93 protein-coding genes, 1 pseudogene and 2 riboswitches (1 of these 96 running past the window's edge) are annotated in these 115343 nt (G+C 72.5%); of the genes and pseudogenes, 53 read left to right on the forward strand and 41 right to left on the reverse strand.

From position 1 onward, the window contains the following. Positions 1-26 precede the first annotated feature (26 nt). Entirely contained in the window at positions 27-1070 is a 1044-nt protein-coding gene (locus IE153_RS22210) for a serine hydrolase domain-containing protein (RefSeq protein WP_189591586.1), read from the reverse strand. 171 nt (positions 1071-1241) lie between these two features. On the opposite strand from IE153_RS22210, the gene IE153_RS22215 reads away from it, so the two are divergent. The 8 genes from IE153_RS22215 (at position 1242) to IE153_RS22250 (ending at position 16352) form a co-directional block, all read left to right on the forward strand. After that, the gene (locus tag IE153_RS22215) at positions 1242-3296 is read left to right on the forward strand and encodes a serine/threonine-protein kinase (protein WP_189591587.1); all 2055 of its coding nucleotides are present in this window, start codon (positions 1242-1244) and stop codon (positions 3294-3296) included. A gap of 153 nt (positions 3297-3449) precedes the next feature. Further along, positions 3450-5978, forward strand: a complete 2529-nt coding sequence (locus IE153_RS22220; protein ID WP_229829110.1) for a serine/threonine kinase C-terminal domain-containing protein — start codon at positions 3450-3452, stop codon at positions 5976-5978. Between the two features lie 167 nt (positions 5979-6145). Further along, positions 6146-7858, forward strand: coding sequence for a serine/threonine-protein kinase (locus tag IE153_RS22225; protein ID WP_189591589.1), 1713 nt, complete (start codon positions 6146-6148; stop codon positions 7856-7858). A 101-nt stretch (positions 7859-7959) separates the two neighbouring features. Next, a complete protein-coding gene (locus IE153_RS22230) occupies positions 7960-9153 on the forward strand; it encodes a serine/threonine-protein kinase (RefSeq protein ID WP_189591590.1) in 1194 nt (397 codons plus the stop codon). A 125-nt stretch (positions 9154-9278) separates the two neighbouring features. Then, complete coding sequence (locus IE153_RS22235) at positions 9279-10943, forward strand: serine/threonine-protein kinase (RefSeq protein WP_189591591.1); 1665 nt, start codon at positions 9279-9281, stop codon at positions 10941-10943. Positions 10944-11015: 72 nt separating this feature from the next. Next, positions 11016-12746, forward strand: coding sequence for a serine/threonine-protein kinase (locus tag IE153_RS22240; RefSeq protein WP_189591592.1), 1731 nt, complete (start codon positions 11016-11018; stop codon positions 12744-12746). Between the two features lie 145 nt (positions 12747-12891). Then, the gene (locus IE153_RS22245; RefSeq protein WP_189591593.1) at positions 12892-14529 is read left to right on the forward strand and encodes a succinic semialdehyde dehydrogenase; all 1638 of its coding nucleotides are present in this window, start codon (positions 12892-12894) and stop codon (positions 14527-14529) included. Positions 14530-14567: 38 nt separating this feature from the next. After that, the gene (locus tag IE153_RS22250; protein WP_189591594.1) at positions 14568-16352 is read left to right on the forward strand and encodes a GMC family oxidoreductase N-terminal domain-containing protein; all 1785 of its coding nucleotides are present in this window, start codon (positions 14568-14570) and stop codon (positions 16350-16352) included. A gap of 136 nt (positions 16353-16488) precedes the next feature. Here IE153_RS22250 and IE153_RS22255 read toward each other — a convergent pair whose 3' ends face one another. Continuing rightward, entirely contained in the window at positions 16489-17469 is a 981-nt protein-coding gene (locus IE153_RS22255) for an LAETG motif-containing sortase-dependent surface protein (protein WP_189591595.1), read from the reverse strand. Between the two features lie 214 nt (positions 17470-17683). Between IE153_RS22255 and IE153_RS22260 the strand changes: the two genes are divergently transcribed. Continuing rightward, positions 17684-18826 carry a hypothetical protein gene (locus IE153_RS22260; protein ID WP_189591596.1) on the forward strand — a complete coding sequence of 381 codons (1143 nt, stop codon included), beginning with the start codon at positions 17684-17686 and terminating at the stop codon, positions 18824-18826. A gap of 575 nt (positions 18827-19401) precedes the next feature. Here IE153_RS22260 and IE153_RS22265 read toward each other — a convergent pair. Beyond that, positions 19402-19683 (reverse strand): chorismate mutase, encoded by a 282-nt coding sequence (locus tag IE153_RS22265; RefSeq protein WP_189591597.1) that lies wholly within the window; start codon positions 19681-19683, stop codon positions 19402-19404. Positions 19684-20012: 329 nt separating this feature from the next. On the opposite strand from IE153_RS22265, the gene guaA reads away from it, so the two are divergent. Continuing rightward, complete coding sequence (gene guaA / locus IE153_RS22270) at positions 20013-21593, forward strand: glutamine-hydrolyzing GMP synthase (protein WP_031108517.1); 1581 nt, start codon at positions 20013-20015, stop codon at positions 21591-21593. 9 nt (positions 21594-21602) lie between these two features. Here guaA and IE153_RS22275 read toward each other — a convergent pair whose 3' ends face one another. Beyond that, the gene (locus IE153_RS22275) at positions 21603-22076 is read right to left on the reverse strand and encodes a pyridoxamine 5'-phosphate oxidase family protein (RefSeq protein WP_189591598.1); all 474 of its coding nucleotides are present in this window, start codon (positions 22074-22076) and stop codon (positions 21603-21605) included. 189 nt (positions 22077-22265) lie between these two features. On the opposite strand from IE153_RS22275, the gene IE153_RS22280 reads away from it, so the two are divergent. Continuing rightward, positions 22266-23060 carry a class II aldolase/adducin family protein gene (locus tag IE153_RS22280; protein WP_031108514.1) on the forward strand — a complete coding sequence of 265 codons (795 nt, stop codon included), beginning with the start codon at positions 22266-22268 and terminating at the stop codon, positions 23058-23060. An 11-nt stretch (positions 23061-23071) separates the two neighbouring features. Here IE153_RS22280 and IE153_RS22285 read toward each other — a convergent pair whose 3' ends face one another. Beyond that, the gene (locus IE153_RS22285) at positions 23072-23956 is read right to left on the reverse strand and encodes a DUF4429 domain-containing protein (protein ID WP_189591599.1); all 885 of its coding nucleotides are present in this window, start codon (positions 23954-23956) and stop codon (positions 23072-23074) included. A gap of 190 nt (positions 23957-24146) precedes the next feature. Here IE153_RS22285 and IE153_RS22290 point away from each other — a divergent pair, with 190 nt between their 5' ends. After that, positions 24147-25517 carry a hypothetical protein gene (locus IE153_RS22290; protein ID WP_438817932.1) on the forward strand — a complete coding sequence of 457 codons (1371 nt, stop codon included), beginning with the start codon at positions 24147-24149 and terminating at the stop codon, positions 25515-25517. Between the two features lie 146 nt (positions 25518-25663). Further along, positions 25664-26194: a DoxX family membrane protein gene (locus tag IE153_RS22295; protein ID WP_189591600.1), complete on the forward strand. Its 531-nt coding sequence runs from the start codon at positions 25664-25666 to the stop codon at positions 26192-26194. Between the two features lie 14 nt (positions 26195-26208). Here the strand turns inward: IE153_RS22295 and IE153_RS22300 are convergent, their stop codons facing one another. Together IE153_RS22300 and IE153_RS22305 are read right to left on the reverse strand one after the other, a co-directional pair. Beyond that, complete coding sequence (locus tag IE153_RS22300; protein WP_189591601.1) at positions 26209-26433, reverse strand: hypothetical protein; 225 nt, start codon at positions 26431-26433, stop codon at positions 26209-26211. Beyond that, positions 26420-27874 carry a PspC domain-containing protein gene (locus tag IE153_RS22305; protein ID WP_189591602.1) on the reverse strand — a complete coding sequence of 485 codons (1455 nt, stop codon included), beginning with the start codon at positions 27872-27874 and terminating at the stop codon, positions 26420-26422. Before IE153_RS22305 ends, IE153_RS22300 begins: the two co-directional genes overlap by 14 nt. A 177-nt stretch (positions 27875-28051) precedes the next feature. Here IE153_RS22305 and IE153_RS22310 point away from each other — a divergent pair, with 177 nt between their 5' ends. Both IE153_RS22310 and IE153_RS22315 read left to right on the forward strand, forming a co-directional pair. Beyond that, positions 28052-29344, forward strand: coding sequence for an ATP-binding protein (locus tag IE153_RS22310; protein ID WP_189591603.1), 1293 nt, complete (start codon positions 28052-28054; stop codon positions 29342-29344). After that, positions 29341-30081 carry a LuxR C-terminal-related transcriptional regulator gene (locus tag IE153_RS22315; protein ID WP_030841980.1) on the forward strand — a complete coding sequence of 247 codons (741 nt, stop codon included), beginning with the start codon at positions 29341-29343 and terminating at the stop codon, positions 30079-30081. Before IE153_RS22310 ends, IE153_RS22315 begins: the two co-directional genes overlap by 4 nt. Before the next feature lie 67 nt (positions 30082-30148). Here the strand turns inward: IE153_RS22315 and IE153_RS22320 are convergent, their stop codons facing one another. After that, on the reverse strand, positions 30149-31207 hold the full coding sequence (locus IE153_RS22320; RefSeq protein ID WP_189591604.1) for a C40 family peptidase: 1059 nt from the start codon (positions 31205-31207) through the stop codon (positions 30149-30151). Positions 31208-31626: 419 nt separating this feature from the next. Between IE153_RS22320 and IE153_RS22325 the strand changes: the two genes are divergently transcribed. After that, a complete protein-coding gene (locus IE153_RS22325; RefSeq protein ID WP_189591605.1) occupies positions 31627-31980 on the forward strand; it encodes a hypothetical protein in 354 nt (117 codons plus the stop codon). Here IE153_RS22325 and IE153_RS22330 read toward each other — a convergent pair. Both IE153_RS22330 and IE153_RS22335 read right to left on the reverse strand, forming a co-directional pair. Then, complete coding sequence (locus IE153_RS22330) at positions 31958-32899, reverse strand: SLAC1 family transporter (protein ID WP_189591606.1); 942 nt, start codon at positions 32897-32899, stop codon at positions 31958-31960. The genes IE153_RS22325 and IE153_RS22330 overlap by 23 nt on opposite strands. Positions 32900-32977: 78 nt before the next feature. After that, positions 32978-34147, reverse strand: a complete 1170-nt coding sequence (locus IE153_RS22335; protein ID WP_189591607.1) for a C40 family peptidase — start codon at positions 34145-34147, stop codon at positions 32978-32980. 8 nt (positions 34148-34155) lie between these two features. Next, positions 34156-34314, reverse strand: a riboswitch (cyclic di-AMP (ydaO/yuaA leader). Between the two features lie 328 nt (positions 34315-34642). Here IE153_RS22335 and pcrA point away from each other — a divergent pair. Then, positions 34643-37120, forward strand: coding sequence for a DNA helicase PcrA (pcrA, locus tag IE153_RS22340; RefSeq protein ID WP_189591608.1), 2478 nt, complete (start codon positions 34643-34645; stop codon positions 37118-37120). Between the two features lie 58 nt (positions 37121-37178). Here pcrA and IE153_RS22345 read toward each other — a convergent pair whose 3' ends face one another. Next, positions 37179-38756, reverse strand: coding sequence for a M23 family metallopeptidase (locus tag IE153_RS22345; protein WP_229829112.1), 1578 nt, complete (start codon positions 38754-38756; stop codon positions 37179-37181). 219 nt (positions 38757-38975) lie between these two features. Further along, complete coding sequence (locus IE153_RS22350) at positions 38976-39839, reverse strand: esterase/lipase family protein (protein WP_189591610.1); 864 nt, start codon at positions 39837-39839, stop codon at positions 38976-38978. A 560-nt stretch (positions 39840-40399) separates the two neighbouring features. On the opposite strand from IE153_RS22350, the gene icmB reads away from it, so the two are divergent. Then, positions 40400-40816, forward strand: coding sequence for a coenzyme B12-dependent isobutyryl CoA mutase small subunit (gene icmB / locus IE153_RS22355; protein WP_185014672.1), 417 nt, complete (start codon positions 40400-40402; stop codon positions 40814-40816). 230 nt (positions 40817-41046) lie between these two features. Here the strand turns inward: icmB and IE153_RS22360 are convergent, their stop codons facing one another. Together IE153_RS22360 and IE153_RS22365 are read right to left on the reverse strand one after the other, a co-directional pair. Continuing rightward, positions 41047-42726 carry a DUF5691 domain-containing protein gene (locus tag IE153_RS22360; protein ID WP_189591611.1) on the reverse strand — a complete coding sequence of 560 codons (1680 nt, stop codon included), beginning with the start codon at positions 42724-42726 and terminating at the stop codon, positions 41047-41049. A gap of 119 nt (positions 42727-42845) precedes the next feature. Further along, a complete protein-coding gene (locus IE153_RS22365) occupies positions 42846-44198 on the reverse strand; it encodes an SWIM zinc finger family protein (protein ID WP_189591612.1) in 1353 nt (450 codons plus the stop codon). Positions 44199-44343: 145 nt separating this feature from the next. Between IE153_RS22365 and IE153_RS22370 the strand changes: the two genes are divergently transcribed. The 3 genes from IE153_RS22370 (at position 44344) to IE153_RS22380 (ending at position 49289) form a co-directional block, all read left to right on the forward strand. Beyond that, positions 44344-45474 (forward strand): ATP-binding protein, encoded by a 1131-nt coding sequence (locus IE153_RS22370; protein ID WP_030842011.1) that lies wholly within the window; start codon positions 44344-44346, stop codon positions 45472-45474. A 109-nt stretch (positions 45475-45583) separates the two neighbouring features. Next, positions 45584-47983: a DUF5682 family protein gene (locus tag IE153_RS22375; RefSeq protein WP_189591613.1), complete on the forward strand. Its 2400-nt coding sequence runs from the start codon at positions 45584-45586 to the stop codon at positions 47981-47983. A 139-nt stretch (positions 47984-48122) separates the two neighbouring features. Next, positions 48123-49289: a VWA domain-containing protein gene (locus IE153_RS22380; protein WP_189591614.1), complete on the forward strand. Its 1167-nt coding sequence runs from the start codon at positions 48123-48125 to the stop codon at positions 49287-49289. A 211-nt stretch (positions 49290-49500) separates the two neighbouring features. Here the strand turns inward: IE153_RS22380 and IE153_RS22385 are convergent, their stop codons facing one another. After that, the gene (locus IE153_RS22385) at positions 49501-49932 is read right to left on the reverse strand and encodes a hypothetical protein (protein ID WP_189591615.1); all 432 of its coding nucleotides are present in this window, start codon (positions 49930-49932) and stop codon (positions 49501-49503) included. Positions 49933-50598: 666 nt separating this feature from the next. On the opposite strand from IE153_RS22385, the gene IE153_RS22390 reads away from it, so the two are divergent. The 3 genes from IE153_RS22390 (at position 50599) to sucD (ending at position 53513) form a co-directional block, all read left to right on the forward strand. After that, positions 50599-50916, forward strand: a complete 318-nt coding sequence (locus tag IE153_RS22390; protein ID WP_189591616.1) for a hypothetical protein — start codon at positions 50599-50601, stop codon at positions 50914-50916. Between the two features lie 512 nt (positions 50917-51428). Continuing rightward, positions 51429-52607: an ADP-forming succinate--CoA ligase subunit beta gene (gene sucC / locus IE153_RS22395; RefSeq protein ID WP_030842026.1), complete on the forward strand. Its 1179-nt coding sequence runs from the start codon at positions 51429-51431 to the stop codon at positions 52605-52607. Positions 52608-52628: 21 nt separating this feature from the next. Beyond that, the gene (gene sucD / locus IE153_RS22400; protein WP_142160428.1) at positions 52629-53513 is read left to right on the forward strand and encodes a succinate--CoA ligase subunit alpha; all 885 of its coding nucleotides are present in this window, start codon (positions 52629-52631) and stop codon (positions 53511-53513) included. 166 nt (positions 53514-53679) lie between these two features. On the opposite strand, the gene IE153_RS22405 is transcribed toward sucD, so the two are convergent. Then, a complete protein-coding gene (locus tag IE153_RS22405; RefSeq protein WP_189591617.1) occupies positions 53680-54996 on the reverse strand; it encodes a helix-turn-helix domain-containing protein in 1317 nt (438 codons plus the stop codon). Between the two features lie 114 nt (positions 54997-55110). On the opposite strand from IE153_RS22405, the gene IE153_RS22410 reads away from it, so the two are divergent. Next, a complete protein-coding gene (locus IE153_RS22410; RefSeq protein WP_438817933.1) occupies positions 55111-57120 on the forward strand; it encodes a cell division protein PerM in 2010 nt (669 codons plus the stop codon). Positions 57121-57166: 46 nt separating this feature from the next. Here IE153_RS22410 and IE153_RS22415 read toward each other — a convergent pair whose 3' ends face one another. After that, entirely contained in the window at positions 57167-57964 is a 798-nt protein-coding gene (locus tag IE153_RS22415) for a hypothetical protein (protein WP_189591618.1), read from the reverse strand. 305 nt (positions 57965-58269) lie between these two features. On the opposite strand from IE153_RS22415, the gene purN reads away from it, so the two are divergent. After that, positions 58270-58908: a phosphoribosylglycinamide formyltransferase gene (purN, locus tag IE153_RS22420; RefSeq protein WP_189591619.1), complete on the forward strand. Its 639-nt coding sequence runs from the start codon at positions 58270-58272 to the stop codon at positions 58906-58908. Continuing rightward, positions 58905-60467 (forward strand): bifunctional phosphoribosylaminoimidazolecarboxamide formyltransferase/IMP cyclohydrolase, encoded by a 1563-nt coding sequence (gene purH, locus IE153_RS22425; protein WP_189591620.1) that lies wholly within the window; start codon positions 58905-58907, stop codon positions 60465-60467. The genes purN and purH overlap by 4 nt, the downstream gene beginning before the upstream one ends. Before the next feature lie 51 nt (positions 60468-60518). On the opposite strand, the gene IE153_RS22430 is transcribed toward purH, so the two are convergent. The 4 genes and pseudogenes from IE153_RS22430 to IE153_RS22440 all read right to left on the reverse strand — a co-directional run bounded on the left by IE153_RS22430 (position 60519) and on the right by IE153_RS22440 (position 63775). Further along, entirely contained in the window at positions 60519-61262 is a 744-nt protein-coding gene (locus IE153_RS22430; protein ID WP_189591621.1) for an ALF repeat-containing protein, read from the reverse strand. Between the two features lie 104 nt (positions 61263-61366). Next, positions 61367-62938 (reverse strand): protein kinase domain-containing protein, encoded by a 1572-nt coding sequence (locus tag IE153_RS22435; protein WP_189591622.1) that lies wholly within the window; start codon positions 62936-62938, stop codon positions 61367-61369. Between the two features lie 26 nt (positions 62939-62964). Beyond that, positions 62965-63060, reverse strand: a pseudogene (locus IE153_RS42755) (FHA domain-containing protein); the annotation flags it as partial. Positions 63061-63193: 133 nt separating this feature from the next. Continuing rightward, on the reverse strand, positions 63194-63775 hold the full coding sequence (locus IE153_RS22440) for a hypothetical protein (protein WP_189591623.1): 582 nt from the start codon (positions 63773-63775) through the stop codon (positions 63194-63196). Positions 63776-64049: 274 nt separating this feature from the next. On the opposite strand from IE153_RS22440, the gene IE153_RS22445 reads away from it, so the two are divergent. From IE153_RS22445 to IE153_RS22460, 4 genes are all read left to right on the forward strand, one after another. Beyond that, entirely contained in the window at positions 64050-64904 is an 855-nt protein-coding gene (locus IE153_RS22445; protein WP_031109204.1) for a bifunctional methylenetetrahydrofolate dehydrogenase/methenyltetrahydrofolate cyclohydrolase, read from the forward strand. Continuing rightward, a complete protein-coding gene (locus tag IE153_RS22450; RefSeq protein ID WP_229829114.1) occupies positions 64894-65547 on the forward strand; it encodes a DUF3017 domain-containing protein in 654 nt (217 codons plus the stop codon). The genes IE153_RS22445 and IE153_RS22450 overlap by 11 nt, the downstream gene beginning before the upstream one ends. A gap of 394 nt (positions 65548-65941) precedes the next feature. After that, a complete protein-coding gene (locus tag IE153_RS22455) occupies positions 65942-67270 on the forward strand; it encodes a helix-turn-helix domain-containing protein (RefSeq protein WP_229829115.1) in 1329 nt (442 codons plus the stop codon). A 1088-nt stretch (positions 67271-68358) separates the two neighbouring features. Then, positions 68359-69348 carry a malate dehydrogenase gene (locus IE153_RS22460; RefSeq protein ID WP_189591625.1) on the forward strand — a complete coding sequence of 330 codons (990 nt, stop codon included), beginning with the start codon at positions 68359-68361 and terminating at the stop codon, positions 69346-69348. On the opposite strand, the gene IE153_RS22465 is transcribed toward IE153_RS22460, so the two are convergent. After that, positions 69341-70777 carry an MFS transporter gene (locus IE153_RS22465; protein ID WP_189591626.1) on the reverse strand — a complete coding sequence of 479 codons (1437 nt, stop codon included), beginning with the start codon at positions 70775-70777 and terminating at the stop codon, positions 69341-69343. The genes IE153_RS22460 and IE153_RS22465 overlap by 8 nt on opposite strands. Before the next feature lie 93 nt (positions 70778-70870). Between IE153_RS22465 and IE153_RS22470 the strand changes: the two genes are divergently transcribed. From IE153_RS22470 to IE153_RS22495, 6 genes are all read left to right on the forward strand, one after another. Further along, complete coding sequence (locus IE153_RS22470) at positions 70871-71794, forward strand: LysR family transcriptional regulator (protein ID WP_189591627.1); 924 nt, start codon at positions 70871-70873, stop codon at positions 71792-71794. 247 nt (positions 71795-72041) lie between these two features. Continuing rightward, entirely contained in the window at positions 72042-73562 is a 1521-nt protein-coding gene (locus IE153_RS22475; RefSeq protein ID WP_189591628.1) for an aldehyde dehydrogenase family protein, read from the forward strand. A gap of 132 nt (positions 73563-73694) precedes the next feature. Then, positions 73695-75227 carry a GMC family oxidoreductase gene (locus IE153_RS22480; RefSeq protein WP_189591629.1) on the forward strand — a complete coding sequence of 511 codons (1533 nt, stop codon included), beginning with the start codon at positions 73695-73697 and terminating at the stop codon, positions 75225-75227. Between the two features lie 32 nt (positions 75228-75259). Then, entirely contained in the window at positions 75260-76330 is a 1071-nt protein-coding gene (locus IE153_RS22485) for a quaternary amine ABC transporter ATP-binding protein (RefSeq protein ID WP_189591630.1), read from the forward strand. Then, complete coding sequence (locus IE153_RS22490; protein ID WP_189591631.1) at positions 76330-78279, forward strand: ABC transporter permease; 1950 nt, start codon at positions 76330-76332, stop codon at positions 78277-78279. The genes IE153_RS22485 and IE153_RS22490 overlap by 1 nt, the downstream gene beginning before the upstream one ends. 1 nt (position 78280) lies before the next feature. Continuing rightward, complete coding sequence (locus tag IE153_RS22495) at positions 78281-79237, forward strand: ABC transporter substrate-binding protein (protein ID WP_189591632.1); 957 nt, start codon at positions 78281-78283, stop codon at positions 79235-79237. A 3-nt stretch (positions 79238-79240) separates the two neighbouring features. On the opposite strand, the gene IE153_RS22500 is transcribed toward IE153_RS22495, so the two are convergent. Genes IE153_RS22500 through IE153_RS22510 form a run of 3 tightly spaced genes read right to left on the reverse strand, consistent with a single transcriptional unit; the run spans position 79241 to position 80939 of the window. Then, entirely contained in the window at positions 79241-79960 is a 720-nt protein-coding gene (locus tag IE153_RS22500; protein WP_189591633.1) for an isocitrate lyase/PEP mutase family protein, read from the reverse strand. Continuing rightward, positions 79957-80433 carry a carboxymuconolactone decarboxylase family protein gene (locus IE153_RS22505; protein WP_189591634.1) on the reverse strand — a complete coding sequence of 159 codons (477 nt, stop codon included), beginning with the start codon at positions 80431-80433 and terminating at the stop codon, positions 79957-79959. Before IE153_RS22505 ends, IE153_RS22500 begins: the two co-directional genes overlap by 4 nt. Beyond that, a complete protein-coding gene (locus IE153_RS22510; protein WP_189591635.1) occupies positions 80430-80939 on the reverse strand; it encodes a carboxymuconolactone decarboxylase family protein in 510 nt (169 codons plus the stop codon). The genes IE153_RS22505 and IE153_RS22510 overlap by 4 nt, the downstream gene beginning before the upstream one ends. Positions 80940-80986: 47 nt before the next feature. Here IE153_RS22510 and pdxR point away from each other — a divergent pair, with 47 nt between their 5' ends. Beyond that, a complete protein-coding gene (gene pdxR / locus IE153_RS22515) occupies positions 80987-82375 on the forward strand; it encodes a MocR-like pyridoxine biosynthesis transcription factor PdxR (RefSeq protein WP_189591636.1) in 1389 nt (462 codons plus the stop codon). A 48-nt stretch (positions 82376-82423) separates the two neighbouring features. After that, entirely contained in the window at positions 82424-82891 is a 468-nt protein-coding gene (locus IE153_RS22520; RefSeq protein WP_189591637.1) for a carboxymuconolactone decarboxylase family protein, read from the forward strand. 72 nt (positions 82892-82963) lie between these two features. Here the strand turns inward: IE153_RS22520 and IE153_RS22525 are convergent, their stop codons facing one another. The 7 genes from IE153_RS22525 to IE153_RS22560 all read right to left on the reverse strand — a co-directional run bounded on the left by IE153_RS22525 (position 82964) and on the right by IE153_RS22560 (position 92920). Beyond that, on the reverse strand, positions 82964-83767 hold the full coding sequence (locus IE153_RS22525) for an aminotransferase class IV (RefSeq protein ID WP_229829116.1): 804 nt from the start codon (positions 83765-83767) through the stop codon (positions 82964-82966). Positions 83768-83777: 10 nt separating this feature from the next. Continuing rightward, positions 83778-84956: an FAD-dependent monooxygenase gene (locus IE153_RS22530; protein WP_189591638.1), complete on the reverse strand. Its 1179-nt coding sequence runs from the start codon at positions 84954-84956 to the stop codon at positions 83778-83780. Continuing rightward, positions 84953-86533 (reverse strand): class I adenylate-forming enzyme family protein, encoded by a 1581-nt coding sequence (locus IE153_RS22535; RefSeq protein WP_189591639.1) that lies wholly within the window; start codon positions 86531-86533, stop codon positions 84953-84955. Before IE153_RS22535 ends, IE153_RS22530 begins: the two co-directional genes overlap by 4 nt. Before the next feature lie 23 nt (positions 86534-86556). After that, positions 86557-88080: an AMP-binding protein gene (locus tag IE153_RS22540; protein ID WP_189591640.1), complete on the reverse strand. Its 1524-nt coding sequence runs from the start codon at positions 88078-88080 to the stop codon at positions 86557-86559. Then, on the reverse strand, positions 88077-91319 hold the full coding sequence (pabB, locus tag IE153_RS41725; protein ID WP_229829117.1) for an aminodeoxychorismate synthase component I: 3243 nt from the start codon (positions 91317-91319) through the stop codon (positions 88077-88079). Before pabB ends, IE153_RS22540 begins: the two co-directional genes overlap by 4 nt. A 30-nt stretch (positions 91320-91349) precedes the next feature. After that, complete coding sequence (locus IE153_RS22555; protein WP_189591641.1) at positions 91350-91928, reverse strand: antibiotic biosynthesis monooxygenase; 579 nt, start codon at positions 91926-91928, stop codon at positions 91350-91352. 137 nt (positions 91929-92065) lie between these two features. Then, entirely contained in the window at positions 92066-92920 is an 855-nt protein-coding gene (locus IE153_RS22560; RefSeq protein WP_189591754.1) for a DMT family protein, read from the reverse strand. 125 nt (positions 92921-93045) lie between these two features. Here IE153_RS22560 and IE153_RS22565 point away from each other — a divergent pair, with 125 nt between their 5' ends. From IE153_RS22565 to IE153_RS22575, 3 genes are all read left to right on the forward strand, one after another. Further along, on the forward strand, positions 93046-93399 hold the full coding sequence (locus IE153_RS22565) for a hypothetical protein (protein ID WP_031107119.1): 354 nt from the start codon (positions 93046-93048) through the stop codon (positions 93397-93399). 14 nt (positions 93400-93413) lie between these two features. After that, positions 93414-94595: a glutathionylspermidine synthase family protein gene (locus IE153_RS22570; RefSeq protein WP_189591642.1), complete on the forward strand. Its 1182-nt coding sequence runs from the start codon at positions 93414-93416 to the stop codon at positions 94593-94595. An 89-nt stretch (positions 94596-94684) separates the two neighbouring features. Continuing rightward, a riboswitch (ZMP/ZTP riboswitch) is annotated at positions 94685-94771 on the forward strand. Between the two features lie 33 nt (positions 94772-94804). Continuing rightward, on the forward strand, positions 94805-96253 hold the full coding sequence (locus tag IE153_RS22575) for a glycine hydroxymethyltransferase (RefSeq protein ID WP_189591643.1): 1449 nt from the start codon (positions 94805-94807) through the stop codon (positions 96251-96253). 50 nt (positions 96254-96303) lie between these two features. On the opposite strand, the gene IE153_RS22580 is transcribed toward IE153_RS22575, so the two are convergent. Beyond that, on the reverse strand, positions 96304-96999 hold the full coding sequence (locus IE153_RS22580; RefSeq protein ID WP_435811937.1) for a hypothetical protein: 696 nt from the start codon (positions 96997-96999) through the stop codon (positions 96304-96306). A 256-nt stretch (positions 97000-97255) separates the two neighbouring features. Here IE153_RS22580 and trpS point away from each other — a divergent pair, with 256 nt between their 5' ends. Beyond that, positions 97256-98269 (forward strand): tryptophan--tRNA ligase, encoded by a 1014-nt coding sequence (trpS, locus tag IE153_RS22585; protein ID WP_189591645.1) that lies wholly within the window; start codon positions 97256-97258, stop codon positions 98267-98269. Positions 98270-98409: 140 nt separating this feature from the next. After that, complete coding sequence (locus tag IE153_RS22590) at positions 98410-98988, forward strand: 2'-5' RNA ligase family protein (protein WP_189591646.1); 579 nt, start codon at positions 98410-98412, stop codon at positions 98986-98988. A 13-nt stretch (positions 98989-99001) separates the two neighbouring features. Here the strand turns inward: IE153_RS22590 and dprE2 are convergent, their stop codons facing one another. Continuing rightward, positions 99002-99757: a decaprenylphospho-beta-D-erythro-pentofuranosid-2-ulose 2-reductase gene (gene dprE2, locus IE153_RS22595; RefSeq protein ID WP_097219499.1), complete on the reverse strand. Its 756-nt coding sequence runs from the start codon at positions 99755-99757 to the stop codon at positions 99002-99004. A 22-nt stretch (positions 99758-99779) separates the two neighbouring features. Further along, complete coding sequence (gene dprE1 / locus IE153_RS22600) at positions 99780-101162, reverse strand: decaprenylphosphoryl-beta-D-ribose oxidase (protein ID WP_189591647.1); 1383 nt, start codon at positions 101160-101162, stop codon at positions 99780-99782. A gap of 133 nt (positions 101163-101295) precedes the next feature. Between dprE1 and IE153_RS22605 the strand changes: the two genes are divergently transcribed. From IE153_RS22605 to IE153_RS22620, 4 genes are all read left to right on the forward strand, one after another. Continuing rightward, positions 101296-101817 carry a phosphatase PAP2 family protein gene (locus IE153_RS22605; RefSeq protein WP_189591648.1) on the forward strand — a complete coding sequence of 174 codons (522 nt, stop codon included), beginning with the start codon at positions 101296-101298 and terminating at the stop codon, positions 101815-101817. Beyond that, the gene (locus IE153_RS22610; protein ID WP_189591649.1) at positions 101810-102754 is read left to right on the forward strand and encodes a decaprenyl-phosphate phosphoribosyltransferase; all 945 of its coding nucleotides are present in this window, start codon (positions 101810-101812) and stop codon (positions 102752-102754) included. Before IE153_RS22605 ends, IE153_RS22610 begins: the two co-directional genes overlap by 8 nt. A gap of 83 nt (positions 102755-102837) precedes the next feature. Next, positions 102838-103242 carry a GtrA family protein gene (locus IE153_RS22615; RefSeq protein WP_189591755.1) on the forward strand — a complete coding sequence of 135 codons (405 nt, stop codon included), beginning with the start codon at positions 102838-102840 and terminating at the stop codon, positions 103240-103242. Next, entirely contained in the window at positions 103230-104147 is a 918-nt protein-coding gene (locus IE153_RS22620; protein WP_189591650.1) for a YihY/virulence factor BrkB family protein, read from the forward strand. The genes IE153_RS22615 and IE153_RS22620 overlap by 13 nt, the downstream gene beginning before the upstream one ends. Here IE153_RS22620 and IE153_RS22625 read toward each other — a convergent pair. Continuing rightward, entirely contained in the window at positions 104095-105402 is a 1308-nt protein-coding gene (locus IE153_RS22625; RefSeq protein WP_356232490.1) for a D-alanyl-D-alanine carboxypeptidase family protein, read from the reverse strand. The two genes, IE153_RS22620 and IE153_RS22625, sit on opposite strands and share 53 nt — an antisense overlap. A gap of 91 nt (positions 105403-105493) precedes the next feature. Here IE153_RS22625 and IE153_RS22630 point away from each other — a divergent pair, with 91 nt between their 5' ends. The 3 genes from IE153_RS22630 to IE153_RS22640 all read left to right on the forward strand — a co-directional run bounded on the left by IE153_RS22630 (position 105494) and on the right by IE153_RS22640 (position 109128). Next, complete coding sequence (locus IE153_RS22630) at positions 105494-105733, forward strand: SCO4848 family membrane protein (RefSeq protein ID WP_185012490.1); 240 nt, start codon at positions 105494-105496, stop codon at positions 105731-105733. Positions 105734-105756: 23 nt separating this feature from the next. Continuing rightward, on the forward strand, positions 105757-107385 hold the full coding sequence (locus IE153_RS22635; RefSeq protein WP_189591652.1) for a metallophosphoesterase: 1629 nt from the start codon (positions 105757-105759) through the stop codon (positions 107383-107385). 189 nt (positions 107386-107574) lie between these two features. Continuing rightward, positions 107575-109128, forward strand: a complete 1554-nt coding sequence (locus IE153_RS22640) for an ABC transporter substrate-binding protein (RefSeq protein WP_189591653.1) — start codon at positions 107575-107577, stop codon at positions 109126-109128. A gap of 15 nt (positions 109129-109143) precedes the next feature. Here IE153_RS22640 and IE153_RS22645 read toward each other — a convergent pair whose 3' ends face one another. The 3 genes from IE153_RS22645 to IE153_RS22655 are packed head-to-tail and all read right to left on the reverse strand — an operon-like array spanning position 109144 to position 110870. After that, positions 109144-109890 carry a TetR/AcrR family transcriptional regulator gene (locus IE153_RS22645; RefSeq protein ID WP_031107867.1) on the reverse strand — a complete coding sequence of 249 codons (747 nt, stop codon included), beginning with the start codon at positions 109888-109890 and terminating at the stop codon, positions 109144-109146. Positions 109891-109922: 32 nt separating this feature from the next. Next, on the reverse strand, positions 109923-110417 hold the full coding sequence (locus tag IE153_RS22650; RefSeq protein ID WP_189591756.1) for a thiol-disulfide oxidoreductase DCC family protein: 495 nt from the start codon (positions 110415-110417) through the stop codon (positions 109923-109925). A gap of 45 nt (positions 110418-110462) precedes the next feature. Continuing rightward, entirely contained in the window at positions 110463-110870 is a 408-nt protein-coding gene (locus IE153_RS22655) for a hypothetical protein (RefSeq protein WP_033311437.1), read from the reverse strand. A gap of 120 nt (positions 110871-110990) precedes the next feature. Here IE153_RS22655 and IE153_RS22660 point away from each other — a divergent pair, with 120 nt between their 5' ends. Next, entirely contained in the window at positions 110991-111383 is a 393-nt protein-coding gene (locus tag IE153_RS22660) for a hypothetical protein (RefSeq protein ID WP_189591654.1), read from the forward strand. Beyond that, positions 111383-113872, forward strand: a complete 2490-nt coding sequence (locus IE153_RS22665) for a DUF4132 domain-containing protein (RefSeq protein ID WP_189591655.1) — start codon at positions 111383-111385, stop codon at positions 113870-113872. The genes IE153_RS22660 and IE153_RS22665 overlap by 1 nt, the downstream gene beginning before the upstream one ends. Positions 113873-113893: 21 nt before the next feature. Here the strand turns inward: IE153_RS22665 and IE153_RS22670 are convergent, their stop codons facing one another. Next, a complete protein-coding gene (locus IE153_RS22670; protein ID WP_189591656.1) occupies positions 113894-114667 on the reverse strand; it encodes a LamG-like jellyroll fold domain-containing protein in 774 nt (257 codons plus the stop codon). Between the two features lie 99 nt (positions 114668-114766). Beyond that, positions 114767-115343: the 3' portion of a Uma2 family endonuclease gene (locus IE153_RS22675; RefSeq protein WP_189591657.1), read on the reverse strand. It continues 44 nt past the right edge of the window; the window shows 577 of its 621 coding nt (coding positions 45-621); the start codon falls outside the window, past its right edge; its stop codon occupies positions 114767-114769.

Genomic DNA, 115343 nt, shown 5'->3' on the forward strand with positions numbered 1-115343 from the left:
GGATCTTCGTTCGGGGGCGGGTCGTTCTACGAGGTGCGGGGGCAGAACTCGGCCGCGAGCATCGCGGGTTCGAGGCCGGGATCTGCGATCGCGTCCGTGTTCACGCGGAAGGTGAGGACCCGACGGCCGCCGCCGGTGGCTGCGGTGCGCACGTAGCTGCCGGATATGTGCCCGTTGTGCCCCCACACCCTCGTGCCGCACGGAAGTTTCTCGGGAAACAGCCCCATGCCGTACGCGCCGTGTGCGGCACGGGTGTCGAGCATCTCGCGCAGCCAGTGCGGGGGCAGCAGCCGGCCGCCGAGCAGGGCCGCGTAGAAGCGGTCGAGGTCGGCGAGCGTGGACACCAACTCGCCCGCGGCTCCGGCCACCCGCGGGTCGAGTGCGGTGACGTCAGTTCCGTCGGCGGTGTAGGCCCGGCCGTGCGGTGAGGGCAGCGTGGACCGGGATCCGGGGAAGGAGGTGCCTGTCAGACGCAGGGGAGTGATGATGCGGCGCTCAGCCTCCGTGGCGTACGAGTGGCCGGTGACCTGCTCGATGACCAGGCCGAGCAGGACGTAGTTGGTGTTCGAGTAGGAGAAGTGGCCGCGTTCGGCCGGGGGGTGGGTGAGAGCGATGCTCAGGGCCTGACGGGGTGTGACGGGGGCGGCTCCGTCGGTGTCCGTGGTGAAGTCGGGCAGGCCGCTGGTGTGGGTGAGCAGGGAGCGCAGGGTCAGTGCGTGGCCGTCGTTGCCGGCTCCTCGCACCAGGCCCGGCAGGTGCTGCTCCACCGTGTCGGACAGCGACAGCCGGTGCTCGGCGGCCAGTTGCAGCACGACCGTCGCGATGAACGTCTTCGTGATGCTTCCGGCACGGAAGTGGTCCGACCGGGCGATTCCCGGTCCATCGGCGGCATAGCGGGTGGTGGTGCCCTCCTGGGCGAGCAGGGCCGCGGCCGGGGCCCTGCCCTGCGTCACCAGGAGCGGCAGCACCGCGTCGACCGGCGGCATCGAGAGGGCCGACGAGTCGGCCGGGGGCAGAGCGAGGAGCGCGGCGGCCGCGGGCAGCGCCAGCAATGTCCGAAACGGCCGCATGGGGACTCCTCCCTGGTCAGGGCCCATCATGCAAGGCCGCGCGGGCCGCGCCGCACCCGGGTGTCCGGGGACCGGGACCGCGGGGGCGCGCCAGGGGGCCCCTGGGCGCCGGGCACTTGTCGGGTGAGAGACAATGGAGGCTCTGTCAGGGCGGGTTGTATGAGGGGACGCATGTCGGAGGCGGAGCGGGCGGGCACATCTCGTCAGGACACTCGTCAGGACACCAGGGAGCGTCTCCTCGCGGGGCGTTACCGGCTGGGCAAGGTGCTCGGCCGCGGGGGCATGGGCACGGTGTGGCGCGCCGAGGACGAGACGCTGGCGCGGACGGTCGCCGTCAAGGAACTGCGGTTCCCGACGAACATCGACCAGGAGGAGAAGCGGCGGCTGATCACACGGACGCTGCGCGAGGCCAAGGCCATCGCGCGGATCCGCAACAACAGCGCCGTGACGGTCTTCGACGTCGTCCAGGAGGACGACCGGCCCTGGATCGTGATGGAACTCGTCGAGGGCAAGTCGCTCGCCGAGGTCATCCGGGAGGACGGCCTGCTCGAGCCCAAGCGTGCCGCCGAGGTCGGGCTCGCCGTCCTCGACGTGCTGCGGTCCGCCCACCGCGAGGGCATCCTGCACCGCGACGTGAAGCCGTCGAACGTCCTGATCTCCGACGACGGCCGGGTCGTGCTCACCGACTTCGGCATCGCCCAGGTCGAGGGCGACCCGTCCATCACCTCGACCGGCATGCTCGTCGGCGCGCCCTCCTACATCTCCCCGGAGCGGGCGCGCGGGCACAAGCCGGGCCCGGCGGCCGACCTGTGGTCCCTCGGCGGGCTGCTGTACGCGGCGGTGGAAGGCGCGCCTCCGTACGACAAGGGGTCGGCCATAGCGACTCTCACGGCGGTGATGACCGAGCCGCTGGAGGAGCCGAAGAACGCGGGTCCGCTGAAGGACGTCATCCACGGGCTGCTCACCAAGGACCCCGCGCAGCGGCTCGACGACGCGGGTGCCCGGGCGATGCTGAACTCGGTCCTGCACGCGCCCGAGACTCCCGAGCCGGAGCCGATGGACGCCACGAAGGTCGTGCCGCTGCCGGCGCAGCCCGACAGGTCCTCGCGCAAGGGGGGGTCGTCGGGGTCCGGCGGCAAGCGGGGCGAGGAGGCCGGGGAGCGGTTGCGCGGGGCGCTGCGTTCCGTGCGCAAGGCCGCCTCGGGTTCGGCCGCCGCGGGAGCCGCCGCCGCGTCGGCCAAGTCCGGTACCGCCGAGGCCTCCTCCGGGTCGGCCGGCACGGCCTCCTCCGCGTCGGACAGTGCTGCCGGCCGGAGCGGGACCGCGGGTGCGTCGCCGGCGAAGCCGGGCTCGGGGACGGACGCCGCCGCCGGTGAGCGTGGTGCGCCGGAGACGAAGACGGCCTCCGGGGGGCGGAGTTCGGGATGGCCCGTGGTGCCGCCGCCGGACCTGCCGCCGAGGCCCGTGCCCCGGGCACCGCTCACCGACGTGGTGCCGCGCCGGACCCTGATGATCATCGCGGTGGTCGTGGTGCTCGCCGTGATCGGCACCGTGCTCGCCATCGTGCTCAGCGGTGACGACAAGGGATCGAAGGGCGCCTCCGGCGAAGGTGGCGGGAAGACCGTCGCCACGGCGTCGGACGGCGCCGACACCAAGGGCGACAAGAGCGACGGCACGCGCACCGACGGCGCCGAGACGGAGGCCACGCCGTCCGGGTCCGCCTCGAACAGCACGCCCACCGGCCAGTCGGGCGGTTCCTCGGACGAGGGCGGATCCCGCGGCGGGAAGGGCACCGCGGCGGAGTCGACTCACCAGGGGAACCAGGGGTACTCGATCGGTCTGCCCAAGGGCTGGAAGTTCCAGTCCACGGCTGCGGCGGGCGACCGCTTCACCGGGCCCGACGGGCAGAAGCTGCTCGTCGCCTGGACGTCCACGCCCAAGGGCGACCCGGTGGCGGACTGGAAGAACCAGGAGCGCTACATGGTGCGCGCGCAGTACAAGAAGATCCGTATAGAGAAGGTGGATTACCGCGGCTGGAACACCGCCGACTGGGAGTTCACCTACACGGACGGCGGCACCAAGTACCGCACCATCGACCGGGGTTTCGTGGTCGACGGCAAGTACGGGTACGCGTTGATGTACACGGCCAAGGCGGCAGGCTGGGGCGGCGACTTGCGCAAGGAGACGTGGCGGACGCTCACGCAGACCTTCGAACCCAAGTCCTGAGCATGGGGCGCCCCGGGATTGGGGAGTGAGATCTGGCATCCCCGCATTGCGGGTTGCCTGCGGCACGTATCGTAAATGTTTGCGGACCGTGCGCAGCCGAAACGGACCGCGGGGCGAACGGATGTGACCGACCGGGCTGCCGGGGGAGGCAACGTGGACGACTACGCGGGTCGGGTGCTGGCCGACCGCTACCGCCTGCCACTGCCGCCGTCCGACGAGTACGAACTCACCGAGACCCGGGCCTTCGACACCTACAGCGGACAGGAAGTCCTGGTTCGGCAGGTGCCGTTGCCCGAGGTGGTCGAGGCCGAGGTCCTCGACGCGGAGGGGCTGCCCGACGGCTTCACGGCACGTGACGGTGGTACCCGGCGGTCCGGCACCCGGGCGGGCGCGGGCACCCGGCGGCCCGCGGATCCGGTGGTGCGACGTGCGGTGGAGGCGGCGCAGGCCGCTGCGGCGATTCCCGACCACCCCCGACTCGACCAGGTCTTCGACGTGTTCGCCGAGGGCGGTTCGCTGTGGATCGTCAGCGAGCTGGTGGCCGCGCGCCCGCTGGCCGCGCTGCTCACCGAGAAGCCGCTGACGCCGTATCGCGCGGCCGAGGTGGCTTCCGACGTCCTGATGGCCCTTCGCGTGCTGCACGCGCACGGCTGGGTACACCGGAACATCACCGCACGGACGGTGCTCGTCTGCGACGACGGCCGGGTGATGCTGACCGGGCTGGCGGTGGGCGCGGCCGAAGAGGCGCTGTGCGGGTACGACCCGGTGCCCGAACCGCCCTTCGAGGGGTCAGGGCAGGAGTCAGGGCAGGAGCCGGGGTCGCAGGGCGGCGGTGCCGGGCGGGCCCGTGGCGTCGGCGGCCCGGGGGGTTCCGGGCCGGGCGGTGGCGCCGGCGGCGCCGGTGATCCCGAGGCGGCGCGGCGCGCGGCCATAGAGGCCCGGGAGGCCAGGGGACTGCCCTCGGCCGGGGGCGAGAGCGCGGGCGGCGGTTCGGTCGTACCGGTGCGTGGGCCGGTGGAGGGCAGCGGGGACCCGCGGGCGGCGCGTGCAGGAGCGATCGCGGCCTACCGGGCCGGTGCCCGGGCCGCCGCACGGGTGCAGGAGGCACAGCAGGGCGGGCGGGCCGCACTGCCCGGAGCCCGCACCGACCCGGACGCCGGCGCCAACGGTTCGGCGCAGTCGCCGTACATCCCCGGACAGGGCACTGCCCCCGGGGCCGTACCGCCCGGGCGGATCGCCGACCCCTACGGCGTGGGCGGCCATCCACGGACGACGGCCTGGCACGGTGCGTCGCCCCGCGGCACGACCGGCGGGGCGACGGCGGCGCAGGGCCGCGAGCAGGCGGCGCTCCCCCCGGCCCCGGACACCGCGGCCCACGGCGAGCCCACCCGGTGGGACGACCTGGTCGCCGACACCCCCGCACCCCGGCGCGGTCCGGCCACGGCGCTGGCCGCCGAGCGGGCCCGGCAGGCGCGGATGGCCGTGGTCGGGCCCGTGACCGAGCGCTGGGCGCCCGAGCAGGCGGGGCCGGTGCACGAGAACTGGCAGCTGGCCGCGCCGATCGGTCCCGCGACCGACCTGTGGGCGCTCGGCGCGCTGCTCTTCAGGGCCGTGCAGGGGCATGCGCCCTACCCGGAGGAGTCGACGGCCGAGCTGGTGCAGATGGTGTGCGCCGAGCCGCCCGCGTACGCCGAGGAGTGCGGGCCGCTGCGGCCAGTCGTGGAGTCGCTGCTGCGTCAGGACCCGACCGAGCGCCTCGACTTCGAGGAGGTGCGCGGCTGGCTGCGCTCGCTGGTGCGCTCGGCGCCCGAGCCGGAGGCCGGGGTGCACGTGGTCGCCGCGCCGCCCGTCGACGCCAGGCGGCTGCCCGTCGTACGGCGCCGGGGCGAGCTCGTGCGCCGGCGGAAGGCCGGGTTGCCCGCGCACCACGGGCGGCACAAGCGGGCCAAGCAGGAGTCCGGTTCGCCGCGCCGTCTGGGCCGTACCCTGCTCGTACTGGTCCTGCTCGCGATGGCCGCGGCGATCGCCTACGCCATGCTCTTCATGCCCAAGGCGAAGAACGAGGGCGCGGACGGAGCCGACCGCACCGGAGCCGCCGGTGAAGTCAGTCAGGCGCCCGAGCCGGACGCCAGCAGCGAGCCCCGGCCCGACCAGACCGCGCCCGGCCCGGAGAAGAGCCCGTCGTCGTCGGCCGGCACCACCGAAACCCAGACCACCGGCCCGGACGTCGCCGACGGCTTCACCTTGCGCAAGGACTCGGCGGGCTTCCAGGTCGCCGTCGCCAAGGGCTGGGACCGCACTCCACGCAACGGCAGCGGCCAGGTCGTCTACTCCAAGGGCGACTTCGAGCTCATCGTCGTCGCGGGCCGGGACAGCGCGTCGTCGTACGGCAGTGATCCGATGGCCTACCAGCGGGAGCGGGAGCGCGAGTTGCAGCCGTACCGCGACTCCAGCTGGGCCACCTCCACCGGGCTGAAGACGATCGAGGTGGGCGGACGGACCATGGCCGAGGGGCAGTTCACCTGGACCGGCGGCGACGGGGGCGAGCTGTACGTGCGCAACCTGGCGATGCTGGTCGAGGGGCGCTACCACGTGGTCCAGGTGCGCGGCCCGGAATCCGAACGGGACGAGGTGACGCGGCTGTACGAGCAGGCGGCGGCGACGTACAAGGCCACGGGATGAGCGACCGGCGCGCCGCCTGTACGCCGCAGTTCACACTCTGGTTGCCTCACGTCCCGGCAGGCGACAACCGTCACAGTGCGGTCACCGTGGTACCCCGCTTGTTCCCTGGTTGAGGGCGGGTCCTTACGCTGACCCTGTCAAGACCATTGCGGGGCAACGTGAATCAGATGCAGGGCCTGCTCGTCGCGGGCCGCTACCGGCTGGCCGAATCCATCGGCAGTGGCGGCATGGGCCGGGTCTGGCGTGCGCATGACGAGGTGCTGCACCGGTCCGTCGCCATCAAGGAGTTGACGGCCGCCCTCTACGTCTCGGAGAGCGAGCAGGCGATCCTGCTGGCGCGCACCCGGGCGGAGGCCAGGGCGGCGGCGCGCATCAACCACTCCGCGGTCGTCACGGTGCACGACGTGCTGGAGCACGACGGCCGCCCGTGGATCGTGATGGAGCTGGTCGAGGGCCGCTCCCTGGCCGACGCGGTCAAGGAGGAGGGGCGCGTCGAGCCGCGCGAGGCGGCGCGCATCGGCCTCTGGGTGCTGCGGGCCCTGCGTGCCGCGCACACCGCCGGCGTCCTGCACCGCGACATCAAGCCGGGCAACGTCCTCCTCGCACACGACGGACGCGTACTGCTCACGGACTTCGGCATCGCCCAGATCGAGGGCGACACGACCATCACGCGCACCGGAGAGGTCGTCGGGTCGGTCGACTACCTGGCGCCCGAGCGGGTACGCGGCCACGACCCGGGACCGTCCTCCGACCTGTGGGCCCTGGGCGCGACGCTCTACACAGCGGTCGAGGGCCGGTCGCCGTTCCGCCGCACCACGCCGCTGACCACCATGCAGGCCGTGGTGGAGGAGGAGGCCGCCGAGCTCCAGCACGCCGGTCCGCTCACGCCCGTCATCATCTCCCTGCTGCGCAAGGACCCGAGCACCCGGCCCGACGCGTCCGAGGCGGAGCAGATGCTCGCCGAGGCGGCGGAAGGGCGGCGGCCGAACGGGGCGCAGGCGTACGTGCCCACGCAGTACGGCGGGGCGACGCCGTACCGGGACTCCCACAGTGGCACGGGGACGGCCGCCACCGGCACCTCCGGCACCGGCCCCGTCGGCACCGGCTCGGGTTCGCACACCCGGACACCGCTCCCGCCGCTGGCCGGCACCCCGGCCACCGGGACGTCCACGGCCGGCACTCCGCCGTACGGCCCTACCGGCTCCACCACGATCGGCCCGGCGGCTACGGGCCCGCAGCCGGCCGGTACGGGCAGGCGCCGCAGGCTGCGCACCCTCGCCCTGGTCGTCGCGCTCGCGGCCGTCATCGGCGGGGGTACGGCCGTGGTGCTCCAGCAGTGGCACCAGAACCGGCAGGGCGACTCCGGCACGTCGGTCTCGACGACGGAGGGGCCGGGGGGATCGGTTCCGGACAGCTGGATCCGCTACGACGACCCGGCCGGGTTCAGCCTCTACCTGCCGAAGGGGTGGAAGCGCACGCCCTTCGGCCCGCAGGGCGAGCTCAAGCAGATCGACTACTCACCGGACGACGGACGGCACTTCGTCCGGATCGCCGTCGACACATCACCGGACTTCGCCGACGCCAAGTCCCACCAGGAGGATCTGGAGCAGCAGGTCCAGAGGCTGGTCGACTACAAGCGGGTGACCATGGAGGAGAACATCTACCGGGACCGGAAGGGCTCGCTGTGGGAGTACACCTGGACGGCACTGGCCAAGGACCCGCCCTACGTCGCCGGGCCGCGCCACGCCATCGAGGAGACGTACTTCTCGCGGGACGGTGTCGAGTACGCGATCTACATGTCCACACCGCAGAAGGACTGGGCGAAGACGAGTAAGCAGTTCACATGGGTGCTGCAGGGCTGGCGGGAGAAGACCTCCTGAGGCGGGGCCACTTCTGACGTAGGCCGACGGGGGCTGTCTGTTTCGGCCACCCGCACCTCGCCGCCCCGGAGCGCTTCCGTCCGTTGGGGCATGATTGCCGCATGGGGACCGAGGGGCACAACAGGCGTGTCATCGCGGGCCGGTACCGGCTCGAGGAGAAACTCGGGCGCGGTGGCATGGGTGTGGTCTGGCGGGCCACCGACCAGTTGCTCGGTCGGAGCGTGGCGGTCAAGGAGCTCCCCTACGACCCGACACTCTCCGCGGCGCAGGCGCGCCGGCAGCGGGACCGTACGCTGCGCGAGGCCCGGGCCGTCGCCCAGCTGAGCCACCCGCACATCATCGTCGTCCACGACGTCGTCGAGGACGAACGCCCCTACATCGTCATGGAGCTGATCGAGGGCGGCTCGCTCGCCGACCGGCTCGCCCACCGGGGTCCCGTCGACGCCGCCGAAGCGGCCCGCATCGGCATCGCCCTGCTCGGTGCGCTGGGCGCCGCGCACGCGGCCGGGGTGTTGCACCGCGACCTCAAGCCGGACAACGTGCTGCTGGAGACAGGCACCGACCGGGTCGTCCTCACCGACTTCGGCATCGCCCAGGTCGCGGGCACCCCCACACTCACCGAGAACGGGTCCTTCGTCGGCTCGCCCGAGTACACCGCGCCCGAGCGGATGTCGGGGTCCAGGACCGGGCCCGAGTCCGACCTGTGGTCGCTGGGGGCGCTGCTGTGCGCGGCCCTCAGCGGGGAATCGCCGTTCCACCGCGACTCGTTGGGCGGCATCCTGCACGCGGTCGTGGTGGGCGATATCCAGCCGCCCGCGCAGGCCGGGCCGCTCCTGCCCGTCGTACGCGGTCTGCTGGAGCGCGATCCGGACCGGCGGCTGGACGCGGAGCGGGCGGAACGGATGCTCCGGGTCTTCCGTGACACGGGCCGCACCCCTGTGTCGCCGCCCGCATACGCGCCGACGGTGGGTGACGTACCGCGCGGTGGGCCGCAGCATCCCGTCGGCCGCCAACCGCCCGCGCCGCCGGTGGGCGTGCCCGCTCCGGACCGGCCGGAGGAACCCTTCTTCCGGCAGCCCACGCGGCGCCTGCTCATCGCGGCGCTGCTGGTCGCCGCGATGGCGGGGGCGGGGGTGTCCGCGGCGGCACTGCTCAGGGAGGAGAGCAACGGGGACGGCGGCCCCGTGCCGGCGAGTTCCGCACCGACGACGCCGACGACGCCGACGACGCCGAAGGCACCGAAGACGCCGACGGCCCGGCCGGCCTCCCCGAGCGCGCCCGCGCCCACCCCGTGACGACGGCCGAGCCCCGCACCGCACCGCGACAAAGGGGGCGATAAGCCCCCTCCGACGTCACGGGTCGGTGACCGGCTCGCGTCCTTTGTGGATCCGCGGGCGGTTGGCGCGATATGGATGAACCCATGAGCAACAACGGGGGAGCCCGATCCGGGGCCGACGAGCCAACGAGTTTTGTACTGCAACCGCCGAACCAGCAGGCGCCGGTGCCGGGCAATCCCTACGCCACGCCGGCCGCGTCACCCACCCGGGTCGTGCCGCCCCAGGCGGCCCAGTCGGCCCAGACCTCCGAGGATCCCGGTGCGGGGCGGCTCATCGCCGGACGCTACCGGCTGCTGGCCAAGCTCGGACACGGCGGCATGGGCACGGTGTGGCGCGCCAAGGACGAGACGGTGGACCGCGAGGTCGCCGTCAAGGAACCTCGCGTCCCCGAGCATCTTCCCGAACGCGAACGATCCAACGCCTTCGAGCGAATGCGCCGCGAGGCCCGGGCGGCGGCCCGGCTCGACCACCCGGCGGTGGTCGACGTGCACGACGTCGCAGTCGTGGAGGACCAGCCCTGGATCGTGATGGAGCTGGTGCGGGGCCGCTCACTCGGTGACGCGCTCCAGGAGGGCACCCTGTCCGCGCGCGAGGCCGCCCGGATCGGCCTTGAGGTGCTGGGCGCGCTGGAGGCCGCGCACGCGGCGGGCATCCTGCACCGCGACGTGAAACCGGACAACGTGATGCTCGGCCGGCACGACCGGGTCGTCCTCACGGACTTCGGGATCGCCCAGATAGAGGGCGAGACCAACCTGACCGACACCGGCGGTTTCGTCGGCTCTCCCGAGTACATAGCGCCCGAGCGCGTGCTGGGGCAGCGCCCGGGGCCCGCCAGTGACCTGTGGTCCCTCGGTGTGGTGCTCTACGCGGCGACGGAGGGCGTCTCCCCGTTCCGCCGCAGCAACACCCCCGCCACACTCCAGTCCGTCCTCAACGCCACGCCCGCACCGCCCGCTTCGGCCCAGGGCCCGCTCGCCGAGGCCATCAACGGCCTGCTGCACAAGGACCCGGCCCGCCGCCCGAACGCCGCGCGGGTGCGGGCCCTGCTGGAGGCGGCCGCGAATCCGCCCGCCGCCCGGCCCACGCAGGCCGTGCGGGTCATGGGCCCGGGCGAGGGCGGCCGGGGCGTCCGGCTCGGCCGGAAGGCCTGGACCGGACTGGGTGCCGCGGTCGTCGCGGCGGCGGTGACGGCGTACCTGGTGATCGCGGACCCGTTCGCCGGGCCGCTGCCCGAGGGCTGGGAGGTCAAGCAGGAGAAGGACCTCGCCGCGTCGCTCGCCGTCCCCGCCGAGTACCAGCGCACGGTGCCCGACCGGAAGTCCGACCAGGACCACTGGGTCACGTACACCGACTGGAGCGGCAGCATCTGGATCGGCCTGACCCTGGAGAAGAAGGCCGAGGACACCGGCGGCAACATCGCGGGCTCCGCGGCCGCCGAGATGTACGACGACGACACCCGGTTCAAGGAGAGCGGCAGCTACGAGCTCGACATGGACGAGGGGCCGAAGAAGTCGGATCCCAGGGTGACCACGTACCGGGACAAGAAGGCCGCCCGGAACACCGTCCCCTTCAGGACCGACGACAGCGAGAACCCCCGCCCCCGGGAACTCCAGATCTTCTACTACCGGACCCCCGGCGGCGACATGTACAAGCTCACCGTGAGCTACCCGGGCAAGGGCGACTTCGTCGAGCGCGGACGCGAGGTGGCGAGCGCGGCCATCGCGAACCTGGACATCGACAAGACCTGATCCCGGTCCGTCCAACTGCCGTGAAAACGACCCGCGTCGACAATCAGGCGCCGCGCGGGGTACTGATGGGGCATGAGTAACGACGGGGGCGGGACGGACGACGCCCGGGGCCGAATGGTCGGCGGGCGGTACCGGCTGATCGAGCGCATCGGCTCCGGCGGCACCGGCACCGTCTGGCGGGCCCACGACGACCTCGCACAGCGTGAAGTCGCCGTCAGACAGCCCCGGTTGCCGGGCGGCCCGGACGACGAGGGCCACCGGCGGGCGGCCCACCGGCTCCACCGTGAGGCCCGGGCCGCAGCCCGTGTCGACCATCCCGCCGCCGTCACCATCCACGACGTGGTCGTCGAGGCGGAGCAGCGGGACGAACGACCCGGTCCCATAGGCCCCGACGAACTCGACGCGGCCGAGGCGCTCGACGGGCTGCCGTGGATCGTCATGGAGTTGGTACCCGGGGAGTCCCTGCGCGAGACACTCCGACGCGGGCCGGTCGACGTGCGCGAGGCCGCCCGGATCGGTCTCGCCGTGCTCGGTGCCCTGCGCGCCGCGCACTCCGTCGGCATCGTGCACCGGGACGTGAAGCCCGCCCATGTGCTGCTCGGCCCGCACGGGCGAGTCGTCGTCACCGACTTCGGCATCGCCCACGTCCAGGGCGAGGGCTTCCTCACCGCGGGCGGGGAGTCCGCCGCGGACTCGCTGGAGTTCGTCGCCCCCGAGAGGGTGTCCGGCCGCATCGCGGGGCCCGCGTCCGACCTGTGGTCGCTGGGTGCCCTGCTGTACACGGTCGTCGAGGGCTCGTCCCCGTTCCTGCGGGCCACGCCGGAGGCCACGCTCGCCGCGATCCTCGCGGCCGAGCCGCCCGAACCGACGCGGGCCGGCCCTCTCGGGCCGTTGATCGCACGACTGCTGGTGCCGGACCCCGAACAGCGGCCGGCCGCCGAGCAGGTCGCGAAGGACCTGGAGGCGGCGGCGGGACCGGTACCAGTACCGGCACCGGCCGAGCGGCCGCAGCCGGCCGAACCCATACGCACCCCCGACGCCCCGGTGTCCGCTGCCGTGCCCGCCGGTCAGCCCGCCCCGGTGCCGGCTGCCGTGCCCTCCGGACAGCTCGACCCCGTGCCCGCCCCCGCGCCCTCCGGACACCCCACCTCCGCCCCCGCGCCCTCCGGACGCCCCACCTCCACCCCCGCGCCCGCCGCCCAGGACAGCCCCCCGTCCGCCCCTCGCCAAAGCCTCCTCCGCCCCGGCCCCCTCGCCCTCCTCTCCGCCTTGCTCGCCGGTGGTATAGGGGCCGTCACCCAACTCGCGGAGCCCAGCAGCGCGGAGAGCGCCGGGCAGGCCGCCGACGTGGCCGACGCCTGGATCCCGCACCCCGAGCCGGACCTGGCGGCCGTGCTCCACCTCCCGTCCCACTACCGCCCGCTCGGCCGGACCGGCAGCGCGACCGACCAGCCCCGCACCGTGCTCTACGGCGACGAGCGGACCGGCACGATCCAGGTCCGTCTCCTCTCCTGGGACAGCGCCCCGGCCACCCCGATGGACCAGGCCAGGAAGGCGCACGACACCCAGGGGGAAACGCGGTACACCCGCACCACCGTCCAGGGCCGGGAAGCCGCCCTCGCCGACACCACGTACCTCCGGGGCGACACCCCGCGACGCGTCATGCGGCTGATCGCCCGCAGCGGCGACGACCGCATGTACGAACTGCGCGTCGACATGACCAAGGGCACGCCGGAGGAGGAGGAAGGCACCTCGGTGTTCGAGGGGGTCCGGGCGCGGCTCGGCAGCGCCCCGGGATCGTAAAAGGCCGAATCACCTCAACCGGTCACCGCACAACGTCCTGATCAGCGCGTTTGTTGCCAGCAGTCACTGGCGTCGTGTGTGCACTCGGTGAAGCCGTATTACCGACGGGTACCCAAAGCCTGCGTCGCGGCATACCCTGCGCCTCATGACGGACGCGCAGGCCGCCGAGAAGACGGCAGAGACCGGCACGGCACAGACCGGCACGAACCCCCTCGCCCCCGCCCCGGAGGGCGCCCGCACCGCGGCGGACGTGGTCACGCCCGAGCTGGTCGCCCAGCTCACCAAGGGCGTCGCCGGCTCCGGCCGGACCGCCAACCACACGCCGTTCACCGGTGAGAAGCTGGCCGACCTCCCCGAGTCGACGCCCGAGGACGTGGCGAAGGCCTTCGAAGCGGCCCGGGCCGCCCAGACCGTGTGGGCGCAGACCCCCGTACGGCAGCGCGCCGCCGTCCTGCTCCGCTTCCACGACCTGGTGCTGGAGCGCCAGGCCGAGGTGCTCGACCTCATCCAGCTGGAGACCGGCAAGGCCCGGCTGCACGCCCACGAGGAGGTCCAGGCCGTCGCGGTCGCCGCCCGGCACTACGGCCGCAAGGCCCCCGCCTACCTCCGGCCCAAGCGGCACGCAGGCGCCATGCCGACTCTGACGAAGGTCACCGAGCTGCGCCACCCGCGCGGTGTCGTGGGCCAGATCGCCCCCTGGAACTACCCCCTGGAGCTGTCGGTCGGCGACGCGCTCCCGGCCTTCGTCGCGGGCAACGCCGTCGTCATGAAGCCGGACACGGAGACCTGCCTGACCGCCCTGTGGGCCCGTGACCTGCTGATCGAGGCCGGACTGCCCGCCGACGTCTTCCAGATCGTCCTCGGCGACGGCCCGGTCGTCGGCCCCGAGGTCGTCCGGCACGCCGACTACGTCTCCTTCACCGGCTCCACCCGCACCGGCCGCGAGGTCGCCCAGGGCGCGGCGGCCCGGCTGGTGGGCGTCTCGCTCGAACTCGGCGGCAAGAACGCCATGCTGGTCCTGGAGGACGCCGACATCGAGAAGGCTGCGGCCGGCGCCGTCCGCGCCTGCTTCTCCTCCGCCGGCCAGCTCTGCATCTCCATCGAGCGGCTCTACGTCCACGAGTCGATCGCCGACGCCTTCCTGGAGCGCTTCGCCGCCCGCACGAAGGCCATGCGCCTCGGCACGTCCCTGGCGTACGGCGCCGACATGGGTTCCCTGGTCGGCGAGCGCCAGCTCGACACGGTCACGCGGCACGTGGAGGAGGCCGTCGCCAAGGGCGCGAAGGTCGTCGCGGGCGGTGTGGCCCGCCCCGACATCGGCCCGTACTTCTTCGAGCCCACGATCCTCGACGGGGTCGTCACGGACATGTCCGTCTGCGGCGAGGAGACGTTCGGCCCGGTCGTCTCCGTCTACCGCTTCACCGACGAGGACGAGGTCATCGAGCGCGCCAATGCCACCGCCTACGGCCTGAACTCCTCGGTCTGGACGAAGAACGGCCGCCGCGGCCAGGAGGTCGCCGCCCGCCTGCGTACCGGCACCGTCAACATCAACGAGGGCTACGCCCCCGCCTACGGCAGCGTCCAGTCCCCGATGGGCGGCATGAAGGACTCCGGCCTCGGCCGCCGCCACGGCTCCGAGGGCATCCTCAAGTACACCGAGGCCCAGACGGTCGCCCACCAGCGCGTGCTCCCCATGGCCCCCTCGCTGGGCATGGACGACGAGAAGTACGCCCAGTTCATGAGCCGCAGCCTGCGCCTGATGAAGGCGTTCCGGTTCCGGTAGACGACCCTCGCTTCAGCCACTCAAAGGGGAGACGGCACGTGCCTCAGGACGCTTACGACTACGACGTCATCGTCGTGGGTTCCGGCTTCGGCGGCTCGGTGACCGCCCTGCGCCTCACGGAAAAGGGATACAAGGTCGGCGTCCTGGAAGCCGGCCGCCGCTTCACCCGCGAGACCCTCCCGAAGAACTCCTGGGACCTCAAGAACTACCTCTGGGCCCCGAAGCTCGGCATGTACGGCATCCAGCGCATCCATCTGCTGGGCAACGTCATGGTCCTGGCCGGCGCGGGCGTCGGCGGCGGCTCCCTGAACTACGCCAACACCCTCTACGTCCCGCCGAAGCCGTTCTTCGAGGACCCCCAGTGGCGTGACATCACCGACTGGCAGGACGAGCTGGCGCCGTACTACGACCAGGCCCGGCGCATGCTGGGCGTACGGCTCAACCCGACCATGACCCCCTCCGACGTGCACCTGAAGGCCGCCGCGGAGCGCATGGGCTGCGGCGACTCCTTCCACATGGCCCCGGTCGGCGTCTTCTTCGGCGACGGCGAGGACGCCGACGGCTCGGCGAAGGCCAAGCCGGGCCAGGAGGTGCCCGACCCGTACTTCGGCGGCGCGGGCCCGTCCCGCAAGGCCTGCGCGGAGTGCGGCGAGTGCATGACCGGCTGCCGCCACGGCGCCAAGAACACCCTCAACGAGAACTATCTGCACCTCGCCGAGAAGGCCGGAGCGGTCGTCCACCCCATGACCACGGTCGTGTCGGTCACCGACGACTCGCGTGGCGGCTACGCCGTCGCCACCCTGCCCACCGACGACCGCGGCAAGAAGAAGGGCCGCACCTACACGGCTCGGCGGGTGGTCCTCGCCGCCGGCACCTACGGCACCCAGACCCTCCTGCACCGCATGAAGGCGGGCGGCCGGCTGCCGTACCTCTCGGACAAGCTGGGCGAGCTGACCCGCACCAACTCCGAGGCCCTGGTCGGCGCCCAGACCGACGACCGGCGCTACCGCAAGGCGCACGGCGTGCCCAAGGCCGACTTCACCCGGGGCGTGGCCATCACGTCCTCCATCCACCCCGACGCCAACACCCACATCGAGCCGGTCCGCTACGGCAAGGGCTCCAACTCGATGGGCGGCCTGTCCATCCTCCAGGTGCCGTACGCGGGGACGAACTCGGGCAGCTCGCGGGTCCTGGGCTTCCTCGCCAACGCGGCGAAGCACCCACTCCTGGTGCTGCGCTCGCTGTCGAACCGCCGCTGGTCGGAGCGGACCATCATCGGCCTGGTGATGCAGTCGCTGGACAACTCCCTGACGACCTACGTGAAACCGTCGGGTGTCGGCCGCGGCCTGCTCACCGCCCGCCAGGGCCACGGCGCCCCCAACCCCAAGCAGATCAAGGCCGCCACGGAGGGTGCGTCGGCACTCGCCGCCGAGATCAACGGCTTCGCGGGCTCCAACGTCGGCGAACTGATGGGCACCCCGCTCACCGCCCACTTCCTGGGCGGCTGCCCGATCGGCGACTCCCGCGAGTCCGGCGTGATCGACCCGTACCACCGCCTGTACGGCCACCCCGGCATCTCGGTCGTCGACGGGGCCGCGGTCTCCGCCAACCTGGGCGTCAACCCGTCCCTCACCATCACCGCCCAGGCCGAGCGGGCGATGTCCTACTGGCCCAACAAGGGCGAGGAGGACCCGCGCCCGCAGCAGGGCACCTACGAGCGTCTCCAGCCCGTCGAGCCCAAGTTCCCGGCGGTCCCGGCGGAGGCGTTCGGCGCGCTGAAGCTGCCGTTCCTCGGCATGCCGGCCGTACCGCCGAAGAAGTAACCGGCATCCTTCACCGGGAAGCCGAAGAAGTAACCGGGACCCTCACCAGGAAGACGACACAGAAGAGGGACCTGCGCCCCCCTCCGAGCGCAGGTCCCTCTTCTGCTTGGTGCAACGGCCTGTCGGCCGCTACGGCTTACGCCTGGACGCCGGCCTTGCGGCGACGGACCACGAAGATCGCGCCGGCACCGGCGACGACCGCGGCACCGCCGACCAGGCTGATCATCGGCAGGGCGGAGCTGGAGCCGGTCTCGGCGAGGCTGCCGGTGACCTCCGGCGTGTTGCCGCTCGGCTTCTCGTCGGTGACGGGCGCCTTGCCGCCTTCCTGCGGCTTGGTGCCGTCGGTGTCCGTACCGGCGGAGACGATCTGGAACTTGTACGACACGTCACCGAAGCCGGTGCACTCGGCGTCGTTGTCGCCGTAGATCGTCGCGCCGAGCGAGAAGCCGGCGCCGACCGGGGCGGACTTGCTGACGTTGAGGCGCAGCGGGATGTCGACCTCGTACTCGGGCTTCAGCTCGTCGGTGTAACCGACGTAACCGACCGCGTAGCCGCCCTCGTTGAGGTCGACCCAGGTCTTGTCCGCGGGGTCCCAGGCCTGGAGCTGGACCTGCTTGCTGGTGAACAGCTCCTCGCCGTTCTTGTCGGGGGAGGCCCCGGCGAAGAAGTTGAGGTCGTTCAGCGTGGAGTCGGAGTTGTTCAGCACGTTCAGCGAGAACTTGTGCCAGCCGCTGCCCGCCGCGATCTTGCCGGGCAGGCCGGAGATGCTGACGTCGACCTTGGTGTCCTCGCACACCGACGGCTCGGGGTCGGGGGACTCCGACTCCTCGGGCTCGGAGGCGCTGGGCGCCGGGGAGGACTCGCTGGCGGACGCGCTCGGCGAGCTGGACGTCTCGGGAGCGGACTCGCTCGTGGACGTGCTCGGAGCCGGCGACGTCTCGGGAGCGGACTCGCTCACCGACGGCGAGGGCGACGTCTCGGGAGCGGACTCGCTCACCGACGCGCTCGGCGTGGGCGTCGTTTCGTCGGTCGCGTACGCGGCCGGTGCCGCGAGCAGTGCCACCGGGGCTATGACCGCCGTAGCGGCCGCTGCTGCCATGGCGCGGCGAAGCTTCATGAAGACCTCGGAGAGTCCGGCGTACCGCAGGATGCGGTACGAACGTTGGGGGAGGCCTCCGCGTGTGGGGCGCGGGAGTGGCCCTTGGTTCGGCAGGTTTGATCCGTGAAACCTGTGAATGGTTGTGCTGGCATTCACAGAATTCTTATGTGGGCTGAGTCACACATGGGACCTTCTTGTGAAGGCGCTCACCACCCGCTTAGATCTTTGCTTCGTGTCTGAAAAGCCGTCCGACGATCAGCCGTCGGCCTCGGAGATCCCCGACGACGTCTGGGAGCAGTTCACCCGCGACACCGAGCGGGACATCCGTTCCTCCGCCCCGAAGGAGCCGTCCGCGCGGGCGCGGATGGTGACCGAGCGACTGCGTGAGCAGGACGCCCGGGGTGACGTGCCTCCCGGGTGGCGAACGGGCCCCGCGTGGCAGGAGATGAACGGCCGTGCCGCCCGGCGCCGCACGCTGTGGGCCGTCCTCGGTGTGGTGGTCACCGCCGCCGTGGCGCTGGTGGCCCTGAAGCCGTCGCTGCTGCCCGGCGACCCCTTCGGCACCGGGGAGTCCTCGGCCGCGGAGGCCTCACCGCTCCCCGACGAGACGGCGGCTCCCACTGCCGCTCCGGGCGCGTCGGACGCCGAAACCCCCACCCTGGACCGGCCCTTCGCCGGCTCCCCGGCCGAGCGCTGGGCCGACGGCGAGGCCGGCATCGTCCTTCCGGAGGCGAAGGCCGTCGGCGCGGTCTCCGCGGACCGGGTGGAACAGGCGCTGAAACTGACGAAGAAGCTGCTGGTCGGAGCCAACCTCGACCCGAAGACGGTACGCGGGGCACGCCCCGAGGCCGCGCTCTCCGTGCTCGACCCCGAGCAGCCCGAGCTCCTCGACGATCTCGGCACCGGGCTGCGCTCCCCGAGCAGGAAGCACGACCCGGTGACGCTGTTCAGCCGCTTCGACCCCGACAAGGTGCGGCCGGCCGGCGACGTGATCAAGACCCGCGGGCGCATGACGTTCAAGAAGGGCACGCAAGGAGGCGTGGCGGTACGCGCCGACTACACCTTCGTCTACCCCGTAGTCCGGGCGGACGGCCCCACCGAGGTAACCCGCACCATCGTGCGCCGGGTCCTCGACGTCGAAGTCGCCGACCCGGCCCGCTACAAGGTCACCCCCGGCCGCCTGCTCCTGATGGACTACGACCAGGAGATAGGCAACTCCTCCTGCTTCGTCTACGACGGCTACCTGCACCCGGAGTTCCCGTCGAGCAGGTCCGCGGGCCCTGACCCGAGCGGCCCGGCGACGGACCCGTACGACCGGAGCAAGCCCATCGAGCACGGCGACAGCGGCGACTGCGGCACGGTGACCCGCACCTGAGCGGAGCGAAGAGGCCCGCGGGGAGCCGCTCGCGGGAGCGGAGCGAAGGGCCCTGCGGGGTGGAGCCGCAGGGCCCTTCTTCTCGTCAGCACCGACGTCAGGGCAGCGCCGGTGCCTGGAGGCGGCGCCGGGGGGTGGCGCCGCTGGTCTGCACCTTTGGCAATGTGGGCAATGCGGGTGTCTGCGGGGGGACTTGGACTGTGTACGCATCGTGCTGGATGAACGCGGCGCCCGCAACCGTTTGACCCAGACTTGTGCATTTATGCAAGGTCCGCCGGTCGGCCCCGGGCGTCCCCGGAGCCGACCGTTCTCTTGGGTGACCGGGCTGCTGTCCCCTGCCGTCCGGTCACTTCCCTGGAGCGAGGTCCCACGACGCACGGCACGATCCGTGCGTCTCATCGCCCCAGTGAGCCACGCGTGGTTCTCTCGGGCCCGCGCCTGGCTGGCACGGACACCGGGACCAACGAAAGGGCCCGGGGGCGGTCACGTGCCGTACGGGTGAGAGGAATGCGCACGTCTGTCCCGGGAACACGCTTCCCGGGCCCGTCGGCCCTGCCGGACTCGACCGGGCGGCTTCAGATCTTGCCGCGGCACAGCTCCAGCAGGGTCATCGCGAGCGCGGTGCCCGGCTTGCCCAGCGCCTCCCTGTAGTGGCCGAGGACGTCCATCTCGCGGGAGAGGTTCACGCGCCGGCCGCCGGAGGCGATCCGCGCCTCCTGGACGACGGCGGAGACGGCCACCCGTTCCTGGATCAGGCCGATGATCCGGTCGTCGAGCGCGTCGATCCGCTCGCGCGCTCCGGTGATCACGTCGGCGGCCTCGGGAGTACGGGCGCCGGTCAGGTCGATGGTGGTCACAGGGGGCTCCTCTGGGTGTGAGGCTGCCCCGGGGCGGCAGGGCCCGGACGACGACAGGCGCCCCGGGCCTTGTCGGCCCGGGGCGCCTGGGAAGTCGCTTGTCAGTTGCTCAAGCAGCACGACCATGGCGTCCGGCGGGCCGGATGCCATAGGTAAAGACGAACGTCTGGTGCTTGAACATGGGGGCAAGTATGCACCGCCCCCGGGGGCCGTCCAAGCCGGTTCGCATCCTGAGACGGGGCGCTCCTCCGGTGCACGGAAGGAGCCCGGCCGCCCCCCGGTAGAATCGGGTGGCACAAGACCCCCGCCCCACCGCCGGAAGGCACCCCGTGTCATCAGCGACTCCCGCTGCCACCGCCGCCGACACCGTCCTGGTCGTCGACTTCGGCGCGCAGTACGCCCAGCTCATCGCCCGTCGTGTCCGCGAGGCGCGGGTCTACAGCGAGATCGTGCCGAGCACCATGCCGGTCCAGGAGATGCTCGCCAAGAACCCCGCGGCGATCATCCTCTCCGGCGGCCCCTCGTCGGTCTACGCGGAGGGCGCGCCCAGCCTGGACCGCGAGATCTTCGAGGCCGGCGTCCCCGTCTTCGGCATGTGCTACGGCTTCCAGCTGATGGCGAGCGCCCTCGGCGGCACCGTCGACAACACCGGCGCCCGCGAGTACGGCCGCACCGACCTGCACGTCTCCAAGGTGTCCTCCACCCTCTTCGAGGGCACCCCCGCCGAGCAGCCCGTCTGGATGTCGCACGGCGACGCCTGCTCCGCCGCCCCCGAGGGCTTCTCCGTCACGGCCTCCACGGACGTCGTGCCGGTCGCCGCCTTCGAGAACGACGAGAAGAAGCTCTACGGCGTCCAGTACCACCCCGAGGTGATGCACTCCACGCACGGGCAGCAGGTGCTGGAGCACTTCCTGTACCGGGGCGCGGGGCTCACGCCGAACTGGACGACCGGCAACGTCATCGAGGAGCAGGTCGCCGCGATCCGCGAGCAGGTGGGTGACCGGCGCGCCATCTGCGGCCTGTCCGGCGGCGTGGACTCCGCGGTCGCCGCGGCCCTGGTCCAGAAGGCCATCGGCTCCCAGCTGACCTGCGTGTACGTCGACCACGGCCTGATGCGCAAGGGCGAGACCGAGCAGGTCGAGAAGGACTTCGTGGCCGCGACCGGCGTGCAGCTGAAGGTCGTGGACGCCGAAGAGCGGTTCCTCAAGGCGCTGGCCGGGGTCTCCGACCCCGAGGAGAAGCGGAAGATCATCGGCCGCGAGTTCATCCGGGTCTTCGAGCAGGCCCAGGCCGAGATCATCGCCGATGAGGGCCCGGCCGTGGAGTTCCTCGTGCAGGGCACGCTCTACCCGGACGTCGTCGAGTCCGGCGGCGGCACCGGCACGGCCAACATCAAGTCCCACCACAACGTGGGCGGCCTGCCCGAGGACCTCGAGTTCCAGCTGATCGAGCCGCTGCGCAAGCTGTTCAAGGACGAGGTCCGCATGGTCGGCCAGGAGCTCGGCCTGCCGGACGAGATCGTCCAGCGCCAGCCGTTCCCCGGCCCCGGCCTCGGCATCCGCATCGTCGGCGAGGTCACCAAGGAGCGCCTGGACCTGCTGCGCGAGGCCGACGCCATCGCCCGCGAGGAGCTGACGGCGGCCGGCCTCGACCGCGACATCTGGCAGTGCCCGGTGGTCCTGCTCGCCGACGTCCGCAGTGTCGGCGTCCAGGGCGACGGCCGCACCTACGGCCACCCCATCGTCCTGCGCCCCGTCTCCTCCGAGGACGCCATGACGGCCGACTGGTCGCGCCTGCCGTACGAGGTCCTCGCCCGGATCTCCACGCGGATCACCAACGAGGTGAAGGACGTCAACCGCGTCGTCCTCGACGTGACCTCGAAGCCGCCGGGCACCATCGAGTGGGAGTGATCCCCCTGCTTAAGTGCGCTTGATCGTGCGCAGGGGATCGCCGGGCGTCCAGACCTGGACGACGAGATACGTGTCGTCCTCGACGTAGGTCCGTACGACCTCCGTCAGCTCGGTGCGGAAGAGGTGGAACGGCTCCGGCGGTTCCACCTCTTCGACGTATCCGGCCTTGGTCTCCACGTCGTCGACCTCGACCGCCCGGCCGCTGATCCGGACGTCGCCGCCGCCCATGCCCGTACCCTCCCCGGGGTTCGCCTGGAGCGCGAAGCGCGGGTCGCGGCGCAGGTCGAGGGCCTTGAGCGAGTCCGGCATCATGCCGAGCCACAGTTCGCCGTTCAGGAACCGCACCTCCAGGCCGCTGGTGCGGGGCGAACCGTCCTTGCGGAGGGTGGCGAGGATGTGGTGGGTGTAGGCGCCGAAACGCTTCTCGACGGTGCCGGCCAGATCCGGTTCGGCGGTGACGAAAGCCGCCCAGTTCGCTGTCATGACACGAGTGTCGCGCCGAAACCCGACATCTTCTGTCGGCTATTCGTGGGGTGGGGGAGCCAGGGGGCACACGAGTGGGCACAGGGTGCTCACAGGGGCGCTCGTGTCATCTTCACGATTCGCTTCTGTTCTTCCCGGTCTCACGGACGGTAATTTCCGCCCGTACGCAGAACCAGTGCTGGAGGACCTATGAGCGGGCCCACCCCGCCCCTGCCGCTGCCCACCGACCGGCTGCGGTTCGCCATGCCGCCGATGCACGAGTCGGTCGAGGACGAGCGCCGGCACCGCAAGGAACGGCTCGCGGGCGCCCTGCGGATCTTCGGCCGGCTCGGCTTCGAGGACGGCGTCTCCGGGCACATCACCGCCCGCGACCCGGAATTCACCGACTGCTTCTGGGTCAACCCGTTCGGGATGCCCTTCCGGCACGTCACCGTGAGCGACCTCGTGCTCGCCAACCAGGACGGCCAGGTCGTCGAGGGCGGCTACCACGTCAACCAGGCGGCCTTCACCGTGCACGCCCAGGTCCACGCCGCCCGGCCCGACGTGGTCGCCGTCGCCCACTGCCACTCGGTGCACGGCCGGGCGCTCGCGGCCCTCGGCGAACTGCTGGAGCCGATCACCCAGGAGAGCTGCGCCTTCTACGAGGACCACGCCCTCTACGACACGTACACGGGCGTCTCCGTCGACGCGGAGGAGGGGCGGCGCATCGCGGCCGTCCTCGGCTCCCGCAAGGCGCTCGTGCTGCGCAACCACGGGCTGCTGACCGTCGGCGACTCGGTGGACGCGGCGGCCTGGTGGTTCGTGTCGATGGAGCGCTCCTGCCAGGTGCAGCTGACGGCGCAGGCGGCCGGGCGGCCGGTCCGGATCGATCACCGGATGGCCGTGGCGACACGGGAACAGCTCGGCGGCGACCTCGTGGCGTGGATCAACTACCAGCCGATGTGGGAGGACGTCAGCCGGAGTGAGCCCGGTCTGCTGAGCTAGCCGGAGCCCCCTCAGAAGCCGCGCAGCACCACTGCCTTCGTCCGCGCGAACTCCTCGTCCGTGAGGATGCCGTCGCGGTGGAGCCGGCCCAGCTCGCGCAGCCGGCGCAGGAGCACGTCGTGGTGACCCGAGGCCGGGGGAGGTACGGGAGCGCGGGAGGGGAGCTCGCCGTTCCCGGAGGCGGCGCGCGTGGACGGGTGCGGCAGCCGGGCGGTGACCGCCGCGGCGACGAGCGCGGTGAGCAGGTCCCGGCGGGCGCTGCCCCACAGGTCCAGGGCGTACGGGTCCTTCTCCGGCGGCAGTTTCGAGAACTCCGTCTCACGGGTCACGAAGCGCAGGGAACCGTCCTCGTGACCGGTGTGCGGCAACCACTCGACCTGCACGAGGTCGCCCATGCTGATGATCCGCGGGCCGGTGGCGCGTTTGACCCGCTCGGAGGTGTCGGCCCAGTCGATCCGCACCCGGGTGCCGTCGAAGGAGACCGTTCCGTCCGAGGTGCGCACCGAGACCGGAACCGGCGGGCCGGGCAGAAGAAAGGCCGTTGCGGGCTCCTTCGGGACCCGGTCGAGCAGCAGCGCGCGGCGGATCTCCTCGGCGACGTACTCGGCGACCCCCGTCCGGTCGGCGTCCACCGTCAGCCGGTAGGGATCGGCATCCTCGGGCAGCCGCCCGCAGGTCGCCTGGAGCAGGGGGTCGGCGCCCTCACGCAGCCGCAATCGCAGCCGCCCACCCCTGCGTTCGGGTTCCAGCACGATGCCGGAGACCGCCGCGAGCGGCACGGCGATCTCTCCGTACGTCTGCCGGAACAGCGGCACGGAGCGGTGCAGACCGGGCGTGATCCGGACCGTGTCGCCGTCGAAGGCCCAGGTCCCGTCCCGCTGGATGATCTCGGCCATAGAGGAATTCTCCCAGCCGGGTCAACACGGCACGCCGAACTTCACCCGTGTTGACCAGAGGGGGCGGACGGGAACCGGGTGGTGTAGGGCACAATTCGCTGTCGTCGCACGGGAGTTGTACAGCGGTGTTTCCGGGGTCCGGAAGGCCGGCGGTGGTTGGGTCGCGGGAAGGCGGGCGTCGGGCGTGGCGGTGCGGGAGGCGGGACAGGGCGGCGCGGACCCGGGCGGGTATGCGGGCGCCCGTGCGGGTGCCTATGCCGAGGGGTACTCGGGGCGCTACGCTGGTGGTCACACCGGCGGGCACCCGGGCGATTCCGGTGGCGACCACGCAGGCGGGTGCGCCTGCGGGGACTGCCCGCACGGTGCGCGTGAGGGGCACCGGCGGGCCGTCGCCGCGTTCCTGCGCCGACGGGACGAGTTCGCGGCCGGGCAGGGGCTGCCGGCCGCGGTGGCCCACTCCGCGTCGGCCTCCCGCCAGTGGGTCTCCGAGGAACTGGCGCAGTCCGCCGAGCACGTCGCCGAGCGCGGGCGGGCCGAGGGGCAGGCCTGGCTGTCGGGCCTGTGGCGCCGCACCGCGGCCGTGGTCTGGGCCGCCGTGGTGCTGTTGCTGCTCGGGCAGGCCCTCACGGCGGTCGGCGCGGACTGGACGGCGGCGCGCTCGGCCGGGCTGGCCGCGGCGCTGGTGATGGCCCTGTCGCTGACCGCCGCGTCCTGGTTCCACCGGGCGAAGGGCGGGGTGCTGGCGCCGGTGATCGGTGAGGACAACCGGCTGTCCACGTCCCGTACGGTCGCCGCGGCGTGGGTGCTCTTCGTGGCCTACTCCGTGCTCGTCCTCGCGGGACGGCTGGCCGCCGCCTCCCGGCAACGGGAGCGGGACGCGCTGCTCTCCGGGCTGGATCTCGCCCGGGGCGCCGGGGTCGTGACCGTGCTCGCCGTGCTGTGCGGGATCGCCGTGCTCGTGCGGCGGGTGGTCGGACTGCGGGTGCTGGGGCAACGGCTGCAGAAGGTGCGCGCCGACCGGCCCCGGGCCGCCGACCTGCTGACCGACGACGCGGGGCGGGGCACCTTCGCCGACATCCAGTACGTCGTGATCAGCGGCGTCGCCCTGGTCTTCGCGGCGGTACGGCTGGCCAGGCGGCCGGAGCAGCTGCCGGACCTGCCGTGGGGGCTGGCGGTGGTGGTACTGGTGTCGGCGGCGACGTATCTGGCCGGCAAGTACGCGGAGGGCGGCCGGCCGGTCATCCTCTCCGTGGTCCGGGCCCGGGAGGCGGGCGACCTGGACGGGCCGATCCGCACCGGGGACGACATCGAGATCCGGGGTGCCGGATTCGTGCCGCCGGGAGCACAGGGCGCCGACCGGCTGGCCCGGATGGTCGTGCGCGTGGGCACGGTGCACGTCCACGTGCCGTTGGTCCCGGTCCCCGGCGGGTTCCACAACCCCACGGACGCCCTGCTGACGGTGCCGGTACCGGCGGATGTGGAGCCGGGGAGGGTGGAGGTGCAGGTGGTCACGGCGGCGGGAGTGGAGACGAACCGCTACGCGGTCGACGTGACGGAGTGAGTGACGGCACCTCCGCAACGCCCCTGACCCCTCCGCACCTCCGGCGGGACCACAAAAGCAGCTCGCGCGGGATTGAGCGCGCTCCGTTCGTCGTACGTATCGTCTGTTGAGGGGGTCTCGGCACCGGCGAGAGGCGGCTAGCAGCGATGACTCACAGTATGCGAACGGACACGCACTCCCCCCACTTCGGAGAGGGAGGAGGCTGGCGGGACAACGCCACCCGCTACGCCCTGCTGCCGCTGCGCATCTTCCTCGGCGTCACCTTCATCTACGCCGGCCTGGACAAGCTCACCGACAGCGCCTTCATGAAGGACTCCGGGGCCGGCTCGATCGGCGACATGATGCGTGCCGTACGCGACTCCTCCGCCATCCCCGCCCTGGTCGACCTCTCCCTCAAGAGCCCGGTCGGCTTCGGCTACGCCATCGCCTTCGGGGAACTGGCCGTCGGCATCGGGACCCTGCTCGGCCTGCTCGCCCGGCTGGCCGCCCTCGGCGGAGCGCTGATCTCCCTCAGCCTGTGGCTGACCGTGAGCTGGGCCTCCGACCCGTACTACTACGGCAACGACCTCGCCTACCTCATGGCCTGGATCCCGCTCGTCCTCGCGGGCGCGCCCCTGCTGTCCCTCGACGCCGCGCTACGGTCGCGGCGACGGCAGAGGAGCGGCGGGTACCGGTAGCGGTCCGCCCACCGTCAGGCCGGGTCCGGGCCCGTACGGCCTCCCTGGCGGCGCCGGCGTGCGCGGCCCGTCAGGAACGCCACCGCGCCCGCGAGGCACAGCCCGCCCGTGACGAGGGGGATCGCCATGAACCACGGGGTGTTCCACGCGCCGCCCGCATCACCGGCGTAGAGGACGCCCGTCACGATGAGGACGCTGCCCGCGAGCAGCTTTCCGGGCTGGACTTCATGACGAAGCACGGGTCACCTCCGCCTGTCCCATGCCGACCTGGAGGTCCAGGTCGATGGTGCCGGACTTCTCGACGCCCTTGGCGGGGGAGAGGGTGATCTCCTTGTGCCGTCCAGGCTGCACGTCCACGTCCTTCGGGTCGTCGCCCGGCAGTTGGAGGTCGCCGATGCCCACCTCGACGTCCAGCCGCACCGTCACGTCCTGGGGCACGAGCACTCTGAGCTTGCCCATGCCGACCTCCGCCTGTGTCGTCACCGTCTGCTTCCCGGACACGTCCAGCCTGCTCAGATCCAGCGTGCCGACACCGGTTCCCAGGTCGTAGCGCGGCCGTACGTCCGCCACCGTGGCGGGCTGCCAGGTGGTGCGCGCCCAGTGGGTGTCGATGTCCTTGGGCAGGGCCGCCGCACCCGCGAGCAGGCCGGCCGTGAGGATCGCCAGGAAGATCGAGCCCGCGCCGGTCCGGCCCAGGAAGGCGCTGACGGCTATGCCCAGGCCCAGGACGGCGAGCGCGCAGGCCAGGCCCGTCTGCAGGCTGGTGCCGAGCGGATGCCCGTCCCAGGTGCGGCTCGTGCCCAGGGCTCCCGCGAGCAGGGCCAGCAGGAAGACCCAGCCGCCGATCCACCGCGGGCCGCGCGGCCGGGGCGGCTGGGGGCGCCGGGCCGATATGTCCTCGCGTGCGCCGGGCCGGGTGCCGAGGCTGATGTTGACGGCCGCGGCGACATCGAGGTCGTGGGTGTCGCGAGGGCCCCACAGATAGCCCGTGCCGCCGATGTGGGTGCCGTCCTTGACGATCGGGTCGCGCCACCAGGAGGGCGTGGTCAGGAGCACCGGCGGCGCCTGGGGCTCCGGCGGGGCGTCGGCCGCGGCCTGCGCGGCCAGGGGGTCGGGGCTGGGGGCGCCGCGCTGACGCGACCAGTAGCCGGCGCCCGCGAGGAGCAGGGAGAGGACGACGGCGAAGGTCAGCACCCCGCCGTTGTTCAGCATGGTCAGGAACACCCCGCAGCCGACCAGCGCGAACAGCACGGCCGCCAGGGCCTGGCCGTCGACCCGGCCGGTGAGCAGCTTGCGGACCTCGTTCTCCTCCTCGTCGTCGGACGGGACGAAGAGCCAGGCGAAGCCGTAGAAGATGAGGCCGATGCCGCCGGTGGCGGAGAGCACGGCGAGGGTGATGCGGAAGATCACCGGGTCCATGTCGCACTGCCGCCCGAGCCCGGCACAGACGCCGGCCAGGGTCTTGTGGCGGCGGTCGCGGCGGAAGGCGTGGGGCGGCCCGGCCGGGGCGGCGTCCTCGGCGGGGGCGGCCGTACCGGGTGCTCCTCCCTGTTCTCCCGCGCCCGCCCGCCCGGGTGCGGAGCCCGCGGCGGGCGCGGCATCCTGCGGCCCGGCGCCCGGAGCGGGGCGTGGGCCGGAGCCGGGTCCCGGACCCGTCGCGGCGTGCTCGTGATCGGTCATGGGTCCATGGTGACGGGCGCGGCGCCCGGGCGGGAGTCGGAACGACCCTGGCCGGACCCTGATATCGGCCCTGAGAGACCGCTCGGGAAGCGTTCGAGGGGCGGTCCGCGGAGATCAGGGGAGCTCTAGGGGTCGACCCTGATGCTCCGGCCTTCCGCACGTGTGACCATCAATGGCATGTCGGAAGCCGCAGCAGCGCCACTCGCCGAACCGCGGCCGCCGCGCAAGCTCTACCGCAGCAGTGACGGACGCTGGCTCGGGGGCGTGGCGCGGGGCCTCGCCGGGCATCTCGGGCTGCCCGTGATCTGGGTGCGGCTGGTCTTCGTCGGCCTGTTCATGGCCGACGGCCTCGGCGCGCTGCTGTACGCCGCGTTCTGGTTCTTCGTCCCGCTCGGCGTCGGCGGTGTCGAGGCGCAGAAGCCGCCGTCGCCCCTGACCGCGGAGACCTCGTCCGACGGCCGGCGCAGGCTCGTCGCGCGCAGACCCGACAAGGGCCAGATCGTGGCCCTGCTCCTCATGGTCGTGGTGGCCATGGTCTTCGTGGGCAATGTGAACCTCAGCGGCGGAGCCAGGGCGTACCTCTGGCCGATGGTGTTCGTCGGCGCGGGTGTCGCCCTGGTCTGGCGGCAGGCGGACAACGCCCGCCGGGCCCGCTGGGCCGAGGTCGGCCGCCGCCGGCGCACGGTCACGCTGCTGCGCTCGGTGGGCGGCGTGCTGCTGGTGACGGCCGGCGTCTCCGGCATCTTCGTCCTGCAAGGGTCCGCGGCCCACCTCGGATCGGTCCTCCAGGCGGCCCTCGCGGTCCTGGTCGGGATAACGCTGCTCGCGGGGCCGTATCTGGTGCGCATGACGCAGGACCTCTCCGAGGAGCGCCTGATGCGCATCCGTGCCCAGGAGCGCGCTGAGGTCGCCGCCCATGTGCACGACTCGGTGCTGCACACCCTCACCCTGATACAGCGCAACGCGGAGAACGCGAACGAGGTCCGCCGCCTGGCCCGCGCCCAGGAGCGCGACCTGCGCACCTGGCTCTACAAGCCCGAGGGCACCGGCAAGGACGAGGCCGACGAGCCCACCACCCTCGCCGACGCCGTCCGGCGCAACGCGGCCGAGGTGGAGGACAAGCACGGCGTGCCCATCGAGGTCGTGGTCGTGGGCGACTGCCCGCTCGACGAGAGGATCTCCGCGCAGATGCAGGCCGCGCGGGAAGCAATGGTGAACGCCGCCAAGTACGGTGGCGAGGGCGGCGCCGTACAGGTCTTCGCCGAGGTCGAGGGGAAGACGGTCTTCGTGTCCGTCCGGGACCGCGGCCCCGGCTTCGACCTCGGCTCGATACCCGCCGACCGGATGGGTGTCAGAGAATCGATCATCGGCCGCATGGAGCGCAACGGCGGCACGGCGCGGCTGCGCGCGGTGCCGGACGGCGGCACGGAGGTCGAGCTGGAGATGGAGAGGGCGGAGAAGACGTCATGAGCGACCCGACCGAGGCGAACGGTACGGCGGGATCGGCGGAGGCGGCCGGACCCGCGGAGTCGGGCGGCGGCCCCGGGCGTCACGTGCGCGTGGTCCTCGTGGACGACCACCGCATGTTCCGCACGGGGGTCCAGGCCGAGATCGGACAGACCGAGCAGACCGGAGTCGAGGTCGTCGGCGAGGCCGCGGACGTCGACCAGGCCGTCACGGTCATCACCGCGACCCGGCCCGAGGTGGTCCTCCTCGACGTGCACCTGCCGGGCGGGGGCGGCGTGGAAGTGCTGCGCCGCTGCGCCCCGTTGATGGGCGACGCCGAGCAGCCGGTCCGCTTCCTCGCGCTGTCCGTGTCGGACGCGGCGGAGGACGTGATCGGCGTGATCCGCGGCGGGGCCCGCGGGTACGTCACCAAGACGATCACCGGCACGGACCTCGTGAACTCCGTCTTCCGCGTCCAGGAGGGCGACGCGGTCTTCTCCCCGCGCCTCGCCGGCTTCGTCCTGGACGCCTTCGCCTCCACGGACGCGCCGCCGGTCGACGAGGACCTGGACCGCCTGACCCAGCGCGAGCGCGAGGTGCTGCGGCTCATCGCGCGGGGCTACGCGTACAAGGAGATCGCCAAGCAGCTGTACATCTCGGTGAAGACGGTCGAGTCGCACGTCTCGGCGGTGCTGCGCAAGCTCCAGCTCTCCAACCGGCACGAGCTGACGCGCTGGGCGACGGCTCGCCGGCTGGTGTGACGCGGGGCGGGTGGGTCCACGCCCGGCCCGCCCGCTCACACCACCCGGACCGGCCCGCCCCCCTCGCTCACACCACCCGCGTCGCCCCCGCGAACGGCATCTCGTCCAGCGGGGCGACGCGTACCGGCGCGGAGGGGTTCGGCGCGTGGATCATCCGCCCGTTGCCCACGTAGATGCCGACATGGCTGATGCCGGCGTAGAAGAAGACCAGGTCTCCGGGGAGGAGTTCGTCGCGGGAGACGCGGCGGCCGGCGGCGATCTGGGAGTACGTCGTGCGGGGCAGAGAGACGCCCGCGGCGCGGTACGCGGCCTGGACGAGGCCCGAGCAGTCGAAGGCGTTCGGGCCGGTGGCGCCCCAGACGTAGGGGCTGCCGAGCTTCTGGTAGGCGTAGGAGACGGCCGCGGCGGCGCGGGAGTTGGGCGCCTGGGCCGAGGCGGAGCCGGGGGCCGCGAGGGTGTCCCGCGCGCCCGTCGAGCGCGAGGCGCGGTCGGGCGATGAGCCCAGCCGGGAACGTTCCTGCACGCCGAGTCGGGACAGCAGCTGCCGCGCCGAGCCCAGCTTGCCGGTGATCGTCTTCTTGTGCTGCTTCAGCTCCGTCTGCCGAGACTTCAGCGAGGTCAGCTCGATGTGGGCGGCCCCGCGCAGCTGCTCGATCTCCCGCAGCTGCCTGCGTACGTCCGCGACGGCGGCGTTCTGCCGGTTGCCGGTCCGCTCCACGAACTCGGCGTTCTCGAGATACCGGTCGGGGTCGTCGGACAGGGCGAGCTGCACCGCGGGGTCGAGGCCCCCGGCGCGGTACTGCGCGGCGGCGACCGAACCGAGGGCGTCGCGGGCGGAGTTGAGCCGCTCCTCCTTGCGCGCCGCCTGGTCCTGGAGGTCCTTCAGCCGCTGCCCGGCCGCCTCGGCCTTCTCCTTCGCGCCGTTGTACTTCTCGGTGGCGACCTCCGCCTCCTGGTACAGCTCGTCCACCTTGGCCTTGATCTGGGCGGGACTGAGCTGTGGTTCGGCGTGTCCGGTGCCGTCGAAGCCCGTCGCCGTCGCCGCGCCCGCGAGGGCGATCGTGGCGGCCGTACGGGCCTTGCTGCCACCCGTCGAGCGCTGTCGGGGCTTGCGGTGCGCTGCCACCTGGAGGCCACGTCCTTTCCTCGACCGCCGGGGGTGCGTGCGGCCGCCGGGGGGAGCGGACGGGCGGCCTGCGCGTCCGGCGACGGCCCGCACAGGGGGAGCGGATCGCCGCCGGACTTTCGGCGGTGGTGTCCGACTGCCGCCCCTGGCCCGGGCGGCGGTGGGGAGCCGGGCACCTGGTGGAGGACGCTAAATGTCGCCGTACCGGGCCCGTGGCGGGTGTGCGGAAGTGATGTGAGAGGACCGACGGTGACCGTATGCGACCGTGGGTCCACCGAGGCGCCGTCTACTTCACTCAGCGTGATGACCGATACGCCGGATTCTGAGCGAGTGACCGTGATCGGGTGCTATGGGGCGCATTTATGCATCAGTGGGCCGGTGTCGGGTGCCCCCGGAGCCCCTGATTAGGCTCCGGCCTCATGGACGTACTCATCCACCTCTTCGTCGGCCTCCACATCATCGGCATCGCCTCGCTCCTGGGTGGCTTCCTCACCCAGATGAAGGCGATGGGCGAGGGTACCGCCCGCTTCATCCCCGCGATGCTGCACGGCGCGCTCACGATGCTGGTCACCGGGGTGATTCTGGTCGGCCTCAACCAGGCGGACGACCAGTCCGTGAACAACGTGAAGATCGGCGTGAAGCTGGCCCTGCTGATCGTGATCCTCGGCCTGGTCTACGTGAAGCGGGACGACGAGAAGGTGGACAAGGGCCTCTTCGGCCTGGTGGGTCTGCTGACCACGGCGAACATCTTCATCGCCGTCCTCTGGACCTGACCCGGGAGCGACGGGAGCCGGCCCGGGCGGCGGCGAGAGCCCAGGCCGTGCACCCGAGCCAGGCGGCCACCGCGATCCACAGCAGCACCTCCCCGGCGGCGTCGAGCCAGGCGACGTCGAGCGCGGCGGCGACCGCCAGGGTGGCCGTGGCGGTCACCACCGCGGCGAACACGGTCGCCCAGCGCCGCACGTCGTAGTGGTGCCGGGGCCAGAACAGCTCGGCCAGGAGCAGGGCGACGCAGGCGATCAGCGCGAGCACGAGCAGCGTGACGGTCGTCGTGCGCAGGGCGCTGGTGTTCTCCTCGTTCCACAGGTACAGGCGCGAGCTGTCGGCGGCGAGGAGTTTCGCCCCGGCCATGGAGGAGACGGCGAGGGCGCCGGCCGCGAGCCAGTGGTCCCCGCGCCCCTCCTCCACCTGCCGGGGCTGGAAGCGGAACAGGGCGAAGCAGTAGAGGGCGAGCCCCAGCCAGAACAGCACCAGGGCCGCGTGGGCGAGCCAGGCCGCCGAGTCCGCCGCGGCGAGCGTCGCGCCGAGCACGGCGAGCCCTTCGGTGGCCACACAGCGCAGGAACACCGTTCCGCGCCGCCCCTGGGCCTCCGCGGTGAGCAGCACCGCCCAGAGCAGCACGGCGAGGGCCAGCAGGGCTTCGGCGAGGGGCTGCCGGCCGGCCGCGGAGAAGCCGGTGCCGAGGACGGCGGTCGCCGCCACGGTGGTGAGCGCGGCCGGCGTCTCCGCCCGCCACGCGCCGTGCCTCCGCTGGGCGAGGCCCGCGGCCGCCACCAGCCAGGCCGCGCAGGCCAGGCCGAGGGTGATGCGGGAGAGGACTGCGTACCCCGCCGAGTCGAGACCGACCGACACGATGCCGGTCGCCAGCGCATACGTCGCCCACCAGGTGGCAAACGGGGAGGGACCGGACATAGCGCCGATGCTAGAGAGCGCCGCGCGGGTTACGAGAGGGGCACGCGCGTGTGCCCCTCAAAAACGTGGCGGGACTTCTCAGGCCGGGCGCACCACGCTGTGGATCGCGGACTCGCCGTCGTAGTAGATCGACTCCTCGCGCACGTACGTGCCGGGCTTCGGGGCGTGGATCATCATGCCGTTGCCGATGTAGATCCCGACGTGGGTGACGTCGTCGTAGAAGAAGACCAGGTCGCCGGGCCGGGCCTGGGAGAGCGGGACCGTGGTGCCGGCGTTCACCTGGTCGTAGGTCGTGCGCGGCAGGGTGACGCCCGCGGCCTTCCAGGCGGCCTGGGTGAGGCCGGAGCAGTCGTAGGAGCCGGGTCCGACCGCGCCCCACACGTACGGCTTGCCGATCTGGGCCCGGGCGAAGGCGAGCGCCTTGTCGGCCTTGGTCGCGTACGAGGAGTCGGCCGGTGCCGTCGACGAGGACGAGCCGGAGCCCGACGAGGAGGACCCGCTGCCCTGCTGCTGAGCCGCCTCCTCCTGCGCCTTCTGCTGCGCGGCCTGCTGCCGGGCCAGCTCGTCGGCCTTGCGGGCGGCCTCCGCCCGCTTCTCCTTCTCGATCGCCGCGAGCCGGGCCTTCTCCTCGGCGGTCAGCTTCGACATCAGCTCGCGCGCGTCGGCGAGCTTGCGCTGGACGGTGGCCTTGGCCGTCTTCAGGCCGTCCTGCGAGCCGGTGAGCGTCTCGAGGCTCTCGGTGGCCTCCTGGCGCTTCTTCATCGTCTCGGACTGCTGCGTGACGTAGTCGTCGACCGCGACCTTCTGGCGGCCGGTCATCCGGTCCATCAGCTGGGTCTGGTCGAAGTAGTCCTGCGGGGTGTCCGCGAGCAGGAACGTCGCGGTGTCCGGGGCGGCGGCGCCGGTGCGGTACTGGGCGGAGGCGAAGGAACCCAGCTCCTCGCGCGCCTCGTTGAGCTTCTGGGTGCGCTCGGCGACGTCGTCGAGGAGGGCGTCGACGCGCTTGCGCTGCTTCGCGGTCTTCTCCTTGGCCGCGTTGTACTTGTCGGTCGCCGACTCGGCCTGGCGGTACAGGTCGTCGACCTTCTTCTCGACTTCCTCCAGGCTGGGCTTGTCGTCGGCCGCGGGGGCGGCGTTGGCCGACTGGGACAGCAGGGCCACGGAGGTGAGGGCCGCCGTTGCGAGGGCGGGGGTCCGTATGCCTGCCACGCGCGTACCCGTAGGACGCGACTTGCGGTGCGACGCCAAGGGAGGCGACTCCTTCCACGTTCCGCCTACCGAGTTAGCTGTCGGGTTCGGGCGGGTGGTTCGGAAGGTTTGCCCTACGGCCGTCTCCGTACAGGGAGTCGGGCCGATTCACCCCAGGTTCACGGTTGGGTCCCCGGCTCCGGCTGCCGCTGCGGCGTGCCGGACTCGGCGGAGGCCGCGCGGCCCGGCGACGTTCGCCGGTGGGGGTCATGCGGCCTGGTCGCACGGTAGCCAACTCGTGTGGCCCCTGTGAAGGTTGATGGGTGATATGCCCGATACATTTTCGTGACCTTACTCAAGAGCGTTGCCGAGTGTGAGCGATCGAGGGGGATTGGTCACGAGTCATCCATGATTGCGGGGGGTGTAGCAGGCCGTGATCATGCGGTCATGGAGGGCGACAATGAGCCGCCGGTCGGTCGGCGGGAGCCCCGGCGCGGGGCGATGTTCTCAGGGCGGCGGCGGGCTGTCAGTGGGGCGCCCTAGACTCGGAGAGCGATGAGCAGCCTCTTTGACGACAACTTCCTGGCGAACCTCCAGGCCCAGCGGGGCCCGGCCGACGAGCCCCCGCCGCCACCCGAGGACGATCACGTACCGGAGCCGATTCCGGACGATCTGTTCGGCGGGAAGTTCGACGCGCCCCCGGACCGGGACGCCTACTACCGCGACGGCGCCCCCCGCCCGGTGATCGACTCCGCCGCGCTGCTGGAAGGGCTGAACGACAACCAGCGCGCCGCCGTCGTCCACTCCGGCTCCCCGCTGCTCATCGTGGCCGGAGCCGGTTCCGGCAAGACCCGGGTGCTCACGCACCGCATCGCCCACCTGCTCGCCGAGCGGGACGTGCACCCGGGCCAGATCCTCGCGATCACCTTCACCAACAAGGCCGCCGGCGAGATGAAGGAACGCGTCGAGCAGCTCGTCGGCCCGCGCGCCAACGCCATGTGGGTCATGACCTTCCACAGCGCGTGCGTGCGCATCCTGCGCCGGGAGAGCAAGAGGCTCGGCTTCACCTCCTCCTTCTCGATCTACGACGCCGCCGACTCCAAGCGCCTGATGGCCCTGGTCTGCCGCGACCTGGACCTCGACCCCAAGCGCTTCCCGCCGAAGTCCTTCAGCGCCAAGATCAGCAACTTGAAGAACGAGCTGATCGACGAGGAGGACTTCGCCGCCCAGGCCACCGACGGCTTCGAGAAGACCCTCGCCCAGGCCTACGCCATGTACCAGTCGCGGCTGCGCGAGGCGAACGCCCTCGACTTCGACGACCTGATCATGACGACGGTCAACCTGCTGCGCGCCTTCCCGGACGTCGCCGAGCACTACCGCCGCCGCTTCCGCCATGTGCTGGTGGACGAGTACCAGGACACCAACCACGCCCAGTACGCCCTCGTCCGCGAGCTCGTCGGCACCTTCGAGCACCCCGTCGACGTCCCGCCCGAGGCGGAGGTCCCGCCCGCCGAGCTGTGCGTGGTGGGTGACGCCGACCAGTCGATCTACGCCTTCCGCGGCGCGACCATCCGCAACATCCTCCAGTTCGAGGAGGACTACCCGGACGCGACGACGATCCTGCTCGAGCAGAACTACCGCTCCACGCAGACGATCCTCAGCGCCGCCAACGCCGTCATCGAGCGCAACGAGTCCCGCCGCCCCAAGAACCTGTGGACCAACGCGGGCACGGGCGCGCAGATCACCGGCTACGTCGCCGACACCGAGCACGACGAGGCACAGTTCGTCGCCGAGGAGATAGACCGCCTCACCGACGCGGGCGACGCGAAGGCCGGCGACGTCGCCGTCTTCTACCGCACCAACGCCCAGTCCCGTGTCTTCGAAGAGATCTTCATCCGCGTCGGCCTGCCCTACAAGGTCGTCGGCGGCGTCCGCTTCTACGAGCGCAAGGAGGTCCGGGACGTCCTGGCCTACCTGCGCGTGCTTGCCAACCCCGAGGACTCGGTGCCGCTGCGCCGGATCCTCAACGTCCCCAAGCGGGGCATCGGCGACCGTGCCGAGGCGATGATCGACGCCCTGTCCCAGCGCGAGAAGATCAGCTTCCCGCAGGCGCTCAAGCGCGTCGACGAGGCGTACGGCATGGCCGCGCGCTCCACCAACGCCGTCAAGCGGTTCAACACGCTGATGGAGGACCTCCGCACCATCGTCGAGTCCGGCGCCGGACCGGCCACGGTGCTGGAGGCCGTCCTGGAGCGCACCGGCTACCTCGCCGAGCTCCAGGCCTCCACCGACCCGCAGGACGAGACCCGGATCGAGAACCTCCAGGAACTCGCGGCCGTCGCCATGGAATTCGAGCAGGAGCGCGGTGAGGACGAGCAGGCCTCGCTGTCCGACTTCCTCGAGCAGGTCGCGCTGGTCGCCGACTCCGACCAGATCCCCGACGAGGAGGACGGCGACGGCGTCATCACCCTGATGACCCTGCACACCGCCAAGGGCCTGGAGTTCCCCGTCGTCTTCCTGACCGGCATGGAGGACGGCGTCTTCCCGCACATGCGCGCCCTCGGTCAGACCAAGGAGCTGGAGGAGGAGCGGCGCCTGGCCTACGTCGGCATCACCCGCGCGCGGGAGCGGCTCTACCTGACCCGGTCCACGCTGCGCAGCGCCTGGGGCCAGCCCTCGTACAACCCGCCCTCCCGGTTCCTGGAGGAGATCCCGCCGACCCACGTGGAGTGGAAGCGGACGGGAGCGACCGCGCCCGCGTCCTCCGGGCCGGTCTCGGCGGTGGCGGCCTCGCTGTCGTCGTCCCGCTCGCGCTCGTCGGCGTCGGGCGCCTCCGGTTTCGCCACGCGCCGCACCTCCGAGAAGCCCGTGGTGTCACTGGCGGTCGGAGACCGGGTCACGCACGACCAGTTCGGACTCGGGACCGTCGTCGGGGTCAAGGGCACGGGCGGCAACGCCGAGGCGACGATCGACTTCGGCGACACCAAGCCGAAGCGGCTGCTGCTGCGGTACGCGCCGGTGGAGAAGCTGTAGCGCCCTGAGATGTGCCGGTGAGCCCCTGTCCGCTCGACGGACGGGGGCTGCCGGGACGTTACATCGGGTCGATGCCGTGGCTGCGCAGCCACGGGAGCGGGTCGATCGCCGAGCCGCCGCCCGGGCGCACCTCGAAGTGCAGGTGCGGGCCGGTGGAGTTGCCGGAGTTGCCGGAGCGCGCGATCGGATCGCCGGCCTTCACGGTCGTACCCGAGGGGACCGTGTAGGTGGAGAGGTGGCAGTACCACGTCTCCGTGCCGTCCTTCGCGGTCAGGATCAGCATGTTGCCGTACGCGCTGTTCCACTGCGTGCGGACGGTGCCGTCGGTCGCGGCCATCACGGTCGTGCCGTACGAGACGGGGAAGTCGATGCCGGTGTGCAGGGACATCCAGTTGATGCCGGACTGGCCGTAGGTGGCGCTGAGTCCGTGCCGCGCGACCGGCAGGGCGAACTTGGGGCGCAGCCGCTCCTTGCGGGCCGCCTCCTCCGCCGCCCTCTTCTTCTCGGCCGCCTGCTGGGCCTTGAGGTCGATGCGCTCCTGCGTACGGCTGGCCCGGTCGGCGAAGTCGTCGGCGCCGGCGGACAGGCTCTGCAACTGCGTGTCCAGCTTGTTGTTGGCGGCGGCCGGCTTGACCGGCTGCACGTCCGCCGCGGTCGTCTGCGCCTCCGCGGCGCTGTCGTCGGAGAACGTGCCGACGGAGGCGGCGGCGATTCCGGCGACACCCATCACACAGGCCGAGGGCACCGCGATGGTCATCAGCGCCGAGCGCTTGGGGGGCGTACGGCGGCGGGAGCGGGACCCGGCGCGCGCGGCCGCCCGGGAGGACGGGGCCGGAGTGACGTCCTCCTGGCCGTCCAGCAGCGGGGCGACGACGGGCAGTTCGCCGGTGGCGGTCGGCTCACCGCCGTCCGCGGCGGGGTCACGGTAGTCCGTCCCGGCGGATTCGTCGTACGTGACCTGGTCGAACGTCGCGGTCTCGAGCTGGTCGAACGGCGTGGTCTCGTGCTGGTCGAAGGTTTCGACGGGGTGTTCGTACGCGTCGGGGGCCGATACGGCGGTGCCGTCGGAGTTCCACTGCGTCGCGTCGTAGGCGCCCGTGTCGAAGGTCTGCGTGCCCCACTCCCATTGCTGGGTGTGGTCGGCGGGGTTGCCGCCCTGGTCGGGCTGGAGCCAGGCGCCCGCCTCCCACTGCCCGGTGGCGTCGGGGGACGGGGCCTGGGAGGGGATGGCCGACATCGGCTGCTGCTCGGCCGTCCAGGACGTCGTGTCGTAGACGCCGGTGTCGTAGGCGGCGTGGTGCTGGGCCGCGTAGGCGTCGTAGTGCACGTTCTCGTGCGTGCCGGTGGGCCAGTGGCCGGTGTCGTAGGTGCCCGTGTCCTGGCCGCTGCCCGGCATGTCGCCGAAGAGGGGGTCGGTCGCGAAGCTCGCGGTGGCGTGCCCGGTGGCGTCGAAACCGGCACCGTGGGTACCGGTGGCGTGGGCACCGGTGGCGTCAAAACCGGTGGCGGCGTAGTCGCCGTACGTGGTGAAGTCGCCGTACTGGGCTTCCTGCGTGCCGTACGACGCGTAGTGCGCGGAGGCGGCGTCGGAAGCCGGAGCCGGGGTCATGGTCCCCGACGGGTGACGGTCGTTCACCAACTTCTCTTTCGCCTCGACAACAGGGGCTGCCAGAGCAGTGCGGCGACTGTACCCGGCGGTACGCGGGCACGACAATCTTCGGCAGGTTTCGCGCGCGCAGGAAACGGGCATTCGGCCGTGTTTTGGCGGACGGCGGGCACGGGTTTGGCTCTGTGTTCGAAGTTTGTTCGAGCTTGATCGGTGCTGTGGTGTCGAGTGATCGCTGTATGACGAGTCTCAGGCGACTGTGAGACCGGCGCTGTGTTCGGTCGACGGTTCACCCGGGTGGGCCGTGTCGAGGACCTGCCGTATGCCGTTGGCGACGGCGGGGTGCACGGGCAGGGCGAGATGACCGATGCCGGTCACGCGCACGTTCTGCGCCATCAGGTCGGGATGGTCGATGCAGGCCGTCTCCGGCGGGTCCATCACATGGTCCAGGTCGCTCCAGAAGCCGACGAAGTGCGTACGGCAGTCAGGGGCGGGCAGAGTGAGCTCCTCGAGCACCGGTGAGCCGGGGCGCATCTGGCGCACGATGGGGTGCGCGTTCGCCACGGGCATCACTCGGGTCCCCGAGTGCGGCGTGCCGAGCGTGACAAGGGTCCGCACGCGTGCGTCGCCGCCGAGCCGCTGCACGTAGTAACGCGCTATCAGGCCGCCGAGACTGTGCCCGACGACATCGATCTGCCCGGCCCCCGTGCGCTCGCAGATCTCCTCGATACGACGGCCGAGCAGTTCGGCGGCGGCGCGTATGTCGCAGGTCAGCGGCGAGTAGTTGAGGGACTCGATCTGCTGTCTGCCGTGCTGGGCGAGGCTGCGGCGCAGCAGGACGAAGACCGAGCGGTTGTCGATGAAGCCGTGCAGCAGCAGGACCGGAGGCTTGGCCTCCGTGGGCAGTTGGGCGGCGCCGTCCGCGGGCAGCGCCGGGACGGGGGCGCGCCGCTCCTGGGTGATGCCGGACGGATAGAGGAGGAGATGCCCGGCCAGGATCGCGATCTCCAGTGCGGTGGCCTTCAGGAGAGCCAGGGAAAGTCCCGCCAGCCTGCCCGGCAGCAGGCGCTCGCAGAACGGAAGAAAGGGCAGAGCCGCCCTGGTGACCTTCATGGCCGACCTCCTGTCGGCACGCGGGAGGACGCCTTCGCCCCCCGTGTGCCCTCGTGGAAAGCAGCTGCGAAGACGGCCGGCGATGACCGCGAGAGCGGCGTGAGCCGCGTGAGCAGCGGGGGCAGAGCGCGGCGTGTGGCGTGTGTGACGCCGGTGGTGCGACGGAGGTCCCCGATCGGTGGGGTGACGAGGTTCCCCGCTGGTGCGCCGTGTCTGCCCTGCGTGCCCTGCGTGCTGTGCGTGCCCTGCGTGCTGTGCGTGCTGTGCGTGCGGTGCGTGCCCTGCGTGCCTTCGCCGAGGAGCCGTCCCGCCGCGGTGCGTGGTGGATGCGGCGGCGATACGGCGACCTCGGTGCGACTCCCCTTGCGCTTGTCCCATCGTGTGATTTCCCCCTCGCTATCCACCGCGAAACTGCCGGTTGCGGGATCCTGGAGATAACGTTCGTTCACTTGCCCGGACGTTTCGGGGCGGGGTGTCCGTGCGGTGCGGCGTGTACGGCTTGCCCGATGTGTGCGGTACTTGTCGGTACGGATGGATGTAGTCGCTTCATGGAGGCAGTGATGGGTGTGGCAGCCGGTCCGATCCGCGTGGTGGTGGCCAAGCCGGGGCTCGACGGCCACGATCGCGGGGCCAAGGTGATCGCGCGGGCCCTGCGCGACGCCGGTATGGAGGTCATCTACACCGGCCTCCACCAGACTCCCGAGCAGATCGTCGACACCGCGATCCAGGAGGACGCCGACGCGATCGGGCTGTCCATCCTCTCCGGAGCGCACAACACGCTCTTCGCCGCGGTGATCGAACTGCTCAAGGAGCGCGACGCGGAGGACATCCTTGTCTTCGGCGGCGGGATCATCCCCGAGGCGGACATCCCCCTGCTGAAGGAGAAGGGCGTCGCGGAGATCTTCACCCCGGGCGCGACGACGGGGTCGATCGTGGACTGGGTCCGGACCAACGCCCGCCAGCCCGCGCAGGCGTAGGACTCCGGCGGTCCGGCCCGGACCCCCTTGTCCGGCCGAGGCCGGTGCGCCCCCGGTTCGGCGGGGCGCGACGACTGTTTCCCGAGGCCGCCCAGGTCGTCGGCGTGTGACGACAGGTCGTCGGCGTGCGCCAGAGCGGGCGGCTGCCGGGCGGCGCTTGGTTCCGGATGCCGTGTGGTGAGAGTCGGGCAGCGGGTTGCGGCGCGCCTCGCCGGAGCCGCGGACGGGAGTCAGGCCCCTCCCAGCTCCTCGGTCATCGCCGCGCGCAGACGCAGGGTCGTGACCAGACGCTGGAAGGCCTCCGCCCAGTAGCCGCCGGCTCCCGGGGACGCGTTCTCCGGCTCGTCGGGCACGGCCAGCAGGGCGTCGAGCCGGGAGGCCTCGGACGGATCGAGGCAGCGCTCGGCCAGGCCCATGACTCCGCTGAAACTCCATGGATAACTCCCCGCATCCCGAGCGATGTTGAGCGCGTCCACCACTGCCCGGCCGAGCGGCGCCGCCCACGGCACCGCGCACACCCCGAGCAGCTGGAAGGCCTCGGACAATCCGTGGGCGGCGATGAAGCCCGCCACCCACTCGGCCCGTTCGGCGGCGTCCAGCGTGCCGAGCAGCTTGGCGCGTTCGGCCAGGGACACCGCTCCCGGTCCGCCCGCGTCCGGCGCCGACGGCTCGCCGAGCAGGGCCCGTGACCATTCGGCGTCCCGCTGGCGCACGGCCGCCCGGCACCACGCCGCGTGCAGTTCGCCCTGCCAGTCGTCCGCCACCGGCAGCGCCACGATCTCCCTGGGCGTGCGCCCGCCGAGCCGCCGCGGCCAGGTCGCGAGCGGGGCCGCCTCCACCAACTGACCGAGCCACCAGGACCGTTCCCCGCGCCCCGCGGGGGCCTTCGCCACGACGCCGTCGCGTTCCATGCCCGGATCGCACTCGTGCGGGGCCTCGACGGCGATCGTCGGAGTGCTCTTCGTGGCTCCGGCGGGTTCGGCGTCCTCGGCGCCGGTCCCTCCGGGCTGCGCGGTCCGCATGTGGTCGATGGCCACACACGCCCCCGCCCGGACCGCCATCCGCGCGGCCAGCGCCGAACCGGGCAGGGCGGACAGCAGTTCCGCCGCGGTCGCCCGGACGTTGCGGCTGCGGTCGGCCAGGGCCTGCTCCAGGAACGGCTCGTCGTCCGGGCCGAGGCCCGCGCGCAGGGAGTCGAGGAACATCAGCCGGTCCTCGGCCCGTTCCGTCGCCCATGTCGTCGCGAGCAGGTCGCGGGCGGCGGCCGGTTCGCGGGAGTGCAGGGCGGACAGCAGGGCGACACGTTCGGCGAACAGGCCCTCCTGCCAGAGCTGCTGGACCCTCTCGTCGTCCTCGGGGTGCGGCAGGGCCGCTCCGCCGCCCGGGGTCGCGCGCAGGGCGAACCGCCAGTCCGGGTTCAGCCGGGCCAGCCACAGGGCACGCGACCCCGCGAACTCCAGTGCCGCCGGCCGCAGATCGGTACGGCCCCGGGCCGCGTCCAGCAGCGCCGGGAGCACCTGCGGAGGCGGTGCGAACCCACGGGCGTTCGCCACCGCGAGCCACTGCGGCAGCAGCTCCGTCAGATCGGGCGCGGCGCCCCGCCGGCCGCCGCCGGACGGGCCGGGACGGTCGGCCAGCAGCATCGCGAGTCTGCGGGCGGCCGCCGGGGGCAGGGCCGGACGCGGGTCCTCCGGGGCAGGCTGCGGGCGCTCGGCCGCCCGCGCCGGACGCCGGCCGGCCCGGCGCCGTACGGTCTCCACGGCCGCCGCGTCGAGCAGGGCCGCGGGTGCGTCCGGGCCCGGCGCGGTGCCCGGCGGGGTGCGGCGGTCGGTGCCCAGCAGCGCGGTGGTGACGAGCCCCTCCCAGACGTCCGCGCCGGGCGCGTCCGCAGGAGCGGAGGTCCTGGTCATGAGGTTCCTTTCCGCGGGGCGCCCGGTGGTTGAAGGCTCGCCCTTACCGGTTGTCCCGTGATGCCTGAAAGATTCTTGGATCTGGGGGATGGGGCGCCGTGGGCGGGACCGGCGTCGGTTCAGCACAGCGCGACCGCGTCACCCGGGCCCTCGGGCCAGGCCGTCAGCGGGGTGAAGCCCTGGTGGCCGTATTCGCCGAAGACTCTGACCGGGGCACCGCCCGACAGGGCGACGAGCCGCCACAGGCCCGGCCGGGAGCGCGCGGCGGGAGTGAGCGGCAACGCCGCGTCCTCGTCGGCGTCCGCCAGCTGCCAGGAGCCTCCGTCCGGGGCCGGAACGACCCGGTCCAGCGTCACCGGGACGGACTCCAGCCACGGATCGTCGCGCAGGGCGTCGCCGTAACGGGCCGCCGCCCGGGACGTCGTCATCCCCGGCGGACGGATCGCCGCCGGCGCGGGCGGGGCGAACTGCTCGCCCAGGGCCACCCGCGGCTGCCCGGAACCCGGATACGCGGACACCTCCGCCTCCAGGGCCAGCCCCACCGGCAGCGCCAGCTCCGGGGCGCGGCCCGCGGCGCCATAGGAGAGGAGCAGGACAGTGCGGTGCGAGTCGGCGCCGTGCAGCCAGATCCGGCGGGTCGTCAGGCGCGGGTCCGTCGCGTCGTACTGGGCGAGGACGAGCCAGCGGTCGCGCAGCGGCGGGCCGTCCGCGGAGGCCGGGAGGCCCATGCGGGAACGGACCGTGGCGGCCAGGCCGTCCGGGAGCCGCTCGCGGCGCAGCCAGCCCTGACCGAGGAGATGCAGCAGCGCGCACTCCTCCAGCAGCCGTACCGGCCAGCCCGCACCCGTGGACGGGATCGCCCCCAACTCCCGCACCCGGCCCGCCAGACCCTGGGCCTGGGCGTCGACCATGCGGGCCGCCGTCTCCTCCCAGAGGCCGTACCCCGACTGCTCCGCGGTCGCCAGGCCGCCGCGCAGCAGATCGGCCAGACGCTGCTCCAGCTCCACCGCGCCCGACGTGACCCGCTCGGCCCGGCGCTCCGCCCGGCGCCGCGCCGCCTCCGGATCAGCGGACCCGGACGGCGCACCCGAGATCTCCCCAGCCTTCTTCTCCGCGCGCCTGCGCCGCCCCGCCGCCCACTCCTCGGCCCACTCCGGCGCCTGCCCCGGCGGTACGGCCGCGTCGTCGGCGGCCCAGAGCAGCAGCAGCCCGAGAGCGTGCTTGCACGGGAACTTGCGGCTCGGACAACTGCACTTGTACGCGGGGCCGGCGGCGTCCGCGATGTCCACGACCGTCTGATACGGCTTGCTTCCGCTGCCCTTGCACAGCCCCCACACCGTCCTCTCGTCGGAACTCCCCGCCTCGGACCACGGCCCTGCCGCGCCGAGTTTGCATCCCGCTTTGCGTGATGCGGCGTCAGGCGCCAGTGCCAGCACCTGGTCCGCGGTCCAGCGCACCCCCTGCTGAGTCATGCCATCGAAGGTAGATCCCGCCACTGACAATCGGGTCCGCGAGCGGCCTCGGCAGGGCGTTTTCGCAGGTCGGAACGCATTGTCAGTGGTGTGGTGCAACGTTGGTGCCAGATCCGAACCGGCCGAGCTGGAGGGGGACTTTGCCATGACTGTGTCCGTGGAGCCGACGTCCGTCGAAGCGGGGGAGACGGAAGCCGCCCAGGCGTTGCGACCGCACGCCGAGGACGCCTTCGCGCAGGAACTCGCCGCGCTGGCCGCCCAGGACGACCGGCCGCGCCCGGCCCGCTGGAAGCTGTCGCCGTGGGCCGTCGCGACCTACCTGCTCGGCGGCACGCTGCCGGACGGCACGGTGATCAGTCCCAAGTACGTCGGCCCGCGCCGCATCGTCGAGGTCGCCGTCACCACGCTCGCCACCGACCGCGCCCTGCTGCTGCTCGGCGTGCCGGGCACGGCGAAGACCTGGGTGTCCGAGCACCTGGCCGCGGCCGTCAGCGGCGACTCCACGCTGCTGGTGCAGGGCACCGCCGGCACCCCGGAAGAGGCCATCCGCTACGGCTGGAACTACGCGCAGCTGCTCGCCCACGGCCCGAGCCGCGACGCCCTCGTACCCAGCCCGGTGATGCGGGCCATGGCGGAGGGCATGACGGCCCGCGTCGAGGAGCTGACCCGGATTCCGGCCGACGTGCAGGACACGCTCATCACGATCCTGTCGGAGAAGACGCTGCCGATACCGGAGCTCGGCCAGGAGGTGCAGGCGGTCCGCGGCTTCAACCTGATCGCCACGGCCAACGACCGCGACCGCGGGGTCAACGACCTGTCCAGCGCCCTGCGCCGCCGTTTCAACACGGTGGTGCTGCCGCTGCCGGAGAGCCCCGAGGCCGAGGTCGACATCGTCTCGCGGCGCGTCGACCAGATCGGCCGCTCCCTCGACCTGCCGGCCGCGCCCGACGGGCTGGTCGAGATCCGCCGGGTCGTCACGGTCTTCCGCGAGCTGCGCGACGGGGTCACGGCCGACGGCCGGACGAAGCTGAAGTCGCCCAGCGGCACGCTGTCCACGGCCGAGGCGATCTCCGTCGTCACCAACGGGCTCGCCCTGGCGGCTCACTTCGGCGACGGTGTGCTGCGGCCGGGCGACGTCGCCGCGGGCATCCTCGGCGCGGTGGTCCGCGACCCGGCGGCGGACCGGGTCATCTGGCAGGAGTACCTGGAGACGGTGGTCCGCGAGCGGGACGGCTGGAAGGACTTCTACCGGGCCTGCCGTGAGGTGAGCGTGTGAGCGACACGGGGCCGGAGCCTCGGGCGGTGGGACGGCGGCCCCGGGCGGCGGTGGGACGGCGGTCGGCGGCTGGTTCGGGTAGGGATGTGCGGGACGGCAGGGGGATGAAGTGACCGGTGTGGAAAGCGCCGTGGGCCACAGGGCCGGGGCGGGGCCGGTGCTGCTCGGGGTGCGGCATCACGGACCCGGGTCGGCCCGGGCGGTGCGGGCGGCGCTGGAGGAGGTCCGGCCGCGGGTCGTGCTGATCGAAGGGCCGCCCGAGGCCGACGCCCTGATCCCGCTCGCCGCCGACGAGGAGATGCGGCCACCGGTCGCCCTGCTCGCCCACGCCGTGGACGAGCCCGGCCGCTCGGCGTTCTGGCCACTGGCCGGGTTCTCCCCGGAATGGATCGCCCTCCGCTGGGCCCTGGACCACGACGTCCCGGCCCGCTTCATCGACCTGCCGGCCACGCACACGCTGGCCTGGGGGAGCCAGGAGGACGCGGAGGCACAGGAGAGCGAACGCCCGCTGGACGCCGAGACGGCGACGGTGGACGGAGACACCGGCCCCGGCCCCGCCGCCCTGCGGATCGATCCGCTCCGCGTGCTCGCCGAGACCGCCGGCTACGACGACCCCGAGCGCTGGTGGGAGGACGTCGTGGAGCACCGAGGTGCGGAGGAAGGCGACGCGCTCGCGCCGTTCACCGCGCTGGAGGAGGCCATGGGCGCCCTCCGGGAGACGTACGGCAGCGGCGGTCACGACCGGGACCTGGTGCGGGAGGCGTACATGCGGCTCCAGGTGCGGGCCGCGCAGCGGGAGTTCGACGACGCGGTGGTCGTCGTCTGCGGGGCCTGGCACGTGCCCGCACTGCGGCGGAAGTCCACCGTCGCCGCCGACAAGGCGCTGCTCAAGGGGCTGCCCAAGGTCAAGACGGACCTGACCTGGGTGCCGTGGACGCACCGGCGGCTGTCCCGGAGCAGCGGGTACGGGGCCGGCATCGACTCGCCCGGCTGGTACGGGCACCTGTTCAGCGCCCCCGATCGGCCGGTGGAGCGGTGGCTGACCAAGGTGGCGGGGCTGCTGCGCGCCGAGGACCGGATCGTCTCCTCCGCCCATGTCATCGAGGCGGTACGGCTGGCCGAGACCCTCGCCGCGATGCGCGGCCGTCCGCTGCCCGGCCTGAGCGAGACGACCGACGCGGTGCGGGCCGTGATGTGCGAGGGCTCGGACGTGCCGCTGGAACTGGTGCGGGACCGGCTGGTCGTGGGGGACGTGCTGGGGGAGGTGCCGCCGTCGGCGCCGGCGGTGCCGTTGCAGCGGGACCTCACCCGGCTGCAACGCCGGCTTCGGCTGAAGCCGGAGGCGCTGGAGAGGGAGCTGGAGCTCGACCTGCGCAAGGAGAACGACGCCGCCCGCAGCAGACTGCTGCACCGGCTGCGGCTGCTCGGCATCGCATGGGGCGAACCGGCCGCCTCGCGGGGCAGCACGGGCACGTTCCGCGAGACGTGGCGGCTGCGCTGGGAGCCCGAGCTGTCCGTCCGGATCGCCGAGGCAGGAGTGTGGGGCACGACCGTCCTGTCCGCCGCGACAGCCAAGGCCGAGACGGACGCCGTCACCGCGCAGGGCCTCGCCGACGTCACCGCGCTCGCCGAGCACTGCCTCCTGGCCGAACTGCCCGGCGCGCTGCCGACGGTGATACGGATCCTCACCGACCGGGCGGCCCTCGACACGGACGTCGGCCATCTCGCCCAGGCACTCCCGGCCCTGGTCCGCTCCCTGCGCTACGGCGACGTGCGCGGCACGGACACCGGTGCCCTGGCAGAGGTCGCCGCGGGACTGGCCGAGCGGGTCTTCGTCGGGCTGCCCCCGGCCTGCGCCGCGCTCGACGCGGACGCCGCCGAGGAGATGCGACGCCATGTGGAGGCGGTGCACCAGGCCGTGGGCCTCCTGGGCGACGCGCCCGCGGCGGGACACGGCCGGCTGAGAGGCCGCTGGCAGTCGGTGCTGCGGGTGCTGTCCGGGCGGGACACCGTGCCCGGGGTCATCCGGGGGCGGGCCGTGCGGCTCCTGCTCGACGACGGGGAGCTGACCCACGACGAGGCGGCCCTGCTGATGGGACTCGTCCTGTCACCGGGCACACCGCCGGCGGACGCGGCCGCGTGGATCGAGGGCTTCGTCGGAGGGGGCTCCGGCGGCGGGCTGCTCCTGGTGCACGACGAGCGGCTGCTCGGGTTGGTCGACGCGTGGCTGACCGGAGTTCCCGCCGAGGCCTTCACGGACGTACTGCCCCTGCTGCGGCGGACGTTCTCGGCGTACGAGCCCGGGGTGCGCCGGACCCTCGGTGAACTGGTCCGGCGCGGGCCGGTGGCCGGGGGTGGCGCGACCGCCGCCGGCGCGGGGACACCGGGCTTCGCGGCCGACCTCGACCTGGAGCGCGCGGACGCCGTGCTGCCGGTCGTACGGCTGCTGCTCGGACTGGACGAGGTGGACGAGAACACGAACAACGACCTGGCGGGGGTGACGGGATGACGACCGTGGCACTGAGGGAGCGGACGACGCCGCCGGCGGCGGGGGACACCGCGACGGGCGGACTCCGGGTGGAAGTACGGCCCGCGACGACCGTGCCGGTGATCCCGCTGTGGGAACGGCCTCGCGAGGGAGGACGGGGATGACGGCCGAGGCGACGGACCCGGCGCAGGAGCGGCTGCGGCGCTGGCGGCTCGTGCTCGGAGGGGATTCCGCGGACGGCACCGGCTGCGCGCTGTCGGGACGGGACGCGGCGATGGACGGGGCGCTCACCGCGCTCTACGGCAGAAAGGACGGCAGGTCACAGGGGGGCCGGGACCGTTCGGCGGGGCTCGGGGCGTCGGCGCCGTCGGTGGCGCGCTGGCTCGGGGACATCCGCACGTACTTCCCGTCCTCCGTCGTGCAGGTCATGCAGCGCGACGCCATCGACCGGCTCGGTCTCGCCACGCTGCTGCTGGAGCCGGAGATGCTGGAAGCCGTCGAGGCCGACGTGCATCTCGTCGGCACGCTGCTGTCGCTCAACAAGGCGATGCCGGAGACGACGAAGGAGACGGCCCGGGCCGTCGTGCGCAAGGTCGTCGAGGACCTGGAGAACCGGCTGGCGACCCGCACCCGGGCCACCCTCACCGGCGCGCTCGACCGCAGCGCCCGGATCAACCGGCCCCGCCACCACGACATCGACTGGAACCGCACCATCGCGGCCAACCTCAAGCACTACCTGCCCGAGTACCGAACGATCGTGCCGGAGCGGCTCATCGGGTACGGGCGGGCGAACCGGTCCACCAAGAAGGAGGTCATCCTCTGTATCGACCAGTCGGGATCCATGGCGGCATCGGTGGTGTACGCCTCGGTGTTCGGGGCGGTGCTCGCCTCGATGCGGACGATCTCCACGCGACTCGTCGTCTTCGACACGGCGGTCGTGGACCTCACGGACCAGCTGGACGACCCGGTCGACGTGCTGTTCGGCACGCAGCTCGGCGGTGGCACGGACATCAACCGGGCGCTCGCCTACTGCCAGTCGCAGATCACCCGGCCCGCGGACACGGTGGTCGTGCTGATCAGCGACCTCTACGAAGGCGGCATCCGCAACGAGATGCTCAAGCGGGTCTCCGCGATGAAGGCGGCCGGCGTGCAGTTCGTGACGCTGCTGGCCCTCTCGGACGAGGGGGCACCGGCGTACGACCGGGAGCACGCGGCGGCACTCGCGGCGCTGGGGGCACCGGCGTTCGCCTGCACGCCCGATCTGTTCCCGGAGGTGATGGCGGCCGCGATCGAGAAGCGGCCGTTGCCGATACCCGACGCGGCGTGAAGGGCCCGTCGGGAGGGGGCAGATGACGCCGTGCCGACGTGCCGTCGTCCGACTTGGAGCAGCAAAACGGACATGACGGGCCATCGGTAAGCAAGGGCTTGCGCAACCTCCGCACTCCCGTGCGAGGATCGGCGCCTGCTCGGCCGTGCGTGCTGCCGACCGGGCAGTACCGCTTCCGTCGCACGGGAGGAAGCTCCCTCTCTTGACCTGGTCAGCAGCCCTGCCCGATGCCGTGTTGCGCGCGCTGCGCACAGCGGCCGGGCGGCGTGCGCTCCAAGTGGCGCTGCTGGTGGGTGGGGTGCTGGCCATCGGGCTGCTGTGCGGGGAGCGGGCCTATGCGGAGAGCGGCGTAGAAGCGCTGCCGGAGGGGCGGGGCGGGCAGGTCGTCAGCGGCGTTCACGTCCCGGAGGGTGCGCGGGACCGGCTCGGGCGCTCTGCCGGTGACACGGAGGAGGCTGCGAGCGAGGGGGTGGCAGACAGCCGGGTGAAACCGCCGTCGCTGTCGACACCGCCGTCGTCGTCGCTGCCATCGTCCTCGCAGCCGCAGCCGCAGCCGCAGCCGCAGCCGCAGCCGCAGCCGCAGCCGCAGCCGCAGCCGCAGCCGCAGCCGCAGCCGCAGTCGCAGTCGCAGTCGCAGTCGCACTCGTCCGAGCGGGCGTCGCAAGCGGGGCGGTCGGAGCCGCCGAGGGAGCCGTCGCACTCGGGCCTGCCCAAGCCTTCGTCGCACCCTGTGCTGCCCGACCTCCCGGCTCTGCGGAACCGCTCGACTCTGCCCGACCTCCCCGTGCTGCCCGACGCCCCGGCTGTGCCGAACCCTCCGGCTCTGCCGAACCCTCCGGCTGTGCCGAACTCTCCGGCTGTGCCGAACTCTCCGGCTGTGCCGAGCCCTCCGGCTGTGCCGAGCCCTCCGGCTGTGCCGAGCCCTCCGGCTGTGCCGAACCTCCCGGTTCCAGCCGCCTTGCCGACACCGCCCTCTGTGCCGGGGCTCCCAGGCCCACCCGCCCTGCCCTCCCTGCCCGCCTCGCCAAGGCTGCCCGGCTCACCCGCCCTGCCCACCGTGCCAGGACTGCCCGGTTCAGTCAGCCTGCCCGGTCTTCCGGCCCTGCCCGCGCTCCCGGGCAGTGACACCGCGCTCCCAGGCTCGCCTCCCCTCCCCGCTCTCCCCCTCCCCGCCCCGGTCACGGCCGGCCCGCAGCCGGGTGGGGCGACGACGCCGGTGGTGGACGGGACCGGATGGTCGCGGCAGGCCGGGACACCGGGCGCCGCCGCCCACGGCAACGAGCCTCACGCGGCACCCGCAGGCGGCCCGATGGCTCCCGGCATTCACACGCACCACAGACGCGCACATAACACCGGCTACATCAGCCACTCCGGGCCGTCCACCCACCCCGGAAAGCCCACCCACGTCGTCGGACTCACTCCGGCCCACCACCCGTCCAGTGGTCGTCCCGACGGTGCGCTCGGCAACCGGTCCCTGGCCGACAGCGGCTCGTCGCGGCACGGCGACGTCCACGCCGTCACCCCGTGCCTCCGGGCGCCGCTGACACTCGTACCCGGGCTCGTGGCCCGTACCGACGCGGCCGATGCCCGGGGCAGCCACCAGGACATCCCCCTCTTCCCCGGCTAGTACGGGCAGACCGCCGAGGCTTCCCCGCCGTCGGCCCGCCCTCTGCGGCGGAGAGATCCCCCAGCTCTTCACGAGAAGTCACGCCCGGACGGCCGAAAGCCGTCGGTGGTCCGAGGCCGAAACCTCGTGGAGGGGTCGATGGGTCCCCATTGGGGTGGGGACCACCCGACCCGAGCCCCGGAGAGCCGGGCCCTGAACAGGGCATTCGCGCTCCTCCGGGGGTGTCCGGCGGGCCTCACCGGGTCAACCCCAGCCCGGTGAGGCCCCTCACCCGCACCTCACACCCGGCACGCCGTGCCAGAGAGCGCGGCATCATGTGACAGGTATCACCGCTCAGGTGTGACCCTCGATTTAGAGGCCTCCCGGAAGCAGCGATAACCTGCGAGACGGACATGCCGCGCGCTCGGACACCGTGTGCGCCTCCCTTGTGACAGACAGCGGACGTCACGTTGCCCTCGCGGCACGCCCACGCAGACAACGAACCGCGAGATCACTGATAGGGACGGAAGCGCGTGGACCTGTTCGAGTACCAGGCGAGGGACCTCTTCGCCAAGCACGATGTACCGGTGCTGGCCGGTGAAGTCATCGACACGCCTGAGGCGGCCCGCGCAGCCACCGAGCGCCTCGGTGGCAAGTCCGTCGTCAAGGCCCAGGTGAAGGTCGGTGGCCGCGGCAAGGCCGGCGGCGTGAAGCTGGCGGCGACCGCCGACGAGGCGGTCGAGCACGCCACCAACATTCTCGGCATGGACATCAAGGGCCACACGGTCCACAAGGTGATGATCGCCGAGACGGCCCCGGAGATCGTGGAGGAGTACTACGTCTCCTTCCTCCTGGACCGTGCCAACCGCACCTTCCTCTCCATCGCGTCCGTCGAGGGCGGCATGGAGATCGAGGAGGTGGCGGAGACCCGCCCCGAGGCCGTCGCCAAGACGCCGATCGACGCCAACGTGGGCGTGACCCCCGAGGTCGCCCGCCAGATCGTCGAGGCCGCGAACTTCCCGGCCGAGGTCGCCGACAAGGTCGAGAACGTCCTGGTCACCCTGTGGAAGACCTTCATCGAAGAGGACGCGCTCCTCGTCGAGGTCAACCCGCTGGCCAAGGTCGCCTCGGGTGAGGTCATCGCCCTGGACGGCAAGGTCTCCCTGGACGAGAACGCCGAGTTCCGTCAGCCGGAGCACGAGGCCCTCCAGGACAAGGACGCGGCCAACCCGCTCGAGGCCGCCGCCAAGGAGAAGAACCTCAACTACGTCAAGCTCGACGGTGAGGTCGGCATCATCGGCAACGGCGCGGGTCTCGTCATGAGCACCCTGGACGTCGTCGCGTACGCCGGTGAGGCGCACGGCGGCGTGAAGCCGGCCAACTTCCTCGACATCGGTGGCGGCGCCTCCGCCGCCGTCATGGCGAACGGCCTGGAGATCATCCTCGGCGACCCGGACGTCAAGTCCGTCTTCGTCAACGTCTTCGGTGGCATCACCGCCTGTGACGAGGTCGCCAACGGCATCGTCCAGGCGCTGCAGCTGCTCAAGGACAAGGGCGAGGAAGTCACCAAGCCCCTGGTCGTCCGTCTGGACGGCAACAACGCGGAGCTCGGGCGCAAGATCCTCTCCGACGCCAACCACCCGCTGGTGCAGCGCGTGGACACCATGGACGGAGCGGCCGACAAGGCCGCCGAGCTCGCGGCTGCGAAGTAAGGGACGAGGGACTAAACAGCCATGGCTATCTTCCTCAACAAGGACAGCAAGGTCATCGTCCAGGGCATGACCGGTGCCACGGGCATGAAGCACACCAAGCTCATGCTGGCCGACGGCACGAACATCGTCGGTGGCGTGAACCCCCGCAAGGCGGGCACGTCCGTCGACATCGACGGCAACGACATCCCGGTCTTCGGCACGGTCGCCGAGGCGATCGAGAAGACGGGCGCCAACGTGTCCGTCCTCTTCGTCCCGCCGGCCTTCGCCAAGGCCGCCGTCGTCGAGGCCATCGACGCCGAGATCCCGCTCGCGGTCGTCATCACCGAGGGCATCGCCGTCCACGACTCGGCCGCGTTCTACGCGTACGCCGTGTCCCAGGGCAACAAGACCCGGATCATCGGCCCGAACTGCCCCGGCCTCATCACGCCGGGCCAGTCCAACGCCGGCATCATCCCGGGCGACATCACCAAGCCGGGCCGCATCGGCCTGGTCTCGAAGTCCGGCACGCTGACGTACCAGATGATGTACGAGCTGCGTGACATCGGCTTCTCCTCCGCCGTCGGCATCGGTGGCGACCCGGTCATCGGCACGACCCACATCGACGCGCTCGCCGCGTTCGAGGCCGACCCCGACACCGACCTGATCGTGATGATCGGTGAGATCGGCGGCGACGCCGAGGAGCGGGCCGCGGCCTTCATCAAGGAGAACGTGAAGAAGCCGGTCGTCGGCTACGTCGCGGGCTTCACCGCGCCCGAGGGCAAGACCATGGGCCACGCCGGCGCCATCGTCTCCGGCTCCTCCGGCACGGCCGCCGCGAAGAAGGAGGCCCTCGAGGCCGCCGGCGTCAAGGTCGGCAAGACCCCGACCGAGACGGCCAAGCTGGCGCGCGAGATCCTCGCCGGCTGAATCACGCCGTAGGGCTGCATCACACCCGACGGCTGCATCACGCCTGACGGCAGCATCACATCCGACGCCTGGATGACGCCGGACGGCTGAGCCGCGGAGCTCATCGGTGGGCCCGCCCCCTGCACAGGGGGCGGGCCCACCGCCGTATCCGCGCTTCCGCAGCCGGTCACCGCAGCTGCGGAAGCAGCCGGTCCGGCCCCTTCTGCTCCTCCTTGCGCAGCTTCGCGCGCAGTTCCTGCTCCGACTCCGACAGGGGGCCGGGCGCGACAGGTGGCGGTACGCCCTGAACCGTCTCTCCCGCCGGCACCGGTGGCTCGTAGTGGGTGGGGGCCGTGCGGACGGTGAGGGCCGTGGTGCCGATCAGGGCCACCGTGAAGGCGATGGCGGCCCGGGTCCAGAACCGGGCCCTGCGTTCCCCGCCCCTCCGCACGAGCGACGGTTTCGCGGCCCGCAGCCGCTCGGTGGACGCCAGCTCGACCAGCCGCCAGTGCAGTGTTTCCGGGTCCGCCAGTTCAGGCAGCCGCTCGGCGAGCGCCTCGCGCGCGTGTGCCAGCCGGTTCACGGCCGCCCGGGTGCTCGCCTCGGTCTCCGCCGCCGTCTCCGGCAGGCCGAGCCCGACGCCGTCGTAGAGCACCAGCGTGCGGCGGTAGGGCGGCGGGAGCTTCAGCAGGGTGTCCATCAGCGCCCGGTCGAAGGCGTCGGCCGGCGGCGGCTCGGGGTGCCGGTGACGCAGCCGGAGCCGGTGCCACGGGGAGAGGGCGCACTCGTAGGCCATCGCGCGCACCCAGCCCGCCGGGTCGCGGTCGCGGGCCACCTCGGGCCAGCGCTGCCACGCGATCTGGAAGGCCCGCTCCACCGACTCCCGGGCCAGTTCACGGCGGCCGGTCAGCAGATAGGTCTGCCGGACGAGCGCGGGTGCGCAGAAGGCGTAGAGCGCGTCGAAGGCCTGATCGGGGGTCAGCGCGGTGAGGGCGTCGTCCGGGCGGTGCGGGGGTGTCGTACGCCGGTGTTCGGTGAGGATGACGCGGTGTCCGTGCGGGACGGCGGTGCGGCTGTGGTGCGGGGCGGGGGGACGGCTGTGGTCCGCGGCGGGGGTGTGGCCGTGGTCCGGGACGGTGGCGGGGCCGCGTCCCCGGTCCTTCGCGGCGGGCGGTCGCTTCCGGTCGTCGGCGACGGCCCTGCGCCGGGCCCGGGCGGTTCGCCGGGAGACCGCGGCCGGGGGTGCCGGCTCGGTGGTGTCGTCATCGACGGCGTCGTCCTGAGGCGGCGCCACCTCGGGCTCATCGCCCAGCGAGTTGAGCAGCTTCGCGTACTTCTCCCCTTTGCGGCCGCGCGGCGTGACACGGCCGGTCTCCCATCCGCGCACCGTCTCACCGGTGACGCCTACCCGGGAGGCCAGCTGAGCCCGCGTCAGCGAGGCTGCCTCGCGCAGGCGTCGGCGTTCCTTGGGTGGTGGGAGCGGGAGGGCAGGGCTCTGCGTCACAGGGCGCCCCTCTGTCCGAAAAAGTACACAAACGTATTTTGAGCGACACAGCGAGGGTTCGCCTGTTACGCCGGTAAAGCGCGTGTCGTTGGGAGCATGGCGGGCGTGACCGAGATGACCGCTCGCCGACGTTCGCCGTCACCCCTGCTCACCCGGATGCGTGACCACTCGCCCGGGCTCGCCGGCGGCCTCACGGGTGGCGCGCTCGCGGCGGGCCTCGGGCTCGCGTCGTTCGCCATGCTGGTGATGCTGCTGTGGATCCTCTCGCCGTACCCGGACAGCGGGCCCGGCGGAGCCATGCACGTGGCGGCGGCGCTGTGGCTGCTGGCGCACGGTGCCGAGCTGGTCCGCACCGACACGCTCTCCGGCGTTCCCGCCCCCCTCGGCCTCCCGCCCCTGCTGCTGCTCGCCCTGCCGGTGTGGCTGCTGCACCGGGCGGCACGGGACGCCACGGACGGCGGGGGAGAAGGCGAGGACGACGACTACGAGAGCGACGACGAGGGGGGCCTCGCCGTCGCCGCGAGCCGGCCCCTGGCCTCCCCCCGCACCGCGTGGACGGGCGTCGTCCTCGGCTACCTCGCCGTCGCCGCGCCCGCCGCCCTCTACGCCGCCGGGGGTGTGCTGCGGCCGTCATGGGTGTGGACCGGGGTGTGCGTCCCGCTGGTCGCCGTCGTGGCAGCGGGGGCGGGCGTGTGGTCCGCGTACGGCCGTCCGGGCCGGCCGCTGCGGCGGTTGCTGGGCGTGCTGCCGGCGGGAGTACGCCCGCTGGTGCTCGGCCCGGACGGGCGCCCCGGCGTTGCCGCCCGGGCCTCGGCGGCCGGGGTGGCGGTGCTCCTCGGAGGCGGTGCGCTGCTGGTGCTGGCGTCGCTGGCGTGGCACGGTGCGGCGACCCAGGCGTCGCTGCTCCGGCTGACCGAGGGGTGGTCGGGGCGGTTCGCCGTGCTGCTGCTGTGCGTGGCGCTGCTCCCGAACGCGGCGGTGTGGGGCGCCGCTTACGCCCTCGGCCCCGGTTTCGCCCTCGGCGCCGGCCACGCGGTCGGCCCGCTGGCCTCGGCGCCGGCCCCGTTCCTACCGCCGTTTCCGCTGCTGGCTGCGGTACCGGAGGCGGGGCAGGGGGCGCCGGTGCACTGGGCGGCCGGGGCGGTGCCGGTGGTCGCCGCGGTGGTCGTGGGCTGGACGGTGGCCACGGGTGCGGTGTCGGCGGAGCGTGGCGGGACGGGGCCGGGCGGCACGCGGGCGGCCGCCTGGTCGACCGGCCGCACCGTCGGTGCCGCCGCGCTGGCGTCGATGGTGTGCGCGGCCTTGCTCGCGGGGCTGGCGGGGCTGTCGGGCGGCCCGCTCGGTGCCGGCGTGCTGTCCCGGTTCGGCCCGGTCTGGTGGCAGGCCGCCGCCGCGACGCTGGCCTGGCTGGGACTGCTGGCGATCCCGACGGCTGTGGGAGTGCGGGCCCGGCGGTGCCGGTCTCTCCGGACGGAGGAGGCGAAGATCGGCAAACAGCGCGAGGACACGACCGGGGGCACCGACGGGCCCGGGCGGCTGGGCAAGGGGCCCCGGCTGGGCCGCGCTCGGTTCACGCGCACGGGAGTGGCCGGAATCGCGGGAGTGGCCGGGGGTGCCGGGGGCGTGGACGGCACTCGGGGTGCCGGACGGGTTGATGGCTCTCGGGGTGCCGGACGGGCCGACGGTTCCCGGGGTGCCGGGTCGTCCACGGGTGACGAGGACGCCGAGGGCTTCTGGGGTGCCGGGGTCTTGGACGGCGCTTGGGATGCTGGAGCCGCTGACGGACCTCGGGGCGCCGGACGAGCCGCGGGTGCGCGGGCTTCCGGGCGATCCGGGGGCGACGAGGACGACGGGGCTTTCTGGGGAGCGGGGGACCCGGGCGCTGTCCCGGGTGCCGGGCACGCCGGGCGTGATGCTGCGCCGACGAGCGGGATGCCGTCGTCGCACACCACGGACCCGGCGTCGAACGCGCCCCTCGCCCCCCACGCCCCCTACGAGCCCTTCGAGCATGACGCCCTCTACGGCCTGCGCGACCAGGATGGCGAAACGGACTTCGGCCTGTACGACTTCCTGCCGTCCGACCCTGCCCCGTCCGACCGGTCCGCCCCGCCGGAGAGCACCTGAGACGTCAGTCGTCAGTCGTCAGGCATCAGTCGTCAGTCATCGGTCGTCAGTCGTTCGTCCCCAGGAACCCTCGGAGCTCCTCCGGCAGAAGCTTGGAGCAGGACTGCTTCGCCTCGTTCGTGAGGGCGTCGTTGGTGCACGTGTAGTAGTCGCGGTAGACCAGCTGCGCCGTGAAGGACGCGGCGACCAGGGCGATCGCCAGGGACGCCGTGACCAGGCCGCTCACCGCCGCCGTCGTCTGGGGGCGGCCACCGCCCTGCTGCTCGGGGGCGGGGGAGTCCGGGTCCGGCCTGCGGGGCTTGGCGCGCAGGGAGCTGATGGCCCAGTACAGGGCGAGCGCGCCGAGCAGCAGCGCCACGTACGGCCAGCTGAAGAGGGCGAAGAAGAAGGCCCACATGCCCGACAGCAGGGCATAGCGCGCCCGGCGCTGCGCGGGATCCGTCGGGTCCCAGCGCGCGTTCGGGCCGCCACCCTGAGGGCCGCCGCCCTGGCCCTCGGGCCCGCCGCGGGGGCGCTCGCCGAAGCCGCCGGGGGAGCGGCCGGGTTGCTGGTCGCTCCACTGGCTGCCCCAGGGCGAGCGGTCTCCACCGTTGCCGTCACCGGAGTCCTGGGAGTCGTCACCCGACGGGCGCCGCGGCTGCCAGGGCCGGTCCGGCGTGCCCTCGGGCGGCGGGGCGAAGGGATTGTCCTCCTGGGATCCGCGCCCCCGCCCCTGCCCGCCGTCGCCGCCCGAAGGTGCGTCGGGCGGTGAGCTGGGGCGCTCCCGCAGCAGCACGGCGCCGCGCTCCCCTCCCTGCGGCAACAGCTGGGGGAACGTGAGGAGTCGCAGGCTGCGGTCCGGCATCAAGTGAGCGTCTTCCCGTTGGTAGGGGGCAATGTGTGGACAGAACGGAACGGCGTCGGACCCGGGTCCGTCACCTCCTGAACGCACCACGTCCGGACGTCGTTCCCGAACCGGCTCCGTCCAGACGCTACCTTCCGGCCATGCCCCCGTCCCGTGGGGGCCGTCCGGTGTGCCGGTATCGTTGCTGACGGTCGACCGGTTCGTAGGCTTCCCCGTATCCGGGGACGCAAAGCATTCGTATGAATGTACAAAACGTTGAGCGCCGACCACCTTGGACAGACGCTCCCCCGAGAAAGGCCCCCACCGTGGCCGCCAAGCCCGTGGCCCCGCGCGCCAAGCGCCTCGTCGTGCTGGTCTCCGGATCCGGCACCAACCTCCAGGCGCTGCTCGACGAGATCGCCGCCGTCGGCGCACCGGAGTACGGGGCCGAGATCGTGGCCGTCGGTGCGGACCGCGAGGGCATCGAGGGGCTGGCGCGGGCCGAGCGCGCCGGGCTGCCGGCCTTCGTGTGCAAGGTCAAGGACCACGGCAGCCGCGAGGAGTGGGACGCCGCCCTCGCCGAGGCCGTCGCGGCGCACGAGCCCGACCTCGTCGTCTCCGCCGGGTTCATGAAGATCGTCGGCAAGGAGTTCCTCGCGCGGTTCGGCGGGCGGTTCGTCAACACCCACCCCGCGCTCCTGCCCAGTTTCCCGGGAGCCCACGGCGTGCGGGACGCGCTCGCGTACGGCGCCAAGGTCACCGGCTGCACCGTCCACTTCGTCGACGACGGCGTCGACACCGGGCCGATCATCGCGCAGGGCGTGGTGGAGATCCGGGACGAGGACGACGAAGGCGCTCTGCACGAGCGCATCAAGGAAGTCGAGCGAAGGCTGCTCGTCGAGGTCGTGGGGCGCCTCGCCCGCAACGGCTATCGCATTGAGGGACGAAAGGTAGTTATCCAGTGACCGCCGAGAGCAACAAGCGGCCCCTTCGCCGGGCGCTCGTCAGCGTCTACGACAAGACCGGTCTCGAGGACCTCGCGCGCGGGCTCCACGAGGCCGGGGTCGAGCTCGTCTCCACCGGCTCCACCGCCGCGAAGATCGCCGCTGCCGGCGTCCCCGTCACCAAGGTCGAGGAGCTCACCGGCTTCCCCGAGTGCCTGGACGGCCGGGTCAAGACCCTGCACCCGCGCGTGCACGCGGGCATCCTCGCCGACCTGCGCCTGGACAGCCACCGCGAGCAGCTCGCCGAGCTGGGTGTCGAGCCGTTCGACCTCGTCGTCGTGAACCTCTACCCGTTCCGCGAGACCGTCGCCTCGGGTGCCTCGCCCGACGAGTGCGTCGAGCAGATCGACATCGGCGGTCCCTCCATGGTCCGGGCCGCCGCGAAGAACCACCCGTCGGTCGCGGTCGTCACGAGCCCGGCCCGGTACGCCGATGTGCTCAAGGCCGTCCAGGGCGGCGGCTTCGACCTCGCCACCCGCAAGCGGCTCGCCGCCGAGGCCTTCCAGCACACGGCCGCCTACGACGTGGCCGTCGCCTCCTGGTTCGCCTCCTCCTACGCGCCCGTGGACGAGTCGCAGTTCCCCGACTTCCTCGGCGCCACCTGGGAGCGCGAGCACACCCTGCGCTACGGCGAGAACCCGCACCAGCCGGCGGCCCTGTACGTCTCGGGCACCGGCGGCCTCGCCCAGGCCGAGCAGCTGCACGGCAAGGAGATGTCGTACAACAACTACACGGACACGGACGCCGCCCGCCGTGCCGCGTACGACCACGCCGAGCCGTGTGTCGCGATCATCAAGCACGCCAACCCCTGCGGCATCGCCGTCGGCGCGGACGTCGCCGAGGCGCACCGCAAGGCGCACGCGTGCGACCCGCTGTCGGCGTTCGGCGGCGTGATCGCGGTCAACCGCCCGGTCAGCAAGGAGATGGCGGAGCAGGTCGCGGAGATCTTCACCGAGGTCATCGTCGCGCCCGGATACGAGGACGGGGCCCTGGAGGCCCTCACCAAGAAGAAGAACATCCGCGTGCTGCGCTGTGCCGACGGGCCGGCCGCGCCGGTCGAGGTCAAGCCGATCGACGGCGGCGCGCTGCTCCAGGTCACCGACCGCCTCCAGGCCGACGGCGACGACCCGGCCCACTGGACGCTGGCGACCGGTGAGGCGCTGAGCGCCGACGAGCTGGCCGAGCTGTCCTTCGCCTGGAGGGCCTGCCGCGCGGTGAAGTCCAACGCGATCCTTCTCGCCAAGGACGGCGCCTCGGTCGGCGTCGGTATGGGGCAGGTCAACCGGGTGGACTCCGCGAAGCTGGCCGTCGAGCGGGCCGGTGCCGAGCGTGCCGCGGGCGCGTACGCCGCGTCGGACGCGTTCTTCCCCTTCCCGGACGGCCTGGAGATCCTCACCGCTGCCGGAGTCAAGGCCGTGGTCCAGCCCGGCGGTTCGGTCCGTGACGAGCTGGTCGTGGAGGCCGCGCAGAAGGCCGGCGTCACGATGTACTTCACGGGGACGCGGCACTTCTTCCACTGAGCCCGTTGACGGAGCGGGCCGGCGGAGCTCCGCCGGCCCGCTCCGGCCATGTCAGGCGTCGACCTCGTACCGCCCGGTCTCCAGGAAGTACCGCAGTTCCTCCGGCGTGCCGTCGATGACGTCCTCGGCGGCCGCGCGCAGCGCCGCGCTGATGGTCGGGTCGGCCAGGATGCGGGCGACGGCGACGCGGTCGTCCTCGGCTTGGGCGAGGCGGTAGCCGGTTTCGAGGAAGGCGCGCAGGGCCTCGGGGGTGTTGGTGTCGAGGGCCTTGGTGGCTTCGCGCTTGACGCCTCGGCCGGAGTCGGGGTCGCCGATGATGCGGACGATGGCGACGCGGTCGTCCTCGGCCTGGGCGAGGCGGTAGCCGGTTTCGAGGAAGGCGCGCAGGGCCTCGGGGGTGTTGGTGTCGAGGGCCTTGGTGGCTTCGCGCTTGACGCCTCGGCCGGAGTCGGGGTCGCCGATGATGCGGACGATGGCGACGCGGTCGTCCTCGGCCTGGGCGAGGCGGTAGCCCGTCTTCAGGAACTCCCGCATGTCCTCCACGGTGCCGTCGAGCGCCTCGTTGGCCTCGCGGGCGACGCCGCGGCCGGAGTCCGGGTCGGCCAGGATGCGAGCGATCGCGATACGGAGCTCGTCCTCCGACATCTCGTCCACCGGCGTCCCATCCGCCGGCGCAGCCGACACCACCGCGACCGCCGCGGGAGCGGTGCCGGCGGCGAAGGCCGGAGTGGTGAGCAGGAGGGCGGGCGCCAGGGCGCCGGTGGCGACGAGCAGGGCACCGCGGGTGAGTCTCATGCGTGAACCTTCCTTCGGGACAAGGGAATCGAGAGCATGTTCGCATGTCCCGTTCGGCGGGTCCGCCCATTTATGACGGTGCGTCAACGCCCTTGTCCGCGAGGTCACTTCCGACCGTCGGGCGCGTACTCCTCCAGGAAGTGGGCGACGTGGTCGGCGTAACCGCGTACGTCCGGCGGCACGCCCTTCGTCGCGTTCACCGTGCGGTACGACGTGCGGTACGCGGAGGCGATCAGGACCTGCCGGTCGCCGGGCAGGTCCTCGTGCAGGCGTGGGGCGATCCAGCACAGGTAGCGGCCCATTGCCGGGATGGACTCGGCGGGCGGGAAGGGGGGTTGGGGGACCGTCTCGCCGGGGGTGCCGTCCTCGTTCATCCACCAGCGCAGGACGCGCGGGGTCCAACGGGCGATGCCGTACTCGTTGTTGTCGGGGTCGGAGAGGTCCGGGTCGAAGTCGCTCTCCACCTTCAGCATGGCGGCGATCAGGACCGGCGTGACCTCCTTCTGGTCACAGTCGTGCGCCGTCTCGACGATCAGCAGCCGGTAGGCGGGCGGAACGCCCCGGTCGGTGCGGAGTTCGGAGGCGCCGTACGCGGCGGCGGAGACGTTCGCGGACGCGCCGGACCCGGTTCCGCCGCCGGTTCCGCCGGCGCCCGCCCAGACATTGATGCCGTAGGCGAGGGCGGCCAGGGCCGCGGCCGCTCCGGTCAGGACGGCCGCGACGGACCCGCGGCGCAGGCGGCGGGCGGTACGCATGCGGCGGGCGGTGCGCAGGCGGGGCAGGCCGAGGACGCGCCGGTCCGGGCCCGCGGCCGCCGTCACCCGGCGCAGCAGCTCGGTGCCGCCGATGCGCTGCCGGTGCGTCCGGGTCAGGCAGGCGCGCACGATCTCCCGCCAGCCGTCCGGCAGTTCCGGCGACAGGCGCAGTTCGTCGACGCCGCGGGCGTAGGCCGCCGCCGCGTCGCGCCGGGCGGTCGAGGTCGCCCCGGGCAGCGGGAAGGAGTCGGTGAGCACGAGGTGGGCGAGGACCCCGAAGGCCCAGATGTCGGCGGACGGGCGGATGCGGCGGCCCCGTTCGCCGATCTCGGTCCACAGCAGTTCCGGCGGGGTGTAGTCGGGGGTGGAGAAGGCCGGCGTGTAGGCGTGGGTGCCCTCCAGCTCCGCGGCCATGTTGAAGTCGGCGAGGCGCACCGAACCGTCCGCCATCAGCAGCACGTTGGCCGGCTTCAGATCGCCGTGCACCCAGCCGGCGCCGTGCAACTGGGCGAGGCCCTCGGCGATCTGCGCGAGCAGCGCGGGGCCGGCCGCGGGCCGGGGCGTCGCGGCGAGCAGGGCCGACAGGGAGCCCTCGGCCTTCTCCAGGACGAGGACGGTGGCGCCGTCCAGCTCCGGCCGGCCCGGGTCGTCGACCGTCAGCGTCTGGTACATTCGCACCAGCCGCGGGTGCCGCAGCCGCCGGTACAGCTCGACCAGTTCGCGCAGATGGGTCAGCCGGCGGGGCGTGGCCGTGCCGGTGGGCAGGAACTTCAGCGCGGCCGTGGGCGGCAGCCCGGGGCCGTCACCGACGCGCCGGGCGGCGTACACACTGCCGAAGGCGCCCGTCGCGAGGGGCTCGCGCACCTCCCAGTCGCCGACCCGGTAGCCCTTGGGCACGGGTACGGCGTACGCCTCGGTCACCGGATCGGCCCGGCCGGACGAAGGCCGCCGAAGAGCCGGAAGGCGCCGCGCGCGAGCCTGTCGGGGGTGCGGTTTCGCTCGTCCTCCGTGGTCGGCGGAGGTACCACGATGATGCTGTACAAGGTGCTCTCCCCGTGCCTGAACAGCTACCACCGTCAGAGTAGGGCGACGCACCAGGGCCGTGCCCCCCTCGTACGGGTGAGACACGGCCCTTGGATGTGATTGGCGTGAACTGGTCCGGTCGACCGGGTCCGTTCAGTAGCGGGGACGGTTGAACCAGGCCTTGCCATTGGCGTTGCCGACGAAAACGGCGACCAGGATGGCCAGGACGGTGTGCACCAGGCCCATGATGATGAACGGGTAGATGCCGAGGACCGCCGTGATGATGGCGAAGACCAGGATGGTGACCCGGGCGCCGTTGCCGCCGTTCCTGAACTTCGTCGCCAGGACGGCCGCGAACACCATCCAGGCCAGGCCGAACACCACGTAGCCCCAGATCAGGCCGGTCGAATCGCCGACCAGGTCCTGGAAGGCGGTGTTGTCCTTGAGGGACGCGTCGTCCTTCGCGGCGTTGAGGGCCGCGGCGCCGATGCCGAGGATCACCACGGCGACGACCTGCAGACCGACGATCACCCACATCATCACGCGGGCCGCGCTCACCGAGCCCGGCATCGTGGTCGGCGCGGCGGGACCGGCGCCGTAGGGGGACACCGGAGGGGCCTGCGGGTAGCCGTAACCGGGCGCCTGCCCCTGGTCCTGCGGGTATCCGTAGCCCGGCTGCTGCGGCTGCTGCCCCTGGGGAGCGCCGTAGGGGTTGTTCGGGTCGCCGTAGCTCATGGGGGACTTTCCTCCGTTGGTCCGAGTGCGGGGACGACGCGTGACATCCGCACGGAGGAAAATCTTCAGTATTGCGACCGTCCCCCCGTTGAGCTGCCCGCGGCACTTGTCGGGTCATCGTTCTTCACCACTGACCGGCTTGTCCAGCCGCATTCCCGATGTGTTGTGCAAGTGCAACATCGCTGATCATGGGCGGATACGGGAGGACGGCCCCCCGGTGCCCGGATTGCGGCCGGATTGGAACCGCGGCGGGGTCATCCGCGAGGATGGGGCCATGACCGCCCAGATTCTCGATGGCAAGGCCACCGCAGCCGCGATCAAGTCCGATCTGACCGCCCGCGTGGCGGCGCTGAAGGAGAAGGGCGTCACGCCCGGCCTCGGCACGATCCTGGTCGGGGACGACCCCGGCAGCCAGAAGTACGTCGCCGGCAAGCACCGCGACTGCGCGCAGGTGGGCATCGCCTCCATCCAGCGCGAACTGCCCGCCACAGCGACCCAGGAGGAGATCGAGGCGGCCGTCCGCGAACTCAACGAGGACCCGGCCTGCACCGGGTACATCGTGCAACTGCCGCTGCCCAAGGGCATCGACGAGAACCGCATCCTCGAGCTGATGGACCCGGACAAGGACGCGGACGGGCTGCATCCGATGAACCTGGGGCGCCTCGTCCTCAACGAGCCCGCCCCGCTGCCCTGCACCCCGAACGGCGTGCTGACGCTGCTGCGCCGCTACGGCGTGGAGATCAAGGGCGCCGAGGTCGTGGTCGTCGGACGCGGCGTGACCATCGGCCGGCCGATGCCGCTGCTGCTCACCCGCCGCAGCGAGAACGCCACCGTGACGCAGTGCCACACCGGTACGCGTGACCTGTCGGCGCACCTCAAGCGCGCGGACATCATCGTGGCCGCCGCCGGTTCCGCCCACCTGATCCGCGCCGAGGACGTGAAGCCCGGCGCGGCCGTCCTCGACGTCGGCGTCTCCCGCAGCGCCGAGGGCAAGATCGTGGGCGACGTCCACCCCGACGTCGCCGAGGTCGCCGCCTGGATCTCCCCGAACCCCGGCGGAGTCGGCCCGATGACCCGTGCCCAGCTGCTCGTCAACGTGGTCGAGGCGGCGGAGCGCAGTGTCGGCTGAGCACCGGACCCCGAGCGGGGCCGAGCACCGGACTCCGGGCGACACCGAGCACCGGACCGCGAGTGAGGCGGAGCACCGGACCCCGGGCGGGCATGAAACGCACGGCGGGCATGAAACGCACGGCGGGCGCGAAACGCCCGGCGGGCAGGAGACGTCCGACGGGCAGGAGACACCGAGGGGACACGAGTCACCGGAGGACCTCACCGTCCGGGACCCCATCAGTGCGCCCGATGCCGAGGGTCGGCCGCGGCGGGTGACCCGGCGCTTCCCGCTGTTCACCAAGGACACCGCGCGGCCCGAGGGTGGTGGCCGGGCCGCGCCCGGGGACGCTCCCGCCCCCGCTCGGCAGTGGCCCGTCCTCGCCGTGCTGGGGCTGGCCGGGCTCGGGCTGCTGGTGACGGCGTTCGGCCAGTTCCGGCTCGGGACGCTGCTGATCGGCGTCGCCCTGCTGGGCGGTGGCGCGATGCGCTGGCTGCTGCCGGACGTCGGCATGCTCGCGGTCCGCTCCCGCTTCACGGACATCGTCACCTACGGCCTGCTCGGCACCGTGATCGTCCTGCTGGCGCTGATGGCACAGCCGAATCCGTGGCTGCAGATCCCGTTCCTGAAGGACACTCTGCACTTCACGGTCACCAACGAATGACGGGGACGGCGGTCCGTCCCCTCCCCCGAGGAAGGACGGCCCGCCGCCACGACCCACCCTCGGCCACGGCGAACGGCCTGTTCAACGGCTGTCAGAGCGCTGTGGCACGGAAGTGACGGTTCCGGTACGTCTCGCTTCCGGTTCTGATCCGATACCGCACAAAGTGGTGCGACGACGGGGTTGGCAGGGACAATCAGGACGGTCCAGGGTGTATCGCGCGCGGTCACCATGCTCCTGTGCGCCCCCCGTCAGGGAACTGAGATCCTGGCTGGACGCATCCCTGTGGGTATCCACAACGGGGACTCGGCCAAGGCCGCCACGCGCGGGGCGAACAGCGCGAGAAATATCAGCACGACCGGGGGGAAGAGGGGGAGCAATGCCTCGTTGGAAGGCCTTGCCGGATGAGCTCGATCCACAGATCAGGGAGTTCACCAGCCAGCTGCGCAGACTCGTGGACCGCAGCGGTCTGAGCATCGCGTCGGTGGCGGACCGCACGGGCTACAGCAAGACGTCGTGGGAGCGTTACCTGAACGGCCGGCTGCTCGCGCCGAAGGGCGCGATCGTGGCCCTGGCCGAGGTCACCGGCACGAATCCGGTGCACCTGACCACGATGTGGGAGCTCGCCGAGCGCGCCTGGAGCCGCTCGGAGATGCGGCACGACATGACGATGGAGGCCATACGGATCTCCCAGGCGCGCGCCGCGCTCGGGGAATTCGGCGGGCAGGACTTCTCCGACCCCTCGGCCGGTGGCAAGACGGCCTCGGCGGGTGAGGGCAGGGCGGCCTCCGCGGGCGGCGCCAAGCCCGCCCGCCGGAGCGGCGGCACCACGGTCACGCCGGGCATCGCGGGACCGGCCGGTGTGGCCCCGTCCGTGCCGCCGCAGCCGACGGCGCCCGAGGTCCAGGACTCCACCGGCGCGGGTGTGCGGGAGGAGAGCGGCCGGGCCGCCGAGCCCGAGGTCAACTCGTGGGGGCTGGCCGGGTACCAGGGCCCGTCGTCGACGGGCGGGCGCTCCGCCGGAGCCGGCACGGGCCGGGGATCCCGGCCCGGCGCGGGGTCCGGAACCTCCGCCGGGTCGCCCGGGGGCCCCGGGTGGACATCCGGCGCCGGGGCGGACCCGTACGCCGAACCCCAGGACGCGGTCCCGGGTCGGGCCGGTGGTGCGGGTGCCACCGGTGGTGCCGGTGGTGCCGGGGGGACCCGCCGGACCTCCTCCTCCTCCTCCTCCGCGGGCAAGAAGCGGACCGTGACCTTCCTCGCGGGGGTCGTGGGTGTGCTCGTGGTGATCGCCGGCGCGTTCTACCTCACCGGCGGCGGTGGCGACGACGAGGCCAAGGGCGGCACCAAGTCGCCCTCGCCGACCGTCAGCAGCGACCCGAAGCTGCCGCCCGGCGTGAAGTGCAGCGGCGACAGCTGCACCGGCAAGGACGCGGAGGCCATGGGGTGCAGCGGTGACCTGGTGACCACCGCCCAGACCGCGACCGTCGGCACGACCGTCGTCGAGGTCCGCTACAGCGAGACCTGCAAGGCGGCCTGGGGTCGCATCACCCAGGCGACACAGGGCGACGAGGTCCAGATCAGCTCGGGCAAGGCGAAGCAGACCGGCAGCATCACCGCGGCCGGTGACGCCATCGCCTACACCCCGATGGTGGCCGTGAAGAACGCCGCGGACGCCAAGGCCTGCACGACCCTGGCGGCCGGCCAGAAGGGCTGCACCGACTAGCCGACGGGCGGCTCCGCCGGTCGTCGGGCTGCTTTGACTGGCCGCTGGGCGGTTCTGCCGGTCGGCGGGCTGCGCCGGCTGGTCGGATGGGCGGTTGTGTCGGTCGGCGGGCTGCGCCCCCGGCAGATGGGCTGCGCCGGCTGGTCGACGGGCTGCACCTATTGGTCGCCGGGTGGCCCTGCCGGTCGGCGGCCTGCGCCGGCTGGTCGGATGGGCGGTTGTGTCGGTCGGCGGGCTGTACCCCCGGCAGATGGGCTGCGCCGGCTGGTCGACGGGCTGCACCTATTGGTCGCCGGGTGGGCCTGCCGGTCGGCGGCCTGCGTCGGCTGGTCGGATGGGCGGTTCTGCCGGTCGGCGGGCTGCACCGGCTGGTCGGGCTGCACCCCCGGTCGGTGGGCGGCGCTGGTTGGCGACGAACTGCGCCAACTGGTCGATGGGCGGTTCCGCCGCCGGGTGGACGGGCTGCACCCGGCTGGTCGATGGGTCGTTCCGCCGGTGTCGAAGGGCTGCAACCCCTGCTCGATGGGCGGCGTTGCCGGTCGATGGGCTGCGCCGGCTGGTCGCCGGGTGGCTTCGCCGGTGGTCGGCCTGCTCCGCCGGTCGCCGGGTGGCTCCGCCGGCGGTCGGCCTGCTCCGCCGGTCGCCGGGTGGCTTCGCCGGTCGCCGACCCGCCCTACCCGTCGACGACCCGCCCGACCCGCCCTACCCGTTGCCGACCCGCCCCACCCGTCGCCACCCCGCCCCACCCGTCCACAGCCCACCCCGCCCCACCCGGGCGAAGAATTTTCGAACGGGAGGAGTGCCCGCCGGAATCGGGGGCACGCGAACCGTACCCCCACGGGAGTCCGGCATGGTCGGTATCCCCCCAGGCGGCCGCCTTCGTCCTCCTCTCCCGGACGGGCGGCCGCCTCTCGCGTGGGGGCGGGCACGCGGAACGGGGTTGTGGGCCGGGCCACACCGACCCGGACGTCCGGGATCCCGGATGCGCGATAGCCTGACGGCTGGATGGATCTCTTGACGCCAAGAGATCGATCAAACGTCCGGGGCAGGGACCCCGCCCCACCGCCAGCTGTCATACGGAGAACGCCATGACCCGCACTCCCGTGAACGTCACCGTCACCGGCGCGGCCGGCCAGATCGGTTACGCCCTGCTCTTCCGCATCGCCTCCGGTCAGCTGCTCGGCGCGGACGTGCCGGTGAAGCTGCGCCTGCTGGAGATCACGCCGGCCCTGAAGGCGGCCGAGGGTACGGCCATGGAGCTGGACGACTGCGCGTTCCCGCTCCTGCAGGGCATCGACATCACCGACGACCCGAACGTCGCCTTCGACGGCACCAACGTCGGTCTGCTCGTCGGCGCCCGCCCCCGCACCAAGGGCATGGAGCGCGGCGACCTGCTGGAGGCCAACGGCGGCATCTTCAAGCCGCAGGGCAAGGCCATCAACGACCACGCCGCGGACGACGTCAAGATCCTGGTCGTCGGCAACCCGGCCAACACCAACGCCCTCATCGCCCAGGCCGCCGCGCCGGACGTCCCGGCCGAGCGCTTCACCGCGATGACCCGCCTGGACCACAACCGCGCGCTGACCCAGCTCGCGAAGAGGACGGGCTCCACGGTCGCCGACATCAAGCGCCTGACCATCTGGGGCAACCACTCCGCCACCCAGTACCCCGACATCTTCCACGCCACCATCGCCGGCAAGAACGCCGCCGAGGTCGTGAACGACGAGAAGTGGCTGGCCGACGACTTCATCCCGACCGTCGCCAAGCGCGGCGCCGCCATCATCGAGGCCCGTGGCGCCTCGTCGGCCGCGTCCGCCGCCAATGCCGCCATCGACCACGTCTACAGCTGGGTCAACGGCACCGCCGACGGCGACTGGGTCTCCATGGGTATCCCGTCCGACGGTTCGTACGGCGTGCCGGAGGGGCTCATCTCCTCCTTCCCCGTCACCACCAAGGACGGTTCGTACGAGATCGTCCAGGGCCTGGAGATCAACGAGTTCTCCCGCGCCCGGATCGACGCCTCCGTCAAGGAGCTCGAGGAGGAGCGCGAGGCGGTCCGCGGCCTCGGCCTCATCTGACCGGAGCCTCTCCGCGTTCGTACGCAGGCCCCGTACCGGTCGCTTCCGGTGCGGGGCCTGCGGGCTTCGCGGGGCCGGAGTCCGCATGGGCCCGGCCGTATCCCACGGTCACCGCCACCGTGGCCGCCAGGACCAGCAGGCCCACGACGCGCAGCGCCGGTGCCATGCCGCTGTTCAGATCGCGGTGGGAGGCCAGGACCGTGCCGGTGACGGCGACGCCGAGAGCCGCACCGATCTCCCGTGCGGAGGTGCCGAGGCCCGAGCCGAGGCCCGCCTGGTGGGGTGGCAGGGACGTGACCACTCCCAGGGTCAGCGCCGGCATGCACAGCCCGGTGCCGGCCGAGATGACCAGCAGCCAGCAGGAGTAGAGCGGGTAGGGCGTTCCCGCTCCGGCCGTGGACACGCCCAGCAGGCCGGTGCCGATGAGGGCGAGGCCGCCGCCGATGACGGGGCGGGGGTGGGCTGACCAGCGGGCCGCCAGCCTGGGCACCAGGGTCATGCCGATGACGAGCGGCACGATCGCGACGCCAGTGCGGGCGGGTCCGTAGCCCTTGACGCCTTGCAGGTACTGCGAGTTGACGTAGAAGAGGGAGAACAGACCGAAGAAACCGGTCGCCATGCCGAGGGTCGTCGCGCGCAGCCGGGGCGCGGCGAAGACGCGCGGGTCGAGCAGCGGGGCGCGCGAGCGCAGGGACACGAGCGTGAACAGGGCGACGAGCAGGGCGCCCGCCGCGAACGCGAGCAGGATCCGGGGCGAGGCCCAGCCGTACGCCGGGCCCTCGATGATGCCGAAGAGGACCGCGACCAGTCCGCCGGTGAGGAGAAGCGTCCCGGCCGGGGCGAGGCTGCTGTGCGGGGAGCGGTCCGTGCGCGGGGTGGTGACGGCGACCGCGACGACGAGCAGCGCGGCCAGCGGCACCATGGCCGCGAACAGGACCCGCCAGGACGCGTACTGGCCGGCGAGACCACCGCCGAGGTTCCCGGCCAGCCCGCCCAGGCCGAGCGCCAGTGTCCAGGAGGCCATGGCGCGGGCGCGTCCGCCCGGTCCGGCGAGGTGTACCAGGATCGACATCGTCGCGGGCGTGATGAGCGCGGCCCCGGCCCCGGAGACGCCGCGCCCGGCGATCAGCAGAGCGGGGTCCCGGGCGAGGGCGCTGAGGGCGGCCCCGGCCGCGAACAGGGTGAGCCCGGCGAGCAGGGCGCCCTTGCGGCCGTACCGGTCGCCGAGGGCTCCGGCCGGGATGAGGAGTCCCGCGAAGACGATGACGTAGGCGTCGACCGTCCACAGGATCTCGCCGGTCGAGGGGTGCAGGGACGAATCGCTCAGCTGCGGGATCAGCAGGTTGACGGCCGCGACCATGCTCTGTGCGACCAGGGCGCAGGCGCACAGGGCCAGCAGGGTCGGCTGTTTCAGGGCGTGCGAGGGCAAGGCTCCTCCCGGGAGCTCGGTGGGTGGGGATCGCACTGCCGACCGTAGGCTCGGGCCGTACCTGTACTCCAGTGCAACCTTTGCAAGGGATCGATGCGTGTGACGCAATCAAGCGGTCTGGATCTGAATCTGCTGGTCGCGCTGGATGTGCTGCTGGAGGAGCAGAGCGTCGGCGGGGCGGCGCGGCGGCTTCATCTGTCCGAGCCGGCGATGAGCCGCACCCTGGGCCGGATCCGCAAGGCGCTCGGGGACCCGGTGCTGGTGCGGGCCGGGCGGCGGATGGTGCCGACCCCGCGGGCGCTGGCCGTGCGGGCGGAGGTGAGTGCCGTGGTCGAGCGGGCGCGGGCCCTCTTCACGCCCCCCGCCGACACCGACCTGCGCACGGTGACCCGGACGTTCACGGTGCTGTGCCACGACGCCGTGGCCGCCGCCTGCGGTCCTGATCTTTTCGCGCGGGCCGCACGGGACGCACCCGGCATCCGGCTGCGGTTCCTCGCCGAGAGCCATGTGGACGCGCCGCTGCTGCGGGAGGGCACCGCCGATCTGGAGGTCGGGGTGATCGACACGGTGGCGCCCGAGGTCCACGTGGAACCGCTGTACGAGGACCGGATGATGGGTGTCGTACGGGCCGGACATCCGCTGCTGGAGGGCGAGTTGACGCCCGAGCGGTTCGCCCGGGAGGCCGATCACCTGGTCGTCTCCCGGCGGGGCAGGCTGCGCGGCCCGGTGGACGATGCCCTCGCCGATCTCGGCCTGACCCGGCGGGTGGTGGGCTCGGTGGGCACCTTCCCGGCCTCCCTCTTCGTCGTCCGGGCCACCGACCTGACGGGGCTGATCAGTTACTGGAGCGTCCCCATGGCGCGGGCCCTCGGCGTGGCCACCTTCGAGGTGCCGCTGCCGCTCCCCCCGCTGCAGGTCGGTCTGGCCTGGCACCCGCGTCACGACGCCGATCCCGCACACGCCTGGCTGCGGGGCGCGGTCCGGGAGATCCTCTTCGACCGGTCGTGCAAGGACTGACCCGCCGGTTCGGCCGACCGGGCCGGTGATCGTCGGGTCACGCTCCGAAAGCCGGCCTGTCCGTCGCCCTCACGCCCGGTGAACGATGGGTACTTTGGCCCCCGTTTGTCCGCATTTTCAGTGACGCAGCGCACTTTCGGCCACAGGTGCGCATGCAATTGCGGGAGTAGGGCAGGCGAACTCGGTCTCTTAGTGACACGAATGTGACACAGGGGCGCTGATCAGGAACGGAAGGCGAAGAGCGATCATGGCGGAAAGTACCGAACTTCAGGCGCGTGAAACCATCCATGCGGGAGGAGAGTGGCGAGCGGCCACCTCCGGGGCCACCCGCGAGATCCTCGACCCCGCGGACGCCCTGCCCTTCGCCGTGGTCGCGGAGGGCGACGAGAAGGACACCGATCTGGCGATCGCCGCCGCCCGGCGCGCCTTCGACGAGGGGCCGTGGCCGCACACGCCCGTCACCGAGCGGGCCGCGCTGCTGAGGCGCGTCGCCGATCTCCTGGTCCGTGACCGCGAGAAGCTCGGCCGGCTGGAGGCCCAGGACGCGGGCAAGACCGTCGAGGAGGGCCGCGTCGACATCGACTGTGTCGCCGACGCCTTCCGCTACTTCGCCGACCTGGTCGCCGGCGAGGCCCCCGGCCGGGTCGTGGACGCGGGCTCGCCCGACATCCACAGCGTCGTCGTGCACGAGCCGATCGGCGTCTGCGCGATGATCACGCCCTGGAACTACCCGCTGCTCCAGGCCAGCTGGAAGATCGCCCCCGCCCTCGCCGCCGGCAACACCTTCGTCATCAAGCCGAGCGAGATCACGCCGATGACGACCATCGCGGTCATCGACCTGCTCGTCGAGGCCGGACTCCCCGCGGGTGTCGCCAACATCGTCACGGGCCCCGGGCATTCGGTCGGCGCCCGCCTGTCCGAGCACCCCGACGTCGACCTGGTCTCCTTCACCGGCGGCCTGATCAGCGGCACCAAGGTCGCCGAGGCCGCCGCCCCGACCGTCAAGAAGGTCGCCCTCGAACTCGGCGGCAAGAACCCCAACGTCGTCTTCGCCGACGCCTGCGCCACCGAGGAGGGCTTCGACACCGCCGTCGACCAGGCCCTCAACGCCGCCTTCATCCACAGCGGCCAGGTCTGCTCGGCCGGTGCCCGCCTCATCATCGAGGAGTCGGTCCGCGACCGCTTCGTCACCGAACTCGCCCGGCGCGCCGAGAGGATCCGCCTCGGCCGCGGCACCGAGGACGGCGTCGAGTGCGGCCCGCTCGTCTCCGAGCAGCAGCGCGCCAAGGTCGAGATGTACGTCGAGTCCGCCCTCAAGGAGGCCGCCGTGCTGCGCTCCGGCGGCAAGCGCCCCGAGCCGTCCGCGCAGCGCCCGGAGAACGGCTACTTCTACGAGCCGACCGTCCTCGACCACTGCCACCGCGAGATGCGCGTCGTGCGGGAAGAGGTCTTCGGGCCGGTCGTCACCGTCGAGACCTTCCGGACCGAGGACGAGGCCGTCGCCCTCGCCAACGACACCGAGTACGGACTGGCGGGCGGCGTCTGGACCGCCGACGCGGGCCGCGCCCGCCGCGTGGCCGGCCGGCTGCGCCACGGCACGATCTGGATCAACGACTTCCACCCCTACCTGCCGCAGGCGGAGTGGGGCGGTTTCGGCAAGAGCGGAGTGGGTCGCGAACTCGGCCCCGCCGGACTCGCCGAATACCGGGAGACCAAGCACGTCTACCAGAACCTCGCTCCGAAGCCGGTGCGCTGGTTCGCGGGCTGACCCCCTTCCCCCCGCCGGGCCGCCGACCTCCGCGGGGCAGCCGACCCCCAACCCGGGCTGACCCCCACATCCCGGGCTGACGTCCCCGTCCCACGAGCCCGTTCACTTCATCCCCACTGGAGCAAGTACGCCATGTCCCACACCAGTCATGAGTACGACTATGTCGTGATAGGTGGCGGAACCGCAGGTTCCGTGATCGCCTCCCGCTTGACCGAGAACCCGGACGTCACCGTCGCCGTCATCGAGGGCGGCCCCAGTGACGTCGGCCGTGATGACGTGCTGACCCTGCGCCGCTGGATGGGCCTGCTGGGCGGCGAGCTCGACTACGACTACCCCACCACCGAACAGCCACGCGGAAACTCGCATATCCGGCACAGCCGGGCCCGCGTGCTGGGCGGCTGTTCCTCGCACAACACCCTGATCGCCTTCAAGCCGCTGCCGGCGGACTGGGACGAGTGGGAGGCCGCGGGCGCCAAGGGCTGGGGCGCGGTGCAGATGGAGGCGTACTTCGCCCGGCTCAACAACAACATCGTCCCGGTCGACGAGAAGGACCGGAACGCCATCGCCCGCGACTTCGTCGACGCGGCCCAGGAGGCCCTGGGCGTGCCGCGCGTGGAGGGCTTCAACAAGAAGCCGTTCACCGAGGGCGTCGGCTTCTTCGACCTCGCCTACCACCCCGAGAACAACAAGCGGTCCTCGGCGTCGGTGGCGTACCTGCACCCGGTGATGGACGAGCGGCCCAACCTGACGATCCTGCTGGAGACCTGGGCGTACAAGCTCCAGCTGGACGGCGACCGCGCCGAGGGCGTGCACGTGCGCACCAAGGACGGCGAGGAAATCCTCGTCAAGGCGCGCAACGAGGTCCTGCTGTGCGCCGGTGCTGTCGACTCGCCGCGGCTGCTGATGCACTCCGGCATCGGCCCCAAGGCCGACCTGGAGAAGCTCGGCATCCCCGTCACGCACGACCTGCCGGGTGTCGGCGAGAACCTGCTCGACCACCCCGAGTCGGTCATCGTCTGGGAGACCAACGGCCCCATCCCGGAGAACTCCGCGATGGACTCCGACGCGGGCCTGTTCGTGCGCCGCGACCCCGAACAGCCGCACCCCGACCTGATGTTCCACTTCTACCAGATCCCGTTCACGGACAACCCGGAGCGACTGGGCTACCAGCGGCCGGAGTTCGGCGTCTCGATGACCCCGAACATCCCCAAGCCGAAGAGCCGCGGCCGGCTCTACCTGACCAGCGCCGACCCCGAGGTCAAGCCGGCCCTGGACTTCCGCTACTTCACCGACGAGGACGACTACGACGGCAAGACCCTCGTCGACGGCATCAGGATCGCCCGCGAGATAGCCAAGACCGAGCCCCTGGCCGGCTGGCTCAAGCGCGAGGTGGCCCCCGGCCCGGACGTCACCGGTGACGAGGAGCTCAGCGAGTACGCGCGCAAGGTCGCGCACACCGTCTACCACCCCGCCGGCACCTGCAGGATGGGCGCCGCCGACGACCGGTCCGCCGTCGTCGACCCCGAGCTGCGCATCCGCGGCCTGGAGGGCATCCGCATCGCGGACGCCTCCGTGTTCCCCACGATGACCACCGTCAACCCGATGATCGGAGTCCTCATGGTCGGTGAAAAGGCCGCCGAGCTGATCGGTGGTGGTTCCAAGTGACCGCGACCCTCGAACCCCCCACGGAGCAGACCATGGACACCACTCCCGTCTTCTCGGTGGAGGGCCTGTGGAAGGTGTTCGGCCCCAAGGCCGACCGCGTTCCCGGCGACCCCGAGCTCACCGCCCTCGACCCCGCCGAGCTGCGCTCCCGCACCGGCTGCACGGCCGCCGTCCGCGACGTCAGCTTCGACGTGCGCAAGGGCGAGGTCTTCGTCGTCATGGGCCTGTCCGGATCCGGCAAGTCCACGCTGGTGCGCTGTCTGACCCGGCTCATCGAGCCCACGGCCGGCACCATCGCCATCGACGGCGAGGACGTCCGCGCCATGGACCGCTCCCGGCTGCGCGAACTGCGCCGCCACCGCGCCGCGATGGTCTTCCAGCACTTCGGCCTGCTGCCGCACCGCACCGTCCTCGACAACGTCGCCTACGGCCTGGAGATCCAGGGCTTGGGCAAGGCCGAGCGGCGCGAGCGGGCCGCCGAGGTCGTCACCAAGGTCGGCCTCGAAGGCATGGAGCACCGCCGCCCCAGCCAGCTCTCCGGCGGCCAGCGGCAGCGCGTCGGCCTCGCCCGCGCGCTCGCCGTCGACCCCGAAGTCCTCCTCTTCGACGAGCCGTTCAGCGCGCTCGACCCCCTCATCCGGCGCGAGATGCAGGAGGAGGTGGTCCGGCTCCACCACGAGGAGGGCCGCACGATGGTCTTCATCACGCACGACCTCCAGGAAGCCCTCAAGCTGGGCGACCGCATCGCCCTGATGCGCGACGGCCGGGTCGTCCAGCTCGGCACGCCCGAGGAGATCGTGGGCTCGCCCGCCGACGACTACGTCCGCGAGTTCGTCCGCGATGTCCCGCGCGAGCAGGTCATGACCGTCCGGACGGCCATGCGCCGTCCGTCGGCCGGCCAGGACGGCAGCGGACCGGCCGTGCGCCCCGACGCGACGGTGTCCGAGGCGATCGAGGCGGTCGCCCGCGCCGGCGCTCCGGCCCGGGTCGTGGACAAGGGCCGGTGCGTGGGCGTGGTCGACTCCGACACGCTCCTCGGCGTCGTCGCCGGCACGGAGCAGCCCGCTCCGCCCGGGACGGAGCAGCCCAAGGAGGCGGTCTGATGGCTACCATCACCGCGAACCCGCCCCGCGTCGGGCTGCCCGGTCTCCTCAAGCACCGGGCCGTGCACAAGCTGCTGCTGCTCGCCCTCGCCGCCGCGGTCCTCGTGCCGCTGGCCAACGCCCGCTGGGCGAGCGGCACCTGGCCGAGCGCGCTGACCGTCGACTTCTCCGAGCCGCTCGCCAAGGCCAGCGACTGGATCATCGACAACCGCGACAGCCACCCGCTGTTCCTCTACTTCTTCGGCCACGTCAGCAACGTCGTCGTCATCGGCGTACGGGCCGTCTACCTCACCTTCCTGGCCGTCGGCTGGGCGGGCGTGACCGCCCTGGGCGCGCTGGTCGCCTGGCGCGTGGCGGGCGTGAAGCTGGCCCTCGGCACCGGCGCCGCGTTCCTCGCCTGCGGGCTGCTCGGCATGTGGGTGCCGACCATGCAGACGCTCGCCCTGATGGTCGTCGCGGTCCTCGCGTCGGTCGTGGTGGGCGTGGTGCTCGGGCTCGCCGCCGGGCTGTCCGACCGGATGGACCGCGTGCTGCGGCCGGTCCTGGACACCATGCAGGTGCTGCCCGCCTTCGCCTACCTCCTGCCGGTCGTGCTGATCTTCGGCATCGGCGTCCCGGCGGCCGTCCTGGCCACCGTCGTCTACGCCGCCCCGCCCATGGCCCGCCTCACCTCGCTCGGGCTCCGCGGCGCCGACAAGGAGGTGCTGGAGGCCGTCGAGTCGCTCGGCTCCACGGCACGCCAGCGCCTGCTGACGGCCCGGATCCCGCTGGCCCGCAAGGAACTCCTCCTCGGCCTCAATCAGACGATCATGATGGCGCTGTCCATGGCCGTCATCGCGGCCGTCATCGGCGCGGGCGGTCTCGGTGACCGCGTCTACCAGGCCCTGGCCTCGGTCGACGTCGGTGCCGCCCTGGCCGCCGGTATCCCGATCGTGCTGCTGGCCGTCGTCCTCGACCGCGTCACGGGCGCGGCGGGGGAGAAGCTCGGCGCCGAACCCGAGCCGCACAGCGGGCGCGGCTGGCTCTTCGCCCTCGCCGGCGTCGTCGTCGTGGCGGTCGCCGGGCGGCTCGCGGGACGCCTCGACTGGCCCGACTCCTGGGTCGTCGCCATCGCCGAGCCCGTCAACCGCGCCGTCGACTGGATGACCGCGCACCTGTACTCGGGCGTCCCCGTCGTCGGCGGCACCGCCGACTGGGCCGGCCACTTCACCACCTGGGTCCTCGACCCGATGCGTGACGGCCTGCAGGCGCTGCCCTGGTGGTCGGTCCTGCTGATCGTCGCCGCCCTGGCCTGGGTGATCGGCACCTGGCGCACCGCGCTCACCGCCGTCCTCGCCATGGCCGCGATCGGCGTCCTCGGCGTCTGGAAGCCGTCCCTGGACACCCTCTCCCAGGTGCTGGCGGCCGTCGCCGTCACCCTGGTCGTCGGCTTCGCCGTGGGTATCGCCGCGGCCCGCAGCGACCGTCTGGAGCGGGCGCTGCGCCCGGTCCTCGACGTGTTCCAGACGATGCCGCAGTTCGTGTACCTGATCCCGGTCGTCGCCCTGTTCGGCGTCGGCCGCGCCCCGGCCGTCGCCGCGGCGATCGTCTACGCGCTGCCGGCCGTCGTCCGGATCACCACCCAGGGCCTGCGCCAGGTCGACCCGGCCGCGCTGGAGTCCTCCAGTTCGCTCGGCGCGACCAGCTGGCAGCAACTGAAGCAGGTGCAGCTCCCGCTGGCCCGCCCGGCGCTGCTGCTCGCCGTCAACCAGGGCCTCGTCCTGGTCCTCGCCGTCGTCGTCATCGGCGGCCTGGTCGGCGGTGGCGCCCTCGGCTACGACGTCGTCTTCGGCCTCGCCCAGGGCGACCTGGCGACCGGTCTGGTGGCCGGCGGCGCGATCGTCTGCCTCGGCCTGATGCTCGACCGGGTGACACAGCCCACCGAACGCCGTGCGAAGAAGGGAGCGTGACATGCGAGTCCGTAAGACTGCCGTGATCGCCGCGGCGAGCTCCCTGGCACTGCTCACCGGCTGCGGCGCGGCCGACATGACCAAGCAGGCCTCGCCCTTCGCCAACGCGCAGGGCGCCAAGACCGTGACCCTGTCCGTGCAGTCCTGGGTGGGTGCCCAGTCCAACGTGGCCGTCGCCCAGTACCTCCTGGAGCACGAGATGGGCTACCGCGTCGACACCGTCCAGGTCGACGAGGTGCCCGCCTGGGACGCCCTCAGCCAGGGCCGCGTCGACGCGCTCCTGGAGGACTGGGGCCACCCCGAGCAGGAACAGCGGTACGTCAAGGACAAGAAGACGATCGCGCCCGGCGGCGAACTCGGCGTCACCGGTCACATCGGCTGGTTCGTCCCGACGTACTTCGCCAAGAAGCACCCGGACGTCACGAACTGGAAGAACCTCAACAAGTACGCCGACCAGTTCCGCACCCCGGAGAGCGGCAACAAGGGCCAGCTCATGGACGGTTCGCCGTCCTACGTCACCAACGACAAGGCGCTGGTGAAGAACCTGAAGCTGGACTACCAGGTGGTGTTCGCCGGGTCCGAGGCGGCGCAGATCACGCAGATGAAGCAGTTCGCCAAGGAGAAGAAGCCCTTCCTCACCTACTGGTATTCGCCGCAGTGGCTCTTCAAGAAGGTCCCGATGACCGAGGTGAAGCTGCCGGCGTACAAGGAGGGCTGCGACGCCGACCCGGAGAAGGTCGCCTGCGCCTATCCGCACACCCCGCTGCAGAAGTACCTCAACTCGGACTTCGCGAAGAACGGCGGCAAGGCGGCGGCCTTCCTGAAGAAGTTCAAGTGGACGACCGAGGACCAGAACGAGGTCTCCCTGATGATCGCCGACAAGAAGATGACGCCGGAGGACGCGGCGAAGAAGTGGGTGGACAGCCACAAGTCCACGTGGAAGAAGTGGCTGTCCTGACGTTCACTGCGCCAGCCGGTCGGCGATCTCCCGCAGGGCCCGGGCGGCCCGTCGCTGGAGACCCGGCCCGAAGGTGATCCGGGTGGCCCCGAGCGCGCCGAGTTCGGCGGGTGAGGGGCCACCGTCGGTCGGAGCCCCCACGTTGACCGGCCCCTGGATACCGGCCCGCAGCAGCGGCAGGATCGCCGGCGGGGCCCCGATCGGGTACACGCAGTCGGCACCGGCGGCGACGTACAGCGCGGCCCGCTCGATCGCCGGGCCGGGGTCGTCGGCCCCGCAGGCGAAGGTGTCGATGCGTGCGTTGACGAACAGCCGGTCACCGGCCGCCTCGCGCACCTCGGCCAGCCAGGCGGCGTGCGCGCGGGGGTCCTTCAGCACCCCGTCCGCGGAGTCCTCCAGGTTGCAGCCGACCGCCCCCACCTCCAGCAGCCGCTCCACGAGGTCTTTCGGCGCGAGCCCGTATCCGCCCTCCACGTCCGCCGACACGGGCACGTCGACGGCCCGGACGATCCGGGCGACCGCCGCGAACATCTCGTCGGCCGGGACCTGCCCGTCCTCGTACCCGAGCGAGGCGGCGACCCCGGCGCTGGGCGTGGCGAGCGCCGGGAACCCGGCCTCGGCGAACACCCGCGCACTGGCCGCGTCCCACGGCCCGGGCAGCACGAGCGGATCACCGGGCACCCGGCCCCGGTGCAGGGCCCGGAACACGTCGGTCTTGGTCATGGTGTGTGACCCCCTGGCGGAATCCGGCGACTCACCATCACCCGGTTCCAGTTGTTGATGGCGACGACCAGCCCGATCAGATGGGCCAGCCGCGTCTCGTCGAAGTGCTTGGCGGCCCGCTCGTAGACCTCGTCCGGCACGAAACCTCCCCCAGAGCCGAAAGCCTGGGAGGTGCCCCCAGTCAGGACCGTCACCGCCTCCGTCAGCGCCAACGCGGCCCGCTCTCGCTCGTCGAAGACGTCCTCCGCCTCCTCCCACGCGGCCAGCAGATCGAGCTGCCGCTCACTCACCCCGTACTCGCGGGCGAGCGCGAGATGCATGTCGAGGCAGAACGCGCAGTGGTTGAGCTGGGAGGCGCGGATGACGACGAGTTCGGCGAGGGCCGGGTCGCCGAGCCCCTTCTTCGCCGTGGCGCTGACGGCCGAGAGGGCCCGGCCGACCGCCGGGTCCAGCAGCCGGGTCCGGGTCGTCACTTGTACTGGCCGGGCTCATAGTGCCCCGGCGCCATCCGGCAGGTCACCCCGAACCGGTTCCAGGCGTTGATCACCGTGATCGCGGCGATGACCTGCGCCAGCTCGGCCTCCTCGAAGTGCTTCGCGGCGTTGTCGTAGACCTCGTCCGGCACGAAACCGTCCGTCAGGACCGTCACCGCCTCCGTCAGCTCCAGCGCCGCGATCTCCTTCGCGGTGTAGAAGTGCCGCGACTCGTCCCAGGCGCTGAGCTGCACGATCCGCTCGACGCTCTCACCCGCCGCGAGGGCGTCCTTGGTGTGCATGTCGATGCAGAACGCGCAGTGGTTGATCTGGGAGGCGCGGATCTTCACCAGCTCGTACAGCGTGTGGTCCAGGCCCTTACGGGCGGCGGTCTCCAGCCGGACCATCGCCTTGTAGACCTCGGGCGCGTGCTTGGCCCACTCCAGGCGGGCGGGCCGCTCGGGGGCGTACTCCACGGTGGTCGTGGTCTCGGTGTGCGTCGTCATGCCCTCGACCCTAGGAAGGAAGCAGCCCAGGAGTATGGTCCATTTCCATGGCGGAATCATGGGCCACTCTGGGCATCGACCTGCTGGTGGAGCCGACCGGGCCAGGCCTGCGCCGGGGCCTGACCGACGCCCTGCGCGAGGCCGTGCGCTCCGGCCGGCTGGCCCCCGGCACCCGGCTGCCCTCCTCCCGCGCGCTCGCAGCCGACCTGGGCATCGCCCGCAACACCGTCGCCGACGCCTACGCCGACCTCGTCGCCGAGGGCTGGCTCACCGCCCGGCAGGGCTCGGGCACCCGGGTCGTGGAGCGCGAGGTCGTCCCGCCGTCCGGCACGGCGCCCCACCCCCGCGCCCTCACCCGCCCGGCCTACGATCTGCGCCCCGGCAGCCCCGACCTCGCGTCGTTCCCGCGCGCGGAGTGGCTCAAGGCCGCCCGGCGCGGCCTCACGGCCGCCCCGTACCAGGCCCTGGGCTACGGCGACCCGCGTGGCCGCCCCGAGCTGCGGGCCGCGCTCGCCGGGTACCTCTCCCGGGCCCGGGGCGTGCGCGCCGACCCCGAACGGATCGTGGTGTGCGCCGGGTTCGCGCACGGCCTGAAGCTGCTCGGCACGGTCCTGCGGGCGCGCGGGGCACGGACGGTCGCGGTCGAGTCGTACGGCCTCGACGTGCACAGGAGGATCCTGACCGCGTCCGGACTGCACACCACCCCGCTGCCCTTCGACCGACTCGGCACCGACCCGGGCGGGTTGGCGGACGCCGAGGCCGTTCTCCTCACCCCCGCCCACCAGTTCCCCATGGGCGTGCCCCTGCACCGGGACCGCCGTACGGCCGTCGCGGACTGGGCGCGGCGCACCGGCGGGCTGGTGCTGGAGGACGACTACGACGGCGAGTTCCGCTACGACCGGCAGCCCGTCGGCGCGCTCCAGGGCCTGGACCCCGACCGGGTGGTCTACCTGGGCACCGCCAGCAAGTCCCTCGCGCCCGGCCTGCGGCTGGCCTGGATGGTGCTGCCGCCGGGCCTCGCCGAGGAGGCCGCGGCGGCCAAGGGGGGCGTCGACCCGTGCGGGGTGCTGGACCAGCTGACCCTGGCCGAGTTCCTCACCTCCGGCGCCTACGACCGGCACGTCCGCGCGACCCGCCTGCGCTACCGGCGCCGCCGGGACGCCCTGGTCGCCGCCGTCGCCGCCCGGGCCCCGGAAGCCCGCGTCACCGGCATCGCGGCCGGGCTGCACGTTCTGCTGCGGCTGCCGCCCGGCACCGAGCAGTCGGTCGTCCAGGCGGCGCACTGGCGGGGTCTCGCGCTCCACGGACTCGCCCGCTACACCCACCCCGATGCGCCGGCCGAGCCCGTCGACGCCCTGGTCGTCGGATACGGCACACCCCCGGACCACGCCTGGTCCGGGGCGCTGGACGCGCTGTGTGCGGTCCTGCCCGGATAATCGCGCGAATTACTCTCCGGAATGCGTCCCGAAGGATATGGTCACCCCATGAGTGAAAGTTCTGCCATATCCCGCGTGGCCCTGAAGAAAATCACCCCCGATGTCTCCGCGGCAATGGGATCCCTGCACGCAGCCGCCGTATCCGCGGCCCGGGACGCGAAGCTCGAACCGGAACTGCTCGAACTGGTCAGGATCCGTGCCTCGCAGATCAACGGCTGCGCGTTCTGCCTCGACCTGCACACCAGGGACGCCCGCGGGCAGGGCGAGACCGAGCAGCGTCTGCACACCCTGGCCGCCTGGCGGGAGACGCCGTTCTTCACCGAACGCGAGCGCGCCGCCCTGGCGTTGACCGAGGCGGTGACACTGGTCCACGACGGTCGCGTCCCGGACGCCGTCTACGCCGAGGCGGCCGAGGTCTTCGACGAGAACCAGATCGCGGCCCTCATCTGGGCGGCCACCGTCATCAACGCCTACAACCGCATCGCGATATCGACGCGCATGGTCCCGAAAAGCTGAAAAGGGAGAGGGGAAGTGCGCCGGGTCGAATTCGATCCGGCGCTTCTTTTATCCCGCTCCTTTTCCCGCGATTCAGCCGGCAGGCAGCGGCTCCATCAAGCCGTCCAGCCATGTCCGCCATTCACCGGCCCGTTCCGCCGGAGGCACCCGCATCGGCCGTCCGACCCAGCCCGTCACGGGCCGAATTCCGTGCAGCGCGTTCACCAGCCACACCTCACGGCCGTCCAGCTCGGCCACGGTCCGCTCCCGGTGCGCGATCCGGAACCCGGAGCGCAGCGCCCGCTCCTGAACCAGGCCGGCCGTCACACTCGGCAGGACGGGCAGCCGCGGCGGGGGCAGGCACGGGGTGTCGTCCTCCCACCACAGGACACCGGCGGTGGCCGACTCCAGGACCGTGCCCGAGGGGGCGATCAGCACCGCCTCCTCCGCGCCCTCGCCCGCGGCCCGGCGGCGCACCCGGGCCAGGGTGTCCAGGTCAGGGCCCTTGCGACGCGGCACGGTCCGCGGATCGGACTGGCCCGCCGCCCACAGGCGCACCCCCGTGCCGAGCGGCGGAGCGGGCCGCAGCAGCAACCGCAGCTCCAGGGACCCGGCCGCCAGCTCCACCCGGGGGAACCACACCCCCGTGCGCGGCAGCGCGGCGGTCACGTCCTGCCAGAACGCGACGAGCCGGCGCGGCTCCGGCCCGCCGCACTCGCCGCAGGACCGCGAGAACCGCTCCCGGTGCCGGGCGTAGGCCCGCACCCGGCCCTCGCGCAGCAGCCACGAGTCCGCGACGAGCAGCCGCCCACCCGCCGCCCGCTCCGGGGCCGGGGCCAGGCCACGGCCGGGCGTCCACGCCCACAGGCCCTCCGCCACCGCCGGTCTTGTCTCCACGAGGTCCTCCTCAGTACATGCGGCCCGCGACCGCGGGTGCCCCGTGCCGGGGTCCGTAGGGCGCGTGCTCCAGCCAGGATCCACACCACGGCAGCACCGGCGCCAGGGCCGCCGCGGCCCGCTGCCGGGCCCGGACGATCCGGCGGCGCGGCCGCAGATGGTCCAGGGCCGTACCCGCGGCGGCCATGTTGAACAGGCCCGCCGCGCGCCGCACCTCGGCGAACCGCTCGACCGCCGCGCCGGTCCCCGCGGCGATGGCCCCGGCGGCTGCCGCCGCGTCCGCGATCCCGCTGTTCATCCCCCGCGCCCCGAACGGCGGGAAGAGGTGCGCCGCCTCACCGGTGAGCAGCACCCGCCGGTGCGGATCGGTGAACGAGGCCGCCACCATGCGCAGGAAGCGGTACGTCGACACCCACAGGATCCGGTCGCCGTACCCGTCCCCGACGATCGCGGGCAGCCGGCGCCGTACCGCCTCCTCGGTGCCGAAGTCCTCCGGCCGGTCGTCGTCGCGGCACTGCAAGTCGACCTGGAAGCCCCCGGTGAACGGCACCCGCATCACACTGCGCCCGCCCGCCCCGGGATGCTCGTAGTGGAAGACCCGCTCCAACGGCAGCTCGACGCCCGGCACATCGGCGATGTCCACGACGACATGGAAGCCTTCGCCGCGCGTCCCCTCCAGCTCGATGCCCAGCTCACGCCGGACCGCGGAGCGCGCCCCGTCGGCGGCGACCGCGTACGGGCCGGTCCACATCCGCCCGTCCTCGCCGGTCAGCGAGACGCCCGTCGGTGTGGTGCGCACGCCCGTCACGCGGGCGTCCCACACGAAGTCGACCCCGGCCCGCTCACAGGCCGCGCGCAGAAAACGCTCGGTGTCGGTCTGGCGCAGGCTGGTGAAGGGCGGCGGCCCGGTCAGGGGCGGGTAGGTCCGGGCGTACACCTCACGGCCCCGGTAGAGGGTGCGCCGGGTGTGCCAGGTCCGTCCGTACGAGGTGATCTCGGCGGCGAGGCCGGGCAGCATCGCGTCCAGCAGGGCGAGGGTCTCCCGGTGCACGAACAGGGCTCGGCTGCCCGGCCGTGCACGCTCTTCCGGGTCGGCCTCCAGCAGCGTGACCGGCAGGCCGTGCGCCCGCAGCGCGAGGGCCGCCGACAGGCCCACGGGTCCGGCGCCCACGACGAGGACCGGGGTCATGCCCGGGCGCCTTCGGCCCTGGGCTCCGGCACGGCGGACAGCATCCGGGCGATCTCCCCGCGCTTCACCTTCCAGGTCGCCGTCATCGGCAGCTCGTCGAAGCGCCACTGCCGCGGCTCGGCCATCGCGGGCAGCCCGGCCGTGGCCCGCCGCCAGCGCTCCGGGTCCAGGGGCCGCTCCCCGCGCACGCACACCACCGGCACCGGCTCGCGCTGCGCCCCTCGCACGATCACGACCTCGCGCAACTCCTCCAACCGCGACATCAGGGCGTCCTCGACCTCCAGGTTGCTGTGCACGGCGTCGATCCGGTCGACCTCCCGGTCGATCAGGTACAGCGCACCGAGGCGGCTGCGATAGCCCAGATCGCCCATCTCCCACCAGCCGTCGGTGAGCTGACGGTCGTAGCGCTCCTGGAGGCCGAGGTAGGTGAGGATCCGGCCCCGGGTGCGCGCCTCGATGCGGCCCGGGGTGCCGGGCGGAACCCGCGCGCCGTCGGCGTCGGTGATCCGGACCCGCGTGAAGCCGGGTATCCCGAACCCGACCCGGCGGCCGTCCGCCCGGGCCGCGCTGCGCCGGGTCACCACCTGGAACGCCACCGGCCCCGTCTCGCTCTGCCCGTACAGCTGGATCAGCCAGGGCGTGCGACGCCGTGAGGCGTCCAGCAGCCGCCGCACGGTGCGCGGATGGATCGCGTCGAACGTCGAGCCGTACGACCGCACCCGGGACAGCGGCGCCCCGGGCGCACCGGCCAGCTCCTCCCACAGCACGAACGTGTTGGGGTGCGTCTCCACGATGCCGGGCCGGTGCCGGGCCAGCAGCGGGCCGACCGCGGCCGGGTCCGGGTCGGTGATCAGCACGAGCGGACTGCCGAAGTGCAGGAGCACGCCGAGCAGATGGTAGAAGCGCGAGTGCACGAACGACATGTGCAGCGCGGCCGTCTCACCCCGGGTGGGCCATCCCATCGCCTGTTGCGGCACGAGCCGGTTCCACATCGTCTGTGCGCAGTGCACGGCCAGTTTGGGGACGCCGGTGGTGCCGGAGCTGTGGGTGATCAGGGCGGGTTCACGGGGATGGAGCCGCACGGGCGGGGGCGGTTCGGCGCCGGCGTACGCGGCCAGCGGCTCGGCACCGGGCGCCTCGTCCACGGTCAGCGTCCGCCGCACGAGCCCGGACAGGCCGACGTCACCCAGACCGGCCAGCGTCGCGCCGTCGGTGATCAGCCAGGGCCGCCGCAGCCGTGCGAGGAGCTGCCCGGCCACCGCGGGGGCCAGCGTCGGCGACAGCAGCACCGGCACGGCCCCGATACGGGACACGGCGCAGGTCAGCAGCATGATGTCGACGTTGTCGGCCTTGTGCACGACGACCTGCTCCGAGGGTCGTACCCCGGCCTCCCACAAACGGCCGGACACCTCCTCGACCACCTCGGCCAGCACGCGGTAGCTCAGGTCGACCCCGAGGGCGGGGGCGACGTCGAGGGGCCGGTCGAGCGTGACGAAGACCGCCCCGTGCCGGTCGGCCGCACGCCCGAAGACCGGTCCCAGATAGAACCCTCGGTCGGCGAGCAGGGACTGTCGCATGGGTTCGTTCCTCTCCGTGGTGTTCACCAGGCGCCCTTCCGGACCAGATGGCGGCGGAGCTTCCCGGTCGGGGTGCGCGGCAGCGACGGCACGAAGCTGACGCTGCGGGGGACCTTGAACGCGGCGAGGCTCTCGCGCGCCAGGCCGAGCAACTCCTCGGCCAGACCGTCCCGGACGGGCGGGGCGGGGACCACGAACGCCCGCAGCCGGCTCGCGCCGCGCCCGTCCGCGACGGCCGCGACCACCACCTCCCGCACCGCCGGATGGCCGCGCAGCACGGCCTCCACCTCCAACGGGGAGACGGTGATGCCGCCCACCATCTCCATGTCGTCGGTGCGGCCCAGGTGCCGGTAGGTGCCGTCCGGTTCGCGGCAGGCCCGGTCCCTCGTGGCCAGCCAGCCGCCCACGAGGGTCCGGGCGGTCTCCTCGGGCCGGTTGAGGTAGCCGGGCGTCACCGTCGGCCCGCGCACCCACATCTCGCCCTCGTCGCCGTCCGGCACCGGGAGGCCGTCACGGTCGCGCAGCTCCACCTCGAAACCGGGGACGGGCGGGCCGACGGTGCCCGGGTGGTTGTGGGCGAAGCCGTTGGCGCAGAACGCGTGCCCGGCCTCGGTGGAGCCGATCTGCTCCAGTACCGGCGCGCCCAGCAGCGTGGTCACCTGCCGCGCCAGCCCCTCCGGCAGCCCCTCGCCGGCCGACACCGCGGCCCGCACCGAGGCGAAGCAGCCCTCGTGCCCGTGCCCCCGCTCGGCGACGAGCGCGGCGTACGCGGACGGCACGGAGTACAGCAGCGTCACCCGGTGCCGGGCCACGAGTTCGTCGATCGTGGCCGGGCCGGGCCGCCGGTCCACCAGGACGGCGGACGAGCCGGAGAACAGCGGGAAGACGAACGCGTTGCCGAACCCGTAGGCGAAGAACAGCTTCGACACCGACAGGGTGACGTCCTCGGCGGTGACCCGCAGCACCCGCCGCCCGACCAGGTCGTGGTACGTCCGTGGATCGCCGTGCGTGTGCACGACGCCCTTGGGGCGGCCGGTGGTGCCGGACGTGTACTGCACGTAGAGCGGGCTGTGCGCGTCGACCTGGTGGGCGGGGGCGGGTCCGGCGGCGGGGGCGAGGGCCATCAGCTGGTCGGCGCCCAGCCCCGCCCGGCCGCTGAACCGCGCCTCCAGGCCGGGCCCCGTCACACACAGCGCGGGGTCGGCGTCCGCGGCCAGGAACGCGTGGTCGGCGGCGGGCAGTTCGGGGTTGACCAGGACCGCGACGGCACCGAGGCGGGCGGTGGCGAGGAACGCCGTGACCCAGGCGAGGGAGTCCGGCAGCGCCAGCAGCACGCGGTCGCCGGGGCGCACGCCGTGCCCGGCCAGCACGGTGGCGGCGCGGGCGGCGAGGTCGTGCACCTCGCCGTGGGTCCAGGCGCGATGCCCCTGGTGGAAGGCGGTCCGCCCCGTCCAGCCGCGCCGCTCGGCGAGCTCCGCGAGGTGTGCCGCGAGATTGCCGGGCGCCCCGGTCGCGGCCGGGTCCAGGGTGACCTGCGGACTGGTCATCGCCGGACCTCCCCGGCCGCCCGGGCCGTCTGCACCGGCGGGCCCTGCTGCCGCATCCGGTCGGCCGTGTGCCGGTGCAGGGCCCGCATCGGGGCCGCCGTCTTCAGCAGCATCTCGTCGTACTCCGCGTCCGGATCGGAGTCGAGCACGATCGCGCCGCCCGCGCCCAGATGCATCTCGCCGTCGGCGAAGACCGCGGTCCGGATCACGATGCCGAGGTCCGCGCCGCCACCGCAGCCGAAGTAGCCGAGGGCGCCGGAGTAGACGCCGCGGGCCTCGGTCTCCAGCGAGTCGATGATCTCCAGCGTGCGCAGCTTCGGCGCGCCGGTCATCGACCCGCCCGGGAAGCAGGCCCGCACGCAGTCCACCGCGTCCGTGCCGGGCCGCAGCCTGCCCTTCACGGTCGACACCAGTTGGTGCACGGTCGCGTACGTCTCCGTCGCCATCAGCTTGGAGACCCGCACGGTCCCGGTCCGGCAGACCTGCCCCAGGTCGTTGCGCAGCAGGTCCACGATCATCAGGTTCTCGGCCCGGGTCTTGGCGTCCGACGCGAGCGCGTCCCGCAGCCGGGCGTCCTCCTCCGGCCCGTCGCCCCGGGGTGCGGTGCCCTTGATGGGCCTGGCCTCGACGGTGCCGTCCCGGCCGATCCGCAGGAAGCGCTCCGGCGAGGAACCGGCCACCTCCAGCTCCCCGAACCTCAGGAACGCCGCGTAGGGGGCCGGGTTGTCGCGGCGCAGCGTCCGGTAGAACTCCAGCGCGTCGGGCGGAGCGGGTAACCGGGCGGCGTTCGTCAGGCACACCTCGTAGCTGGTGCCGGACCGCAGCGCCCGCCGGCACGCCTCGATGTCGGCGAGGTACGTCGCCCGGTCGCGCACCAGCCACGGCTCGGCGGCACCGGGGTCGGCCGGGGCCGGCGAGCCGGGCACCGGGGGGTGCCGGTCCGTGGCCACGCAGGAGAGGTCGGCGAGCGCGCCCTCCAGCCAGTCGGCGGCTTCCCGGGCGGCCTGCGGGGTGTCCTCCGCGAGGCACACCGCGTAGGTGAAGCCCTCCTCGTGGTCCACCGCGATCACCCGGTCGGCGAACAGCCAGGCGGCGTCCGGGGCGGGGGAGCGGTGCCGGTTGGACGACCCGCAGTCGGCCTTCATCTCGTAGCCGAAGTAGCCGACGTATCCGCCGGTGAAGTCGAACGGCAGCCCGGTCGCGTCCACCCGGCGGTGGCCCAACTGCCGCTTCAGGTAGTCGAACACGCTCGCCCGGACCCGCCGCAGGGGCCGCCCGGCCCGCTCGATCTCACATCGCCCGGCGTCGACGTCGTACCGCACGAACTCGGCGAGCGGCCCCTGATCGTCCCCGAGGAACGAGAACCGCGACCGCCCCGGCTCCACCAGCGAACTGTCCAGCCAGAACGCCCGCGCCGACCCCGCGAACATCCGGCGGAACACCGCCTCGGTGTCCACGGCCCCGGTGACCCGCCGCGTATGCAGCCGGTACCCGACCCGCCCGGGGCGACGGGGACGGGGGATGACGGGAACGGTCACGTCGACAAGGACGGACGAGCCTTCTCCGGGGGTGACCCCTTGCCCACCCTCGACGGGTGTCCCCGGCCCCGCGACGGGGATGCCCCGGGTCGGTGAAGTGCCTGCGCCGGTCGGGCTGGTGCCGCCGTGCGCCGGTACGGATGCGGCGTCCTCGAGGGCGTACGTCCCCTGTTCGGCGGCCGGGCCGTTCTCGGCCGACGGGGTGGTCGCGCCGGCCGGGCCTGCGCTGACGGGCGTCGGGGCGGAGGGAACGCCCTCGGCGTGCGCCCCCTGCCTCGCGGTCGGGACGGCTGCTCCGGGCGTCGGGTCGGCCTCGACGGGTGTGTCGTGACCCGCGGCCCGGATGACCCCGGTCGTAGGCATGCCCTCGCCTGTCGGGCCTGCGCGGCCAGGCGCCAGGGCGGATCTGGCGCCCTCGGCGGTTGCGTCCTGCCGCGTGACCGGGACGCTCCGGGTCGGTGAAGTGCCTGCGCCGTTCGGGGCGACGCCGCCGCTGTGCGCAGGTGCAGCCGGGGCACCCTCGGCGTGCCTCTCCGGCGCTGCGGCCGGGATGCCCCGGGCCGGTGAAGTGCCCGCGCCGGTCGTGCCGGTGTCGCCGGGCTTCGGGGCACCCTCGGCGTGCCTCTCCGGCGCTGCGGCCGGGATGTCCCGGGTCGGTGAAGTGCCTGCGCCGGTCGTGCCGGTGTCGCCGGGCTTCGGGGCACCCTCGGCGTGCCTCTCCGGCGCTGCGGCCGGGATGTCCCGGGTCGGTGAAGTGCCCGCGCCGGTCGTGCCGGTGTCGCCGGGCTTCGGGGCGCCCCCGGCGTGCCTCTCCGGCGCTGCGGCCGGGATGTCCCGGGCCGGTGAAGGGGCCGCCCCGCCGGACGCCGGGACCGCCGTCTCGCTCGACGCGACGGTTTCGCCCGACACGACCGCCCCAGCCCCGCCGCGCGGGTTCGCGGCGCCCTGGCTGACCGCAGCGACCTGGAAGACAGCCGCAGCCACGGGCCGACGAAGGTCCCAGGCGCCGAAAACACCCCCCGTCGGACGCCGGATCCCCGTCTCGCACTCCGGCACCACCGCCCGGCGCCGAACCGCCGGAGGCATCGGTACCGCCGTGTTCTTCGTGCGCAGCTTGCCCGCCCGCTCGGCGGTGAGGTTGCGGAAGTTGACGAGCATGCGGTGCCCGTACTCCGTGAGGACCGACTCGGGATGGAACTGCACCCCCCACAGCGGCCGGCTGCGGTGCCGCAGTCCCATCAGGACGCCGTCCTCCGCCCAGGCCGTGGCCTCCAGCGTCTCCGGCAGCGGCTCGCGCACGGCCAGCGAGTGGTAGCGGACGGCCGTGAAGTGCTGCGGCAGGCCGTGGAACAGGTCCCGTCCGTCATGCCGGATCGTGGACAGATGCCCGTGCCGCGGCTCAGGAGCGGGGCCCACCAGCCCGGCCTCCCCGAGCGCGATGCCCTGATGCCCCAGACACACACCGAGCACGGGAACCGGGGAGGTCGCGAGCAGCCTGCTGCCGATGCCGAAGTCACGCGCCACGCCCGGATGCCCGGGGCCCGGGGAGACGACGAGGTTGTCGAACGCCCGGAGATCGGGAAGACCGTCGACGGACGCGTCGTTCCGGACCACCACCGGCTCCTCGCCGTTGACCTCGGCGATCAGCTGGAACAGGTTGTACGTGTACGAGTCGTAATTGTCGATGAGCAGGGTCTTCACCCGCCCACCTCCCTCTGTTCGTTCGCGGGCCTATGCGGCCCGGCGTTTGTGCCGCCCGCGCAGTGCCTGGAGCGACGGGTACAGCCATTTCCTGAAGAAACGCTGGAGCCGAGGCATGAGAATCCAGGTGACGAGGGCCGTCACACACAGACACAACAACAGCGTGCGAAACAGTGCGTTGAGGTCACCGAGATAGGGAAGCACCGTCACATTGAAGAGGAGCACCGGCGGAAAAACCGCGCTCATATTCACGAACCACAGTTTCCATTTCGACGGCGGAGCCGGCGGCGCGGGCGTCAGCGTCTGCGCGTCGAACCAGGCCCGGGCGCCCGGTACCCGCCGGCGCTCCGCCTCCCGGGCGACCCCGTCCAGTCGGGCGTCCCACTGTCCCCGGGAGGACGATTTCTCCCAGGCCAGGGCCGAACCCTCGCTGGCGAAGCGATAGACGACATGCCATTCCGCCCCTCCGTCGACAAGTACCCCACCCCCAAGAAACCCCGGCTGTCGCGCGGTCGCGCCCAGCATGGCCCACCCCCAGGAGTGGAAGTCGGCCGAACGGCCCGGCGTCACGTGATAGGCCACGGTGACCGTGACGGGATTACTGGTCACGCCGTCCCTTACGGAAAGCGCTCACCTCGCGTTCAAGATTCAACAAACATTTTCCGGTTGCCCGCAAGGCAGCCGCAACTCAGGTGCGAGTTTGTCCGGAAGGTGAAGAATTCAGGCAGCCGGGAAAGCACTGCCACTCACCGCGGCGCGACGGTCCCCTCCTCCCCCTCCTCCGCCTCCACCGGCGCCTCCCCGAACCGCGACAGCGCCAGCGCCCCCGCCACCGCCACCGCGAACCCGAGGATCGCCAGCCACCCCAGCCCCGGTCGCGTCCGGTCCCCGAGCCACACCACACCGATCAGCGCGGGCGCGACCGTCTCCCCGAGCACCAGCCCGGCCGTCGCCGTGGTCACCGACCCGCGCTGCAGGGCCGAGGTCAGCAGCAGGAACGCCGCCCCGCCACCGAGCAGCAGCGCGTACGTCGCCGGATTGGGGAACAGCTCACCGGGCGAGAACCCGTCGATGAGCCGCACCGACACCTCCACCACCCCGAACCCCAGCCCCGCCCCGAGCCCGAGCGTCAGAGCCCGTCCCCGCTCCGGCAGCCGCCCGGCCGCCGCCCCGAGCAGCAGCACCCCGGCCGCCGCCCCGAGCATCGCCCACTTCAGCCACGCCGGCCCCTCCTCGTCGCCCTCCGCCCCGGCCGCCAGCCCGAGCAGCGCGAGCCCGGCACACACCACCGCCACCGCCGCCCACTCGACGCGGCTCAGCCGCACCTTGAGCAGCCGCGCCGCGACCACGGCCGTCACCGCCAGGCTCGCGGCCAGCGCCGCCCCCACGGCGTAGATCGGCACCGACCGCAGCGCGAGGATCTGCAGCACGAAACCGAGCCCGTCCAGCGTGAGCCCGGCCAGATACCGCCACTGCCGCAGCGCCCGCCACAGCAGCGCCAGGTCCCCGCCCGGCCCGGTCGCCGCCGCCGAGCGCGCGGCGATCGCCTGCAACACCGTCGCCGTACCGAAACAGACCGCCGCACCGAGGGCACACACCATTCCAAAGATCACAAATCGACAGTAGGGGAGCGGCCGTGGACGGGGGGCCATGCACGCCCGTTCACACCGATCTCTAGGCTGACCGTCTGTCAGTGCACAACGGGGCCAGAGGGGGAGACACGCACATGGCTGAAACACGGCGAAGGCTGCGCTCGAGCACGGTGGTGCTGGGCGGCATGGGCGTCCTCGCGGCGGCCCTGTCCGCCTGCGGCTCCGACCCGGACCGCCGCTGCGTGGACCGGGACAGCTACGACTACATCAACGGCTACAAGATCGTCGCCGACAAGAACTGCTCGTCCGGCACGTCCTCCTCCGGCAAGGGCCGCAAGAAGACCGGCAAGACCAGGGTCGCCGACGCCGACTGGTACTACGACGCCGACGTCAGCGGCGGCTACGCCGAGGACGGCACCTTCAGCCGCAGCGAGGCCGTCGACCGGGGCGGCTTCGGCTGCTCCGGCTCCGGCAGCGGCGGCGGCTGAGAGCGGACGCAGCCATGGAACGCCGGACCGCCGAGCCCCGCCCCGGATGGCAGCAGACCGTCGAGGAACAGGGCCTGATCTACCCCCTGACCCGCTACCCCGACGACTCCCTGCGCCCCTACTGGGACGAGAGCGCGCACTACGTCTTCGACCTGGAGGAGATCGAGGCCCTCGAAGAGGTGGTCGAGGACCTCCACCGCATGTGCCTGGCGGCGGCCGGCCACATCGTCACCGAGGACCGCTTCGCCGACCTGGGCATCACCGACCCCCGCGTCGCCCGCGCGGTCGCCGAGGCCTGGCATCGCCGCGCCGAACTGCCCTCCGTCTACGGCCGCTTCGACCTCCGCTACGACGGCACCGGCCCGGCCAAGCTCCTGGAGTACAACGCCGACACCCCCACCTCCCTGGTCGAGGCCGCGTCCCCGCAGTGGTTCTGGATGGAGGACCGCTTCCCCGGCGCCGACCAGTGGAACTCCCTCCACGAACGCCTCATCGACGCCTGGAAGAAGCAGGCCGCCCTCCTCCCGCCGGGCAGCCCCCTCTACTTCGCGTACTCCTCGGCGGACGAACTCGGCGAGGACATGATGACGGTCGCCTACCTCAAGGAGACCGCCGAACAGGCCGGTCTGGCCACCGACTGGATCGCCATGGAGGAGATCGGCTGGGACCGCCTCTCCGGCCGCTTCGTCGACAACCGCCTCCGCTTCATCCGCAGCATCTTCAAGCTCTACCCCTGGGAATGGCTCACCACCGACCGCTTCGCCGACCACGTCCTGGACACCCTCGACAACGGCGGCGGCACGGGCTCCACCCTGTGGATAGAACCGGCCTGGAAGATGCTCCTCAGCAACAAGGCGCTCCTGGCGATCCTCTGGGAGCTGTACCCGGACCACCCGAACCTCCTGCCTGCGTACCTGGACGGCCCTCGCGACCTGTCCACCACGGGCTGGGTGGCCAAGCCCCTCCTGGGCCGCGAGGGCGCGGGCGTCACCGTCCACGACCCCGGATCCACCCCCACCGTCCGCGACGAGCCCTGCTGCTACCAGCAGCTCGCCCCCCTGCCCGACTTCGACGGCAACCGGGTGGTCCTGGGCGCGTGGGTGGTGGAGGACGAGTCGGCGGGCCTGGGCATCAGAGAGTCGTCAGGCCTGATCACGGACGAGTACGCCCGCTTCCTTCCCCACGTGATCCTCTAGCCGATCTGCTCTTCTTGGCGGGCGCGGGAAACTGCGCGACAAGGCACGAACCACCCGCACTCGGCGATGGAGAGCAACCCGGTAGGCTGACCGTGGGCCGTGACTGGCGCGCTGGGATGGGACGAACCATCGGGGAGCGGCCCGAGCAGACAGAGCCGTGCGCCTGGGCCGTACCGTGAACGCTGAACGCAACGTCCGGAGGTCCACACATGTCAGCCGAGCCCCTCTCCCCCGCTTCCACCGCCTACCGCGCCGCCCTCGACGTGATCCGCGCCGTCGAACCCCGCGTGGCGGACGCCATCGGCCAGGAGGTCGCCGACCAGCGCGAGATGCTCAAGCTGATCGCCTCCGAGAACTACGCCTCCCCGGCCACCCTCCTGACCATGGGCAACTGGTTCAGCGACAAGTACGCCGAGGGCACCATCGGCCGCCGCTTCTACGCCGGCTGCCGCAACGTCGACACCGTCGAGTCCCTCGCCGCCGAGCACGCCAAGGAGCTGTTCGGCGCCCGCCACGCCTACGTCCAGCCGCACTCCGGCATCGACGCCAACCTCGTCGCCTTCTGGTCGGTCCTCGCCCAGCGTGTCGAGGTCCCCGCCCTGGAGAAGGCCGGCGTCCGCCAGGTCAACGACCTCTCCGAGGCCGACTGGGCCGAGCTGCGCCGCGCCTTCGGCAACCAGCGCATGCTCGGCATGTCCCTGGACGCCGGCGGCCACCTCACCCACGGCTTCCGCCCGAACATCTCCGGCAAGATGTTCGACCAGCGCTCCTACGGCACGGACCCGGCCACGGGCCTCATCGACTACGAGGCGCTGCGCACCTCCGCCCGCGAGTTCAAGCCGCTGATCATCGTCGCGGGCTATTCGGCCTACCCCCGTCTGGTGAACTTCCGGATCATGCGGGAGATCGCCGACGAGGTCGGCGCGACGCTCATGGTCGACATGGCGCACTTCGCCGGCCTGGTCGCGGGCAAGGTCCTCACCGGCGACTTCGACCCGGTCCCGCACGCCCAGATCGTGACGACGACCACCCACAAGTCGCTGCGCGGCCCGCGCGGCGGCATGGTCCTGTGCGACGACTCGCTGAAGGACCAGGTCGACCGCGGCTGCCCGATGGTCCTCGGCGGCCCGCTCCCGCACGTCATGGCCGCCAAGGCCGTGGCCCTCGCCGAGGCCCGCCAGGAGTCCTTCCGCGACTACGCCCAGCGCATCGTCGACAACTCCCGCGCGCTGGCCGAGGGCCTGATGCGCCGCGGCGCGACCCTGGTGACGGGCGGCACGGACAACCACCTGAACCTGATCGACGTCGCCTCCTCCTACGGCCTCACCGGCCGCCAGGCCGAGGCGGCCCTGCTCGACTCGGGCATCGTCACCAACCGCAACGCCATCCCCGCCGACCCGAACGGCGCCTGGTACACCTCCGGCATCCGCATCGGCACCCCTGCCCTGACCACCCGTGGCCTGGGCACCGCCGAGATGGACGAGGTCGCCGGTCTCATCGACCGCGTGCTCACCACCGCGGAGCCGGGCACGACCAAGTCGGGCGCCCCCTCCAAGGCGTCCCACGTCCTCGACGCGAAGGTGGCGGACGAGATCTCCCAGCGCGCCACCGACCTCGTGGCCGGTTTCCCGCTCTACCCGGAGATCGACCTGGGCTGACGCCCGCGGCCCGTCACTCGTCCAGGGCCTGAGCCGACGCGCACGGCCCGTCACTCGTCCAGGTCGATCAGCACCTGACGCGGCTCCTCACGCGGCGGTCCGGCTTCCCGCCGGGCCGCCGCGCGGCGTATCAGCAGCGTGCCGCCCGCACCGGCCGCCAGCCCCAGCGCCCCCGCCGTGACCGCCCACCGGACGTCCCCCCGCACCGGACCGTCCGGGTCCGCGGCGGCGGCCGGGCTCGCGACGGGTCCGCCCTCCGCGTCACCGAGCAGCCGGGCCAGGTCGAACCGCTCGAAGACGGACCGCGGCGCCCGGTGCCAGCGGATGTCGTCGTCCTCCACGGTGGGGCTGGGATCCGAGCGCACCCAGGGCGTGCCGTCCTCGGCCACCAGCAGCTGGTCCTGCCGCTCGACGGCCACGTCCCCGCCCGGCGGCCGGTTCGTGCTCGGCCATCCGCCGACCCCGGACAGCCCCCAGAGCACCGTGAGCCGCACCCGCGGGAAGTCCCCCTCCGCCCAGTCCTCCGGCACCCGCTCCGTCTCCGTGTGCGTGGGCTGCAGCAACTGCCACAGCCGGGCGAAGTCGCGCTGCCCCGAGCGCACGGACGCGGTCCGCCCCGTCCCGCCCGCGACGACCATCGCCACGTCGGGAACGTCCCGCCCCCGCGCCGGTACGGCAGCGGCGGTCGAGACCGTCGCACCCCCGGCCAGGACGGCCGCCACCGCCACTACCGGCACCCACCGCACCATTCGTCCCCGCAACCCAGCCGAACCCGCCCGGCCCCGGGGTCTCCCCGCTCCGCCTCGTGCCCGCAATCGGTCCCCCTCCGTGTCGGGCCCCGCTCCACGACGGCCCCACAACGGCCACAACGGCCCCACCTGAGCCCGCCCGGGGGGAGCTCCTCCCGTGCCTCACCCTTGTTACACCGCCGGGGCCGGACAGGAGCCCGTCTGTTTCCGGCCGGTTCCGGATCGGCCCCCGGGACCTGAGAGAATGGTGAGCATGGCCTCTGACCGACCTCGCGTGCTCTCCGGGATCCAGCCCACCGCCGGCTCGTTCCACCTCGGCAACTACCTCGGCGCCGTCCGCCAGTGGGTGGCCCTGCAGGAGACTCACGACGCGTTCTACATGGTCGTCGACCTGCACGCGATCACCATCCCGCAGGACCCGGCGGACCTGCGCGCGAACACCCGCCTGGCCGCTGCCCAGCTCCTCGCGGCGGGTCTCGACCCGGACCGCTGCACGCTCTTCGTGCAGAGCCACGTCCCCGAGCACGCCCAGCTCGCCTGGATCATGAACTGCCTCACCGGCTTCGGCGAGGCCGGCCGGATGACCCAGTTCAAGGACAAGTCCGCCAAGCAGGGCGCCGAGCGCGCCTCGGTCGGCCTGTTCACGTACCCGATCCTCCAGGTCGCGGACATCCTGCTCTACCAGGCCCACGAGGTCCCGGTCGGCGAGGACCAGCGCCAGCACATCGAGCTCACCCGTGACCTCGCCACGCGCTTCAACGGCCGCTTCGGCGAGACCTTCACCCTCCCGAAGCCGTACATCCTCAAGGAGACGGCGAAGATCTACGACCTCCAGGACCCGTCGATCAAGATGAGCAAGTCGGCGTCCACTCCGAAGGGCCTCATCAATCTCCTCGACGAGCCGAAGGCCACGGCCAAGAAGGTCAAGAGCGCCGTCACCGACACCGACACGGTGATCCGCTACGACGCCGAGAACAAGCCGGGCGTCAGCAACCTCCTGACGATCTACTCGACCCTCACCGGCGAGAGCATCGGCGAGCTGGAGGAGAAGTACACCGGCAAGATGTACGGCGCGCTCAAGACGGACCTCGCCGAGGTCATGGTCGACTTCGTGACGCCGTTCCGGGAGCGCACCCAGCAGTACCTGGACGACCCCGAGACGCTCGACTCGATCCTCGCCAAGGGCGCCGAGAAGGCCCGCGCCGTCGCCGCGGAGACCCTCGCGCAGGCGTACGACAAGGTCGGCTTCCTGCCCGCCAAGCACTGAACGCCACCCCCGCGCACAGCCGTACCACCGAACAGCGCTGTACATCACTCCGGTTGCGCCTGCCCGTAACCCGGTCGTGGCCGTACAGTCGATAACCGGGTGGTCGTATCAGCGGCCACACTGACACGACAGGAGACGACGTGGGGACCGTAACGATCGGTGTCTCGATCGCGGTCCCGGAGCCTCACGGCAGCGAGCTCCAGCAGCTGCGCGCGGGCTTCGGCGACGCCGCTGCTCACGGCATCCCCACGCACGTCACCCTGCTGCCGCCGACCGAGGTCGACGAGGCCTCCCTGCCGGCCGTCGAGGCGCATCTGGCCGAGGTCGCCGCGGCCGGCCGCGCGTTCCTCATGCGGCTGTCCGGCACCGGCACCTTCCGGCCCGTGTCGCCGGTGGTGTTCGTCCGGGTCGCCGCGGGCGCGGAGGCCTGCTCCCGGCTCCAGCAGCAGGTCCGCGACCCCGCCGGTCCCGCCGTACGGGAACTGCAGTTCCCGTACCACCCGCATGTCACCGTGGCGCACGGCATCGACGACGCGGCCATGGACCGCGCCTTCGAGGAACTCGCCGGCTACGAGGCCGAGTGGCCCTGCACGGGCTTCGCCCTCTACGAGCAGGGCGCCGACGGCGTCTGGCGCAAGCTCCGGGAGTTCCCCTTCGGCGGCTCGGTTGTCCCCCCGCAGGCCGGGCGGGTGGAGCGCGGCTCCGTCCCCATCCGCTGACCCGCTCGCGAGGTCAGACCGGCAGCCGCCGAAACACCGCGCGCGGCAGGTGCCGCAGCGCCGCCATCACCACGCGCAGCGTCCCCGGCACCCACACCGTCTCCGTGCGGCGCCGCAGCCCCAGCTCCACGGCCGTCGCCACCGCCTCGGGCGTGGTCGCGAGCGGCGCCTCGGGCAGACCGGCGGTCATCCGCGTCCGGACGAAGCCGGGGCGGACGACCATGACGTGCACGCCCGTGCCGTGCAGCGCGTCGCCCAGGCCCTGCGCGAAGGCGTCGAGACCGGCTTTGCTGGAGCCGTAGATGAAGTTCGCCCGGCGGGCCCGCTCGCCCGCGACGGAGGACATCACGACCAGCGAGCCGTGCCCCTGGGACTGGAGCGAACGGGCGCACACCAGCCCTGCCGAGACCGCGCCGGTGTAGTTGGTCTGCGCGACCCGCACCGCCGCCTCCGGCTCCCGCTCGTCGCGGGCCTGGTCGCCGAGCAGCCCGAAGGCGAGCAGCACCATGTCGACGTCGCCCTCGGCGAAGACCTTGCCGAGCACGGCCTCGTGGGAGGCCGGGTCGAGCGCGTCGAAGGCGACGGTGTGCACGTCGGCCCCGAGCCCGCGCAGCTGCCCGGCGGCCTCCTCCAGGGCGGGGGAGGGGCGGCCCGCCAGCCAGACCGTGCGGGTGCGGCGGGCGATCAGCCGGCGGGCGGTCGCCAGCGCGATCTCGGACGTACCGCCGAGGACGAGCAGGGACTGGGGGAGGCCGAAGGCGTCCTTCATGACAGCAGCTCCTAGAGGTTGCTCAGAGACTGAGGCGGCGGGCCAGGTCGGACACGAACACCCCGCGCGGGTCCAGTCGGGCGCGCAGGTCACGGAAGTCGTCGAGGCGCGGGTACATGGCCGCGAGCAGCTCCGGGCGCAGCCGGGCGTCCTTGGCGAGGTAGACGCGCCCGCCCGCGGCGGCGACCTCCTCGTCGAGTTCGTCGAGGAACGCGCCGAGGCCGGGCAGCCCCGCCGGGATGTCCAGCGCCAGCGTCCAGCCCGGCACGGGGAAGGACAGCCAGCCCGGGTCGGACTCCCCGAAGCGCTTGAGGACGGCCAGGAAGGACGGGCAGCGGCGTTCGGAGATGCGGCGCACGATGCGGCGCAGGGCGTCCTCGCGGCCGTAGCCGACGACGAACTGGTACTGCACGAAGCCGCCGCGGCCGTAGACGCGGTTCCAGTGGGGCACGCCGTCCAGGGGGTGGAAGAACGGGGAGATCCGCTGGAGGCGGCCGGTCCGGGCGCGGGGGGCCTTGCGGTACCAGAGCTCGTTGAACAGGCCCACGGTCGTCCGGCTGAGCAGGCCCTCGGGGAGCATCTCGGGGGTGGCCGGGAGGCGGGGGGTGCGGAAGGCGAGCGGGTCCCGGCGCAGGCGGGCGGGCAGCGCGTCCAGCGGGGCGTGGTCGCCGCGGGTGAGGACGGCGCGGCCGGTGGCGGCGCCCCGGGCCAGCAGGTCGATCCAGGCGACCGAGTAGCGGTAGCGGTGGTCGGTGGCCGCGAGCCGGGCCATCAGGTCGTCGAGGTCCGTCGCCCGCTCGGTGTCGACCGACATCAGCGAGGTCTCGACCGGCTGGAGCCGGATCGTCGCGGTGAGGATCACACCGGTCAGGCCCATGCCGCCGGCCGTCGCGTCGAAGAGCGGCGTGCCGGGGATCACCGTGCGGATCTCGCCGTCGGCGGTGAGCAGTTCGAGGGCGAGGACATGCCGTGCGAAGGAGCCCGAGACGTGGTGGTTCTTGCCGTGGATGTCGGCCCCGATCGCCCCGCCGACGGTGACGTAGCGGGTGCCGGGGGTGACCGGCACGAACCAGCCGAGGGGCAGCAGCACCTCCATCAGCCGGTGCAGCGAGACGCCCGCGTCGCACAGCACGGTGCCGCCGTCGGCGTCGATCGCGTGCACCCGGTCCAGGGCCGTCATGTCGAGCACGGACCCGCCCGCGTTCTGCGCCGCGTCCCCGTACGCCCGCCCCAGGCCCCGGGGGATCCCGCCGCGGGCCCCGCAGTCCCGGACGGCTGCCGCGGCCTCCTCGTACGACCGGGGGCGGATCAACCAGGCGGCGGTGGGGGCGGTGCGGCCCCAGCCCGTGACGGTGGTGTGGTCCAGGCCCATGACGTCCGGGTCGGAATCGGTGTCGGCAGACATGTGCGTGACCGTATCGCCCTACTGTGGGCGATCAGTTCGGGAACATGGCATCTCTCCCCGAAATGGGTGATTAATGGGATGTCGCTCAATATTGCCGGAGTTCAGGCCTGATGGGCGTGAACAGTGAGTCCACATGGACGACCTCGACGACCTGCACGACATGGACCACCGGATCGTTTCGGCGCTCAGGGAGTGCGGCACCGACCCGCGCGTGGCAGGCGCCGCGCGTGCCCTGTCCTGGGCGGGGGAGCACGCGGCGCTGTGGCTGGCGGCGGGGCTCGCCGGAGCCGCCGTCGACGGCAGGCGGCGCGGCGCCTGGCTGCGCGGCACCGCACTGACCGTGGGGGCGCACCTGGTCAGCATGGGGGTGAAGCGGGTCGTGCGCCGGCCGCGCCCGGCGCACGTCGTGCCCCTGGTGCGCACCGCAGGCCGGCACTCCTTCCCCAGCTCGCACGCCACCTCAGCGGCGGCGGCCACCGTCGCCTTCGGCGCCCTGGGCGCACACGCGGTCCCGCCGCTCGCCGGCCTCGTGTGCGTCTCACGCCTGGTCGCCGGCGTCCACTTCCCCACCGACGTCGCCGCCGGCGCGGCCCTCGGCGCCCTCACGGCCCGGCTCGGCGCCCGCTGGATGTGGGGAGGCATCCACCATGACTGAGACGGCCGTCCTGCGGCAGCGCACCCACGAGGAGCGGTCCGCACCACCCCGCAAGGGGGGTCTCCTGGCCGGTCTCCTCAGGACCGCGCGCCCCAAGCAGTGGGTCAAGAACGTCCTCGTGGTCGCCGCCCCGGCCGCCGCCGGCGAGCTGTTCTCCCGGCACGCCCTGGCCCAACTCGCCCTCGTCTTCGCCCTCTTCACCGCCTGCGCCGCCGCCGTCTACCTCGTCAACGACGCCCGCGACGCCGACGCCGACCGCGCCCACCCCGTCAAGCGGCACCGCCCCGTCGCCGCCGGGCAGGTCCCCGTACCCGTCGCCTACGCCGTCGGCGGCTGCCTCGGCGTCCTCGCGCCCGCCGCCGCGGCCTGGCTGTGCGGGCCCGTCGTCGCCGCCCTGCTGACCGCCTACCTCGCCATGCAACTGGCCTACTGCGTCAGCCTCAAGCACGTCCTCGTCGTCGACCTCGCCATCGTCACGACCGGCTTTCTGATGCGGGCCATGATCGGCGGACTCGCCCTCGGCATCCCGCTGTCCCGCTGGTTCCTGATCACCACCGGCTTCGGCGCGCTGTTCATGGTGTCGGCCAAGCGCTACTCGGAAGCCGTCCAGATGGCCGGAAATGCGGGCGCCACACGGGCGTTGCTCACCGAGTACACCACCGGCTACCTCCGCTTCGTCTGGCAGCTCGCGGCCGGTGTCGCCGTCCTCGGCTACTGCCTGTGGGCCATGGAGGAGGGCGGCGTCCCGCACACCAGCGTCCTGCCCTGGCGCCAACTGTCCATGGTCGCCTTCATCCTGGCGATCCTCAGATACGCCGTCTTCGCCGATCGCGGCACGGCCGGCGAGCCCGAGGACGTCGTCCTGCGCGACCGCGCCCTCGCCCTCATCGGCGTGGTCTGGATGGCGATGTACGGCCTGGCCGTGGCGAATTGGTGACCACGCGCGCGTGGCGCGGCCCGAGGCCCCTCGGGCGGGCGGCGCCGACTCCGTCGAACCCCGGCCTCCCGTGCCGCCGGGAACTGATCGGCTTCGCCACCGTCGGGCTCCTCGCCTACGCCGTCGACCTGGCCCTGTTCACCGGCCTGCGCGGCCCCGCCGGACTCGACCCGCTCACCGCCAAGTCCCTGTCCTTCCTGGCCGCCTGCACCGTCGCCTACGCGGGCAACGCCCTCGGCACCTACCGGACCGCGCGCGCACCGGGCCTGCGCCCCTACGCCGTGTTCTTCGCGGTGAACCTCGCCGGAGCGGCCGTACAGCTGCTCTGCCTGGCCGTCAGCCACTACGGCCTCGGCCTCACCTCGCAGCGCGCGGACACCGTCTCCGGCGCGGTCGTCGGTATGGCGCTGGCCACAGTCCTGCGGTTCTGGGGTACCCGTACATGGGTGTTCCGGGCGGAGGGCAGAGTCGGATCATGGACTGGCTGAAAAGGCTCCCGGTGATCGGGCCGTGGTCGGAGCGGCTGATGATCACCCACGCGTGGCGGTCGTACGAGCGGCTCGACCGCGTGAAGTGGCCGCGGCTGGCCGCCGCGATGACCTTCAGGAGTTTCGTCGCGCTGTTCCCGCTGCTGACGGTGTCCGCCACCATCGCCGCCGCCACGCTCAGCAAGGAACGGGAGGAGAAGCTGCGGGACAAGCTCGCCGAGCAGGTCCCCGGCATCTCCGACCAGCTGGACATCGCCGGCCTGGTGGACAACGCCGGCACGATCGGCCTCATCGCCGGTGCGCTGCTGCTCTTCACCGGCATCAGCTGGGCCGGCTCGATGCGCGAGTGCCTGCGCGCCGTGTGGGAACTGCCCGACGAGGAGGAGAACCCGCTCCTGCGCTACGCCAAGGACGCCGGCGTCCTGGTCGGCCTCGGCGGCGCGCTCCTCGTCACCATCGCCGCCTCAGCCGTCGCCTCCGCGATGATCGGCTGGGTCACCCGGCAGCTCGGCATCGACGAGGGCGGCTGGGGCGGGGTCCTGCTGCACATCGTCGCGTTGCTGATCGCCGTCCTCGCGAACTTCCTGCTCCTGCTCTACGTCCTCACCCTGCTGCCCGGCGTCGAGCCGACGCGCCACCGCCTGTTCGTCGCGGCGCTGACCGGCGCGATCGGCTTCGAACTGCTGAAGCTGCTGCTCAGCGGCTATCTGCAGGGCGTGGCCGCGAAGAGCATGTACGGCGCGTTCGGGGTGCCCGTCGCGCTGTTGCTGTGGATCAACTTCACCTCGAAGCTGGTGCTGTTCTGCGCCGCCTGGACGGCGACGCAGAGCAAGGAGGACGAAGTCCCCGAGATCACGGGCGAGTGCGGCGGCGCACCAGATCCGGCAGCGGCCAACGGCGGTTGACCAGGAACGCGCCGCCCGCGAGCAGCACCAGCACCCCGCCCGTGATGCCGAGCGCGGTCCAGATGCCGCTGGAGCCGTCCGCGGCCGGGGCGCCGGCCACCGACTTCGAACCGGTCCCGGCCGTGCCGCTGCCGCCGTCCCCGGATCCGCCCGCCTCGCCCGAGGGGTTCGCGCCGGGCTTCGCCTGTGCCGCGCCCTTGGGCGGCACCAGCTCACCCACCGGCTGCACCTTCCCGGCCGCCTTGAAGCCCCAGTCGAACAGCCGGGCCGTCTCCTTGTAGACCTCGTTGTGCTCGGGCTTCTCCGGGTTCATCACCGTCACCAGCAGCACCTTGCCGCCGCGCTCGGCGACGCCGGTGAAGGTGGCGCCCGCGTTGGTGGTGTTGCCGTTCTTGACGCCCGCGATGCCCTGGTAGACGGGCACGTCGGAGTCACCGGCGAGCAGCCGGTTGGTGTTCTGGATCTCGAAGGACTCGCGGGTCTTCTTGCCCTTCTTGCCCTTCTTGGTCTGCCCGGGGAACTTGGCGCGGACCGTCGAGGCGTACTCGCGGAAGTCCTTCTTCTGCATCCCGGAGCGGGCGAACAGCGTCAGGTCGTACGCCGAGGAGACCTGCCCCTCGGCGTCGTAGCCGTCCGGGCTGACGACGTGCGTGTCGAGGGCCTGGAGCTCCTCGGCGTGCTCGTTCATCGCCTTGACGGTGTTCTCGACGCCCCCGTTCATGGCGGACAGCACGTGCACGGCGTCGTTCCCGGAGCGCAGGAAGACGCCCAGCCACAGGTCGTGGACCGTGTACGTCTCCTCCTCCTTTATCCCGACCATGCTGGAGCCCGCGCCGATTCCGGCCAGGTCCGCGGGCACGACCTTGTGCTTGGAGTCGCTCGGGAACTTCGGCAGCAGCGTGTCGGCGAACAGCATCTTCAGCGTGCTCGCGGGGGCGAGGCGCCAGTGCGCGTTGTGCGCGGCCAGCACGTCACCGGACTCCGCGTCGGCGACGATCCAGGAGCGGGCGCTCACGTCCTTCGGCAGCACCGGTACGCCGCTCGCCAGGTTCACCTGCGTCCCCGGCCTGCCGAGCCGGGCACCGCCCACGCTCGACATCGACGCCGGGGGAGTGGCCGAGGGGCTCGCACTCGCCGACGGGCTGTCCGAGGGCTTCGGGGCGGCGACGGCGACGGGCGCGGCCAGGGCGAGGGACGACAGGACGGCGGAGGTGACCAGCAGGGATCGCCTGGCGGTCTTCTTCGGAGCGGGCACGGTCGGAAACGTACATGCCGTACGCAGGGAAGTCCCGCCTTCGGCCCCACCCCGGGAACGGAACCGGACACGGGCTGGCGATACTGGGTGCATGAAGCTCAGCCGCCCCGTCTCCTGGTTCCTGCTCGCCTTCGGGGTGTGGAGCTGGGTCATCTGGATCACTTTCGTCAAGAACCTCGTCAAGGACAGCAGCGGACTCGCCTTCGACGACGGTGATCCCACGGCCTACTTCTGGGTGCACCTGCTGCTCGCCGTCGTTTCCTTCGTATTGGGGACGGCCGTCGGGGCCATCGGGTTGCGTGGTCTGCGCGCACTGCGCCGGACGTCATAGCGGCGATCGGGAGAAACGGCACCGTGGTCATCGTTTTCGTACTCGTCGCCGTACTGGTCCTGGCCGTCGTCGTGACGGCCAACTGGTACGTGTGGCGCCGGCTGTTCCGCGACACGACCCGCGGCCCGGGCCCCGTCCGCCGCGCGGGCGCGGTCCTGATCGCCGGCGGCTGGGTCCTGGCGATCGCGGCCCTGGTCGCCGAGCGCTCCGGTGCCCCCTTCTGGCTCCAGCAGGTCCTCGCCTGGCCGGGCTTCCTGTGGCTGGCCCTGTCGATATACCTGCTGCTGGCGGTGCTGGCCGGCGAGATCGTCCGCCCGCTCCTGCGCCGCTTCCTGGAACACCGGGCGAGACGAACGGGCCAGGCCTCACGGCCCGCCCCGGCGGGTCCCGAGGGCGCGCCGACCACGGCCCCCGACGCCCCCGCGACAGGCCCCCAGGGCCAGGGCAGCGCCCTCGCCGCGCCGCAGGCGAACGGCAGCGGTGCGGACCCCGTCTCCGCCGGCGCCTCGCAGCCCAACGGCGGTGGTGGCTCGGCTTCCACCACGACCGCCGTGCCCGCGGCCGGCTCGCGTGCGGGCGGCGGCGGAGCGACCGCTTCCGCGGCGGCGCCCGCGACCGCTTCGCAGCCCGAAGCCGGAGTCGGCGCGCCCACGGCCGAGACCGCCGCGCCGCAGGCGAACGGCAGCGGTGCGGCCCCCGCGCCCGAGACCGCGACCGGCGATGCCGATGGAGCGCCCGCCTCCGCCATCGCCCCGGACGCCCCGCCCGAGAGCTCCCCGGAGTCCCCTGCCACCGCGAACCCGACCGGCACCGCCACCCCTGCCGGCCCCACCCGCCGTCTCTTCGTCTCCCGGGTCGTCGCCGGGGCCGCCGCGGCCGCCGCCGTCGGGACCGTGGGGTACGGGACGTACGGCGTGCTGCGCGGGCCGAAGGTCAAGCGGGTCACCGTGCCGCTGGCCAAGCTGCCGCGCGCCGCGCACGGGTACCGGATCGCCGTGGTCAGCGACGTGCACCTCGGCCCGGTCCTGGGACGCGGCTTCGCGCAGAAGGTCGTCGACACGATCAACGCGACCCAGCCCGACCTGATCGCGGTCGTCGGCGACCTGGTCGACGGCAGTGTGAAGGACCTCGGCCCCGCGGCCGCCCCGCTCGCCCAGCTGAGGGCCCGTCACGGCTCGTACTTCGTCACCGGCAACCACGAGTACTTCTCCGGCGCCGAGCAGTGGGTCGAGGAGGTCCGCCGTCTGGGCATCAACCCCCTGGAGAACGCCCGCAGGGAGATGCCGTACTTCGACCTGGCCGGAGTCAACGACGTCGCCGGCGAGGACGAGGGCCAGGGCCCGGACTTCGCGAAGGCGCTCGGCGACCGCGACACCGCACGCGCGTGCGTGCTGCTCGCCCACCAGCCCGTCCAGATCCACGACGCCGTCGAGCACGGCGTCGACCTCCAGCTCTCCGGCCACACCCACGGCGGCCAGCTCTGGCCGGGCAACCTCATCGCCTCCGGCGCCAACCCCACCCTCGCGGGCCTGGACCGCTACGGCGACACCCAGCTCTACGTCTCGCGCGGCGCCGGCGCCTGGGGCCCGCCCACCCGCGTGGGCGCACCCTCGGACATCACCGTCATCGAACTCGCGTCGAAGCAGGCCTGACGGCGAGCACGCCCTGTGAGAACGCTGTGAAACCGGACCGAAACACCCACCGGTCCCCATCGGTAAGTTCTTTCCCAACTCATCAGATCTCCCTTCCCTCTGCTCAAAATCCTGTGATTGTGTGAGCCCGCCGCAAAGGGGTGCGGCACACGCACAAGGGCCTTCAGGGGCCTGGGGAGGGCAAAGCCGATGCGATCGGTTCGCATACGGATACTCGCGGGGCTGCTGGTCCTGGCCGCCGCGGGCGTGGGCGCCTGGCAGTTCCTGCCGTCGAAGGGCGACGGGAAGACCATCACGGTCGGCACGACGGACGGCGTCACCTCGCTCGACCCGGCCGGTGCCTACGACGCGGGCTCCTGGGCGCTGTTCAGCAACGTCTTCCAGTCGCTGCTGACGTTCGCGCCGGGCGGCACCGCCCCCGTGCCGGACGCGGCGAAGAGGTGCGCGTTCGCGCACGGCGACCTCACCGCGTACCGCTGCGAGCTGCGCGACGGCCTCACCTTCCCGAGCGGCCGGGCGATGGACGCCGAGGACGTGAAGTACTCCTTCGACCGGATCCTGAGGATCAAGGCCCCCGTCGGACCGGCCTCCCTGCTCGGCACGCTGGGCTCCGTGGACGCCGCCGGCATGACGGTCACCTTCCACCTGACCTCGCCGGACGCGACGTTCCCCTTCAAGGTGGCCACCGGCGCCGGCTCGATCGTCGACCACACCGCGTACCCGGCCGGCAAGCTGCGCGCCGACGCCGGCGTCGACGGCACGGGCCCCTACACCCTCACCTCGTACACGAAGGACCATGAAGCGGTCCTCGCGCCCAACCAGCACTACCGGGGTGCCGTCAGCGGCGCGGGCCGGCCCGTCGACCTGCGCTACTACGCGACCCCCCAGGCCCTGGACACCGCCTGGAAGGACAAGCAGGTCGACGTCGCGACCGACCAGCTGCCGCCCGGCGTCCTCGCCGGGCTCAATCCGAGCGATCCGGGCCAGCGCGTCTACGAGGCGGACGGCTCCGAGACCCGGAACCTGTACTTCAACACCCGCGCGGGCAAGCCGCTGCACGACCCGAAGGTCCGGCAGGCCATGGCCTGGCTGATCGACCGCGAGCAGCTGGCCGCCACCGTCTACGACGGCACCGTCGACCCGCTGTACTCCCTGATCCCGGCGGGCCTCACCGGGCACACCGCCTCGTTCTTCGACGACTACCCGAAACCGGACCCGAAGAAGGCCCGGCAGCTCCTCACCCGGGCCGGCGTCAGCCTGCCCGTGCACTTCACCTACGGCTACGCCAAGGGCCGCGGCGCCGGTGAGCAGGAGGCGGCCGAGATCAAGAAGGAACTGGAGGCGAGCGGCCTGTTCAAGGTCACCCTCCAGGGCTACGAGTGGACCGCCTTCCAGAAGCAGTGGGCGAGCGGAAAGCTCGACGCGTACGCCGTCGGCTGGGTCGCCGACTTCCCCGACCCGGACACCTTCGGCGCCGCGCTCGTCGGCACCGGCAGCGCCATGAACACCGGCTACAGCAGCAAGACCGTCGACCGGCTCATCAAGGACAGCCGGCGCTTCGCCGAGCGGACCGAGGCCGACCAGGACTTCCGCTCGGTGCAGCAGACCGTCGCCGAGGACGTCCCGGTGCTGCCGCTGTGGCAGGCCAAGGAATACGTCGTCACCACCGAGGACGTCGGCGGCGGCCAGTACCTGTCGGACGGCACGGGCGTGTTCCGCCTGTGGAGCCTCACCGACCTCTGACCGACCTCTGACGACTCAGGAGTCGGAGCGCCGCCGGGCCGCCGGGTCGGGGATGGCGTTCGTCATGCCCGGCAGGAACTCCGTGAACAGCTCGTGCACCTCGCGCACGAGCGGCCGCAGCACCCGGAAGCGGGCCAGGGCGACGCCCCGCGCGGTGAGCCGGGCGCCGCGTTCGGCCAGCCGGTAGCTGCGCTCGCGCCCCTCGGTACGGTCGAAGATCCAGTACAGGACCAGCCCCATCTGGGACAGCCACATCAACTCGGGGAGGATGTCCCGCAGTTCCTCGGGCACCTTCGTCTTCGTGGCCCCGGCGAGCACCTCCCGGTGGACGCTGATGGCCTCCTCGCGCGCGTGCTCCGACTCGGGCGAGAAGGGGCTGAGCGGGCTGTCCGGGTCGGCGGCGTTCTTGAAGAACTGCACCGCGAACTCGTGGTACGGCGCGGCGATGTCCAGCCAGGCCCGCAGCACCCCCGCCAGACGGGTCTCCAGGTCGCGCTCCCGGTCCAGGATCTCCCGGACCGCCACCTGGTGCTCGGCGGCGATCCGGTCGTAGAAGCCCTGGATCAGGTGCTCCTTGCCCGCGAAGTAGTAGTACGCGTTGCCGACGGAGACCCCTGCCTCCTTGGCGATGGCCCGCATCGTTGTCTTGTCGTAGCCGCGCTCCTGGAACAGCCGCATGGCCGTCTCCAGGATCAGGGCGCGGGTCTGCTCGGACTTGGTGGGGGTGGCGCCGTCGTCGGGGCCGTCGTTCTTCGCGGGCACGGAAAGAGAGCCTAACGTCAGCACGGGTGCGGCTACCGAGGGGCGCAGGTGCCGTCGGCGCAGCCGGGCGCGGTGTAGGACCAGCCGCTGCCGGGGTCGTACGACCAGCCGTCCGCGCGCCGGTACACCTGGCCGCCCCACTGCGTGCCGCCGCGCTGCCCCCGGTGCGCCTGCGCCCCGCGCCACTTGGCGGCGGCGAGTACCGCGCCCTTGGCCAGCAGGGCGCCGGACGGGGTGCTCAGCCGGTGGGCGAGCGGCCGGTGTTCGCGCAGCGCCCACAGGGTGACCACCCAGGCGGCGGGGCCCCGGTAGACCTGCCCGGCGTCGCCGACGACGGTGATCTCGTCGAGGGTGGCGCCGTGGTCGAGGCCGGGAAAGCGCCGCCGGGCCTCCTCGGAGGCGGCCGGGACCGGCTCCAGCGGCACCAGCTGGGGCTGCCGCAGGAGCCAGTCGCGCAGGAACGCGCACAGGGAGCACTCGGCGTCGTACAGGACGGTGAGCCGGCGGACCGGTGCGGGTGCGTTCATGCCGGTCGCGTTCGTGCTGGTGGCGTTCACGTGGGCCTCCTCCGCTCAGGCCTGCGCCTGCGGGGCCACCCAGCCCTGCGGCGGCACCGGGGGCACCTGCTCCCGCTCCATGGCGCCCCGGCGCCGGATCCGGTTGAGCACGTAGACGTTGGCCAGGTGCATCACGCCGAGCACCAGCAGCACCACGCCGAGCTTGGTCGACAGGGCCTCGAAGATGCCGCGGGCGTCGGTGATGGTCTCGTCGTCGCTCAGGTACAGCGCGACGAACCCGAGGTTGACGAGGTAGAAGCCGACCACCAGGAGGTGGTTGACGGCGTCGGCGAGCTTCTCGTTGCCGTGCAGCACGTCGGCGAGGAAGACCCTCCCGTTGTGGCTGAGCGTGCGGGCCACCCAGACGGTCAGACCGATGCTGACCAGCAGGTAGATGACGTAGGCGATGACCGTGCGGTCCATAGCCCCACCCTTCTTGAACACGTTCAAAACGCTGTCGGGGATGACTGTAGACCTACTTTTGAACATGTTCAACACAAGGGCCCGGGGTGATTGTCAGTGGTGCCTCGTACGGTCGTCGGCATGGGAATCGTGACGTTCGTCGACGAGACGACGGCGGGGGAGCGGCGCACGGCCTGGGGGCTGGAGATCGCCGAAGAACGGCTGACCGTACGGGAACTGATCCGGCGCCGGGTGTTCCAGGAGGTCGCGGAGTACAACGCCCGCACGCCGGAGGTGTTCCACGGGCTCGTGCAGCCCGAGGACACCGAGCGCGTGCTGAACGGCTACGCGGTGCGCACGCCCCGCCGCATCGACCCCGAGACGCAGACGGCCCTGGCCGAGCGGTCCTTCGCGGGGAACGGCTTCCTGGTGCTCGTGGGGGACCGTCAGGTCACCGACCCGGACGAGGAGATCGAGCTGACGCTCGGCACCGAGGTCACCTTCCTGAAGCTCGTCCCCCTGGTCGGTGGCTGATGACCTCCTTCCGCACGCCCCGGTCCCACACGGACCGGCTGCGCAACAGGATCGCCGACGGCGACATCGGCCGGGTCGCCGACGAGGCGCTGCGCGTCATGGACTCCTGCCGCGGCGCCTGGGGCGCGGGCTGGGAGAAGACACTCGACCAGCTCCGGTCCCTGCCGGCCGAGGACCGCCGCGCCCTGCTGCACGCCCTGGCCGACCGCTTCCACCGGGCCGGTGACGACACCGAGGCCCGCTGCCGCCACCTCGCCCTGTGCACCCTGGTCGCCGAGGGCCTCGACGGCGCGGAGCGGCTCGCCGACGATCCGCTGGCCGCCGAGCGCCGCAAGGCCCTGGACGACCTCGCCCGCTGCCAGTCCTTCTGGTACGTGGCCCGCTTCGAGGTCCTGGTCCGGGCCGAACTGGCTGCGGGCCGCCCCCTTCCGGCGCCCGTCGTGGCCGTGGTCCGCCGCGCGGCCCTGGACGCCTACCGCGCGGCCGACCTCGTCGCGCTGGCCCGGCAGCTCGACGACCCCGTCCTCAACGTCGGCGAGGCCTGGGCGGAACAGGCCCTGAGCGATGCCGGGACCTCCGACTGGCAGGCCCTCCTGGCCCACGTCCTCACCGCCACGGCCTCCAAGCCCACGGCCAAGTGGGACAAGGGGGCCCGCGCCCTGCTGGACACCCTCGGCACCGACCGCGTCCGCGAAACGGTCCTGTCCTGGCTCGCCCTCGTCGGCCGCCCCCGCACCCTCCCCCTGGAGCGCCAGGAGTGGGAGCCGGACATCAACAACGCCTACGACCCGTACAACGCGACGGCCCTGCGCGGACTGGCCTGGCTCCTCTCCCTGCTGCCCGCCCACACCGGCACGGTCCGGGCGCTGGGCGCGCTGGTCGAGACCTCGCTGAAGAAGGTCGCGGGCCTCGGCCCCCGCAACCCGAAGGTCGCCAACGCCGGTGTCATCGCGCTGGCCCGTATCGACTCCGAGCCGGCCCTGGCCGAACTCGCCCGGCTGGCCACCCGCGTGACGTACAAGAACACGGCCAAGCTCCTCGACACGGCCCTCGAGGCCCGGGCTTCCGCGCTCGGCCTCAGCCGCGAGGAGATCGAGGAACTGGCGATCCCGGCGTACGGCCTGACGGACATCGGCCGCGCCGAACACCCCCTGGGTGAGGCGACGGCACTCCTCGAAATCCGCGGCTCACGGGCCGTGCTGAGCTGGCGCAACGCCGCCGGCAAGCCGGTCAAGACCGTGCCGGCGGCCGTGAAGCGCGACCACCCGGACGAACTGAAGGACCTCAAGACGGCGGTCAAGGACATCGACAAGATGCTCTCGGCGCAGAGCGAGCGCCTGGACCGCCAGTTCCTGGCCCGCCGCACCTGGCCCTACGCCACGTGGCGCGAGCGCTACCTCGACCACCCGCTGGTCGGCACCCTGGCCCGCCGCCTGCTGTGGACGATCGACGGCACCGCGGCCGGATACGCGGACGGCGAGCTGCGAACGCCGGCCGACGAACCTCTGACGGAGGGCGACCGGGTCGAGCTCTGGCACCCGGCCGGCCGCGAACCCGCAGAGATCGTCGCCTGGCGCGACTGGCTGGAGCGGCACGGCATCACCCAGCCGTTCAAACAGGCCCACCGCGAGATCTACCTGCTCACGGACGCCGAGCGCGCCACCGGCACCTACTCCAACCGCTTCGCGGCCCACGTCCTGCGCCAGCACCAGTTCCACTCCCTGGCCGCGATCCGCGGCTGGCACAACAAGCTCCGCCTGTGCGTCGACGACTCCGCCCCGCCCGCCACCCGCGCGCTGCCCCAGTGGGGCCTGCGCGCCGAGTACTGGATCGAGGGCGACGGCCAGGACTACGGCGTCGACACCACCGACTCCGGCAGCTATCTGCGCCTGCGCACCGACCAGGTCCGCTTCTACCCGATCGACGCCCCGCAGAACTCGGCCCACTGCTCCGGCGGCGAATACGCCATGTGGCTCGGCCCCGGCCAGGATCCCGTCGCCCCGGTCCCCCTCGCGGACCTCCCGCCCCTGGTCCTCTCCGAAGTCCTGCGCGACGTCGACCTGTTCGTCGGCGTGGCCAGCATCGGCAACGACCCGACCTGGCAGGACGGCGGCCCCGACGGCCGCTTCCGCGAGTACTGGACGTCGTACGGCTTCGGCGAACTGAACGCGAGCGCCGAGACCCGCCGCACGCTGCTCGACCGCCTGATACCCCGCCTGGCCATCGCGGACCGCTGCACCCTGGAGGGCCGCTTCCTCCACGTCCGCGGCGACCGCCACGCCTACAAGATCCACCTGGGCTCGGGCAACATCCTCATGACCCCGAACGACCAGTACCTCTGCATCGTCCCGAAGTCCGCCCCGACGACCCCGGGGACGGGCTACCTCCCCTACGAGGGCGACCGCATGCTGTCGGTCATCCTCAGCAAGGCGATGATGCTGGCGGCGGACACGAAGATCACGGATCCTTCGATCCTGAGTCAGCTGTGAAGGGTGGTCTTCCTCCTCGATTCAGGCCGTGCAGCCCTCCACCCGCCGCGAACTCAGGGCAATGTCGTCCATCCGCACCTCGTACGACGACGGGCTCGGGTCGGCCTGGTACAGCTGCCAGCCCAGCTTGAGCCGGTCGAAGGACGGGAAGACGAACGGGTCCGACGTGCCGCCGTGCCGGTCGGTGGAGACGGTCAGGTCGGGCTGGGGTACCCCGTCGAAGTAGACGGTGACGCGGTTGTCGGTGGCGTCCAGGTGGAACTCGACGCACTGCCACGTGCCGGCCGTCGCCGGGGCCGAGGTCTTCCAGGAGGTCCAGTCCCCGGTCGGCCCGAGGTCGGAGCCGACACCCCAGAAGTTGCCCCGGTCGGTGGGGGCGTACTGCCCGCCGAGCGGCCGGACGAGCGTGGGGGAGTCGGAACCGGATGCCTCCGCGAGGGTCCAGTGCGCCCAGTCGGCGGCCGTCGGGAAGGCGTCCACGCGCAGCCGCAGCCGGGCCCAGAAGCTGTTGCCGGGCGGCTTGAGGCCGGGGAAGACGAGGAAGGCGCGGCCGTTGCCCTCCGTGCGGATGCGGAGTTCGCGCCCGTGACCGGACGACGAACGGGCGATCGTCAGCGTGCCGTGGGACGTGTCGGTGGTCCACCCGCGGCCTTCGGTGACCGGGCCGAGAGGAAGGCGGTCGAAGGTCTCGCGTGCGAGGACCGGGGAGGGACTTGCCGAGGCGGTGGGGGATACCGGCAGCAGCGTGGCGGCCGTGGCCACGAGCGCGACGGCGGCTTTCCTCAGGGGCGTCATGGGCGTCAGTCTGGCCACACCCGGCCACATCAGTCACAGGAGCCCTACGACGGGTGGCCGGAACCGGCCTGAATCTGGCCGGTTCCGGGGCCCCGCGACTCAGTCGCTCGTCCTCGGCTGGCCGGCCTTGAGGATCTCGGTCACGTCGAGGGTCACCTTGGCGCCGATGGAGTCGGGGAGGGTGACGAGCTCGCCGGGGGCGTGCGGGCGGTGGTTCTCGTAGCCGCTTCCCGCCGGGTCGGTCAGGACGTGGAGGCGTTGGTGCTTGCGGTCCACGATGACGTAGACCGGGACCTTCGCCTCGGCGTAGGCGGCGACCTTCGTCTTCAGGTCGTTCTTCCAATTTGTGGAGGTGACCTCCAGCACCAGGCGGAAGCAGACAGGTTCGTAGGCGTTGTTCTCGACGTGGTGGTCCTCGAAATCGGCGTCCACGACCGCGAGGTCGGGGATGGCGTAGTCCTCCGGCTCCATGGGCAGCCAAAGACCGACGCCCTGAAGGACCTCGGTTTCGCCTCCATCCAGTTCGGCTGCCATGAAGGGACGCATGAGCTTGGTCAGCGCGCGAGCATGGGCGCCGTCAGGGGACGAGGTCACGAGGAGATGGCCTCCGATGATCTCGACGCGGTAGCCCGGATGGCGCTCCATGATCTCGTCGGCGATGGTCGTGAGGGTGACC

It is taken from the genome of Streptomyces massasporeus (assembly GCF_014648995.1).
Taxonomy (GTDB): Bacteria; Actinomycetota; Actinomycetes; order Streptomycetales; family Streptomycetaceae; genus Streptomyces; species Streptomyces massasporeus.

Bases quoted from the DNA above. Each gene is read 5' to 3' on its own strand.
- IE153_RS22210 (WP_189591586.1), bottom strand. From the start codon at position 1,070: ATGCGGCCGTTTCGGACATTGCTGGCGCTGCCCGCGGCCGCCGCGCTC.
- IE153_RS22215 (WP_189591587.1), top strand. From the start codon at position 1,242: ATGTCGGAGGCGGAGCGGGCGGGCACATCTCGTCAGGACACTCGTCAG.
- IE153_RS22225 (WP_189591589.1), top strand. From the start codon at position 6,146: ATGCAGGGCCTGCTCGTCGCGGGCCGCTACCGGCTGGCCGAATCCATC.
- IE153_RS22230 (WP_189591590.1), top strand. From the start codon at position 7,960: ATGGGGACCGAGGGGCACAACAGGCGTGTCATCGCGGGCCGGTACCGG.
- IE153_RS22235 (WP_189591591.1), top strand. From the start codon at position 9,279: ATGAGCAACAACGGGGGAGCCCGATCCGGGGCCGACGAGCCAACGAGT.
- IE153_RS22240 (WP_189591592.1), top strand. From the start codon at position 11,016: ATGAGTAACGACGGGGGCGGGACGGACGACGCCCGGGGCCGAATGGTC.
- IE153_RS22245 (WP_189591593.1), top strand. From the start codon at position 12,892: ATGACGGACGCGCAGGCCGCCGAGAAGACGGCAGAGACCGGCACGGCA.
- IE153_RS22255 (WP_189591595.1), bottom strand. From the start codon at position 17,469: ATGAAGCTTCGCCGCGCCATGGCAGCAGCGGCCGCTACGGCGGTCATA.
- IE153_RS22275 (WP_189591598.1), bottom strand. From the start codon at position 22,076: ATGACAGCGAACTGGGCGGCTTTCGTCACCGCCGAACCGGATCTGGCC.
- IE153_RS22280 (WP_031108514.1), top strand. From the start codon at position 22,266: ATGAGCGGGCCCACCCCGCCCCTGCCGCTGCCCACCGACCGGCTGCGG.
- IE153_RS22285 (WP_189591599.1), bottom strand. From the start codon at position 23,956: ATGGCCGAGATCATCCAGCGGGACGGGACCTGGGCCTTCGACGGCGAC.
- IE153_RS22295 (WP_189591600.1), top strand. From the start codon at position 25,664: ATGACTCACAGTATGCGAACGGACACGCACTCCCCCCACTTCGGAGAG.
- IE153_RS22305 (WP_189591602.1), bottom strand. From the start codon at position 27,874: ATGACCGATCACGAGCACGCCGCGACGGGTCCGGGACCCGGCTCCGGC.
- IE153_RS22310 (WP_189591603.1), top strand. From the start codon at position 28,052: ATGTCGGAAGCCGCAGCAGCGCCACTCGCCGAACCGCGGCCGCCGCGC.
- IE153_RS22315 (WP_030841980.1), top strand. From the start codon at position 29,341: ATGAGCGACCCGACCGAGGCGAACGGTACGGCGGGATCGGCGGAGGCG.
- IE153_RS22325 (WP_189591605.1), top strand. From the start codon at position 31,627: ATGGACGTACTCATCCACCTCTTCGTCGGCCTCCACATCATCGGCATC.
- IE153_RS22330 (WP_189591606.1), bottom strand. From the start codon at position 32,899: ATGTCCGGTCCCTCCCCGTTTGCCACCTGGTGGGCGACGTATGCGCTG.
- pcrA (WP_189591608.1), top strand. From the start codon at position 34,643: ATGAGCAGCCTCTTTGACGACAACTTCCTGGCGAACCTCCAGGCCCAG.
- IE153_RS22350 (WP_189591610.1), bottom strand. From the start codon at position 39,839: ATGAAGGTCACCAGGGCGGCTCTGCCCTTTCTTCCGTTCTGCGAGCGC.
- icmB (WP_185014672.1), top strand. From the start codon at position 40,400: ATGGGTGTGGCAGCCGGTCCGATCCGCGTGGTGGTGGCCAAGCCGGGG.
- IE153_RS22360 (WP_189591611.1), bottom strand. From the start codon at position 42,726: ATGACCAGGACCTCCGCTCCTGCGGACGCGCCCGGCGCGGACGTCTGG.
- IE153_RS22365 (WP_189591612.1), bottom strand. From the start codon at position 44,198: ATGACTCAGCAGGGGGTGCGCTGGACCGCGGACCAGGTGCTGGCACTG.
- IE153_RS22370 (WP_030842011.1), top strand. From the start codon at position 44,344: ATGACTGTGTCCGTGGAGCCGACGTCCGTCGAAGCGGGGGAGACGGAA.
- IE153_RS22380 (WP_189591614.1), top strand. From the start codon at position 48,123: ATGACGGCCGAGGCGACGGACCCGGCGCAGGAGCGGCTGCGGCGCTGG.
- IE153_RS22390 (WP_189591616.1), top strand. From the start codon at position 50,599: ATGGCTCCCGGCATTCACACGCACCACAGACGCGCACATAACACCGGC.
- sucD (WP_142160428.1), top strand. From the start codon at position 52,629: ATGGCTATCTTCCTCAACAAGGACAGCAAGGTCATCGTCCAGGGCATG.
- IE153_RS22410 (WP_438817933.1), top strand. From the start codon at position 55,111: ATGACCGCTCGCCGACGTTCGCCGTCACCCCTGCTCACCCGGATGCGT.
- IE153_RS22415 (WP_189591618.1), bottom strand. From the start codon at position 57,964: ATGCCGGACCGCAGCCTGCGACTCCTCACGTTCCCCCAGCTGTTGCCG.
- IE153_RS22430 (WP_189591621.1), bottom strand. From the start codon at position 61,262: ATGAGACTCACCCGCGGTGCCCTGCTCGTCGCCACCGGCGCCCTGGCG.
- IE153_RS22440 (WP_189591623.1), bottom strand. From the start codon at position 63,775: ATGAGCTACGGCGACCCGAACAACCCCTACGGCGCTCCCCAGGGGCAG.
- IE153_RS22445 (WP_031109204.1), top strand. From the start codon at position 64,050: ATGACCGCCCAGATTCTCGATGGCAAGGCCACCGCAGCCGCGATCAAG.
- IE153_RS22460 (WP_189591625.1), top strand. From the start codon at position 68,359: ATGACCCGCACTCCCGTGAACGTCACCGTCACCGGCGCGGCCGGCCAG.
- IE153_RS22470 (WP_189591627.1), top strand. From the start codon at position 70,871: ATGCGTGTGACGCAATCAAGCGGTCTGGATCTGAATCTGCTGGTCGCG.
- IE153_RS22475 (WP_189591628.1), top strand. From the start codon at position 72,042: ATGGCGGAAAGTACCGAACTTCAGGCGCGTGAAACCATCCATGCGGGA.
- IE153_RS22480 (WP_189591629.1), top strand. From the start codon at position 73,695: ATGTCCCACACCAGTCATGAGTACGACTATGTCGTGATAGGTGGCGGA.
- IE153_RS22485 (WP_189591630.1), top strand. From the start codon at position 75,260: ATGGACACCACTCCCGTCTTCTCGGTGGAGGGCCTGTGGAAGGTGTTC.
- IE153_RS22490 (WP_189591631.1), top strand. From the start codon at position 76,330: ATGGCTACCATCACCGCGAACCCGCCCCGCGTCGGGCTGCCCGGTCTC.
- IE153_RS22495 (WP_189591632.1), top strand. From the start codon at position 78,281: ATGCGAGTCCGTAAGACTGCCGTGATCGCCGCGGCGAGCTCCCTGGCA.
- IE153_RS22500 (WP_189591633.1), bottom strand. From the start codon at position 79,960: ATGACCAAGACCGACGTGTTCCGGGCCCTGCACCGGGGCCGGGTGCCC.
- IE153_RS22510 (WP_189591635.1), bottom strand. From the start codon at position 80,939: ATGACGACGCACACCGAGACCACGACCACCGTGGAGTACGCCCCCGAG.
- pdxR (WP_189591636.1), top strand. From the start codon at position 80,987: ATGGCGGAATCATGGGCCACTCTGGGCATCGACCTGCTGGTGGAGCCG.
- IE153_RS22520 (WP_189591637.1), top strand. From the start codon at position 82,424: ATGAGTGAAAGTTCTGCCATATCCCGCGTGGCCCTGAAGAAAATCACC.
- IE153_RS22530 (WP_189591638.1), bottom strand. From the start codon at position 84,956: ATGACCCCGGTCCTCGTCGTGGGCGCCGGACCCGTGGGCCTGTCGGCG.
- IE153_RS22535 (WP_189591639.1), bottom strand. From the start codon at position 86,533: ATGCGACAGTCCCTGCTCGCCGACCGAGGGTTCTATCTGGGACCGGTC.
- IE153_RS22540 (WP_189591640.1), bottom strand. From the start codon at position 88,080: ATGACCAGTCCGCAGGTCACCCTGGACCCGGCCGCGACCGGGGCGCCC.
- IE153_RS22560 (WP_189591754.1), bottom strand. From the start codon at position 92,920: ATGGTGTGTGCCCTCGGTGCGGCGGTCTGTTTCGGTACGGCGACGGTG.
- IE153_RS22565 (WP_031107119.1), top strand. From the start codon at position 93,046: ATGGCTGAAACACGGCGAAGGCTGCGCTCGAGCACGGTGGTGCTGGGC.
- IE153_RS22570 (WP_189591642.1), top strand. From the start codon at position 93,414: ATGGAACGCCGGACCGCCGAGCCCCGCCCCGGATGGCAGCAGACCGTC.
- IE153_RS22575 (WP_189591643.1), top strand. From the start codon at position 94,805: ATGTCAGCCGAGCCCCTCTCCCCCGCTTCCACCGCCTACCGCGCCGCC.
- trpS (WP_189591645.1), top strand. From the start codon at position 97,256: ATGGCCTCTGACCGACCTCGCGTGCTCTCCGGGATCCAGCCCACCGCC.
- dprE2 (WP_097219499.1), bottom strand. From the start codon at position 99,757: ATGAAGGACGCCTTCGGCCTCCCCCAGTCCCTGCTCGTCCTCGGCGGT.
- dprE1 (WP_189591647.1), bottom strand. From the start codon at position 101,162: ATGTCTGCCGACACCGATTCCGACCCGGACGTCATGGGCCTGGACCAC.
- IE153_RS22605 (WP_189591648.1), top strand. From the start codon at position 101,296: ATGGACGACCTCGACGACCTGCACGACATGGACCACCGGATCGTTTCG.
- IE153_RS22610 (WP_189591649.1), top strand. From the start codon at position 101,810: ATGACTGAGACGGCCGTCCTGCGGCAGCGCACCCACGAGGAGCGGTCC.
- IE153_RS22620 (WP_189591650.1), top strand. From the start codon at position 103,230: ATGGACTGGCTGAAAAGGCTCCCGGTGATCGGGCCGTGGTCGGAGCGG.
- IE153_RS22630 (WP_185012490.1), top strand. From the start codon at position 105,494: ATGAAGCTCAGCCGCCCCGTCTCCTGGTTCCTGCTCGCCTTCGGGGTG.
- IE153_RS22640 (WP_189591653.1), top strand. From the start codon at position 107,575: ATGCGATCGGTTCGCATACGGATACTCGCGGGGCTGCTGGTCCTGGCC.
- IE153_RS22650 (WP_189591756.1), bottom strand. From the start codon at position 110,417: ATGAACGCACCCGCACCGGTCCGCCGGCTCACCGTCCTGTACGACGCC.
- IE153_RS22655 (WP_033311437.1), bottom strand. From the start codon at position 110,870: ATGGACCGCACGGTCATCGCCTACGTCATCTACCTGCTGGTCAGCATC.
- IE153_RS22660 (WP_189591654.1), top strand. From the start codon at position 110,991: ATGGGAATCGTGACGTTCGTCGACGAGACGACGGCGGGGGAGCGGCGC.
- IE153_RS22665 (WP_189591655.1), top strand. From the start codon at position 111,383: ATGACCTCCTTCCGCACGCCCCGGTCCCACACGGACCGGCTGCGCAAC.
- IE153_RS22670 (WP_189591656.1), bottom strand. From the start codon at position 114,667: ATGACGCCCCTGAGGAAAGCCGCCGTCGCGCTCGTGGCCACGGCCGCC.